A 115343-nucleotide genomic window follows, 5' to 3' on the forward strand; every position below is an offset into this window, starting at 1 on the left:
GGACTTTGAGGGTGCAGCACCAACGTTTACAAGTTTTGGAGGTGCAGGTGTTGATGTAATTGCCAATCCAGATGCAAGTGGTGCTAATACTACAGGCAATGTTGCTAGACTTACCAAGACTAGTGGCGCAGAGATTTGGGCAGGAGGATTCTTTGAGATTGCTTCACCATTAGATTTAGCAAACTACTCAAAGATTAGTGTTAAAACATGGTCACCAAAACAAGGCGCAGTTGTAAAGTTAAAATTAGAGAACCAAGATGCAAGTGTTACACACGAGGTTGATGTAAATACAACGGTTGCGAATCAGTGGGAACAATTAATTTACGATTTCAGTGGTGCACCAACAGCAGATTATGTTCGTATTGTTATCTTCTTTGACTTTGGAAATAACGGAGATGATTCTGAGTATTACTATGATGAGATAGAGTTAGTAAATGATTCAGGCGGACCACAACCTTTAGTGTTCCAAGATTTTGAAGGTACAGCACCGGCATTTACGGTATTTGGAAATATTGCAGGAATAGATGTAATTGCCAATCCAGATGCTACAGGAGCTAATACTACGGCAAATGTTGCACGATTAACAAAAACAAGTGGCGCAGAGGTTTGGGCAGGTGCCTTTTTTGAAACAGATTTACCATTAGATTTTAGTACCTATAGTAAAATCAGTGTTAAAACATGGTCACCAAAGCAAGGAGCAGTAGTTAAGGTAAAGTTAGAGAATCAGGATGCTAGTGTTACTCATGAGATAGATGTGAACACTACAGTTGCTAACCAATGGGAAGAGTTGGTGTATGATTTTAGTGGCGCACCAACAGCGGATTATGTTCGTGTAGTTATCTTCTTTGATTTTGGGAATAATGGAGACGATAGTGTTTATTATTTCGATCAGTACACATTAACCAATTAAAAAAGTAAAAGATGAGATTAAAATATATATCAAGAGTAGTCTGTATTGCTTTCATGAGTATTTTCTTCAATAGTTGTGAAGAGAAGGAGTATGAGTTTGGTGATATTACCACTCCGTCAAATATCGATATAGTAGCTACGATAGTTGGTCAAGATGCTACCAACCCAAATGGAGATGGAAGTGGAACGGTTCATTTTGAAGCTACGGCTAGTAATGCGTTATCGTATAAGTTTGTGTATAACGGTTCAGAATCGGTAAAGCCAAACGGTCGCATGACGTATAACTTTAGTGAATTAGGAGTAAATACCTATACAGTTACAGTGATAGCCGTTGGAGCAGGAGGAGTTTCTTCAAGCAAAACGATTCAAGTAGATGTGTTAGCGTTGTACTCTGCACCAGATGATTTAAAGACGTTGTTATATGGATACGACCCATCGAATCCAACAGCGGCAAGTTCAAAGACATGGCGAGTAAAAGCAGAAATAGGAGCTCACTTTGGATTAGGTCCAGTTGGCGGATCTGTTTTTGCAGAGTGGTATCAAGCAGGCGCTAATGAGAAAGATGGAGTAGGAATGTATGACGATCGTTTTACGTTTCATTCAGATGGAACCTTTGAATATGTGACCAATGGTGATGTGTTTGGTAGAGTAAACTTAATAGACCAGTTAGGCGGTTCAGGCGGAACAGTTGATGGAGCAGATGTGCTGAATTATTCTTATGGAGATTATTCAGAGAATTGGACATTAACCGCACCAGGAGGTGTTGAGACTTTATCACTTACAGGAATAGGATTTATTGGATATTACATAGGAAATCATACATATGAGATTTTCAGTAGAAGTAACCCAAATGAAATGTCGTTACGTATTACCGATGGTAACAATGAGTTTGATTGGTGGTTTGTAATTACCTCAGAAGACCCAGCTCCACCATCGGCACCTTATGTGTACAATAATTTAGTTTGGGAAGATGATTTCAACACAGATGGAGCACCAGATGCATCAAAATGGACGTATGATATTGGAACAGGAAGCAATGGATGGGGAAATAATGAGGTTCAGTATTATACAGATAGAGCAGACAATGCAGTTGTAAGCAACGGAAACTTAATAATCACAGCAAAGAAAGAAGACTTTTCAGGAAGTGGTTATACATCAGCAAGATTAAAGACACAAGGATTATATAACTTTACCTATGGTAGAGTAGAAGTAAGAGCAAAGTTACCAGATGGAGCAGGAACATGGCCTGCGATTTGGATGTTAGGTTCTAATTTTCCAACGGTTGGATGGCCAGTATGTGGAGAGATTGATATAATGGAGCAAACAGGAGGTGATAAGAACTCAGTATTATCTGCTGCACATTGGTTTGATACTACAAATAATGTAAAGGCTGATTTTACTCAAAACACATCAATAACCAATGCTACATCTGATTTTCATGTGTATACCATGGAATGGACAGATCAGAGCATTACGGTATATTTAGATGATGTAAAATATTATGAGTTAACAAATTCATCATCTTTACCTTTTAATGACAACTTCTTTTTGATATTAAACATAGCAATGGGAGGAACTTTAGGAGGAAGTATAGATGCTGGATTTACCGAATCTACCATGGAAGTAGATTATGTAAGAGTTTATCAATAAATGTGTAAATGGTTTGAGTTAATTTAAAGAGGTTAACTTTGATTCCAGTTAACCTCTTTTTAAAACGATTGTATGAGAAAAATTCTAATCCTCAATTTAGTGATTATATCTTTTTTAAGTTGTAATCAACAGGCTGCTACAAAAACTTCAAATAATAATGTGATTGATCAAAAAGTAGATTCGCTTCTACAATTAATGACATTAGAAGAAAAAATTGGACAAATGAACCAATACAATGGTTTTTGGGATGTTACCGGTCCAGTACCTAGTGCAGGTGATGCAGCCAAGAAGTTCGAGCATCTTAAAAAAGGCTGGGTAGGTTCTATGTTGAATGTGAGAGGTGTTGAAAACGTTCGTAAGGTTCAAAAAATAGCTGTAGAAGAAAGCCGACTAGGAATTCCCTTAATTATTGGTTTTGATGTAATTCACGGTTATGAAACTCAGAGTCCAATTCCGTTAGCTGAATCTGCAAGTTGGGATTTAGAAGCAATTAAAAAATCAGCTCAAATGGCAGCTAAAGAAGCTGCAGCAGCTGGAATAAACTGGACATTTGCTCCTATGGTTGATATTTCCAGAGATGCAAGATGGGGAAGAGTAATGGAAGGTGCTGGTGAAGACCCTTATTTAGGTAGTAAAATTGGAGTAGCAAGAGTAGAAGGTTTTCAAGGAGACGATTTATCAAATCCATATACTATAGCAGCATGCGCAAAGCATTTTGCAGCGTATGGTTTTGCCGAATCTGGTAAAGATTATAACACAGCAGATGTTGGTTTATCAACTTTATACAACACTATTTTACCACCATTTAAAGCTGCTCATGAGGCAGGAGTAAAAACGTTCATGAATTCGTTTAATGAGTTAAATGGAATTCCAGCTACAGGTGATAAATTTTTACAAAGAGATATCTTAAAAGGAGAATGGAATTATGAAGGTTTTGTAGTTTCCGATTGGGGTTCTATCATGGAAATGATGGCTCACGGATATGCAAAAGATAAAAAACATGCTGCAGAATTAGCTGCAAATGCTGGTTCGGATATGGACATGGAATCATATGCTTATGTAAATGAATTAGCTTCATTAGTAAAAGAAGGCAAGGTTTCAGAGGAACATATCACAGATGCAGCTAGAAGGATTTTACGTGTAAAATTCGAATTAGGACTTTTTGAAGATCCTTATAAGTATTGTGATGAGAGTAGAGAAAAAGAAATAATCGGAAGCAAAGAAATGCATGATGCAGCGCTAGATATGGCTAAAAAATCAATTGTACTTCTTAAAAACGAGGATAATCTTTTACCTCTTAAAAAGAATGGACAAAAAATAGCTTTGATAGGAGCCTTAGCTTCAGATACTAATAGTCCTCTAGGAAACTGGAGATTGGCAGCAAAAGATAATTCTGCTGTTTCTGTTGTAGAAGGAATGAAAGCATACAAGGAAAATGAACTGATGTATGCAGAAGGAACTACATTATACTTAGGTGAAACAAATTTTCCAAGTGAGTTAGTTTTAAATACTACAGATAAGTCTAAATTTAATGAAGCAGTGTCTATTGCTAAAAAAGCAGATGTTGTTGTTATGGTTTTAGGTGAAGTTGGTTATCAAAGTGGAGAGGCTAGAAGTAGGTCAAAACTTGATTTACCGGGACTTCAGCAAGAATTATTAGAAACCATATATAAGGTTAATAAAAACATTGTTTTGGTTTTAAATAATGGTAGACCTCTTGCAATCACTTGGGCAGATGAAAACATTCCTGCAATAGTGGAAGCTTGGCAATTAGGTTCTCAAGCAGGAAATGCAATTGCACAAGTTTTGTATGGAGATTATAATCCAAGTGGAAAGTTACCAATGACATTCCCAAGATCGGTTGGTCAAGTGCCTATTTACTATAACTATAAGAATACTGGAAGACCAGGTCCTAAAAAAGAAGTTTTTTGGTCACATTATCAAGATGAAACGAATAAACCATTGTACCCTTTTGGTTACGGTTTAAGTTATACCTCCTTTGAGTATAAAAATTTAAAGGCCTCAATTAGTTCTGGAAATATTGAAGTATCCGTAGATATTACTAACACAGGAACTGTTGAAGGAAAAGAGGTCGCGCAGTTATATATTAGAGATGTAATAGCAAGTGTAACAAGACCCGTTAAAGAGTTAAAAGGATTTGAAATGATAGCATTAAATCCTTCTGAAACAAAAACGGTAACGTTTAAACTTACTAAAGATGAATTAGGATTTTATAATAATCAGAGAGAGTTTGTAGTTGAACCTGGTGAATTTAAAATCTTTGTTGGAGGTTCTTCGGATAGCAATTTGGAAACAACAATTGATTACAAATGAAATTAATTAAACTATTTTCTTTATTTATTTTACTAATTAATTTTTCTTGTAAGATGCAAGAAGATAAAAAACTGTTATTTAATCAGGATTTTAATCATAACAGCTTAAATGATAGTTTATGGAGTTATGACTTAGGTGATGGTTGCCCTAATTTATGTGGTTGGGGGAATAATGAATTACAGTTATATTCTAAAGAAAATATTGCTATTAGAGATGGTAAACTAATAATTTCTGCCACAAAAAAAGATTCTTCATATTACTCAGGTAAAATTCATACTAAAGATAAATTTGAATTTAAGTATGGTACGTTTGAAGCCAGAGCTAAACTTCCTAAAGGTCATGGTTTATGGCCAGCAATTTGGATGTTAGGAAACGATATTGATGAAAATGCCTGGCCTGGATGTGGAGAAATAGATATTATGGAACATGTAGGTAAAGAGCCAAATAAAATTTTTGCCTCACTGCATAATGCTTCAAGCTTTGGAAATACCATAAATTCGAAAAAAGTTGAAATAAAAAACGTTCAAGACGAATTTCATATATATAAAATGGAATGGACAGAAGATCATATTCGATTTTTTATAGATGATAACGAAATTTATACCTATGCACCAGAAAATAAAGACGATAAAAATTGGCCTTACAATAAACCTTTTTATTTGATTTTGAATCTGGCTATTGGGGGAAATTTTGGTGGACCTGAAGTGGATAATAGTATTTTTCCTCAGGAGTTTATTATTGATTATATCAAAGTATATTCACATCAATAATATATTTTAATTGAAAACTTGTATATTGTATTGAAATTCAGGTAAGTATGTGAGTGTATTGGTTGAAAGGGAGATTAATTTAAAAGACCAACATTGTTGTTTACACTTATGACTTATTTAGTGATTAAAAGGGGATTTACACTGAATAAGTATGTTTACTTACACATATGCACAAATTGAAAATTTTTTTCAATTTGTGCTTTCTTTTTTATGTATTGTAGAAGTGTTTTTTGTTGGTAAATATGCAAAATTATCAACTGTTTATTCTCTTTTTAATTCAAATTGGACTTTTACTTTACCATACCATTCAGGCTTTTTACCATCAGGGTATGTTTCATCAAACATTGTTAATGAGATGTTTTCAGAACCAATAATTTCAATTCTATAATATTGATGTCCATTTTCAAATCCTGGTACTTTAGCAATGTCAGGAATTGCATGTATAGTATTGTCTTCAATCACATAAGAACCACTGTTAAAAACAATACTTTGAAATGCTTTTTTAATTTCTAAATCTGCTGGTTTCGATAAATTTTTAAAAGGAGTTCTTTCATTCATCATAGGATTATACATAACAGCATAGTTTTTTTTATTAAAAATAAATCTCCCATACTTAATTTGGTTAACCACATATGTTGTATCAGGGTAATGGTATTTAATTGCATGAACCTTCCAAGAGCCTTCAAGTTGCTTTTGCTTTTTAAGTTGATCTAGGTTATTAAAGAATTTTACAAGTTGATTGTTGTTATAAGCTGTAGCTAAATCATAAGCCGAATACTTATTTCCTTCTAAGACTTTTTCATGATAGTTTGCCCCATGTCTTACTAACATTTTTACAAAGTCTGTGTTATTTTTTGTTAAAGCCCAAATTAAAGCTGATGCATTATTTATAACTTCTTTGTGATTAATTTTAGCTCCATTTTGTATTAATAATTCACCAATTTTAATATGATTTCCATAAGCAGCAGCTATAAGAGGAGTTAATTGGTATTTTATATCTGTTGTATTTGGATTGGCTCCTGCTTTTAAAAGTAACTTTACACTTTCAATACTCCCAAAACGAGCTGCCCAAGCTAAAGGAGTTTGACCTACTCTGTTTAAAGCATTTACATTTGCACCTTTATGTAAAAGTAAGAGGATTAACTCGTTATAATTTTCTTGTGCAGCAAGTTGTAGTATTGGGATCCCTAAGATATCTTTTAAATCAGGAGAAACTCCTTTATCTATTAACTCTTGTGTTTGTTTTATATCATTATTCCTAACAGCATTTAGCATTTTAAGTTGTTTTTTACTGTATGGTTTGTTAGGAACATATTTTCGAAAAACGTTAGCAACACTATCGTTATGCCATAATCGATAAGCAACATCAATGGCCGTTCCATGTTTACTTTGTAAGTAAAGGTCTGCACCATTTTCTAATAAAAGACTCATTATAGATACATGTCCATAGTAAGTAGCCCAATTTAGTGCATGGTCTTTATTAATATCTATAGCATTTATTTTAGCATTTTTTTCTATTAAAAGCTTACAAAGTTGAACATTCCCCGTTGAAGTAGCATACATTAGAGGTGTTCCTTGAAGACCATTTTGTTCCTTTAAATTAACATTTGAGCCTTTGCCAATTAAGGTTTTTACTGCTAAAACATCTTTCTGTAAGATTACATTAATTAATGGAGTTCTTCCTTTTTCATCAAAAGTATTAACTGAATTTTGAGCATTGGTAATATTTAAAAACAGAAGTGTAGTAATTAAGGAATATATTGTTGAGTTCATTAGTTTGTATTTATCGAACCCAAAATTCAATACTTAAAGTAAGAAGATAAATTTTTTCAATAGCTATTATGTAAACAACAATGATTGTTTACATTTTTTGATGCGATTTCCTAAATTTTGAAGGTGTAGTGTTTTCAAATTTTGAAAAAGCCTTGTAGAAAGTAACTTTATTATTAAAACCAGACTCTTCTGCAATGGCCTCAATTTTTAGATGTTGATATTCTGAAGATTTTAAAAGGTTTTTAGAATATTCAATTCTATATCTATTTACAAAATCATTAAAATTTTCTTTTATCTCATTGGAAAATGTTTGAGAAAGATAGTGTGGTTTAGTATTTAATTTATTGGCTAAATAATCAATATTAAGTTGCTTGTTTAAATACGGTAATTCATGTTCAAATAGTACTAACAGACTTTCTTTTAACTGTACAATTTCTCTGTGACTCAAATTTGAATGTGCGTACTTTTTTTTAATCTCTTGAAAAAATTTGGGATTTTCATATAAAACATACCCAATTAAGAATATAATAAAGTTGTTTAGTAAATAATAAAGAGAAAAATCTCTCCATGTATTGGCAAAAAAAACTAATAGCGAAATAACTATTGTTGAAGTAAAGTATAACAGAGACAAACTTCCTACATAGAATTTTGTATTTACTTCTACTTCTTTTTGATGTTTTTTATACAGTAGAATTAGTATTACTCCGTAAACTATTTGATGAGCACTTCTAAAGTAATTCAAAGGCATAATGTAATTGAAAAATATATCTCTATTATCAAAGTAGGAAATTCTTTCTTCTGTAGACATCATTATAGAATCCATCATATAAATATTCAATAGTATAAGGGGAATAAAATGGAGGAAATAGCTTTTGTGTAAAGTAAAGTTTTTTTCTAGAATAGATTTAAAATGCAAATACAAGATAGGTCCATAAATAATTCCTAAAGAAAAATAAAAGCGTACTCTTAATTCAGGATAAATTAGTCCTGCCTTACTAGTTCCAAATAAAAAATACAGAATTTCAAAACCAAATAATACAGCGAAAACAGCAATACTTTTATTTTTTATAGAATTCTCCTTAAAAAATATTCCTCCAGCAATAAACAGGGTAAAAAGAGCTTGAATTAATAGTATTAAGCGGATGATGCTCATGTAAAATTGTTATCTAATTATAGTGAAAGTGGTAAAACTACGTATTGTAATTATTTTCATGGATAATTTATTGAATATAAAAGTAAAGAATAATTGTTTTTAACTATTTATTACTCATTTATTCTTGTTCTTTTAGATAAGAGAATTAGTAAAGTAACTTCATCGGTAAATTACAATGAAAATCATATTGAAATCAGTTTAAATTCTTCATATAATCGGACAATTTAATGCGTTTTTTTACACTTCATCTAAACTTTAAGGCATTTGGTCTAAGCAACTTTACGTTGTTTTGTTGTGGTAATAAACATATGTTAAAAAAAAATTACTTTTAACGTCAATCAATCAAAAAATTAAGTTCTAAAGTTGAGAATTTATATAACCTACCCTAAAAATGAAAACAGTACAGTTACAAAAAAGGAGAGATGCTGACTGGGAATATTTAGGTGAAAATATTCCATTAAAAAACCCTTTAGTATTAGTTTTTGGAAACAGGTATTTACTTGAAGACGAAAACATATACAACGAGGTTAGAGCAATATTTAAAGATGGACATATCGTTTTTGGATCAACAGCAGGCGATATCACAGCTGAACATGTTGAAGTAAAATCGATTACAATAACTGCAATTGAGTTTGAAAAAAGCTGTTTCGAAATCAAACGCATAAATGTATTAGAATCTAACTCAAATAGTTTCGATACAGGAAAAGAATTGATTAATCAGCTTCCTAAAGAAGGATTGAAGCATGTTTTTATTGTTTCTGAAGGCAGATTTATGAACGGAAGTGAGTTAACTCAAGGAATGAATGCTGCCACAAATAGCGATTTATTAATAACTGGAGCTCTTTGTGGAGATGATGGTAGATTCCAAAAAACAGTAGCTGCTTACAATGAAAATCCTAAACCAGGTGAAGTAATAGCAATAGGTTTATACGGAGAAACTTTGGAAGTATCTTTTTCTATAAATGATGGTTGGACTCCTTTTGGACCTGACAGAATAGTAACGAAATCTAAAGGAAATATTTTGTACGAATTAGACGACAAACCTGCGTTGGATTTATACAAAAAATACCTTGGAGAAAAATCTAAAGAGTTACCTGGAGCGGCACTTTTATATCCTTTAAAAGTTAAATCATGTAATGAAAATCATTCTATTGTAAGAACAATTTTAAATATTGACGAGGAAAATCATTCGATGATTTTAGCAGGAAATATATTAGAAGGAGAGAAGGTCCAGTTAATGATGACGCATGTAGATAATATTGTAAATGCGTCTGAATTAGCTGCCGAGAACGCTAATAAAATAAGACAAAACAAACCAGAATTAGCAATTTTAGTGAGTTGTATTGGACGAAAGTTGGTGCTTGATCAACGTGTAGAAGAAGAAGTAGAAGAAGTTATTGAAATTATAGGTAAACAAGCAACTGTTTGTGGCATGTATTCATATGGAGAAATCGCTCCTTTTAATGGTGAAAATAATTGTCAATTGCACAACCAAACAATGACAATTACCCTAATCAGTGAATGATGAATTCTCTTTTAAAAAGACAAATAAGCAAGTTTTTACCTGATTATCTTCAGCACAATGAAGATTTGGATGTTTTTTTAGAAGCTATAGGTAAGTCTTATAATTTTTACGACCAACAATCCTTAATGTTACAAAGAGCTACTACTATTAGCTCAGAGGAATTGTCAGTTGCTAGTGAAAATCTTCAAAAACAGACGGATGCCCAAAAAGAAATCATAGAAAAATTAAAGAATGTCATTCATACATTGAAGTTTTATGAGTTAGAAGAAGACGCTTCTTTAGAAGGTTCCAATTCTTTGAAATTAATTGATTTTATTAATCATCAAACTAAGGAGATTATAAATATTAATAAAGAAAAGGATAAGCTATTAAAGTATTTGAAGCGACAAAATCAAGAACTCAATGATTATGCTCATATGGTTTCTCACGATTTGGTTACGCCGCTTCAAAATATTGAAACTCTAGCTCATTTAATTGAAGATGATTACAGAGATGAAATTGATGCTACTGGAGTGCAAAAATTAAAATTGATAAGTGAAAATGTACATCGAGTAGAAACTTTAATTAGTGCAATTAGAGATTATTCCTCTATAAAAATTGTAGGTAAAGAAGATCTTGAAATAGATCTGCACAAAATAATTGATGATACTATTCAAGAACTTTCTATAGATGAAAATATTAGGATAAAAATTAAAGATGATTTACCGAAACTAAAAGGAGAGAAAAATTGCTTTAAACACTTATTTTTTAATCTAATAAAAAATGCTATTAAGTTTAATGATAAAGATAAAAAGGAAATTGAAATTGGTTATAATGAAGAAGAAGGTTTCTGGAAGTTTTACATAAAAGATAACGGAAATGGTATAGACGAACCCTATTTGAAAAAAGTTTTTTTAGCTTTTTTTAAATTAGAAAACAACACTAAATCTGCTGGGTTAGGATTGTCAATTGTAAAAAAAGTTACCGATTTGTATGAAGGAAACGTTTGGGCAGAATCAGAAGTTAATGAAGGTTCTACTTTTTTCTTCACAATAAAAAAATAAAAAAGAGATAGATTATTCTATAATAATCTATCTCTTCTATATTAATAAATCTTGTTATTATAAACTTTTTACAAAATCTAAAAACACCTCTTTATGTTTTTCTAAGTCCATGTTTCCAGATAAGGCAACTCTGGCAATATAATCTTTGTCTTCTTCTTTTGTAGTTCCTTGTGTAGAAGTAGCAGGAATTGTCCAATAACAACCTTTTAATTGTCCGTAACTTACACAGTATTTACTTTCATCTGGAATTTGGGTAATCATTAAATCAATTAATTTAAGATTTAATGCTCTTTTATAAGTTTCTCTTTCTTCCTTTGTATTACCTTTTGTAGGTAAATCTAATGAAAACACAGATGGCGTAAATCCTTCTTGTGCCAATTCCTCAGAAACAAAATTAATTTTAGCCTCTGGTAATACTTCTTCAATAAAAGTTACAAACTCACGAGTATTTTTGTAGGCGCTTTCAATCCTTTGATTCATTGAAGGCATTTGCGCTGCCAAAATTTGTAATTGCAAGTCGGTGGCTTCGTTATCACACAATTGAATATGATATGCTATTTTATCCATTAAGTAAGCTGCTTTTGTATTTGCTGTACAATACCCAGCTGTACATCTTCCACCACTTGGAAATTTAGAACCACTTACATAAGCTATTGTTTTAACTGATGAAAGTATTTCGTTATCTCCTAAGAAATGTACATTCGGACAAAATGTTTGGTCTAAAATAAAAACAGGTTCAATTGCTCTTTCATTTGAAGTAGTTTTTCGTTCTTTACTTAATACTTCTTTAAGTTTTAATAAATCCGGAACTTCAACTCTTGGATTCGTAGGAATTTCAGCTATGATATATGGAACGGCATTTTCTTTTGCAATAGTTTCTAATACTCTGTCAATACTATTTACCATATCATAACCGCCGTCAACAGGTAAATCCATTACTTCTACATTGTTTAAACATGCTGCAACTCTTCTTGCTTGGTCGTTTGTTCCTCCATAACAATTTGGTGGAACTACAATTTTAATTGGACGGTTATTATAATTCTCAATGGCATGATCAATCAATCCCATTACAATGGCATACTGAATTGAAAGTCCGCTAGAACCTACAACAGCATTAGTATTAACTCCAGTAATTTCTTTTATGGTTTTTAATACTGTTGTTTTATTTGCTTTGGTGTCAAAATTCGGTGAATCTTTAGTAGAATTTGTTAACTCCTGTAAAGCAATTAATGTATTGGCAGGAGTCATAGCTATTGTTTCCCTTCTTCTTACATGTTGTATTTCAGAAATATAATTTTTATTGTCATCTCCATTTACCAATAAAATACTTCCTAAGTCATTTCGGATATTAATGATAAAATCAACATTTACAGAGTTGTCAAAATTGTAAATATCTTTTTTGTTATCAAATAGAATAGTGGTTCCTTCAAAATCAGGGATTTCTTGAGTTGACTCTAATTGCTGTACTTGAAATTGATAACCATACACTTTCTTGACAGTTTCTATGTCAAAAGATTTTGGCAACTCATTTTTTACAAGAAGTAATGTATTCTTTTTTTCAAATATGTTTTTTCTAAGAACAGCTAAAATAGGAATGCTTTCAGAAGAAAAACTAATTACGTGGTCTGATGTTATTTGATTCAAATTAGCAATGGTCCATTCTAATACACAAGATAATGGATGTCCTAATCTAATATAATCAAATGCAGTAGGTAATTCGTTAAGTGCATTTGAACTGTAATTATTGCTTTTAAAAAGATTTTCAAATGTGTATAAAAACGCTGTTTTAGCAAGTTCTTCATTATAAATATCTAATCGATGTGTAGTAAGATGTAACCAATCTTTAGGTAAGTTAGTTAGTACGTTTTTTATATAATTTACTACCGTATTTTCTAGCATAATATATTTCTTGAAATAAGCTGCAAGATACGCCAATTTCAATTTTTAACCTTATAATTAGCTCAAGGTTTAACATTTTATCTAAACTTACTAGTTTTTCGTCTAAAGTAACGTAAGGTTGTTGTTGTCATATTTTCATTTTCTTGAAAAAACTCTTATTTTTAATACAAACTACAGTTATGAATATTTTAAAAAGGAGTTTAAATATTTTATTGATAGAAGATCATATGATTGAAATTGTTAAATTTAAAAAAACAGTTTCTTATCATGATTTAAAGCATAATATTACTGAAGCAAAAGATGCAGATGAAGCATTTAAAATCTTAGAAGATAAAAATAATCTACCGGATTTAATTTTATTAGATTTAAACATGCCTAGAATTAGCGGAATTGAGTTTTTATCTATTTTAAAAAAAGACGAAGATTTAAGGCATATTCCAACGGTTATATTAACTACATCCGATAATCAAAAAGATTTAGAAGAGTGTTATAGAATAGGCGTTTCGGGTTATGTATTAAAACCGTTAAAGTATAAAGATTACGAAACTAAAATTGAGGCAATTTTAACTTATTGGAGTTTAAACGAACTAAAAAAATATTAATTATGAAAGGGATTGTTTTTACTGAATTTTTGGATTTAGTTGAAGAAAAGTTTGGTATTGAAATGGTGGATAAAATAATTTCAGAATCTAATTTAGAGTCTGAAGGCGCCTATACTTCCATAGGAACTTATCGATTTTCAGAGATGTTACAATTATTACAGAGTTTACATAAAAACTCAGGTATTTCAATTGATAAGTTATTATTAACCTATGGAGAACATTTTTTTTCAGTTATAGATAAAAGTTACTCAGGATTATTAGCTACCTACAAAGACCCAATTGAAATGCTTTCTTCTATAGAAAATCATATACATGTTGAAGTGAAAAAGATTTATCCTGATGCAGAACTACCTGAGTTTGTTGTTGAGGAAAAAACAGAAGACTCTTTAATTTTGATTTATAAATCAAGTAGAGCCATGCATCATTTTGGTTTAGGATTAATGAATAAAACTTTTGAACATTTTAATAGTTCGGCAACCATAGTTTTAGAAAAGATTAAAGAAGACGGAACGGAAGTGAAGTTTGTGATTAAGAAAAACCCCCATGAATCTAGAGAAAATTGAAATTTTAGAAAGAACCTTAAAACGAGAACGGGCAGCGAGAAAGGCTGCTGAGAAAATTCTTGAAGACAAATCAAGAGAGCTTTATTTGTTGTCAGAAGAATTACAGGAAACAAACTTGAAATTAGAAAATCTCCTTGATGAAAAATCTTCTGAGCTAAAAGGTGTTTTTGAAAACATATTAGATGCTTACGTGGTCATGGATTTATCAGGTAACGTATTAAAGTTTAATGATGCAGCTACCGCTCTTTTTGGATATGATGTTACTAAAGAAAAACTAAATGTTCTGAACTTAATTTATGAGGAAGATGAAGTATATGCGATGACTTCCTTTGGAGAATTGAAAACAAAAGGTTTTTTTAAGAATTATGAAGCAAGAGTTATTACAAAAAGTAAAGAAATTAAGTGGGTGCATATAAATGCCAGTATAATTTTTGATAGAAATAATCTTCCAATTGCAGCACAAGGAATTGTTCGAGACATTACTCATTTAAAACTTTTAGAAGAACAGAAAAAGCAAATACTTAATAAGCTTGAGAAAAGTAATGAAGAGCTTTACGAATATGCACATGTAGTTTCTCATGATTTAAAATCACCTTTAAGAACCATAGATGCACTACTATCGTGGATTAAAGCAGATAATTTAGAGAAGTTTGATAGTGAAACTGTTCAAAATATCGAATTAATTGAGAAAACAGTTGAGAATATGGATAGTTTAATATCAGATATTCTTAGTTATTCAAGTGCAGATTTTGCCGCAGAAGAAGTAGATGTGAATTTAAATAAAGTTCTCCAAAATATAAAAACTACTTTATTTATTCCTACAAATATTACGTTAAGTATAAGTCCCAATTTACCAATTGTAAAAGGAGATAGTACTAAATTTCAACAATTATTTCAAAATTTAATAAGCAACGCAATTAAATTTAACGATAAAGAAGAAGGACTTATTGAAATTGATTTCATTGAAGAACCTACATTTTATCAGTTCTCAGTTAAAGACAACGGTTTAGGAATAGAAAAAGAATTTCATGAAAAAATATTTAAAGTATTTCAATCGCTAACAAAAAGAGAAGATTCAACCGGAATAGGCTTGTCTATAGTTAAGAAAATTGTAGACTTGTACAAAGGAAATATATGGTTAGAAAGCACTCCGAATGTAGGAACTACTTTTTATTTTACAATTAAAAAATGAAACTCATAAAAGAATAATGAATTCTCTTTTAAAAAGACAAATAAGGAAATATTTACCCAAAGATGTTTTGGAGAGTGGAAGGCTGGAAGAGTTTTTGGATGCTATAAATAGGTCTTATGAAAATTCTGATGACCAGTTTCTTATGTTACAAAGAGCCACAACTATTAGTTCAGAAGAGCTTTCCGAAGCAAGTGATAAACTGAAGGAAGAAACTAAAGAGCAACGAAAGCTTATTGAAAAGTTAAAAAGTGTATTAAATACATTGAAGGCTTATGAGTTGGAGGAAGGTACTATTACTGAAAGCTCGAATACATTAAGTTTATTAGATTTTATTGATAATCAAACCAAAGAAATTGTAAAAATTAATAAACAAAAGGATAAGTTACTTTATAATCTAGAACGTCAGAATCAGGAGTTAAATGATTATACGCATATGATTTCTCATGATTTGGTTTCTCCACTACAAAGTATAGAAACATTAACCCAATGGTTAATCGATGATCATAAAGAATATCTTAATGAAGAAGGAAAAAATCATATAGAATTAATAAGAGAGCACGTAGAGAAGATAGATACACTAGTGGCTTCTATTAGAAAGTATTCTAGAATCATCAGAACGGTTAAAACGTATTCAGATTTTGATTTGAATGATGTTATTCTTACCATACAAAGAGAATTAAGATTGCCAGAGAACGTTAAAATTTATATTCCTAGAAGTTTACCAACGCTCAATGGAGATAAGTATTGTTGTAAAGAGTTGTTTATCAATTTAATAGATAACGCAGTAAAGTTTAACGATAAAGAAAATCAGCAAATTGAAGTAGGATATGAAGAGTCAGACTCTTACTGGAAATTTTATGTAAAAGATAACGGAAAAGGAATAGACAGTGCTTACCTCGAAAAAGTATTTGTGGCGTTTGCTAAACTAGAAAACGATTATAAGTCGGCAGGAATGGGATTAGCAATTGTGAAAAAAATCATAGATGTATATCAAGGAAAAGTCTGGATAGAATCTGAATTAAATAAAGGAACTACGGTATACTTCACTATAAAAAAATAGTAATGGAAACACCCAATCTAAATTATCTTAAAGAGTTAGCCAGAGGAGATCAAGAACTCATTAATCAATTAAAGGAGGTTTTAAAAACTGAATTTCCTGAAGAAAAAAAAGATTATTACGATAGTTTAGAAGCCAAAAACTATAAATTAATAGCCGAGAATGTACATAGAATTAAACATAAAATTAGTATTTTAGGACTTGAGATAGCTTATAAACTAGCAAATGATTATGAAAATGAATTGAGAGCATCAAATTCTGATAAAAAAGATGCTTTTGAGAACATACTAGTAGTTATCTCAAACTATTTGAAAACTATATAAATTTTATGGACTGTATTGTTATTGATGATGAGAAAATGGCCCGAATCATCATTAAAACTTTTTGCGATGAAACAAAAGACATCAATGTTGTTGAAGAGTTTTCTAATTCAATGGATGCCTTTAAATTCTTACACTCAAATAAAGTAGACCTAATCTTTTTGGATATTCACATGCCTGGGTTTTCAGGATTGGACTTTATTAAAACATTAAAAGATCCGCCTAAAGTAATATTTACTACATCCGACTCTAAGTTTGCTATTGAGGCATTTGAATATAATTTTATTGTAGATTATTTATTAAAACCTGTTTCTGCCGAAAGGTTTACTAAGGCTATTGAAAAAGCTCAAAAACTTATTTATTTAGAGAACTTAGATAGTTCAGAAAAACCAACGAGCAATTCGAACCAAGAAGAAGAAGAGGAACATAAAAATGATTTCTACGTAAACATAGATAGAAGGTTAGTGAAAATTGACTTACCATCAATTTGTTATGTTCAGGCTAAAGGAGATTATATCTATGTAAAAACAGATGCTAACGAATATGAAGTACATGCTTCTTTGAAAAAAATTGAGCAAAAGTTGCCTTCTTCACTTTTTTTAAAAGTACATAGATCTTACATTATTAATGTCAAAAAAATAATTGATATAGAAGATAATAGTGTGCTTATCAATAGAGATGTAATTCCAGTTAGTAGATCTAACAGGCCAGACCTAATGAAAAGGCTAGATTTATTATAAAAGACAACTTCCTTTTCTTAAAACATTTTAGAGGTTTCAAATATTGGCTTTTTTAAAATATAGTATTTAAACTGAATTCCCATTTCTGTAAATGTAAATCCAGTTGCAATAGTTGAAGCAATATTACTATGCGCTGCGAACAGATTTATAATACTTCTGTTTGAAAGCTTATAACCCAATTTTCCTTGAAATCTGTATGTGTTTTGCTTGTTTTGATCTTCGATGTATTGAAAACCAGTTGCAGCTGTTAATTCGTAAAACCATCCTTTTCCATCAATAGTTACTTCATCTTTAATAATATTCATAAATATTTCAGCAGCGTTAAATCGCTCCGGACTAAAATAGATTGTTGGAACTTGATTTTTAAAAGATATATTCTGGTAATTCACACCTGCTTTCAAAGAAGGTTTTTGAAGAATGTTATAGTATAATGAGGCAAACAGTAAATTTCTGGTGTTATTATCATTTTGAGTTGTGTAAAAATATTGAGAAAATAATCCAAGGTTAAAGTTGGTGTTCAAACTATAATTAACAAAGAAGTTATCTTGAATAATTTCTCTATCCTGAAGCTCTGTATTAAAATTTTGCATTTCTCTTTTATAACCAAAATCGAGATTTTGAAGTTTAAACGGTTTAAAATTAAAGCTCAGATTAGTTAAAAACTGAGTGTAATTATTTGCGTCAGATTCAGAAGCAAAAACACCTGCATCTCCAGTAAAGGTTAAATTATTTAGTAGTTGATAGGAAAAACCTAAGCTAAAATTGTTCGATTTGGCACTAATATCACTAATATTATTCGAATTAGTCCTGTAATTGTAATTTCCTAAAAGTTTGAATTTTAAAGAAATCGGTAACTCGCTATTAATCGAGTAGGAGTAAGCCTCATTATTTCCATTATCAAAAGAATAGGAAGCCTTTGTATTTACAAAAGGCGTAAAAGTTCTATCTAAATTTTTAATAAAAAATAAAGCATCTTTTTGATTTTTATAAAAATGCAACGTCTTGTCAGCATACACATAAGCATTTTTAAAATCTCCCATAGCCTTTGAAGCATTAGCTTTTCCTAAGTTCCCATCGAAAGAAGTACTATCATTTTCTAGTAATAAATCATACTTATGAATACTTTTTTTAAAATCGTTTTTGTAGATATTTAAGGTAGCTTGTAAGGCTAAAACCCAATTTGCAGACGTTTCATTTTTAGTTGTAAGCTTATTGATTTCCTTTTCCGCTTCTTTAAATTTTCTATTCCATATCAATGCTTGAATATATCTTTCAATGGTTTGCTCTTTTAAAGAAGTAATAGTTTTAACATCTATAAGATCCATAGCCTTAGTACTAACATTTAAAGCTTCCTTATCTTTTTCATTGATATGGTTTGTGAGTGAGATTCCGTTTAAAGAAATTAAAATAGCATTTGGGTTTTTACCAATTCGTTCAAATGTTTGTTGTGCTTTATTATTTTGTTCGGAAATCAGATACAAGTTGGCTAAGTTTTGTAGCGTTTCTGTGTCATCTTCAAAATCATTTAAATTTTCCAATAAAATATCTTCAGCTTCCTTGTAATCTTGAGTTTGAATTTTATTGTTAGCCAATCCAAACCGGATATACTTTTTTGAAAGCAAAGCGTTGTTATTTCCTGGAGATACAACCAAGGCTTTATCAACATACGTTAAGGCTTTATTGTATTCTTTTAGGTTAGAAAAGGTATTAGCATATCCCAACAATGCTGGAAAACTTGTACTGTCTTCTGCTACTAAATCTTTATAATATTCTTTTGCTGATGAGAATTTATTATTCCAAAGTAACGATTCAGCATAATTCAATTTTATTTCATAATCTGTGGGATACGCTTCCAACAGTTTTTTAAAAATAGTAACTGCTTTATCAGAGTTTCCATTTAAACCAACGGCTCTACCGTAACATAATCGAGCGGTTTTGTTACTTGGATAATCTTTTAATATAGTTTCAAAAAAAAGTTCAGCTTGTTGATATTTTCCATTTTCTAGATAAGAAAAACCCTCTTTCATATCTTGAGTAACCCCAAAATAACAGGTAAATAGTAAATAAACTATGATAAAACGTTTGACTTTCATATTGCTTTTTTATTGACTACAAGTTAAGCAATACCATTTAATCATTAAACCCCAGAAAATGGTTTTTAGACCATACATGTATTTTTTTTATTGATTTTAAAATGAAATTAGCGATATCAATAATTAAAAAACATACATCATGGCATTACAAGTAACATTAAAAAAGGGAACACTTCATTTTGAAGGAAGAATTAACTGCACAACTGCAATAATGTTTATTACTCATGTAGAATACTATGCAGAAAAATTTAAAAATATAGTTATCAATATTGATGAAGTAAGTGAAATTGATAATGATGGAATGGAAGCTATTAAAAAGCTATGGTTAAATGCATTAAAAAGCAGCATGAGTTTCTCAATTAGAGGTTATGGATGTAAAGATATCTACGAGCATTTTGAAACAAATTTAGTAGCATAATAAGAAATCTCTAAGATTATGATAGCAGTATTGAAACAATCAAAATTTAAAATTGCAACTGAGCATATTTTTATGCTCAGTGCTTTAATTGTTAATGGAGGTAATTATTTATATAACTTAATACTTGGAAGAGTTTTAGGTCCAGAAAAATTTGCAGATGCTGCCATAATAATCACTTTTTTATTGGTTTTATCTTTTCTAGCAATGACCTTTCAATTAGTAACGGCAAAGTTTGCTGTTATTTTTGAAGGAAATACTTACACTTCTTTTATTTCAAAAATGTATAAAGGTGCTTTAGTAATAAGTTTACTATTAGGAATGCTTATCATTTACTTTTCAACCAATCTTCAAAGTGTTTTTAAAACGAGTTCATCTGCTATGTTTGTGATATTTGGTATTGGAGTACCATTTTATTTTTTGATGAGTGTTAATCGTGGAGTATTTCAAGGAAATAAAGAACTATTATCCTTATCAGGAACGTATCAGATGGAAATGATTAGCCGATTAATTTTAACGTTTACATTCTTATATCTTCTAAAAATAGAATCTTCTGTAATCATTGCATTAGGAGTTTTAGGATCGTTTTTATTTGGTTTGTTTCCATTTAAAACTAAGAATATTTCATTCAAAAATACAATTCAGTTAAGCGAATCTCAGACTAAAGCAGTTCGCAGTTTTTTTATTATCACTGTTTTTTACGAATTAACACAAATCATTATTAATAATAGTGATATACTACTTGTAAAACATTATTTCACTTCATACGATGCTGGTTTATATGCTTCTTTAGCGCTTATAGGTAGAGTTGTATATTTTATTGCATGGATGTTTGTAATGATATTATTACCAGTTGTAGTTAAATTAAAAAAAGAAGGTAAACCAACTAAACCAGTTCTTTTTAAGTATGTAAGTTATATAGGTGTAATTACTTCTATGATAATAGTTGTATGTTTTTTGTTTCCTAAGGAAGTAATTACACTTCTTTTTGGTGATGGATATTTAGAGGTTAGTAATTTGCTTTGGAAATATGCATTAGCAACAGGAGTTTTTGCGATATCAAACATTTTTACCTATTACTATTTGTCTTTAGATAAGTACTTACCTGTAGTTTTTTCTGGACTATTTGGAATTGCTCAAATTGGGTTAATCGTACAGTTTCATAATTCAATTAATCAAGTGATTATGATGCAAGTGTATGTAATGACATTCCTGTTAGTGTTACAGCTACTTTATTTTTTAGTAACCGAAAGGAAAAACAAAAATCTGAATGTGTGAGGCTTTTTTCCATTTAGCATCAGAAAATTACCATTAAGCAATAGAAGGACTTTTTTTTCCTCTTTTAATCAGAAATTTAGACTATCAAAAAACAAAAAACACATATTATGAAATTAGCAATCGTAACCGCGTATCCACCTAGTAAAGTAACTTTAAATGAGTATGCTTATCATTTAGTTAAAAGCTTTAGAAAAAATGAAAAAATTACTGAAATAGTTTTGTTGACTGATAAAACTACGGATGCTAAAGATATTGAATTTTCGGAAGCAGGATGTAAGATTACCATTAAAGAATGTTGGGAGTTTAATAGTTATACGAATGTTTTTAGTGTGTTAAAAGCCATTAATCAAACAAATCCAGATTCGGTTTTGTTTAATCTTCAATTCATGAAATTCGGAGATAAAAAAATTCCAGCAGCTTTAGGTTTAACACTACCATTATTGTGTAAGTTAAAGAAAATTCCAACGATTGTTTTATTGCATAATATTTTAGAGCAAGTCGATCTAAAAAGTGCTGGATTTACTTCAAATAAAGTACTTCAAGTAATTTATAATTCGATAGGAACAGTTTTAACAAAACTAGTTTTAAAAGCCGATTTGGTAGCTGTTACAATGGAAAAGTATGTAACAACTCTTAAGAATAAATATAAAGTCGATAATGTTAAAATGATTCCACACGGTACTTTTGAGGTGATTGAAGAACCATCTTATAAGCTAAAAAAAGGAGCTTTAAAAGTGATGACGTTTGGAAAGTTTGGAACATATAAAAAAGTAGAATCAATGATTGAGGCAGTAGAAAAAATACGTAAGACTTCTAATCTTGATCTAGAAATTGTTATCGCAGGAACAGATAACCCTAATGTACCAGGATATTTAGCTAAGGTACAAGAGCAATATAAACATGTGCCAAACTTAACGTTTACGGGATATGTAGAAGAACATAAAGTTGAAGAATTATTTAATGATAGCGCAGTAGTTGTTTTTCCTTATACATCTACCACTGGAAGTTCAGGGGTGTTGCACCAGGCAGGTAGTTATGGTAAGGCTGTAGTAATGCCAAACTTGGGAGATTTAGCAACATTAATTAAAGAAGAAGGTTATAGAGGAGAGTTTTTTGAAACTGAAAATGTTGATAGCTTAGCAGAAGCTATTAAAAACATAGTTTCAAATGATTCCTATAGAATCGAATTGGGCAAAGCTAATTATAAAGCAGCTACTGCATATCCTATGTCTAGAATAGCGGAAATTTATTTAGAAGATTTTGAAAGAATAGGAGATAAAAGATTTGTTTCAACAACAGAAATTTCTACTAATTCTATTCTTTAGATATATATTGAAAAGATGGTTTTTTATTCCCTTTACTATCGATAAATCCAAATTTTTTCTGTGGTTGTGTTCTCCAGGGTAATCGTCCAATCACTTCTTTTGGAATTTTATCAAAATCATAAAGGGTCCATGATATAAAGGGAATGTTTTTGTAGGTAAGTATTTTTTGCATTTCCCTGTGATACGTAGCTTGTTTGTTTTTTGATTTACGTATGGGTTTCCACAAACCCGAATAAGAAGAGGTTCCAAATTCCCCTAAAATAATCCCCTTATTTGGAGCTTCTTCTTTTATTTTATCATATATATTTTCAAAGCTTTTATAATCTCCATAATAGTGGAAAGAGATAAAATCTACTTTGTCTTTTAAAATTGTAGCACTTTCTGCATTAGACCAGCCAATTGTTATAGGGTGTTTTTCGTCTATTGATTTCACCAAGACAATTAAATGCTCAAGCCAAGATATAATTTGTTGTTTTCCTCTAGAATCAAAATCTAAATTAGGTTCGTTTTTAAGATCCCAAGCAAGTAATGCAGGGTGATTTTTAAATGTAGAAACAATAGTTTCAGCATGCCTGTGGTTTAAGGTCCAATCTGACGTTTCATAGTTGCCATAAAAATCGAATAATGTAAGTATAACTTTTAATTGGCTTTTTTCTGCTAGATCTAAAACTTGAGTTAATTTATGCAGTTTTTCATCTTTTACTTTCGCTTTACCAAAATCTTCGTAAGGAATAAAAACTCGAATGGTGTTTAAACCAGCGTTTTTAATAATTTCAAAATCATTCGCAATTACTTTAGCATCGAATTCATCTCCAAACATTTTCCAAGGAGTTGCTTGTGGGTAGTAATTAATACCTTTTATCTGTGAGATATTAAATGAATTATTTGCGAGTTGATTGGTTACTTCTGATGTGTTTTCTTTAATTATATGTCTAATTCGCCAAAAACCATCCTCAGCCAATAAAATAATTTTGTAATCAGACTTTTCGGTTACTTCAAAAAGGAGTTGATTGTTCTTAAAAACTTTTTTGTATTGAATAACATTTTTATCTTCTAAAACAATTAGCTGACCATCTTCACTAAAAAATAAAATGTCAGGATGATGTTCTAAAGTTGTACTATCAACAAAAATGTTTTCATTTTTATTATGTTCAATAAAAGCAAATAGGTTTTTTCTTGCATTTTCTGTAAAATAATCATTTATACCTTTAGTTGTGTTTGACTTATACGCTATTTGCTGAATGTACCATGCATCTAAATAATCATTTTCTAAATTTTTTAATGTTTGTGAGTTCATTTCTCTACCTTCATTCCCATCTTCTTTCCAAGTAATTTTAGGTAAGTATTGATCTACTTTTTTAACTTCAGTATGAAGCAATTTACTTCTATCGGCTCCTGTATTAAAATAGCTATAAGAAGAACTGAATAAAAAAACAATAATTGAAGTAACAACTAAGTAAGACAACATTAGCAATACTCTAAGTATTCTTTTATTGGTTTTAAAATTTATTACATGGCTATTTACCATAATGTTATGGATTTACGAGTTATAGTTTTACAAGCAGCTGTAATTTCTAGATCATAATTTCCAGCTTTGTAAATATTGGAATCAAGTATAAAAGTAGCAAATCCATCTTTTGATTGTTCGATAAGGCTGCCTTCTAATTTACCATTTCTATAAACGGTTAGTTGAACTTTTAATCCATCAGGAATCATCTGATTCATAAAACTTTGAAGTGGTCCTACTTTGCTACTTCGATTATCTTTTGAAAATGTTATTGGAATATGCTCTATTGCTTTTTTATACAAAAGCGTTATGCTGTCACTATTCGCAATTCCTTGAATAAATGCTTTAACTTTCCAAGTGTCTTCGCAATCTGGATGTACTATGAATGCTTCAGCTACTCCGTTTATTGTTGTTCCAGAAGTCTTTAAAATATTACCATTACTATTAGTTATGTAAAAATCAACAAAAGTTCCATCGCTAACAATATTGTTGTTCTTGTCTTTTATAATTGAAGTTGAAAATTTGGTAATTTGATTACTATCTGCATATTCATGATTTCTTGTGTAAAAAATCTTAAAATTAGTTCCTATAGCAGGTAATATATCTACATCATACTCTTTAGAGTTTAGCCCAAAAGATTCAGAAGAAACTGTCATTCTACCTGTTTGTGAAGGTGAAAAAATATTCAGGTAAGCAATAAGATTGTTAGTGTAAATCTGTTGGTTTTTAGTAGACTGTAAAACATGTTTTTTTACAATAACTTCAGAATTAGTTTTTATTGGATTGTCTAATGTATCTGTCGGAATTATAACGGCCATGGTAAAATCTTTACCTCCAGCTTCAATAGTTGGGGGACCAATATAAGTTTCAAGAGAATTAGGTTTTTGAACTGGTTCAATTAAGAATTTTCCAGAAATAGGAGTGTTTAAACCTACTATTTTCCAAGATACAACTCCAGTTTTATTGCTTACAAACTCAGGAAATTTAAAAATAAGTAGATTGTCATTCTTTATACTTGAAAGCAACGTAGTTCCATAGCCAGTAGAACAGTACATTTGATACGATTTTTCAGTACTATTTTTAAATGATAAAGAAATAGATTCCCCAACGGTAAAACTTTCTTTTTTGTTTAAAAGTATTAACGAATCTTGAGCTGAAGTTGATAATGAAATCAGCCAAAGAATTAAAAATGTATATGTAGATTTTCTCAGCATCATTTGGGGTTTCCTATAAAACTATTCAATTCTATTTTAATATACTCGTATTGCGAATGATGTATCTTTTGTAATACATCTTCTATATGATTTGGAATTCTATTTGAAACTATTTTTTCTGAAACATCTTTATTCGGTAAGCCATTAACGTAACAGTTACTCATATCTTCACTAATAATTGTAAGATTAGAAGTTGGAACTAACGTATATTCAAAATAACGCTTTCTATGTTGTCTAACACCTTGATCTAAATATAAATGATCTACCCAAGCCATTTTTTTAAGCTTAGTATAATACGTAATGATAAGCTGAGGTACCGTAATTTCTTGTAAACCACTGTTAAATATTGTGCCTTGAATTTTAGTAGTATCAATTTTAAGGTCACTAATCACATGATTTTTAAATAAATCAGTATTTGAAACATTAGCAGCTAATTGCAAATTAAATTTAGTAGGTTGTTCACCAAGTTCAATGGGTGTAAATTCGTCAGGATTAAATTTTTTAGGTATTGAGTCTTTTGTTTTAGACCAGGCGATACCTTCAAAATTTATTCTAAAAGAGCTTACCTCTTTGGGCATTAGTTTATGTTTTACTAAATGTTTAGCATTGAAAGTTGCTAATTCTTTGTTATCATCATTGTATAAAGTTCCTTTTAAAATAATATCAGCAGGAGTATTATCTATATTTTGAACTTCACCAATAATAGCATAACTATTATCGTGTTTTACCAGTTTTGCAGTAACAATTTCAACAACAGGTTGTTTTAAGATATCTTCATGGTAACTTTGTTCAGTTGTTATTCGCCTTCTCCCTTGATTAAAATATCCTGTTTTGTTTTTAGCATATAATTGGTCAGGAGGTAAATCAATGTCCTTTTTTTCTGGTACTAAAAACCATTTGTTATTCGATTTAATAACTGTTTTAAATTCTACTTTATTTATTTTCTCAAGAGGTGTAATCCAATGTGTTGTTACTTTCATGTTTACGATACTATCAGACTCCTTTATAATAGCTGTTTTTATAGCATCTAATTTAGCATATGAACTTAACAAACCGTCTGTAACTGATATTTCTAGCATATACTGAGCTAAACTTAAATTACTATTAGGATCGAGTAGGCTATGTGCCTTTTTAAATTCTTTAAAATCTAGTGCGTTATAATAGGTATTGATAACATTTTCGGGTGTTCTTTGTGTATCATTTTTAATATAAAAGAGATAACATCCGTAGCCTAAAAAAACTAAAATAAACACCGACCAAATATGAGTAATTTTTAAGACCCTATTAGAGAATTTTGAGTACGAATTTTTAAAGTTTAAATAGTCAGGAACAATTTTGGGTTGTAGTTTTAAGCCATTTTTAAATAATGGGATAATATTAAAAATAAAAGCAAGAATTACAGTTATAAAAGGAATAATTCCCCATAGTAATTTTTGCCAATTTGGTACCTCGTCTTTAGGTAAAATTGAAGAAAGAGGAGGTATGTTTAACCGTTCCCAAACCATAATTCCATTTTCCAATTGAGGTAATCGTTGCCATCCACAGAAATATAAAATAGGATCGTAAAACTTATCGTTAGAAAAAATATATTTCAGATTGTATTTTTCAGGTACCGTTAAAAACTGTTGTAAAGAACCTATTCCGGCAACTCCTTTAAATTTAGAGTTTTCTAATCGTTCAATCGGGCGTGTTGTAAGCTCAGGAAGTCTTCTTGCTGAGTGATAATTACCATCGACTGTAGTAGCTTTAGTCTGTGCAGATAACCAAGCCATTTGATCACCAAACCCTAACGTTAAATATCTCCACTGATCGTGTTGATCTTGATTTAAAAAATTAACAATTGGTAACATGTTAATTTTTTGAGGTTGTGAAGGTCTGAAATATCCTAAACTTAAGGTAAAAATTGTAAAGCCTAAGAAAAAACTGGCTAAAACTCCACCAATTAGCCTGTGATAAACAGCTCCAAATTTTCTTTGTATTAATTCTTTTAAATCACCTTCTATAAATCGATAAGCAAATTCACCAAATAATGGTAAAGACATTATAGAAGCCCACAACGTAAAACGGTCTAATGTTAAGATGTTAAATGCATTATCCCCTAATAGCATTCTTGGAATAGGCGTAGTTCCTCCAGTTCCTAAAATAATTAACATGGAAAAGCATAAACCAAAAAATAAATAGCGTTTGCTAAAATATCGATAAATAAAATAGGGTATTAAAAAAAGAAGTACTCCCCAAGGTATTAAAAAGAATACTAAGCCAGAAGAAAGTACTTCCAAAAAATTATCTCTAGATCCGTGAGGAATTGGAACTTGTGTGATAGGGTTTTTCTTAGAGTTTATCCAATAAGGTAAAATACAGGTTACAATTAAAACAAGGACAATAATTACAAATGAGATGTTTCGCTTAAATTGTTTTCCAAAGACATTTAAAAAAAGTTTTAAGGTTACCTCTTTATAAGAAGATACTTGTTCTCTGGCAATATCCATAACAACCATTCCAACAAGCGGTAATATAAAAAACACCATTCCAAATATCGGAGTTACATGATGCGAGGTAACGGTTACTGAAAGTAAGGATAATGAGGTAAAAAAATATTTATAATTACCAGTTTTTAGCCATGAATATATTTCTGGCAACGCATGCATTAATATAGAAACTCCCATAATACTAGGAAGTTGACCAAAAATATGTAGTGTTTCTACAAAAGAAGATGAAAATACAGCTAGTATTGATGCATATCCAGCAACAGTTGTATTTCCAGTTATTAATAATGAGTATCTATAAACTCCAGTTACAAATAAAACTGAAGCAATAATGGCTACAGTAAAAAGCCCAAATTTTAAACCACCAATTAATGAAAGCGCAGCTATTAATTGATGCACTAATGGAGGATATCCCATAACAGAAAACCCTGTATACCATTTGTAATTCCAATGTTCAAACCAATTAGTTGCGTAATGATCGGCAAAGAATAAGTGTATTAAAGCATCATAAGTAGTTTCTAATGTAAAAAAAACAGTACTACCATGAAATACAACACATAGTAGTAAAGCAGTAATTAAATATTTGTTAGAAACACTTTTCATTAAAAAAGAAGCTAATTTTTCTATAATATAAATATAATTTAATTAAATAAGTCCTAAAATTAATTAAGCAATAGTAAACTACCATTCATCATTAGAAATCTTCATTTTGATACAGATATGGTTTTTGAATTAAATTCAAAACTACTTTTACAGTGTTGTTGAATCATAATAAAACCCCACATCATGAAAATATTAGCAATAGACGATCAAAGATTAGTTTTAATTCCATTAGAGAATAGATTAAAAGAATTAGGTTACGAAGTTTATACAGAAACAAATGCCAATAGAGGTATTGCATTGTATGATAGAATAAAACCAGATTTGGTAATAGTAGATATTAATATGCCTGGTTTATCAGGAATTGAAGTAGTGAAGCATATTAGATTTTACGATAAATCGGATACACCAATTATGGTATTGTCTGGAAATACTGATAACAATATTATTACTCAAGGATTTGAATTGGGAGTAGAGGAATACATGAAAAAACCATTGAGCTTATCTGAAGTTTGTACTAGAGTTAAAAGATTAATCGCTTCACCAGAAGAACAAGAAAAATCGAAACAATATAACGAGGTCATTATTCAAAAAAGATGCGTTGGAGTTGTAATTCCATGTTATAATGAAGAAAAAAGGTTATTAAGTGATGAATTCACAAATTTTATAGATAACACTACTGGGTATCATTTATGTTTTGTGAATGACGGTAGTAAAGATAAAACCTTAGAGGTTTTACACGAAATTAGAAAAGGTAGAGAAGATTTTATTACAGTGTATGACTGTGAACAGAATGGTGGAAAAGCAGAGGCTGTTAGGCAAGGTATGTTACATATGCTTAAAGAAGAGGGTCTAGATTTTATAGGTTTTTTAGATGCAGATTTGTCTACGGATTTAAGAGATTTTGATGATTTAGTGTCCACTATCGAAAATTCGGACTATAAAATTGTTAGTGGTTCCAGAATTAGTAGGATGGGAGCTAATATTACCAAAGAATCTGCTAGAAAAATTATTAGCCAAACTATTAATTTCATTATACGAAAAATCCTTTCTATGGATTTTAAAGACACACAATGTGGGGCGAAAATTTTTCACAGAGATGTTATCGAAATATCTTTCCGAGACAAATTTGTTTCTAAATGGATATTTGATGTTGAAATTTTTAGAAGAGTTACACTTCATTATGGATTAGATAAAGCGAGACAGTTATTATGTGAACAACCTTTAAAGAGATGGATTCACGCAGATGGTTCTAAGTTATCAATGAAAGATTCTTTCAAAATTATCATGCAATTAGGGCAAATAGCGTGGCATTACAATAGAAAGAAAAAATCTAACTCGAGTTTCGAGCTGATTTCGGAAAAAAAAATAGTTTTAAACTAGTGGGGTACTAGCATTTATTATTTTGTAACAATCAGATCAAAGCGCATTTTAGGTAATGCGCTTTACTGTTTTTAGAGCTAGTTTCAGGTTAATTCTTTGAATAGTGTTAACTTTAAGGAAAATCTAGAAAAATAGAAACTAACATGAAAAATAATATAGCTGTTTTAATTGATGGTGATAATATACCTTCTGCCTATGTAGAAGAGATGATGGAAGAAATAGCTAAATATGGTAATCCAACTATTAAAAGAATATATGGAGATTGGACACGACCAGGCTTGTCAAAATGGAAGAATTTACTTCTTGAAAATGCAATCATACCTATTCAGCAATACGGATATACAAGAGGTAAAAATGCTACAGACTCTGCTATGATAATAGATGCTATGGATATTTTATATAGTGGTAAAGTAGATGGTTTTTGCTTGGTTTCTAGTGATAGCGATTTTACCAGATTAGCAACTCGTTTAAGAGAAGCAGGAATGAATGTAATTGGAATTGGAGAAAAGAAAACACCAAATCCTTTTATTGTAGCGTGTGATCGTTTTATTTATATCGAAATTTTAAAGAAACAAACGGAGGAAAAAATTGAAACTAAAGAACCTTCAGTAGATAAAATAACCAAGAAAGAATTGGATTTAATCTCTGCTACAATCAACGATTTATCGGATGAAGATGGATGGGCTTTTCTTGGTGATGTTGGTAGCTTAATTCAGCAAAAAAGACCAAATTTTGACTCAAGAAACTACGGCTTTCAAAAATTAACGCCTTTAATAAAATCTACCGGTAAATTTGATATTGAACAAAGAGAGAATCAGAAAAATAATAACAAATTAATTTATGTTAGGATAAAAAAGAAGGTGCCATCAAGAAAGAAGAAATAATATTTTTAAAATTTAATTTTATCTAATTGATGCAAATAGGTTTCACCTACAGGTATCTGTTGTTCGTTAATCACTACCCAGTTTTTTCCTTTGCTAGAAACTTGATCAATTCTAATAATATACGATCTATGAACTCTTAAATATTCTAAAGAATCTGGAGTTGTGTCGATAAAATCACCTATTTTACAACGAATAGTAAACGTTTTTTTGGTGGTAATAATATCTAAATAATTTCCTTGAGAATTAATGTATAAAATTTGATTTGTAGGAATTTTAAAATCAACTCCATTAGCTCTAAAATTGTAAAACTGATCATTTGGTTTTAGTTTTTTAATAGCTAAACGCATTAATTCTCTAACAATATCTTTATTATATGTTAGTACTCTTATTCTAAAGAAGAGGTATATCAATCCAATAAAAAGAACTACAGATAAACTATAAAACCACCATCTTTTCCAAAAAGGAGGTAATATTTGAAAAGAGTACACAATTTCTTGATTTGAGATTTTACCATTAACTGCTACTTTCGATTGAAAGGTATACTTTCCAGGAGATAATGAAGGAAAGCTAATAGTTCTATTTTTAGTTGAATACCATGTTGTATCAATTTCTTTTAAGCGATACAAATAATTTATATTGTAGCTGTTTTTTAGTGAAATAGCTTGAAGTTTAAATTCAATATTGTTGGCATTATAATTTAACTTTGATTTTTCTTTAGCTATTATTTTTTCCTTATTTACATTAACTTCCTTTAAAGAAAGCGATAGTATTATAGAGGTGTTTTTTTCATCTAAAAATTGCTTTTCAAAAAAGCATAGTCCCTTTTTAGTAGCTACCCAAACAGTATCATTAATAATCTCAATATCGTCAATATCATTACTTAATAATCCATCAGAAGTGGTAATTGTAGTTACTGAAAATTTTTTACTTCTTTTAGGAAATGAAATTTTATTTAATCCAGTATTACTGCAGGCCCAGACAGTTGAGTCATTTTCAATATGTACTTCATTGATAATGTTGTTGGTAAGCCCATTGTCTTTATTTATACTGTAAATACTATCATTATAAACAATTACACCAGCATCTTGCGTTGCCATATAAATGGTGTTAGTTTGTTCACTTACATCTATATCATCGATTCTAACATTCAAACTATCAAGAAATCGTTGAGGTGTAGATTCATTATTTTTTTTGATTAATAAACCAGAAGAAGTAGCTATGTAAAATGTGTTATTGAGGTAACTAACATCATGAACGTGGTTATTTATATGGTAATGAATTATACTATCATTACGTAGTATAGCAAATGTATTGTTACTCGATTTTAATATTGGATGACCTATGTTTTCAGGAAGTTTGTTGGCAAAGGAATTTATTATTGATTTCCCACTAGTATAATTAAAAAGTTTTGCATCACTATACCCTAATAACGATTTGTTATTTTTATCGAATTGTACTAAGGCTACATTATTGTTTTTTCCTGTATAAAGTAATTTTATTGATCTATTTTGAATTTTTCCAATATTTCCATTGTTAAAACCAATAAATAAGTAATCTTTATCATCTTTGGTTAGTGAAGTAATATGGGAATTGATAAGAGTTTTTATTTTCGGGTTTTTAATGTAGTAGATTCCATCATCTAAAGTACTAAACCAATAGCCACCTTCTTTATCAATTAAAAAATCAGATACCGATTTGTTTGGTAAAAATTTTTGATGAACTTTACCAGAAGCATCTCTAATTTCAGCTCCGTTATTATAATAACCCACAAAGAAAAGCGAATCGTTTATACGTTTAATACCAGTCGGATTGAGATTTTCGTTATAATATTTTATAATTCCATCTTTTGATCGAGTACCTAATTTTTCATCCAAAAAGATGATTTGATTATCTTTTAATTTTACAATATCTAACCTAGAAGTAAGATTGTTTTTTTGTTTTATAAAAATTACATCTTTACTAGATTGGTAATCTGAGTAAACAGCAAATACAATATTTTTTTCAGGCACAACACCTAATTTAATATCAAAACCATTTTGTTCGTCTCCCTCTATATGGTTATAATCTTGTGTGAGTATACCATCTGAAGTTATTTTGATTAAGCCTTTAATTCCATAACCACCAACATATAGTGTTCCGCTTTCGTCAAAATGGATACTCTTTAAAACTTGATTACTAGCTAATTGTTCTCTAAGCAAATGATTATAGTTGTAATTATGAAAACCATCAAAATTTGAATTGAAATAAAACAAACTTTTGCTATGGTATTCATAGCAATATACTCTTCCATTTTTTTGAGGGTAAAAATCTAGTATTGTATTTCCTGGTAAACTATCTTTTGTAGTGAAATTTTCAAATTCATAACCATTGTAGCGAGAGAGACCTTTATCAGTAGCAAACCAAATATACCCTAATTTGTCCTGATACATATCGTAAACCTCAGAGCTAGGTAATCCTTCATCAATACTAAAGTTTTTGTAAATAAATTCTTGTGTATTTCCTGTCTGAAGAAAAATAATAAAGATTAAAAATGTGAATTGTAACTTCAAAAAAATATGGTTTTTAACAAATGTAATATTAATTACCACATGGAATATAACTTGTTTTATTGTTCGTCACTAATATATACGTGTTCATCACTTTTTCTTTGTTTACAGGAGTTTTAGGCGTTTTGTTTTAGTTTTTCAGACTTGATTTATAAAAAACTAATGTTTATCACTTTTAATTACATGGTTCGTCACAAAGCTTTTTTTAGAGGGTGATTTTTGTTTGTCACAAAATATTTTAGTCACAACTAAAAAATTATCTACGGTTAAAAAAAATTGTTTTAACGATATGATAAGAGAATTAAAAAACTATTTAAAAACAAGTAAAAAATGAAAATTATGAAAAAAGCTTTACTCTTTTTTGCAATCTCAATCTTGACAATGAATCTATCAATGGCACAAGATTGTGAAATGCGTCCTTACCATTCACAATATGTAGTATCTGGTAATTTTACTCAAAACAACTCAAATGATCATTTGATTAATGATATAGTAATGCTAAATAAAATTCCTGCAGCTACTATTGCTTATGATTCTTTTACTATTGATTTACTCACAAGTGATGGAAGTGGAGAAAGAGTTTTACAAAAAAGTTCAAATGTAATTTATTACGATTTAACCAAAGTTAACGGAAGAATGGTTCGAGGAGATTTTGATAATGACGGTCATATAGATGATTTTATTTTGATTTATAAAACAGGAGCTTCAAGTATGCGCTTTGATTTGTTCCAGAGTAATGGTGCTTCTCAACCAACATTTACGCAAAGTACCGTATATACACTTGATGGATATGATCCTGATAAAATAACAGGAAGAGTTGTTTCTGGTGACTTTGATGGTGATGAAAAATGGGATGATATTGCTGTATTTTATGACTATGGTAACGGAGAAACTCGAATTCACACTTTTCGTTCAAATGGAAACACCTTTACCTATTCTAGTAGTGTAGGTTGGTGGAATAGTACTGGATATTCTGCCGATAAAATAACTCATCGAGTAGTTTCTGGAGACTTCGATCATGATGGGAGAGTTGATGATATTGCTGCTTTTTACGATTATGGGAATGGCGGTACTCGAATTCATGTTTGGATTTCTAATGGATCTAGTTTTACTTATCAAAGTTCATTTGGATGGTGGAATGCAACAGGATATTCAGCTAATAAAGTTACTGGACGTGTAATTTCATTAAACATAGATAGAGATGGTAATAATTATGACGATATTGCCGTATTTTATGATTACGGCCCTGGAGATTATAAATTACATGTCTTTGAATCAAATGGTAACTCATTTGAATATTCCAAGGGTCCTTCTGGTTGGTGGAGTTCAGATTCTTCTAACATTCCTGTTGCTGGGCATGCTTTTTCAATGTTTGGAAAACTTGTAGAAATAGACTCTAGAAGTTGGCCAAACCAAGGTAAACCATCAGATATCGTAGTTTTTAATGCTGTAATGCCTACTTATAGTGGTGATTTTGTATATGATAGATATCAATTTTGGAAATCGAAAAAAGGGTTAAAGGGACAAAAAGTGGTATACTCTACACCAAAATACTGCGAATCTAAAAGTAATGGAGATGATGTAGTTATTGAAGAACTAATAAGTGCTTATCCAAATCCTACGAAATCAACAACTACTTTAGAAATTGATGAATCTTTAGTGAATAGTATTATTGAATTACAAGTTCATGATATGTATGGAAGATTAATTTTTTCAACCAATAGAATAGCTTCGAATATAGAAGTAGACTTAACTAGAGAAATTTCAGGCGTTTACTTGGCTAAACTTATAGGAAGAGAGACAACTTACACATTAAAAATAATTAAAGAATAAATTTTAAAAATTATGAAAAGAATAGCAAAACTTATTTATTCATCAGTCTTTACAGTAATATTAACAATTTATAGCTGTAGTGATGATGACATATCAAATGTAGTTACATTAGAAAATTTTACAACATCAATAAATGAGAATCCAACGAATGGTGAAGTAATAGGCAATGTACAAGCTAATCAAACCGTTGGAGGTGCAATATTAACATATACAATTGTGTCTCAAACACCTTCTGGAGCATTAAGTATAAACTCAAACACGGGCGAATTATCAGTTAATGATGCTTCATTATTTAATTTCGAAACGAATCCATTAATTACAGCTGTTGTTTCAACAAATCAATCAACTAATGAAGCTTCAATAACAATTGAATTGAATGATGTGCATGAAGTGGGAGATTATAAGTTTGGTGGAGTTGTTTTTTGGGTAAATCAGACAGGAGATCAAGGTTATGTATGTTCTGTTGTTGATCAAACTACTGGAATCCAGTGGTATAATGGTTCAAACGGTAATACAAGTGCTAGAGACACTAGTTTAGGTGCCGGACAATCAAATACATCTTCAATTGTTAGTTTTCAAGGTAATGGTTCTTATGCAGCACAATTATGTAATGATTTAGAATTAAATGGTTACGATGATTGGTTTTTACCGAGTATTGGCGAATTGGAAGAGATGTACAATAACAAAGAAATTATTAATGCAACTTCTGTTCAAAATTCGGGAAATGTATTTGATGAAACAGGAGTTGGTCAATCTGGTTATTGGAGTAGTACAGAGTCTACTAATTCTCAAGCTATAATTATTAGATTTTCTGACGGATACTATGATTTACAGGGGGCTTATAAATCACTTAATTACTTTAATGTTAGAGCTGTTAGAGCTTGGACCGATTTTTAATTAGTAAGTCTATAAAACATATAAGAAATAACATATTATAATAGTACGTATGGAAAACACAATCAATATAAAGTCCGAATACAATACTTTAGACGCATTAAACCAACAGTTAAAAAATACTTCAAGTTTAGAAGTTTCAAAAGAGTATGATGTTTGGGAACACAGAATAGATTCTAACGGACAAATGGCGCAATGTATTGTACTTAAAAAAAGTGCTATGCATGGAATGAAAATTCACTTTCAAGAAGATAATAAATTGAAAATGACTTATATTATTCCAAATAAAATGATGCATGCCTATTTTGGAAAAAGTGAAAAAAGATATCAAAATATTATTGAGATAATTACGGGGAAAATTAAAGAGTTAGTATTAGCCCCAAATCAGAAAAAAGCATTTTTAGAATTAGAAAACGTAGTAAAAAAAGCAGTTTTATAATATTATTCACTTGAAATATTTTAGTCTGACATTTTGGTTACCATTATTCATCCTTTTCTCTAGTAATATTGAAAAGGATGAAACTTTTGTTATAGATCATTTTCAAAATCATTATAACAAGAAACAAGTAGAAAAAAAGTATAGCATAAATGACATTTCGGGAGAATACGAATTGATAAAAGGATATACACTGTTTCTTGGAGATGAAAGAGAAGAGATAGTAGCTTCTAATTTGATTGTAGAAAAGTTATCGGAAAATGATTATGGTTATTACGCCGCACATAAGATTAAAGGAAGACGCCCTAATGAGCAAGATGGAATTTTAAGAAATTACAAAGGGAAGTTTCATCAACTATCGTTTTGTGAATACGATGCTTCTAAAGTTGTTTCAAAAGAAAATTTTGTATCAGGAATTACGCTTCATAATCAGGTAATCATAAAGAAAACGAATGATAAATTAGCGATGATAACGTATGGAGGAAATTTCAGAACCTACTTATTGTATAGAAAGTTAAATCCAGAAACAAACTTTAGCATCTATTTAGAAGATGCTTTAGATAGGTCTAAATTAGATTACAAGAAAAGAGTATCTAACTATAAAAAAGCAAGGAATTATAATAAAGGAAAGTTGAGTATTGAATATATCCGATTAAATGATAGTTGGGCATCAAAACATTTACATAAAGATGGTTCTAATAGCTTTGAGAAGACACACTACTACCAAAGTGCTTATCAAGATGGAAAATTTAAAAAACAAGATGCAGAATTTTTTAAATTGCTAGAGTAAATTAAAAAATCGATGAAAAAGATAAAGATTGTTCTAAACTATGTAGTTTGGATTCTACTTGCATTACTAAGTGGTTTAGTGTACATGAGGCTTTTGTTAGGACCTAAATTAGAAGCTACAAACGTTTTTTCTACAATTGTAAATATTTATTATAATATTGCTTTACTACAAATTGGAGCTTTCATCGGATGTATTATAGCTATTTTATTTTTAGTAGTAGACTATTTTTACTTAAAGAAGAGAATCAAAACGAGTAGCAGGCTTATATTTTTTCGTTTTATATTACTTTTTTGTAGTATGGTTGTAGTTGGGTTTATTCATTATTTGTTAGAAAAAATTATCGATGTTATTTAAAAGAAGCAGCATTTTAGTTACAGTCTTATTCATAACTTATTTTTCTTATGCTCAAAATATAAAGCAAGATAAATTGTCTGTTTTATCCCAAGAAGAATTAATTAAAATAGTACTAAAAGAAATAAATGTTAAGGAATCAAATACAGATTTTGTAACTGCTACAGTATCACCAAACAGTAGCAGTGAAACCATAATTGTAATTCCTGAAGTTGTTAATAAAGAAGAAGATATATATGAGCTAAATAGTTACATAGTAATTGTAAATAATAGAACTGGAAATATTTCTCATAAATTCTTTGAATCTTCTAATGAAACAGGTTGGTTTTCAGATGCTATATACATATCCGATATTTCTATTGATGCGGAAAACTATAAGATTTCACCTACTCAAAATGCTTTTGGAATCATCATTCAATATACAGGAAGTTCACAACCAAATCCCTACAGTAGAAAAGATATTTCTCTTTATACAAAGCACAATACTACGTTGAGAAAAGTATTGGGTTCTTATACCATATATGAAGAATCTGGAGAAGTGGATGTAAGTGCTGATGCGTGTTATTCAGATATTCATAAGATAGTTGCTAAATTGTCTACTACTAATTCTGTAACGAATGGATATCTTGATATTTTAAGTATTAGTGCTAATTCACAAATGGTTAGCTTTAAAAATAAAAACGAAGATTGTGATGTTAAAGAAAAGCCTGTTTCTTTAAAAAAAGAGTTGCTTAGGTTTAATGGAACGAAATATCAGAAGTAAATATCTATAATTATTAAAACTTATTTAGAGCTTCTCTTTACATATTTTAGAGGTTAACAAAAGCAAAAGAATTCCGTTTTTTAATGCATATTATAGATAGGTTAAATATTTTAAATTGTAATAATCCTTTTTTTATCTAGCACAAAGGCATACCTTTGACAGGTATAATAAATCTTAGATTAAATTACAAACGGATTTTTTTTAGTTGATCTTTCTTTTTTTTAAAGCGAAACCAGACAAACTTATCCTTCTTGCGCTTTAATTCTTTTTCTAATTATATAATAATCAATTTTTAATATCTATTTGATATTAGAAAAATTGTAGTAAAACTCTATGTTTTTGTTGTGATTTAATTTTTTATATCAAAAATAAATTCTTCACTCAATATAGAAATAAGTGAGGTGCTGATAATTTATTCAAAAAGACATGAGACAACTTAAGATTATTAAACAAGTTACCAATAGAGAATCAAGGTCTTTGGATAAATATTTACACGATATTGGTAAAATTAGTTTAATAACCGCTAATGAAGAAGTTGAGTTAACTAGAAGAATAAGAGATGGAGATCAAAGAGCTTTAGAGATTTTAGTGAATGCTAATTTACGTTTTGTTGTATCTGTAGCTAAACAATATCAAAGTCAAGGGTTAAAGTTGATAGATTTAATAAGCGAAGGAAACATTGGTTTGGTAAAAGCAGCTCAGCGTTTTGATGAAACTAGGGGGTTTAAATTTATATCGTATGCAGTATGGTGGATTCGACAAGCTATACTTCAGGCTCTGGCAGAACAGTCTCGTATAGTAAGATTACCCTTAAATAGAATAGGGGATATCAATAAAATTAAAAAATCAATTGTAAAGTTAGAGCAAGACAATGAAAGATATCCATCTATATATGAGATAGCAAAAACATTAGACATGTCAATAACCAAGGTAAAAGAATCGGTAATAAATTCTGGAAGACATGTATCAATGGACGCGCCATTATTAGAAGGAGAAAATTCGAATTTATACAGTGTTTATGATTCTGGTGAATTAACAGAAACAGATAAAGAAATGAACGCTCAATCTTTACAAATAGAGATAAACAGAGTACTAAAAACACTATCTCAACGAGAATCGGATATTATTCGGTTGTTTTATGGAATAGGTAAAGAGTACTCGATGACATTAGAAGAAATAGGCGAAATATTCGATTTAACTCGAGAAAGAGTTCGCCAAATAAAGGAAAAAGCACTATTGAGATTAAAACATCAGTCAAAATCGAAGACATTAGTGGATTTTTTAGGATAGAAATTTAATAATTTATAAAGTATGTTAATAATTAAAGTAAAAGACGGAGAGAATATAGATAGAGCCTTAAAACGCTATAGAAGAAAGTTTAGAGATATTAAACTTATGAGAGAGTTAAGAGATAGGCGAGAGTTTACAAAAGAATCGGTAAGAAGAAGAGCAGAAATAAAGAAAGCACAATACAGAGAGAGAGTTTTTTTAAGTGATGACAATTAATTAATAAATTAAATTGGTTAGAATTAAAAATAAACAGTTACCTTTGTACCGTTCAAGTAGAACAATATTTACAATTTTAAGGTAGTATCAAGTAACAAGTATCTGAGATTTCTCTTTCCTTTTTTTATTTCATCATTACTTTATTTTTTTAAGTGTTTAGAATATAAATAGTTTAAAGTTAAAAACTGTTTATAGTTCTTCTTAAACAATTTTTTTAATTAATAATATAGTAAAGATGCAAGAAGGCACAGTAAAATTTTTCAACGACTCAAAAGGATTTGGGTTTATTACATCATCAGAAACAGGACAAGATATTTTTGTTCATACTTCAGGTTTAATTGACAATATCAACGAAGGTGATAAAGTAAGATACGAATCTGAAAGAGGTAAAAAAGGTATGAATGCTGTTAATGTTGAAGTAATTTAAACCAATAACAATATTTAAAATTTCTCCAAAGACGTTTGGAGATTCTTTTTCATAGCAATTTCCCACTCAATCTTTGAGTGGGTTTTTCTTTTTTGATAATTTTTTAAAAGTTTTAATTACTTATATATGAATATAATTTGCTTATTTAAATCGTTACTTACCATTTAATAGGATTGAGTATTAGATTATGTTTTCTTTTGTTTAATTTTATATCAAAGTCTCATTTTAACTTAAACATTAAAAATTGATTTACATTTTTTTACTATTACTATTAGGTGTTTTTATTCAAGATTTTCGTGAGCGAAAAGTGTATTTATGGCTTTTAATAATAGCATTTATGCTAAGCGGATATCTGTTTTATCAACAAACAATTGTACAATTGTATTTATTGCATATATCTATGAATGCTGTAGTATTCTTAATGTTGATTTTAGTGTTGTTTTTATACTCAAAGTTTAAAATGAAGCTAAAACTATCCGATGCTCTTGGATTTGGAGATATACTATTTTTCCTTGTTTTTGTATTTGGGTTTCCGGTAGAAACATTTCTATTGCTATTTGTTTCTTCATTAGTTTTTTCGTTGATATTGTATCAAGTTCTTAAACCAAAGCTTTCAAAAAAAACAATTCCTTTAGCTGGTTTACAAGCCTTGTTTCTATTTCTAATTTTATTTATAAATTTGGCGTTCAATATAGTAAACCTATATTCTATTTAAATGAAAGAGAAAAAATTTGATATTTCTACCGATTTGGTACAATTAATTCCTTCTGAATTAGCGTACCAGTACCGTATTATTCCTTTTCAAAATACTAATGAAATCATTTCATTATTGACAGATAGTCAGGATTTTGATGGTTTATCAAATGAGTTAGAAATTATTCTAGGAAGTAAAATACAACTTCTTAAAGAAGAAGAAGGTAACATAAATAAGTATCTATTATCTAATTATCGAAAAAGAAATAAGAGTACTAGTACGTTAACATATTCAGATGATTTTCTATTGAATATTATTCACGAAGCAAAAGAAATTGGAAGTAGTGATATTCACTTTGAAGCTTTTGAAGAACAAAATAAAGTTCGATTTAGAATTGATGGAAAACTGATAGAGAAGTACTTAATTTCTTTAAGCGAGTATCCTAAAATTATCAACCGATTAAAAATAATGTCGGGAATGGATATTTCTGAGAAAAGACTTCCACAAGATGGTAGAATTAATGTTTCTACTTCTCATGAGGACTTTGATATTAGAGTTTCGTCATTACCAACATTACATGGAGAAAAGTTGGTGTTACGTATACTTTCCAAAAATAATGTAGCCATTCAATTAGAGAAGCTTGGATTTAATAATGATGAGATAAATACATATAAAAAGGCTATAAAAAAGCCTAATGGTATTATTTTAATTTCAGGACCAACAGGTTCAGGAAAAACAACAACTTTATACGCAACACTTAAAGAACTTAACAAAGAGGATACAAATATTTTAACCATTGAAGATCCTATCGAATATACTTTAGAAGGTGTGAATCAGGTACAGTTAAAAGAAGATATTGGTTTAGATTTTGCGAGTACGTTAAGAACATTTTTACGACAGGATCCTGATGTAATTATGGTTGGAGAGATTAGAGACGTTGCAACTGCAAATATGGCTATTAGAGCTGCATTAACAGGGCATTTAGTGTTGTCTACAATTCATACAAATTCTGCTTGGGGAACAATTTCTAGATTAATAGACATGGGTGTTCCGTCGTTTTTAATTGCTAGTACTTTAAATGTGAGTGTAGCACAGCGTTTAGTAAGAAAATTGTGTGATAATTGTAAAATAGAGGTAACTACAGAAGTTGATGATATTCCTGAAGAGTTATTTAATGAAGGAGTTATTAAAACACACTTTAAGTCTGTTGGATGTGAACATTGTTATCAAACTGGTTATAGAGGTAGAAAAGCTATTTACGAGATAATTCCTGTTACAAGAGCAATCGAAAAAGCAATAAAAAAAGAAGAATTAGAAATAGAAGAATATTTAGTTGAAAACAATATCAAAACTTTAAAAAGTAATGCCATTCAACTAATTAAAGAAGGAGTTACTTCTGTTGATGAAGTATATTCTTTATTAATATCGTAGTTATGAATAAGCAAAGAAAAACATACATTTTATTAGCAGCAGTAATTATTATTTGGAGCATAGTTGGCTTTCAAATTTTTGGATATTTAAATTCTGGTGAAGAGGAGTTAACCGAAGTCAGCTATAAGAAATTTACACCAAAACAAGCCAAAGAAAAAGAATTATACACGGTAGCTACTCATGAAAGAGATCCTTTTTTAGGTAAATATAACCAACCTAAAAAGAAAGTTGTTAGAACAGTTAAGAAAGAAAAGGAACCTGTTATTTTTCCAAGTATTCAGTACAAAGGTTTTATCAAAAATAAAGACAAACAGTTGTTCATTCTTACAATTAATGGAGCACAGAAAATACTACAAGTAAATCAAGTTTTTAATGATCTTAAAGTAGTTTCTGGTAATAATAGAGAGGTAACTCTTAAGTATAAAGGAGAAGTGAAGAGTTTCTCAAAATAGGGACTTATGTTTAGTAGCAATACAAAAGTAAAAGCAGGAGCTTTGCAATATGTGTTAGTTATTGCAATAATCATACTAATCATTTTATTTTCATTTATACAGCTTATACAGTTACAACAAAAATTGGCTACTAAAAATGTCCTCTACCAAAAAGCAATTAGCAATACAGTAAATGGTTTTAAGTATCTATCAAAAAATACTGGTGTAAGTGATGAGATTAAATTTTCAGAAAGTTTAAATGAAAACAACTCAGTTGTTAAAAGTAATTGGGGTGCGTTTGATATAGTTAAAATTTCTTCTAAAGTTAATAAGGAAACTTTTGAAAAAATTGGAATGATGGGAAATATCAATTCCGAAAGAAAAGCATTGTACTTAACTGATAATTTTACTCCACTAGTAGTTGTTGGAAATACAAGAATAACAGGTACAGCTCATCTTCCAAAAAGAGGTGTAAAAAGTGGAAACATTGCTGGTAACTCTTACTATGGTTCTAGTTTAGTGTATGGAGCTATTAAAGTTAGTAATTCTAGTCTACCTAAAAATTCATCAATAAAACAGCTTACCTCATTTACGACGAGTCTATTAAATAAAGATTTTAAAGATATAGAGCTTAGAGATGGAGAAAAGTTAGCTCAATCTTTTAAAGATGAAACGTTACTTTATAAAGATTATGAAAGCATTACACTTCAAGATATTTCTTTAAAAGGAAATATAATTATTCAGTCTTTACGTAAAATCATAGTTACTAAAGAAACCGACTTACAAGACATTATTATCATCGCCCCTGAAATTGAAATTCAGTCTGGTGTTAAAGCTACTTTTCAAGCATTTGCAACTAAGAGAATACAGGTTGGAAGAAATGTAGCTTTATCTTATCCTTCTTGTTTAATTTTAAACTATAAGGCTACCAAAATAGAAAAGGATCATCATATTTCAGTAGAACCGGGAGCTACAGTTAAAGGAGGACTTTATTTTTTACATGAAAAATCTGAGGAAAGAAATTTAGAACCTCAAATTAAGTTAGATACAAATACGAAAGTTTTCGGAGAAGTTTTTTGTGAAGGAAATACCGAATTGTTAGGGGAAGTAATTGGAGAAGTTTCTACAAATAACTTTATAACTAAACAAAAGGGGAGTACATATATTAACCATATATATAATGGCGTAATTAATGCTAAGGAATTGTCTGAAGAGTATGTTGGTTTAACTGGAAATACAAATAAAAGAGCAGTTTGCAAATGGTTGTATTAAAAAAAGTAAAAGCATCTTCTCTAAATGAAGTATTAGTCGCAACAATCATTATTGTTATTGTTTTTGGAATAGCGATGGGAATTCTTAGTAATTTATTGAAAAATATTAGTGTTAGAGATACTTACAATCAAAATTCTGTTGTTCATGAACTTATGTACCAATATCAAAGTAAAAAATTGAAAGTGCCTTACTATTTTAATGATGGAAAATATGATATTGCAGTAGTAAAAGAAGAGAATACAGGGATTGATTGGATAAGTTTTGAGGTTAGATCGAAAAGAACTAACAAAACACTGTCTAAAAAACTAATAAGCAATGAATAAAGTTAAAGCATTTACATTAACTGAGTTAATTGTGGTAATGATTATTTCTACAATTGTTATTTCATTAGCCTATGTAGCTTTAAGTATGGTAAAAAAACAAGTTGGCCATATTCAAAAGCGAACTATTTCAAAAGAAGAGTTATTGAGCTTAGAAAAGGTATTACATAGAGATTTTAATAGTTTTGGTATAGCCGATTTTACTAATTCCGAACTAAGATTTAAAAACCCAATTGATTCAATAAAATATATAATTGAAGACAATTATATTTTGCGTAATAAAGATACTTTTCACGTTCCTCTAAGTGAAGTAACCCTTTTTTTAGATGGTGAGAAAGTTCAAAAAGGAAAAGTAGATGCTTTACGATTTACAACTAAAAACTTAACAAATCGAGCAACGTTTATTTATACAGTAAAAGATGCCGCATTTTATCTAAACAATTAATTATGGGGTTTGAAATAAAGAATGTTAAGAATACAAAAACCAAAGATGGTTTAGATATAAATGAACTTTTAAAGAAAGATATTGTTCTTTTTGGTTCATCGTTTTCTAATAAAAAGAAAGAAGCTTTTTATACTGAATTATATGTTTTATTACAAGCTGGTTTAGAGCTAAAAGACGCTTTAGATTTAATAGCAAAAGAGCAAAGAAAGGAAAAAGACAAACAGCTTTTTGAGAATATAATTACAGAATTAATATCTGGTAAAAATTTTTCAGAAGCATTAAAAGAACAAAACAGCTTTTCGGATTACGAGTTTTATTCAGTTCAAATAGGAGAGAGAACAGGTACGTTGCACAAAGTTATAGAAGAATTAAGCAACTTTTTTAAACGAAAAAATGAACAACGAAGAACTATAATCGGAGCATTGTCTTATCCTTTAATTATACTATTCACAGCCATTTTAGCCGTTGTATTTATGATGCAATTTGTAGTGCCTATGTTTGCTGATATTTTTAGGCAGAATAAAGTTGAGCTTCCATGGATTACAAGTAAAATTATTGGTGCTTCAAACTTTTTTAGAGATTATTATTGGGTGTTTATTGTTATGATTCTTGTCTTCTTTGTAGGAAAAATAATTGTGAAAGATAAGTTATGGTATAAAAAGATATCTTCATCATTTCTATTAAAAGTTCCTTTTGTAGGAGAGTTTTTTAGAAAAGTAAAAATAGCGCAATTCACACAGGCAATTTCATTATTAATTGGAGCGAAAGTTCCATTGCTAAGTGGAATTCAACTTACTCAAAAAATGATAACTTTTTATCCTTTACAAAACGCATTAACCAAAATAGAATCTGATATCCTTTTAGGAAAATCATTATCGGAAAGCATGAGTAGTCATCCAATTTTCGATTCAAAAATGAGTTCTCTCATAAAAGTTGCCGAGGAAACCAATCAGAATCAAGTAATTTTTGAAAGGCTAACAGAACAATACAATAAAGAAATAGAGTATAAATCTAAAATGTTAAGTTCTGTGCTAGAACCAATAATTATTTTGTTTTTAGGTGCAGTAGTGGCTACAATTTTAATTGCTATGTATATACCAATGTTTAACTTAAGTACCGTTATCGGTTAGTCTTTTACAATTTCTTTAAGTTGTTTATTTTGATCGATTTCCCAGACGTTAAACGTTCCATCACCGTCAAAATCAGTAACTGCAGTAGCTCGTGCTTTAAACGAATTTGCTGAAGCTTCTATAATTTCATAACTATAAAAAGCACTTCCTCCTTGGTTTATATTTATTGGAGGTTCAAAATCAATATCATTAAAACTGTTAGAGTATTTAGAGTTCATGTAATGGTAATCAAGTTGTAATCCATGTAAATGACCCAATTGAAGTTTTGCTTCTGTACTTTTAGATTTAGTTACCAAGCTCATTAAATTTGGAGTAGCAATCAATACCAAAATCCCAATAATCACCATTACTACCAATAACTCCTGTAGGTTAAAGGCATCAACTTTTTTGTTTAAAACTTTCAATTTCATGTCAATATGTTTTATTTTTTCTAGCTGCAAAATTATAAAAAAGAAATTATTTTATACTTTTACACCCATTTTTAATTTATCTATTATGAAAAAGATTGTTTTAGTAGTGTTCTTAGTAACATTACTTAGTAGCTGTGAAGCTATTTTTGTGGATAATATTTCTGACGATACCGTAGAAGTATTGGCCCCTGTAAACGAAACAGTAATGGCAGCGGGAACTATTACTTTTTCTTGGAAAGCTTTAGAAGGAGCAGAAGCTTATAAAGTTAGAATTGCAACTCCCAACTTTTTAAATGCAACACAAATAGTTGCTGATACTTTGGTAACAAAAACTTCATTTACGAACATATTAGAAGCAGGTGAATACGAATGGGTTGTTTATGGAGTAAACTCAGAATACCAATCACTTGAAGAAATATATAGCTTAACTTTAAATTAATTGACATTGAGAAAGAATATGTTAGTAGTAGCGGCATTATTAGTATGCGCTACGTTGTTTGGTCAAATTAAAAGTTCCCGAATACAATTATTAGAAAAACAATTAGATAGTTTACAACAAGTTGCTATTCCTCAATTATCAGAAAAAGTAACGATTAGTAAGGTAAGTATGGACTTTGCTACGATATTTAGTTCTATATCGGAGCTGGTGAATATCAATTTTATTACTGATCCTAATTTAAAAAGTAAAATTGTTAGTTATAACTTTGAGAATGTTACAGTAAAAGATTTACTACTGCATATTTGTGAAAAATTTAATTTAGAAATTAATTCTACAGGCGCTATTTTATCTGTGCATAATTATGTTGAGCCTACACCTATTAAGGAAAAGAAAGAGCTTAATGTTACTTATGATAAGCTTAATGATTTATTCAGTATTGATGTAAAAAACGACACTTTATCACAAGTTTTTAAAAAAATAACAGAAGTTACAGGTCAAAATTTGTTGTTTGGTGTTGATATGGGAGATAAAAAAATTACCAGTTTTATCAAAAAAATGCCCTTTGAAGGAGCTATTGAAAAAATGGCTTTTACTAACAATTTAGAAGTAATAAAAACTAAAGATGGTTATTATTTGTTTCAGCAGCTAGAAGGTGATGAAACGGTGGCATCAAATGGAGTCAGGGGAAATGATAAAGAAAGAAAATCAATTCGTAAAAGAAGATACAGAACATCAAACTTTTATTTTAAAGTAAAAGACTCTATTAATAAAATTCTAGAAGTTGATTTTGAAAATGAAGATGTTGGTGCTATCATAAAAGATATAAGTAATGAATTAAATATTGATTTATATACAGATACAAATTTATCAAATCTAAAGAAGTTAACTTTTAAAACTAGAAATATAACTTTTGATGAGTTATTAACTAAAATTTTACAAGATGAGGATAACTTAACTTACAAAAAGGAAAATAATATTTATTATTTCACAAATGGAGATAAAGCTGCTACTAAGAGTTATGTAATAGTACCTTTAATGCACCGTTCTATAGAAATCATGTCTACACCAATTGGTGCAAAAAGAAATGACTATGACTATAATTCACTATTTAACTCGTCAAGTGGCACTAGCTCTCAGTTAACGAATGGAAGTTCAGGTGTGGGGAGTAATGGATATTCTACAAATGGTTCTCCAAATGATAGAGATAGAAGAAGGCAGACTTTACCACAAACTTCAGCCCCCTTAGATAACAAAATAAATACATTACAAGCTTTTTCAGATATTATTCCTGAGGAATTTAAAGATGAGGGTAAAAAGTGGAATATTAAAATTGATCCTGAATTAAATAGCTTTATTGTAGCAGGTGATCCTGAAAAAATTAAAAGATTTCAAAAGTTTATTAAAAAAATAGATAAGCCTGTACCTGTTATTTTAATAGAGGTAATGATTATTGAAGTAAACAAAACAGCTACAGTTAATACAGGAGTAGAGCTAGGTTTAGGAAGTGAACCTGTAAATGACTCCGGGACGTTATTTCCTTCTACCGGAGTAACTTTAGGAGCAACAACCTTAAATAAAGTTATTGGTGGATTTGATGGCTTCGGGTCTTTAAATATTGGTAAAGTAGTGCCTAATTTTTATGCGAAAATTCAGGCTATGGAAACCAATGGAAATATCAAAATTAGATCTACTCCTAAACTATCTACATTAAATGGTCATGAAGCAGTTTTGTCTAACGGAGAAAGATCGTATTATGCAGTTGTACGCAGAGATATAATTGGTTCACAAAATCCACAAACTACCGAAATACGTAATTATGTGCCAATTGATGCAGATTTATCGATTTCGATAAAACCTATGGTTGCCGGAGACGATCAAATAACGATGAGTATTAATGTGTTACAGTCTAGTTTTAATGAGGCAAACAGAATAGATAGTGAAGCACCTCCAGGTATTAATTCTAGAGAGTTTAACTCGATTATCAGAGTAAAAAATCAAGATGTAGTTATTTTAGGAGGTTTAGAAGAGAAATTGAAAAATGATTCAGGTTCAGGAGTGCCTTTTTTAGCAAGAATTCCAATTATTAAGTGGTTTTTTAGTAAGAAAACAAGAATTGATTCTAAGAAGAAACTATCTGTGTTAATCAAACCAACTATTATCCGTTAATAATGAAAGACCGTTTGTTTTTTGGGAATACATTTTGTGCGGTTGAACATTCGTTTGATAGTGATGGTAATGAAGAATTTCATTGTTTGCAGTTATTTAAGCAAAAGAATGAACTAGTTTTAAAGAATTCAGAAAGCTTTAATAGCTTAGAAAATTTATTTTCATACCTAAAAGAAATTAAACAGGAACATTTGGTATTGGTAGTAAATAATAACCAAGTACTATCGAAATCAATTCCATTTGTTGAGCCCAATAAAGAGTTGGTTTTTAAAAATGCATACCCAACACTTGTAAAAAGTAATTTTTATGCTCAAGTTTCCTATTCCAATACAGATTCTTTTATCTCAATAGTTAGAAACGATTATGTTGAAAAATTAGTAAAAGAATACCAATCAAAAGCTATTGATGTTTTAGATGTAGTGTTAGGGAGTTTATCTGTTACCAATATTTCTGATGTAATTGAAGAGACTGAAGTTTATACTTCTAACGCGGAGGTTACTCTTTTAGATGAACAAATTCATTTAATTAAGAATAAAAGTTTTAATGATGCAACTTATACTATTAATGGATTGAAAATTCAAAGTTCTTATGTGTTATCATTAGGAGCTATTGTGAGTTTTTATTTGCAAAAAGCTATCTTTTTTTCGGAAAATAATGTAACTCAGTTCAAAGAAAAGAAGACCTTTAATTTAGGCTATAAACTCGTTCTAGGAGTTATTTTTCTTATGGTTCTTGTTAATTTTCTTTTTTTTAGTAGTTACAACAAAGAGGTTGCTAAACTACGAGAACAATTAGAAATAAAAACAGGAGCAAAACTACGATTAAAAGAGATATCAGTAAGTTTAGAAAAAAAACGAAAACTTCTTTCAGAGTTGCAAAATTCAAGTTTATTCTCAGTTTCTAAATATGCTGACCAAATTGTAGAAGAAATACCCAATTCAGTTGTCCTTTCCGAAATTAATTATCAACCAATTGAAGGAACAATTCGAAAAGAAAAAGAAGTTAAGTTTAAAGTAAAAGAAATTGAAATAAAGGGAGTTTTAAATAATTATAATGAGTTTACCAGTTGGATTGATAAAATTGAACAAAAAAAATGGGTGAACCAATTGTTAGAACTTTCTACAGAGAAAGATAAAAGAAAAAAGAATTCAAGCTTTCATGTTTTAATTCGTGTGAAATAATGAGTTATAAGAGAAAAAATGTCCTGCTTTTAATTGGTTTTATACTATCTATACCGTTACTGTATTATACTACATTTAAAAGCACCATAGATTTAAAAAACACCTACGCTAAATTATTGAAAGAGAAGATCGAAACTGATAATATAACTTCAAGAACTTTAGCTTTCAAGTACGAAGGAAAATATATAGATTCAATATTAGCTAAAGAAAACATCTTTGTCGACAATTCTTTTCAACAAATTTTACTAAAAAAAATCAACGGTTATAAAGAATCATCTAAAATAGAAATTATAGAGTTTAATAATCCTATTGAAGTATTGGATAATTCGATAAAGTCTCAGTTATATCCAATTACAATTAAAGGAGATTTTAATTCGTTGCTTCAATTTTTAAATTATTTTGAGCAAGAAGGTTTAGGGGAAATTAAATCATACAGTTTTAAAAAGAAAAAAGATTACGCTAGAAGAAGTGAATATTTAGTTTTGGAGTTATTGCTGAAAAAAGTTATTTCAAATTAATAATACCTTTTTCAAATCGCTATAAAAATTAAAAAACAGCTAAGAAAATAAGGGTGACATTTTTAACATTGTGTAACACAATAATTAAAACTAAAAATGTATATATTGGTGCCCGAGGAAAAAATAATAGTTATTTATAAATTGCTAAAATTCAATTAATCTTATGAAAAAATTAATGTTGAGCATTATTTTAATGCTTGTATGTTCTGTGGGGTATAGTCAGCTCACAGGAGAAGATGGTAGTGGTGGTTCTGGTTCCAGTGGAAGTGGACAAACATCACAAGGTAACTTTTTACCAGAAGTCGTTCCTCCATCACCAGAGGCAGCTGCATTGTCAAGATTTACAGAAGTTCCTGTATCTCATTATTCTGGGTTAGCGAATGTATCGATTCCAATTCACACAATTGCTACAAAAGGAATACAAATTCCAATTAGTTTAAGTTATCATGGCCGTGGAGTAAAAGTATCAGAAATAGCACCAAGAACAGGAATGGGCTGGTCTCTAACTTACGGAGGTGATATTTCTAGACAAGTAAGAGGAAATGCGGATGATGTTGGAACCGTAAATGGAACCGCTTATTTAGGAAACGCTTCGGACTTTATAAATGTTCCTCAGAGTTTTACAGCTAGGGAAAACTTTTTTTCAAGGGAAAGTGTTGTTAGGAATTATGATTATTATCCAGATCAGTTTACATTTAGTGGCGGAGGTACCAGTGGGAAGTTTGTATTTGATTACGAAACCTTAAAGCCAGTTGTACAAAGTTTTGGAGATGTTAAGGTAATTGAAGAAAGAGAAGTTGAAAGTACAGGGGAAAAAGGTAAAATAATAGCCTTTAAAATGATTGATGCCTCTGGAAATACATTTTACTACGGGATTTCAAAAGATCGCCAAAGAAAAGCTAGGGATTTACAGTTTTCATCAATAGGAACCTCATATTATTTAAATAACGCTGTTAGAGATGGTTCATCGGGTACGGTTCAATATTATAGTTCTTGGAAGTTATTAGATATTGAAACGCCTTATGGAGAGTTAATCAGCTATCATTATGAAAAAGAACGAATTGTTCGACATGAAAAGTCCTATGATAAACACGATTTAGGTTTAGGCACAAGTACGAATTTAGGAGATATGGACAACATATTGACCATTAGTTCAAAAGTAAATAGAGTTGACGAGGAAGTCTGGCAGCTAAGTAAAATAACCTATAATCAAGGTAGTATTGTTTTGGTTAAAGAAACAAATGTGAGACAAGATTATGAAGGGTTCGCATTGGATAAAATAGCAATATTTGATCAAAACAACACTAAAGTAAAAGCTTTTGATTTAAACTACAAGTATACAACTAGTACCGATTATTCAAATGTACTACCTCAACTAACACAATTAGAAATGTTTCCTAAATCTTTAAAGCGAATGTTTTTAAGTAGTATTGAAGAGGAAGGAAATAACGGAGCAAAATTACCCCCTTATAAGTTTACTTATAATTCTACAGTGTTACCAAGTAGGTTTTCTAGTCGTCAAGATTATTGGGGCTACTATAATGGAGCAGAGAATAATGGTCCTTTTTTACGGTTATTTGAATATGGACATTATAAACCTAATAGGAGAGTACATTTAGAAAATTCAAAAGCGGGAATTCTAGAACAGATTAAATATCCCACAGGAGGAATAACTAAGTTTACTTATGAGCATAATACGGGAGCCCCCCCTTCTTTTATTAACGAGGTAGTTACCCCTGCTATTAATCCAGAATCTGAGGTAGGAGTAAAAATAGAGTTAACAAAGAGTGATTTCTATGATAGTTCTACCGGAACTTATAAAGTATTAAATTATGATTTACCAGCAGGAGTAAATATAACTTATAAACTAGAGTGTTTTCATTTAAGAGATGCTAATGGAGACCCAAATATTCCTGATTGTATTTTTCAAGTCTTGAAGGATGGTTATGAAATGGAAATAGGTAAAGAAGTTAGCTTTAAATTATGTCAAGGAAGTGAAAGAGTTAGCTTCCAGACTTTAGTCCCAAGGCATCCTAGTGTCCCGATAGATTTACATTTAAACCCTGATTATGACTTTAAATTGACAATTTCTTATGATCAACCAATACCTTTATTATACTCTAGTGGTAAGAGAATAAAAAAGATAGAGTATATAACAGAAAATGATACTCGACTTAAAGAATTTGATTATACCAAAGGAGGAAATGATACAGGTATTGTAATTGGCTTACCTTCTTATTTACTTATTGATAAGTATAATAGTTTTAATTCTTGCTCTAATGTAATAGCAGCTTATTTTGATCAAACAAGCGCTTTTAGTTCTTATCAGCCTAATAGTATAGGGTACTCGTTTGTTACAGAATATAACGGGACAAAAAATAATAATGATGGTAAAATAGAATATTACTTTACAAATTTACCTGATGGAGGAGGAGATTATTATGAATTCCCATACCATCCACCAACAGATAATGAATGGTTACGAGGGAAAAATGTGAATACATTAACATACAGTAACAATCCAAGTAAAGGATATACTTTAGAAAAAGAAGTGATTACAAATTATTTATATGGAGATCGTTTTTATGGATTTAACGCAGTTGGAGGAACATTAACTTATCCTGATTTTAAGTTTAACCCTCCAGCCGAATATTTAGGTTGGAGAGAAGAGAAGGTATCATTAGGTAAAGTAAGTAACAGTAGAACTTTATTTAAATTACCTTTGTTTATGTATAAAAGAAGAGAAGATTATTTAGATCAGGAAACGGCCGGTCTTCGTGTTTATTATTTAACAGGAGGTACGGTTAATTTACATAGTACTACAGAGCGTAATTATTTCGATGGTAAAGTTTTAGAGAGTGAAACCAAGTATTTTTATGATTACCCTAAACACTATCAGTTACAGCGTACTGAAATTACCGATAGTAAAGGAGATGTATATAAAACTGAAAATGGTTTTGATCCAATTTTAATGAATGCAAACCGTATGCAACCGGTTACGACCACTTCTTATAAGAATACTACAAAACTAGGAGTTCAACATACGGAATATGCTGTTGATACTGAGAGTGGAATTCTCCTTCCTAAGAAAATTCAAACAAGTAAAGGAAATCAGACTTTTGTTGAAGACAGAGCTATTTTCCATAGTTATGATCGCTCAGGAAATCCTGTAGAAGTCAGCAAGAAAGATGGTTCTAAAATCTACTATGTTTGGGGATATGATAAAACCCAACCTATTGCTAAAATTGAAGGGTACTCTTCTATAAGTACTGCACAGCAATCTGCTATCGATGCTGCTATAGCTTCTTCTAATAATGATATTGATACTACGAGTGAAAACAGTTTACGTTCTAGTTTAACTGCATTACGCAATGCTTTTCCAGAGGCTCAAGTTACCACTTATACTTATGACCCATTAATTGGTATAACCAGTATAACCGACCCACGAGGAGAGGTGATGTATTATGAGTACGATGAGTTTAACAGGTTACGATTTGTTAAAAACACACAAGGACAGATTTTAAAAGAGCACACGTACAACTATAAAAATTAAGATGAAAATGAAAAAGTTAGTATTTATACTTTTAGTGTTACCATTTGTGATGTACGCACAAAGCACTAATGAGAATCATGTAGTTACCAAAGTATATAAAAAAGCTACTACAAGTCCAGTTGTTGGACATAACAAAGATGAAGTAATGACCAGTGTTCAATATTTTGACGGACTTGGTCGTTTAAAACAATCGGTTGCAGTAAATGCTGGAGGAAATACGGTTTCTAACAATGCCATTCCAATTGATTGGACAGAAAATGCAACTGCTACAGATTTTTATAATCGTAATGGGGCATCTGATGAGAATAAAATAGTAAGTGGTACAACTCCATTTGGAAGTACTGATTTATTATGGGAATGTGCTCCTAATGGTAATTACTATTCTGACGGAGGATGGAATACGGACTATTTTACCATTGATAACACTAAAACCTATCGTTATTCTGTTTGGGTAAAACGCACAGGGAGTCAAGATGGTAGAACGTATCATGGAACCCGAAATGTAGATAAGTTAAACGGAACCGAAGACGGTAACCCATATTTTTGGAATGGAGATTTACCACAATTAAATACTTGGTATTTGATGGTGGGTGTAATTCACCCACATACTTACAGAGGTTCAGATACAGAAGTAAGTGGTGTTTATGATACAAACGGTAATAAGGTTCTCGATGGTCAAGAGTTTAGATGGAGAGAAAGCATTACCACTACACAACTGAGAAGTTATTTATATTATACTTATGACACAAGTGTCCGCCAATATTTTTGGAGTCCATTATTTCAAGAAATAGATGGAGGCGAATTACCTTTAGAGGATGTTTTTACTGAAAACGCACCTGTTATCGCTCAAGAAAACATTAAAGATATTGTTTCTCATGTAGAGTATGATAACTTAGGTAGAATGACTAAAGAGTATTTACCAGTTACTAATGGAAGTGGAGATGCAAACATTAGAACGGAGAATATGGCTACAGCAACGCAGGATTATTATGCTCGTAAGTATGCAAAAGACTTTGCAGGAGCAACATTATTATCTGAGATCAATGCGTATTCAGAAAAAGCCTATGATTATTCTCCACTAAATAGAGTAACAGAACAAGCTGCTCCTGGTTTGGATTGGAAGCTTGGAGGAGGACACGAAATTAAGTTTGATTACGATGTAAATGATGCTACTGATGAAGTAAAAATCTACACGGTAACGACAAGTTTTGCTAATAATACCTACACACCAACTTTACAAGGAGGTACGGTTTCTTATCCCGAAGGAGCATTATCGAAAACAGTTACGAAGGACGAGAATTGGAAATCTGATCAAACACATATTAACGACCATACTACGGAAGAGTTTAAAAACAAAAGCGGACAAGTAGTTTTAAAACGCACCTATAACCAAAATCAAAAGCATGATACGTATTATGTATATGATGATTTTGGAAACTTAACGTATGTAATTCCACCAAAAGCAGAAGGAACAGTTGCAAAACCAACTACAACTAAGTTAAGTGAATTATGCTATCAATATGTGTATGATTACCGAAACCGTTTGGTAGAAAAGAAAATACCTGGAAAGGGTTGGGAATATATAGTATATGATAAGTTAGATCGTCCTGCATTAACACAGGATGCGAATTTGAAGGCAAAAAACCAATGGTTGTTTACCAAATACGATCAATTAGGAAGAGTGGCATATACAGGAATACAGAATCATACAGTTAGTAGAATAACATTACAAGGTTATGCAACGAATGGTAGTTATGCACAATGGGAAACAAGACAAAGCTCTCCATTAAATGTATCAGGTTCAAATGTGTATTATACCAGTTCAGCTATTCCAGTAACACTTACTGATTTATACACCATTAATTATTACGATACTTATGAAGATTTACCATCAAGCTTTGTAGCACCAACTACAGTTTATGGCCAAAATATTACAACTAATACCAAAGGCTTAGCTACGGTTTCTAAAACTAGAGTTTTAACAACTAGAAGTTGGATTACTACGATTACATATTATGATGCAAAGGCACGTCCAATTTATGTGTATAGTACTAATCCATATTTAGGAACTGTAGATATCGTAGAAAGTAAATTAGATGATTTTACAGGGAAAGTCTTAGAAACGAAAACAACACATACCAAAACAGGTAAAGATCCTATAGTAACCATTGATCGTTTTGAGTATGACCACATGGACAGACTCATAAGCCAAAACCAACAGATTAATGGTCAAATCTCGGAACGTATTGTAAAGAACAACTACGATGATTTAGGGCAATTGGAAAGTAAAATTTTAGGTAATGGAACTAAAGTTGGTTACAAAGATGTTACAAGTGGTTTAGCAATAGCAGATAATACTATTACAAAAACAAGTACCGTTAATGGATGGAATGTTGGTTTAGCAACTCAAGGAAGTTTTAATGCTGATGGTTATGTAGAGTATATTGCTCCTCAGTATGATAAAGATTTTATGGTTGGTTTATCTAATACGAATAACGATGCTTCTTTTAGTTCAATCCGTTTTGCACTTTATAATGTCGGAAATGGATATATACATGTATATGAATGGGGAACGTATAAAGGTAATTTTGGTAGATATTATGAAGGAGATATTTTTAGAGTAGAACGTATAGGTGATCAAATTCAATATAAGCGTAATGGAGAAACTTTTTATACTTCAACTTCTAGGTCATCTGGCACTTTAATTGGAGATGTTTCTATTCAAACTTATAATGCTAAAATCAAAGATTTTAAAATTGTAGACAACAGCAAAGGTTTACAAAAAGTAGATTACAACTACAATGTACGTGGATGGTTAACAAATATTAACGAAGATGTGTCAAATGACAATGATTTGTTTAACTTTAGCATACAATACAACGACCCAAGTGTGGAGCTAAACAAGCGTTTATATAATGGTAATATTGCCCAAACAAGTTGGCAAACATTAAATGAGAATACAAGTAAAAAGACGTATACTTATTCTTATGACGCATTAAATAGAATACTATCTGCTACTGGAGATTTTAGTTCATATTATGATGTATCTGGAATTAGTTATGATAAGAACGGTAATATTTTAAACTTGTCAAGACAAGGTCATGTAGTAGAAAATCCAGATATTACAAATGCTGCTGATTTTGGTTTAATGGATAACTTAAAGTATACCTATAATAACAACAATACTGGTAATAGATTAATAAAAGTTGAAGAATTATCAGGAGGTAATACAACTTATGGTTTTAAAGATGGAGCAAATTTAGCTACAGAATATACTTACGATGCTAATGGGAATATGACATCTGATGCTAATAAGGGAATTACAAATATAGAGTACAACCATTTAAACTTACCAACTAAAGTAACTATAAACGGTAAGAATATTGACTATATTTATGATGCATCTGGTATAAAACTACAAAAGAAAGTTTGGGAATTTGGAGACCCTGTTGTAACTGATTATGCAGGTAATCATATTTATGAAACACCAGCAGGAAGAGGAGCGCAACCTACATTACAATTCTTTAACCACGCAGAAGGTTACGTAAAAGCAGATGTCACATCGAGCGGAGTCGAGATGAATTATGTTTACCAATACAAAGACCATTTAGGAAACATCCGTTTATCGTATACCGATAACAATGGTGATGGAGTAATTACAGCAAGTACAGAAATCATTGAAGAAAAAAATTACTATCCATTTGGGCTGCAACATAAGGGGTATAATTTTGTTACAAATTCTTTAGGGAATTCCAAAGCAGAAATGTTCAGTTTTGGTGGTAAAGAACTAAACCAAGAGTTAGGATTAGAATGGCATGATTTCAATGCTAGAAATTATGATGCTAGTTTGGGTAGGTGGATGAATTTAGACCCACTTGCTGAAAAGTATTATAACATCTCTTCATTTGTGTATGCATTAAATACTCCTACTTTCTTTGTAGATCCTGATGGTCGAGAAGTTGATGTTACAGATTTGAAAAATGGAGGAACTAAAGAAGATTTATGGTTATTAATTAATTTAATGATGGAATTATCTAATATATCTGGTCAAAATATTTCTACAAGTACTGATAAAACAGGTAAAACAATATTAATATCAAGTGGATGTAAAGAGGGTAGTAAAAATACAAGTGAAAGTGCTAGTGCATTTATAGATCATTTACTAGCTCCTGGTGAAACAATTAAAGTTTTTAATAGTACAGGGAAAGGTTCACGTACTGAACCCCACCTGAATGAAATTCATCTTGACGCTGAACAGATTTATGGAATACAAACTGCACTAAAAAACGAAAAAATAGATAGTAGGACAGCTAGTACTGGTTTTGTATTTTTACACGAATCCGTGCATACATCTTATGGAACAAGTTATTTTGATAGTGATAAAGATGAAAAAGAAAAAGTAACTTTTAAAGGTGTAAAAGCTTTACCAGATCCAATTCATAGTGAAAAAGGCACAAAGACTGGTCCAACAGTTGATAGAATTAATATATTTAGACAAGAAATGAATTTACCTATAAGATACATTTATGGTGATAAAAAGGAATCTATATTTCTATTAATCGATGGTACGAAAAAGGAAATAAAACATACTAATCAAAGTATCCCAAAATAATTTTAGTAGGCATGAAAAAAATATTAATTCTATTATTTGTCTGTCTTTTATTAAATAACTGCACGAGAAATAAAAAAGTATTGGATTACAAGAAAATTGAAATGGTAGAAAAATCTATTCAAAGAATTCTAAAGTTGGAAACTAATAAAAAAGTTGAAAATTGTTATTTAGTAAACCCTAATATAAATATACTTTCTATTGAAGAATATTCAGAGCAAACAAAGACTTCTTTATTAAAGAAACTTGAATGGAATAAAGAAGATTTTAAAAAATTATCAAATGAATTGTATAGAAAACATCATGGGGTATATTATCAACAATTAGCTAACTTGTCAAATTGTAAATCAAGTTATTCTGTTATTACGATTTCTTGCCTAAATGATGAGTTTTTATTAATTAAGCTTGAAGATACTTACGGAAAAACAGCATTGGATAGTCTTAAATCTGGATTTAAAATACCCGTGAGTCAAGCTAAGTTATATTCATTTATTTTCAATGAAAGGGGTGAGATTTTACATGACTCTCAAGACATAATTTTTTATAATTAAAAACTAAGTGTTCCCCCCCCGCTACTGCCAGTTTGTAACTGGTGGCGAGTATGAGTAAGTAATTAGAAATATACTATTATATACAACCACGTTATTTTTAAAAGTAGCGTGGTTTTTTTATTTTAGTATTGCTATGAGTAGAGATTATAAATTTCATAATAAACAAGGATTATACTTTGTTAGTTTTGCAACTGTGTATTGGATAGATGTATTTACACGCCAAAATTATTTTGATATACTAGTTGATAGTATAGAATATTGTAAAAAAGAACAAGGTTTACAATTGTTTGTATACTGTATTATGCCAAATCATATCCATTTTATTTTTCGTTCTTCCGAAGGAAAACCATCAGAATTATTAAGAGATTTTAAAAAGCACACTTCAAAAAAACTGATACAAGGGATAATAGATAATCCACAAGAAAGTAGAAAAGAATGGTTATTATGGATGTTCAAACGTGCGGGAAGCAAACAATCAAATATTCGAAACTATCAATTTTGGCAGCATCATAATAAACCTATAGAACTTTGGAGTAATAAAATCATTAAACAAAAGATAAATTATATTCATTTAAATCCAGTTGTAAGTGGTTTTGTTAGCAATCCAATAGATTGGAAATATTCAAGTGCTAGAAATTTTAGTGGAGATCATACAATATTAAGAACTGATGATTTGGGTTTTGCGATATCAATATAAATAAGATTAATAATTACCACCAGTTACAAACTGGCGGGATAGGGGGAACAATAAGAAGAAAAAATAAGAGTACGGATCTAACTAGTAATTTAAAAAGAACTAATTAATAATAAAAATGAAAAACCTTATCTCAAGAATAATTTTATTTGGACTTATATTTTTTGTTTATGAATATAAAATCACAACAAATTTATACAGTATAATTTCGTCTGTATTGATGATATTTGGAGTTTATATAACATACAAAGAAGATAGAGAGTCTAATATTTATAATATAGTATCTAATTATCTATTTTGGGTATTTCTTTCAATTACAGTTTTTACAATTAAACAGGAGAATGTTTTAAATTTATACAATATATTTGCACGACTTCTAGTAATAAAACTTATTCCTTTAATTATAACTTTTATTAAGTTCAAAAAAATTGAGGTGCCAAGTACTTTCTTAAGTAAGGTGTGGATATTTACTATTTTTCTGTATATGGTTGAATTATTATATAATTCAACCCATGGTTTAAAAAACTTATTTTATTATACTGGAATAATTTCTTCAATTGAACTTGTATTTATTCTTTTAAAAGTAAAAGAATGGAAACCAAAAATCAATTCGGTTGTAAGTCTTTTTAAACAATAAATAGAGAATAGTTTTTGTGAGATTTATTAATAGATAAGTTAAATATATCCAGATAGTGCGGATTTATAATCCGTGTAACATCAAAGCTTAATATTGTATACAATTTATAATAGCTCAGAAATTATTTCCGAGCTATCTTTTTAGTGTTATATAACGTTATTATTCCCAATACATTTATTGAACTTAGTATTCAGTAATAAGTTTGTAGATTTACTTCCCAATACAGAAGTTAGAGAAAATATGACCCAAAATATCTTTGTCAACGTCGTATTCTCCTGTAATATTACCTAAGTGGCGTAAACATTCTCTAATGTCAATAGCAAATAAATCAGATGAAATTCCAAGCTCAATTCCGTTGGCAACAGAATTGATACTTTCTAAAGCATTGTTTAATGCTTCAAAGTGACGAGAATTGGTAACGATAGTTTCGTTATTACTCAAAGCTCCTTTGTTTACTAAAGAGGTTAACTCGTTTTTTAAAGTATCTACACCAATTTTTTGCTTCGCCGAAAGTAATAAAGCATCTGGAATCGTATTTTTTAAAGCTTCAATTTCAGCTTCAGATAAAGAATCAATTTTATTTGCAATAACCAACAATCGTTTATGTTCAAATCGTTGTTGAACAATTGCCAATTCTTCTTGAATTTTTTCTCGTTTTTCTTTCTTTGAAGTATCAAACAAGTAAATTACGAGTTGCGCATTATCCGCTTTTTCATACGCTTTTTGAATACCAATACTTTCAACAACATCTTCAGTCTCTCTAATTCCAGCTGTATCAATAAAACGAAAAGCAACACCATCTATAATTAATTCATCTTCAATGGCATCACGAGTTGTACCAGCGATATCAGATACAATGGCTTTTTCTTCGTTTAGTAATGCATTTAATAAGGTCGATTTACCAACATTTGGTTCACCAATAATAGCAACAGGAATTCCATTTTTCATGGCGTTTCCAAAAGCAAAACTGTCGATTAATCGTTTTAATACAGATGATATTTTATCTACTAAGGCATTAAATTTCGTTCTATCCGCAAATTCAACATCTTCACCTGAAAAATCTAGTTCTAATTCGATTAATGCTGCAAAATCTAATAATTGTCCACGTAACTCTTTTAATTCATTGGTAATTCCTCCACGCATTTGCTGAATTGCCATTTGATGCGAAGCTTCAGAGTTAGAAGCAATAACATCGGCAACGGCTTCTGCCTGACTTAAATCCATTTTACCATTTAAAAAAGCACGCATGGTAAACTCACCATTATCTGCCATTCTACATCCTTTACGTAAGAATAATTGTATAATTTCTTGTTGAATAAACACCGATCCATGACAAGATATTTCTACTACATTTTCTCCAGTATAAGAATTTGGATTTTTAAAAACCGATACTAAAACTTCATCAATAATGCGTTCATTTTCTATAATATGACCTAAGTGAACGGTATGAGTTTTCTGGTCTAATAAAGACTTGTTTTTTCGAACTGATTTAAAAAACTGACTCACAATTTTAATCGCATCTTCCCCTGAAAGGCGAATTACAGAAATAGCACCAACTCCAGATGGAGTAGCTAAAGCAATGATAGTATCGTTAACGGTTGTATGCAAATCGAATATTTTTTGCAAATATAATGAAGAGTTCTTCAGTGTAAAGTGATAAAGTGATTATTGTTACGTACGTGTAAATCGTCTTTTTAGCCAAATTATATTCGTTTTTTGATAAAAATTGCTAATTCCTGTAACAAAACAGGCTAAAAAAAGTCTAATAAGTGTAACTAATCATTAAAAAAATGCGAAAAGATAAACAATTACTTGTAATAACACATTTAAGCCAATTATTAGATTTAGTATCTGGAATAGGCGGGTTTTTAGTTCCATTAATTTTATGGGCAATAAAAAAAGATGAAATTGAAGGTATGGACGAACATGGAAAAGCAATTTTGAACTTTAGAATTAGCATGTTCTTATATGTACTGTTATGCATACCAATGATATTATTATTTGGTTTAGGATTATTAGGATTTATAGTGTTAGGTATTTTTTACTTCATCTTTCCTATTATGAATGCGATTAGAGCAAGTAATGAAGAAGAGCCAAATTATCCGTTTAGTATATCATTTTTTTAAATAAAATTTAATTTATTAGAAATAGTGAAAAACCCCTTTTAAAAGGGGTTTTTCTGGTTTTGGATTTTGCTATATTTACTAAAATTAAAAAATAGCTAACTATGAGAGATTATAGAATTTTATTCATTACTCTTTTTGTGATATTCCAAAGTACTTCTCAAATTAACAAGTTAAATACAGTTAGTAACTTGTTGCCTGTAGTACATATAAATGCGCAGTCGCCAGTGAAACATCAAGGAGTAAAGTATACATGTACAGCATTTGCTATTGCTGCTGCTTTTGAAACATTTCCAGGAGTTCCTAAAGATTTAAGCGAAAAGTATTTATATGCCTTTCAAAAAGGATATCAATATAATAACAAGGCTATAACTAGAGGTCATAAACTTGAATTCTATATTCCTTCTTTATTAAAAGATGGAATTATTGAAGAAAAATATTTACCGTATGAACTAGATTATAAAAAAGTGCAGCCCATGACTGAAAGTGAGTTTGGAAAGTACTTGTATGAAGGTGAGATAGGTTTTTTTAATTTAATAATGAATTATAAAGATAAGGCGGTTGTTTATTTAGATCAATATGAATATTTGAATACAGAAAAGGCGAGGAACATCGAATATATAAAACAGCAATTAAAAAATGGCGTAAAAGCTATTCCAGTTTCTTATGTTTTATATGCACCAGCATGGAAAGGTTTCCCTTCTAGACAATACAATACGATTACTCCAAATCAAGGATTTAAAGTAAAAACCATCACGGGTAATTATGTTACTTATGAACAAGCAAAAGGGTTATTTGGTAAAGATTTAAATTCTAAAATTGTAAATAATCAAGTAGTTATGGAAACTACTGATTTAGATAATAAATACATGGGACATGCGGTTGTTATTGTAGGATATGATAATGAAGGATTTATTATTAAAAATTCGTACGGTTCAGCATGGCGCTTTGGAGGTTACGAGCGTATTAGTTACGATTTTCATGAGCTTTTTTCTACAGAAGCACTTATAATTAAATCTGTTAAAAAGAAAAAAAGAAAGTGGTGGAAATAAATTTTAATCCTTACGAATAAAAATATTGGTGTAATACCATTTGTTAACAGGACTTTTTTTAGCTGTTAAATGAAAATGTGTGTAATTTCCTTCGATGTTTTTTCGATGTCCATCACTATTTAACCAACCATTAACTACAGATGTTGCAGTGCTATAACCAGAAGCAACATTTTCGGCCGTTGCTTTCGCTTGAGCATTTGTTTGAAGATAATTACTTCTTGCTCCAAAATTATCATGAGAAATTTCTCCCTTAGCAATCATGTAATCAGTATGTTTGTCGGTTTGAGTTTTAATGATAGCTAACAATTTCAAACTCGGTAAACCTTTATCTTTTCTATAATTGTTTATCAATTCAAGGATTTCCTTTTCATAGGAAGAAACGTTATTACTATCATCAAATATTCCTTCACTTTCAGTATCAGAATTACAAGATGTAGTAAGTATTGTAAACAATAAAATGGTAATTGAGTAAAAACGTTTCATGAGTAGGGGATCTAAATTGCTTGTTTTATAAAGTCTTCATATTCATAATAAAACAACTCAAATTGTGTCATGGTTTCCACGTAGAATTCATAACAATCTCTCCAAGTATCTTTATTGTGAATACTAAATTTTTTCTCATGTAAAACGTAGATTCTACGAATATATTTTCCACTATCTAATTGATAATTATCGTCAAAAATAACTTCAGGTAAAAACTCCGATTCTAATATCGATCGTAACGATAGTAACTGATCGTAAAGCAATTCGTTAGCAATTTCTTCTGGATGTTCAAAGTCTAAACAAACAAAAGCCGTTTTTCTGTCAGCTTGAAATTTAAAAGAAAACCCCTTTATTTTGGTATTGTATAACAACCATTTTCTTGGAAAAGATTTTCCAAAGCTAGTCCAAAATTCTTTTCGTAAACGCGCCGATTCTTCTTTGCTAAACATTGTATGTATGTATTCGGTGGGTTAGTAAGCAGTATTCAGTTAAAATTACTTTTTTTGCTAACTGCTAACTGCTAACTGCTAACTGCTAACTGCTAACTGCTAACTGCTAACTGCTAACTATATTTTTATCCATGTACTTTCGCTACAGTACCTCTATTTTTCATCATTTCAGCTTCAAAAGCTAATAGGTCATTCCATTTTTTATCTACAATCGCTCTATCCATGTATTTTCTAGCATATCCTAAAAATAAAGTATAATGATTTGCTTCAGAAATCATTAAGTCAGTGTAGAATTTAGATAACTTTTCATCCTCCATATTGTCAGCAAAAACCTTGAAGCGCTCACAACTTCTTGCTTCAATAAGCGCAGCTACTAATAATCGATGTACAAGTGCTTCATTTCGATCATGTACTTTCGGAAAAAACTTTTGAAGGTTTAGCGCATAATCATTTTTAGTAGCTTGCCCTAAAACCATTCCTCTTTCAACCATTACTTCATGTACCATTCTAAAATGTTCCATTTCTTCAATGGCAATGTCGCTCATATCTTTAACTAACTCTGTTTCTTCGGAATAATTTATAATAATAGATGTAGCATTACCAGAAGCTTTAATTTCAGCAAAAGCATGGTCAGTTAATAATTGCTCTAAGCCATTACTAGCAACATCAACCCATGAAGTTTCAGTGTCAAATTTTAATCCTAACATAATTTTTTTAAACGCTCTTTGTAAAAATAGGGGACAAAAATACTTTAAATTTTTTCATTTATAAATTAATCAAAATAAATGAAAAAAAATAAAGGATTAACGAATTGATTCTTGTAGTGAAACTAAATTAGATATTTTAAAGTTATGTATGATTTAGTTTTTACAAAAGAAAAATACTAAAACAAAAGGCTATTTGTCGAGTATTTTGTTAATTTTGGTATTTAACTCATAGAAAAAGAAACCTTTAACCATGAAAAAAATATTTTACGCTCTATTAATTGTATTAGTGGCAATTACAAGTTGCAAGAAGAAAGAAAAAGTTGAAAGTGATGTAAATGCATTTAGCAGTTATATCAGTATTTATCCTGAAAGATCAATTTCCGTTGTTCCAAATCTTAAATTTTATTTGAATAAGAAGGTAGATGTAGATAAAGTCTTAGACGATGTAATTACATTATCTCCTGAGGTTAAAGGTAAAGTTATTTTAGAGGACAATATATTGTCTTTTATTCCAGAGAAGAAATTAGAAAACGACAAAGAGTATGTGCTTAATTTACATCTGGACAAATTATTTAGCAATGTTGAAAAGAAGCTAAAAACATTTACAACACGTTTAAAAACTAAGAAATTGAATTTCAGTGTTGCACTGAAATCACCTTCTATTTATGATAAAGATTGGTATTATGTTGAAGGAACATTAACCGCTAGTGATGTTATTGATGGTAAAAAGCTTTCAGACATTATAAAATCAAAGTATGATGGGCAATCTCAAAAAATTACGTTTGATGTTACCGATGATTATGTTGCTACAGTACAGTTTAAAATTGATAGTTTACAACGTTCTGAAAATGATAAACCGTTAAATGTTTCATGGGATGGTGGGGTTATTAATTCGGATTCTAAGGGAGAAAGAGATATTGTAATCACTGGAAAATCTAATTTTAAGGTGTTATCTTTTGATGTTTTTGATCAGGGTAAAAAGCGAATTGAAATTCATTTTTCTGATTTACTACAAGAGTCTCAAAACTTAAAAGGATTAATTGAATTTGTAAATACTAAAACACAAGTGTTTACATACAATATCAAAGGAAATGTAGTTACAGTATATCCAACAAGTACTAAAGAAACGAAGTTAGATATAGAAGTTTTCAAAGGAATTAAAAATACCGAAGGATATACGTTAAAAAGTAATGTAGTTCGTAGTTTATATTTTACACAACTTAAGCCAGAAGCTAAATTTGTAAAAAGTGGTACTATTTTACCAAACTCTAGTAACTTAAAAATCAACTTTACAGCAACTAACTTAAAAGCAGTTGATGTTTTAGTTTATAAGATATACAAAAACAATGTATTACAGTTTTTACAAAACAATAATTTAAACAATAATGGAAATTTACGTTATGTAGGACGCCCAACTGCAAAATACACCGTTAATTTATCAGATCAAGGCTTAGATTTAACGCAACCAAATGCATTTGCTGTTGATTTAGCAAATTTAATTGATGTTGAAAATGGAGCAATGTATCGAGTTGAAATATCTTTCTCAAAAGAATATTCGAATTATACCTGTGATGGAGAAGAAAATAATACTCCTATTATTTATGGGAAAAAGGAAATAGATACCAGAGAATATGATGTGGCTAGTAGTTATTCTTATTACGACGATTATTACTATGATGAGGAGTATGATTATAATTGGAACGAAAGAAAAGACCCTTGTAAAGCTTCCTTTTACAGAGACACAAAAATTAGCACCAATATTTTAGCTTCTAATATTGGAGTTATTGTTAAAAAAGGAAATAACGATAAGACTTTTGTTGCTGTTACAGACATTATAACTGCACAACCAATCGGAGGTGCAAAAGTTGAATTAATTAATTTACAAAAACAAGTGATCACCTCAGGCACATCGAATGCAGAAGGTATTGCTGAGTTTGATGAAGTTAAAGGGGCTTACTTTGCTGCTGTTTCTAATGCAAATAATACAACTTACGTAAAGTTAAACGATGGAAACGCCCTGTCAATGAGTAAGTTCGATGTATCTGGAGCAAAACTTCAAAAAGGTATTAAAGGCTATATTTATGGTGAAAGAGGAGTGTGGAGACCTGGTGATCAGCTATTTTTAACTTTTGTTTTGAATGACAAAGCCAATCCGATTCCAGAAAAGCATCCTATTAAATTTGAACTGGTAAATCCTCAAGGTAAAATAATTGATAGGTATGTGGCCTACAAAAATGCACAGAACGTATATACATATGCTCCAAAAACAGAGCAAGATGCTTTAACAGGAAATTGGAATGTGCGTGTTAATGTTGGAGCTGCTAAATTTCATAAGAACTTAAAAATTGAAACTATTAAACCTAACCGTTTAAAGATAAAATTCAACACTGATAAAGAAGTTGTAAAAGCGTCTGAAGAAATTAACGGTAATATAGAAGTTAAATGGTTACATGGAGCTATCGCTAGAGGTTTAAAATATGATATAGAGTCTAAGTTTTCTGAAACTAAGACAGAGTTCCCAAATTTTGGCAACTACACGTTTGATGATGTTACACGTAACTTTATTACAACTACAAATACAATTGCGACAGGTAGTTTAGACGATGAAGGTAAAACTTCATTTTCTAAAAAACCAAACTTAGGTAGTAGAGTTCCAGGAATGGTTAAAGCTACTTTTATTACTAAAGTGTATGAAAATGGCGGAGATTTTAGTACGGATGTATTCAGTATGAAGGCTTCTCCATATACTTCTTATGCTGGTTTAAATAAAGCAGAGGAGCAGCAATCTAAAAACTATTTATTTACAGATCAGGATTATACATTTAATGTAGCATCTGTAACTGAGGAAGGAAAAGGATTGGCAAATAAGTTAGAAGTTAAAGTATATAAGTTAAGTTGGAGATGGTGGTGGAATTCTTCTGAAAATGGATTGTCTTATTATGATGGTTCAACTTCTCATACTCCATATATAACAAAACAAGTACCTACAAATGCTTCTGGTAAAGGTTCTTTCAACTTAAAGATAGATAAGAACGATTGGGGAAGATATTTAATAAAGGTAAGGGATATCAAAAGTAATCACGTTACATCTTCTGTAATTTATTTTGATTGGCCGTCTTGGTATGGAAAGAAAAGAGGAAGTCAAGATAAAACCAATGCTACGATGCTTGTTTTTTCAAGTGATAAAGATGCTTATAATGTAAATGAAAAGGCAACCATTAAATTCCCTTCATCAGAAGGAGGAAGAGCATTAATTACAGTTGAAAACGGAACAGAAGTATTAGATTATTTTTGGGTGGATACAAAAGACAAGCAAACGGACTTTGCATTTCCGATTCTAGATACGTATGCACCAAACATATTTGTGAATATTTCATTGTTGCAAAAACATGCACAAACAGAAAACGATTTGCCAATTAGAATGTATGGTTCTATACCAATATCGGTAAACGATCCAAAAACTAAATTAGAACCTCAAATTCAGTTAGCAGATGAATTAAAACCAGAAAGTACAGCAACATTTAGAGTAAAAGAGGTAAATTCTAAACCGATGACCTATACAGTTGCGATTGTAGATGAAGGTTTATTAGACTTAACAAGATTCAATACTCCAAATCCATGGTATACTTTTTATGCAAAACAATCTCTAGGTGTTCAAACGTGGGATATTTTTGATGATATCATTGGAGCTTACGGAGGAAAAGTAAATCAAATACTAAGTATCGGAGGAGATGAAGCTGAGGCTGGAAGTAAAAACAAAAAGGCGAACCGTTTTAAACCAATGGTAACTTTCTTAGGCCCGTTTCAATTAGGTTCAGGTGAAGTAAAGACACATAGTATTAAAATACCTAATTACATTGGTTCTGTTAGAGCTATGGTAGTGGCATCTGATAGTAATAATGAGGCTTATGGAAATGATGAAAAAACAGCATTTGTTAGAAAGCCAGTAATGGTACTAGCTTCATTACCAAGAAAAATTACACCTCAAGAAACTGTTACGTTGCCTGTAACTGTTTTTGCAATGAAACCAGAGGTGAAGAATGTTAAAGTAGAGGTGAAGCAAAATGAAGCCTATGAAATTGTAGGTGAAAGTGTTCAAAACGTAACATTTAATCAGCCTGATGAAAAGATGGCTTACTTTACATTAAAAGTTAAAGATTTTAAAGGAATTGGTAAGGTAAGAGTAGAAGCAAGTTCTGGTTCTGAAAAAGCATTTTATGAAGTTGAAATCGATGTTTTAAATCCGAATCCAGTTACTACAGAAGTAAAAGAATTAGTATTGAAGTCTAACGAGCAAAACACCATTGATTTTGCAACTTTTGGTACGAAAGGAACCAATGCAGCGAGTATTGAACTTTCAACATTACCTCCAATGAATTTTACAGATCGTTTAGAGTATTTAATTCGTTATCCACACGGATGTGTAGAACAAACTACTTCAGGAGCGTTCCCGCAATTGTACTTAAATGATATATTTGATTTACCTGCAGAGAAACAACAATCAATGGATAGAAATGTAAAAGCAGCTATTCAAAGATTATCTAGTTTTCAAAGAGCAGATGGTGGATTATCCTATTGGCCAGGATCTTCTTATTCTGATGATTGGGGAACTTCTTATGCAGGACATTTTTTAATGGAAGCTTCTAAAAAAGGTTATGTGTTACCAATTGGTTTTAAATCAAAATGGATAAATTATCAAAAGAATACAGCAAGAAATTGGAGATATACTTCAGATAGGTATTACAAAAACGATTTAGCTCAAGCCTACCGTTTGTATTCATTAAGTTTAGCTAATAGTCCAGATTTAGCTTCTATGAACCGATTAAGAGAAACTAAAGAAATATCTAATGAATCGAAACGTAGATTAGCAGCAGCCTATGCAGTTATAGGAAAAGCTTCTATTGCCAAATCTATTTTAAATACATTATCAGAAGAAACCTACCAAAGAAGATACTATTATTACTATGGTTCTGAAGTAAGAAATAAGGCAATGGCTCTTGAAACGTATATATTGGTAGGAGATGATGTTAAGGCGATTAAATTGGCAAAAGAAATAGCAGAAAGCTTATCTAGCTCAAGATGGATGAGTACACAAACTACTTCATACAGTTTATTAGCAATGTCACAGTATGCTTTAAAGAATGGAGCTAATAGTGGTATAACAGCAGATTATACGTTCAATGGAGCAACCAAAGGAATAACATCAGCAAAATCAATGGTTCTTGCTGATTTAGAAGGTATTAAAAATCAAAACTCATTTAAGATTAGTAATACTTCAAAAGGTGTACTATATGTGCGTTTGTATAACAAAGGAATTTTGCCTGTAGGTCAGGAAAAAGTAGTGCAAAAGAACTTAGATATTTCTGTAGTTTATAAAACTAAAGAAGGAGGTAGTTTAGATGTTTCAAGTTTATCACAAGGAACTAATTTTGTAGCACAAATAACCATTAAAAATACTACCGAAGAAAAAGTAGAGAATATAGCATTAACGCAATATTTACCTTCTGGATGGGAAATTATCAATACACGTTTTACCGATTTTGGTAACAGTACAAATTCTGATAGTGTAGATTATACAGATATTAGAGATGCAAGTGTGAGTAATTATTTCACATTAAACAAATACCAGTCAAAAACATTTAAAGTGTTATTAAATGCATCTTATTTAGGAGATTACTATTTACCAGGAGTGCAAGGAGAAGCTATGTATGATAATGATTATTTAGCAAGAACTCAAGGACAATGGATTAAAGTAACTAAGTAAGTTATATTTTTATCAATATTTAAACGCTCAGTATTTTCTGCTGAGCGTTTTTTGTTTTTCAAACTTTCTAAGTATAGGCTAGTTCATAACGAATTTTAATACACTCATAACATTTTTAAGTACAACAAATTGAAAAAAATACAATATTTACATTATTAAGTTCAATAACTAATCAAATTAACTAACCATGAAAATCAAACATTTAATTTTATTACTAGCTGTATGTTGTATTGTTGCCTGTAAAACAGAGAAAAAAGAAAAAGAAGAAACTAAATCATTTACCAAAGAGCTGACATCCTTTTCAAAGGATTCTATTGAATACAGCTTTGTCTTTTTAGGTTGTAATAGAGTGGATAGGCATCAAGAATATGATACTACAGCAACAAATGGATCTACTGCTAATTTATATGCCATGAAAAGAATATGGAACGAAGTAGCTAGTCTAGATCAAAAGCCAGATTTGTTTTTCTTTTTAGGCGATATGGTCTTAGGGGAAAGTACCACAACAAAATTAGACAGTCAGTTAAAAGATTGGGTTAATTTATATAATGACACAAGTTTTAGTGCTATAAGTACCTCAGGAATTGAAACTGTTGCAGTTCCTGGAAATCATGAAATGCTATACTGGGCAGATTACGGTGTTAAAGGTCATGATGAATGGCCGCTTAAAGGAGCTACTCAAATATGGATGAATCATATGACCGAATTTATGCCAAAAGATAGAGACATTGTTACTGGTAATGATAGCATTAATAACCAAATGACTTTTGCTTTTACTAGAAAGAATATTGGGTTTATTTTAATGAATACAGATACTTATAATGCTCCTTCGAAAGTTAATCCGTACGGTCTGGAAGGACAAATTCCAACAAATTGGATTATTAATAAAGTGGAAGAGTATAAAAACGATGCATCGATTGAACATATTTTCGTTTTAGGTCATAAACCTTATTATATTTCTGAAAATGGAATAATTACACCAAAAACAGGGCATGAAGGATTTCCAGAAGGCCCAACATTATGGCCAAAATTAAGAGAGAATAATGTAATTGCTATGCTTTCTGCACACAAGCATGATTATCAAAGAATGCAACCAGAAGGTGATAAAACGTATCAAGTTATTGCAGGAAACGCAGGTAGTCCTGGTGAGGCTCCCTTTTTTGGTTACACCAAAATTGACGTTATGAGTTCGGGCGAAATTCATTTAACAGCCATGGGATTTGATCAAGGGAATCCTTATTACGCACCTGTCCCAAATAGTCCAACTACGATAAGAGATCAAACAATTTTAACGTGGACTGCAAATGCAAATCCATATTCAAATTAAAACAGTTCAGGAGTAAATTAACTTTAGTACATTTGCTCCTGAATTTTATTATATCGCTATTATGAAAAAGAATTTACTTTGGTTCGCTATTGCTTTACTATCTTTTACTTCTTGTATTGTTAAAAAAGATTATATCAATAGAGTTGTCAAAGAAGGTAACTTCGAAAACTTTCAAAATAAAACTGTTTTAGTAACTGGTTTTGAAAATATCAGAGCAAATAATTTTATCAATACTTTTGAAAAAAACTTCGCAACAGATAGTTTATTTGTGGATTCTTATATAAATGAATTTATTACAGAAGCTATCAATACGAATTTGTTTGCAGAATATGTAATTGAAGTGCATCCTATCTTAGACGAGCTTAACAAAGGAATTAACGCAGATAAAGAAGTGTTAGATGAAGTATTTACCAATGCCGAAACCGATTATATTCTAAGTTTTTCAAATTTTGAAATTACCAATCGAGTTGAAACTACTTATAATCCAGCTGTTGGTCCACATGGAGTAGGAACTCACAGTTCAGTTGAGTACTGTATTCTGAATGCCGAAGTAATTTTATATGATGTTAAAGAACAAAAAAGAATTTTACAATTTGTAACAACTGGTGAGAGTTCGGTGTTCTTGTTTGATTTCACTAACACATTTATGAAAGCTAAAACACGTTCTATTCAGCACATTGTTAATTATTTAAAATCGGGTAAAGTAACCTATACCAAATACTAAACGAAACATTGATAGTTGAAAAAATGTTAGTAGATTTATTCGAGTGTTTTGTTTAGATAAAATTGGTAAATGATAAAAATCAAACATTTTTTATTAAAGCGATGGAAAAGGCTAAGTATTTTTCTGATATTGTTTTTGATGTATTTTTTTTCATTACCAAAGAAGTTATTTAATGAACCAACTTCAACAGTACTATTATCAAAAAATAATGAATTATTAGGTGCTACAATAGCCAGTGATGGTCAATGGAGATTTCCAGAATTAGATTCTGTTCCTTATAAATTTAAACACTGTATTCTCCAATTTGAAGATGCTCATTTTTATAAGCACTTTGGGTTTAATCCTATTTCAATTGGTAAGGCTTTTTTTGAAAATAGAAGAGCAAAAAGAATAGTTAGAGGAGGAAGCACTATTACGCAACAGGTCATTAGACTTTCTAGGAAAAATAAAGATCGAACCTACACAGAGAAACTTAAAGAACTCATTTTAGCGACACGGTTAGAGTTTAGACATTCTAAAGAAAAAATATTAAACCTATACAGTTCTCATGCGCCTTTCGGAGGTAATGTAGTTGGTTTAGAAATGGCTGCTTGGAGATATTATGGTTTACGACCAGAACAATTATCTTGGGCAGAAAGTGCAACATTAGCGGTTTTACCGAATGCACCTTCTTTAATTTATCCCGGTAAAAATCAGATTAAGCTAAAAGATAAGCGTAATCGATTACTTGAAAAATTGTATCGAGAAGCAATTATTGATAGTATAACCTATGTTTTGGCCATGGAGGAGGAATTGCCTCAGAAACCTTATCAATTACCAACGTTAACGCAACATTTTCTTCAAGAAGTAAAAAAAGAACATGAAGGAAAAAGAATTATAAGTTCAATTGATAAATTCTTTCAAAAGCAAGTTAACAATCTTTCGAAGGAACATTATCAATTACTAAGACAGAACGAAGTTCATAATTTAGCAGTGTTGGTTTTGGATGTAGAAACAAGAAAAGTTGTTGCGTATGTAGGGAATTCTCCAACCGATACAAAGCATCAAAAAGATGTAAATAATGTTATAGCGCCAAGAAGTACAGGAAGTACTTTAAAGCCTTTTTTATACGCACACATGCTTCAGTCGGGAGATTTGTTGCCAACTCAACTGGTTAAAGATGTACCTACGGATATTGCTGGGTATATTCCAAAGAATTTTGATTTACGATATGACGGTGCTGTTCCAGCAAATGAAGCATTAACTCGATCGTTGAACATACCTGCCGTTAGGTTATTACGACAATATGGTTTACAAAAGTTTTTAGCAGATTTGAAGGATTATGGTATTAAAGACATTAACCAATCTGCCGATTATTATGGATTGTCATTAGTTTTAGGTGGAGGAGAAGCAAGCCTATGGGATTTATGTAAAGTGTTTGCGGGTTATGCTGGAACCGTGAATCATTATGAGACATTAAAACACAATTACTACACTAATGAATTTCAGGAACCTAGTTATTTATTAAATAGTAAAGTTGATTTTGGTAAAGTACAAAGTAATTCCACTAAAATAGATGCAGGTGCTGCATATCTAACATTAAATACATTAACAGAAGTAAACAGACCTTTATCTGATCAGGCATGGAAATATTATGATTCTTCTCAAAAAATAGCTTGGAAAACAGGAACAAGTTTTGGTAATAAAGATGCTTGGGCTATAGGCACAACTTCAAAATATGTTGTGGGAGTTTGGGTTGGTAATTCCGATGGGGAAGGAAGACCAGATGTTACTGGTATAGGAAGTGCTGCTCCATTACTTTTTAAAGTTTTTGATGTGTTACCAAAATCTAAATGGTTTTTAGAGCCTTATGAAGATTTAATAGAAGAAAATATTTGTACAGAAAGTGGTTATCTTGCCTTACCTATTTGTAATAAAGTTATGAAAAGGATCCCAAAAAATGGAGTGAGAGCTGCATCTTGTCCTTATCATTTAGAAGTACATTTAGACAATACAGAAACCTACAGAGTAAATTCTAATTGCTTTCCTACGAATCAGATAAAAACTAAAGTTGAGTTCGTTCTACCTCCTTTAATGGCTTATTTTTACAAGCAAAAAAATTCAGACTACACAGAGCTTCCAGAATTTTTAGAAGGATGTAATACTTCGGAAAAAAGAGTAATTGATTTTATTTTCCCAGTAAAATATAAAACTAAGTTGTCTTTAACAAAAGGAACTGATGGAGAATTGAATCCTATCATCTTAAAATTAACTCATGCTAAACCAGATGCTAAAATCTATTGGTATATAGATAATCAGTTTATTCAGCAAACTACTGATTATCATGAGGTACCAATAAAACCTGCTAATGGAGAGCATATAATAACGGTTATTGATGATTTAGGGAATGAACAAAAAAGGAAGTTAATTATTCATTAAACCACTCTATTATTTGATTTTTATTTAGAATAAAAGCTCTACATTTACAGTTATTAATTTTTAAAGATGTTAGAACTAGCAGGTATAATTATATTAGGAATTTTAGCACAATGGGTAGCTTGGAAATTAAAAATTCCAGCTATTTTACCACTTATTTTAATAGGATTATTAGTGGGACCTATTGCTGCTGAGTACCTTAGTGAAAATGGAAGTAAATGGATTGAACCTATTTGGAATGGGGAAAAAGGTTTGTTTCCTGGAGAAGGCCTGTTTTATTTTGTTTCCTTAGCGATTAGTATCATACTTTTCGAAGGAGGTTTAACATTAAAAATTAGTGAAATAAACAATGTTGGGCCTGTTATTACGAAGCTAATTACGTTAGGTTCTGTAGTTACCTTTTTCTTGGGTGCTATTTCTGCGCATTACCTTTTTGATTTAGGTTGGAATTTATCACTTTTATTCGCATCATTAATCATTGTTACTGGGCCTACAGTAATATCACCAATTTTAAGAAATATTCCGTTAAAGAAAGATGTTGCAGCGGTTTTAAAGTGGGAAGGAATTTTAATTGATCCTATAGGTGCTTTAGTAGCCGTTTTAGTTTTTGAATTTATTAGTGTTGGAGGAGAAGGTGGTTTTACACAAACTGTATTAACTGAGTTTTTTAAGATTGTATTATTTGGAACATCATTAGGATTTATTTTTGCTAGAGCTTTAATATTCTTTGTCAATAGAAAGTTCGTTCCTCATTATTTATTAAATGTAGTTTCTTTATCAATAGTATTATTGGTTTTTGTATTATCTGATTTATTAGCTCATGAATCTGGTTTATTAGCAGTGGTAGTTATGGGAATGGTTATAGCGAATAGTAAACTTAAAAGTTTCGATGAGTTATTATATTTCAAAGAATCTCTTACTGTTTTATTAATATCAATTTTATTCATTTTGTTGGCAGCCAACATGAATATGTCTGAACTAGAGCTAATTTTTAATTGGAAAACTATTGTTTTATTTGCGCTAGTAGTATTTGTAGTTCGTCCATTAGGAGTTTTTATAAGTACACATAATTCAACCTTAAAGCTTAATGAAAAACTATTTATTAGTTGGGTTGGGCCAAGGGGAATTGTGGCGGCAGGTATTGCTTCTCTATTTGGAACTAAATTAATGAAACAAGGAATAGAAGGAGCACAGTACATAACTCCGTTAGTTTTTATCATTGTGTTAGGTACTGTTTTGCTAAATGCAACAACAGCTAGAATGTTTGCTAAAATGATAGGTGTTTTCTTAAAAAAATCGGAAGCTATCGTGTTTGTTGGAGCATCTCATTCAGCTAGATTAATCGCTAAGTTTTTAATTGACAATAACAGAAGAGTTATTTTATTAGATAGCAATAAAGATTATGTTAATGATGCGAAAGAAATGGGAATTGAGGCATTTAATATTGATATCTATAATGATAATATTGATAGTAATGTCGAGCTAAATGATGTTGGATACTTAATTGCAATGACAGGTAGTGATGTAATTAATAAATATGCGTTAGAACGTTTTTCAAGTATTTTTGGAGAAATGGGAGCGTATAGACTGGCTACCTCAAGAGAAGTAACTTCAAAGAAACCTGAAAACTCTGATACATTATTCACTCAAAATGATGATTTCATCAATTTAACAGAGACCATTAGAGATTATCCTAAGATTAACGAATTAAAGGTTACATCATCTAAAGATTTCCAAGAAAAAGTGGCTGTAATAACAAAGCATGACAAAGCAATTCCTTTATTCCTAAAATCAAATTCTCAGATTAAAATTCTAGCTGAGGTAGAAGATCAGGATATAAAAGAGAATGATGTTATTGTTTATGTTGGGGAAGAAGTTGCATAATATAATTTCGGAAATCCACATTTTCAAGTGCAGTAAATACATTTTTTATTGAAAGGCTATAAACTAGCTTTGATTTATATAAAAGATGTTATTTATGGAAGAGATAGTTTTTCAAGAATTATTAGGGAATACAAAGTTTAGTAATATTAATCACTTTATTACTTCGGTGATAAATAAATATACAGCTAAAGAAGTTACTTACGATGATGTTAAAGAATCGATATTAAAATTGGTTATTTATAGATTTATTAAGGTAGATAATTCAAATTCAACGAATCATTGTATTTCTAAAGAAGACAATTTTTATGAAGCAAAAGAATTAGGAGGAGTTAATTCTTGGTTAGCGCATAAAAGATCTTTGAGCACCGCAGTTTAATTAGATATCTAACCCAAAAGTATTTTTTAACTTTTCTAAAAGAGGATTCTTTTCCTTTAGTTTTTCATATTTCTCATGAGGAGTATAAGCAAACTTCTTTTCTATGGTTTCACTAACATTAATAGTAACAGCGATACCATAATTGTTTAATCGTTCTCTTAAAAACTTAAGTAATCCAGGTCTCCCTTTTTCTAACTGGCTTTTCATCAGATTATTTGGAAGGTTGACTAAAATTTCAAAATTTGCTTTTAATGATGGCTGTCCGGCCAATAATATCGATGCGATATTTTTCTCGCCAAGTTCTTGAAGTTTAAAGTAGTATTTTTTCCATGCTTCCTTTAATTGTTCTTCTGTAAAAGGAGTTTTAGGATGATTGTCGAAGTTTTCTTCTTCATCGCTAATTACTTTAACCTCTCTTTTTTCTTGTAAACTCTTTAAAGATAGCGCAGAGGTTCTTCTCTTAACATTTTTAATAGAAGGTTTCTTTACTTCAGTAACTATTGGTTTAGGAGCTTCTGATGTAGCTGTAGTAGTTGTTACTTTAGTGGTTGGTGTAACTTCTTTTTGAACTTTTTTTACACTTGGTGATAAAGAGGTAAAAAAGGTCGCTGGAATTATGAAGTTGCTAGATTTTTTTTTTTCTCCATCAAAATTGATAGAGGCTACTTGCATAAGACATAATTCAACTAACAAACGTTGATTTTTACTTGATTTGTATTTTAAGTCACAATCGTTTGTCTTATCAATGGCAGGTAATAAAAAAGCCATAGAAGCTTTTGCTGCTTGTTCTAGATATTTTTTCTTAACAGTATCGCCGACTTCTAGTAAACTAATAGTAGCAGTATCTTTAGCAACCAATAAATCTCTAAAGTGTGATGCTAGTCCGCTAATAAAATGTTGTCCTTCAAATCCTTTTGATAAAACATCATTATAAGCCATTAATACTTCTGGAATCTTATTTTCCAATAATAAATCCGTCATATTAAAATATACCTCATAATCTAATACATTTAGATTTTGAGTTACAGCTTCACGAGTTAAATTGTTTCCTGAAAAACTTACTACTCTATCAAAAATAGATAAAGCGTCACGCATTGCACCATCAGCTTTTTGAGCAATAATGTGTAATGCATCATCTTCTGCAGTAATGTTTTCTCGTTCGCAAATTATCTTTAAGTAGTTTTTAGCGTCTAATACACCAATACGTTTAAAATCAAAAATCTGGCAACGAGATAAAATCGTTGGAATAATTTTATGCTTTTCTGTGGTTGCTAATATGAAAATAGCATGTGTTGGTGGTTCTTCTAATGTTTTTAAGAAAGCATTAAAAGCTGCTTGGGAAAGCATATGAACCTCATCAATTATATAAACTTTGTATTTACCAGTTTGAGGTGGTATACGAACTTGGTCTGTTAAATTTCTAATATCATCTACAGAGTTATTAGAGGCAGCATCGAGTTCAAAAATATTAAAAGCAAAATCTTCTTCGGTAGTATTATCCGAACTTTCTTGGTTAATACGTTTTGCTAAAATTCGAGCACATGAAGTTTTTCCTACACCACGTGGACCAGTAAATAAAAGAGCTTGCGCTAAATGATTATTTTTTATAGCATTTTCTAACGTATTTGTTATGGCTTGTTGCCCAACAACATCCTCAAAATTTTGAGGGCGATATTTACGTGCAGATACTATAAAGTGTTCCATTACTACTCTTAAATTCTAAAACAAAAGTAGCAAACCCAACTAGTATTGACAAACAAAGTTGTGAACAATAAAAAATCCCACTTCTAAGTAATTAAAAGTGAGATTTAAAACAACACAAATTAAGGACATTAATTTAGAAATTTATCAATTATAGTATTGATTTCTTTCTTTGAAGCATCTGCTTTTAAAGCGAATAAATGAGAGAATAATTTTTTGTCATTTACTTTAGGTTGTAGGGTAATATCTTTTTTCATATCAAAAGTTGTATCCCATTTTTTTCTGATTTTTTTCCACAAATCTTTGTTTTCTTTCCACCATTTTTGAGCAGCTTCACATTCATTATCAGCTACTTTTTCATACGTATTATACCCTTTTTCTTGTGCTAAAATGAAATCTTCTTTGTTGTCTTCTCTAATGATTTTGTCATTATCTTGATTATGTACCCAACCAGTTTTTGTGATTTCATGACGATTACGTCTGTGCATTACATTGTAGTCAGAACGTTTCGTATGTTCACGTCTTGCTAAAGGAGCATCTGTTCCATTTTCCCAATAGCTTTTCCCATCAACATGAACCCAAGTTGCCGTACCTTCATATCTTGGACTATCATCTACTTGATAAACTTTTTGTGTCCATTGACCTTCTACAGATTCTTTTGGAAGTTCAACATATTTCCAATGTGTTCCTTTATTGAACATAAACAGGTCTTGATTTTCATACAACCAATCTTGTCTCCAATGCTTAACAATATGTGGTTTCGATTTTGGTCCGACAATAAGTAAGTGTTGTAATTGAATCTTGTTGTTTTTATCCGTAATTACTTCCACCCATTCTAACGCTTTATCGTGTTTAACTGCTGATGGTTTGTATAAGCTATCAGTTGAATAGTTAAATGTTTCGGTAAAGTTGAACCCAACTTTAAAGCATCCGCTCATTGCTTTAATAGCCTTAATATCCTGTTGTTTTTTGTTTTTTTGAGCATTACCAGAGTAAAGTAATGATAGCGTGATTGTTAGTGCTAATCCTAGTTTTTTCATTTCTATGTTTTTAAAATTACTACGATGCAAATTTATAATATTTATTTAGATTGAATAAAAATAAAATATATATTTGCATTAAAATTATTAAGAATGTTTCTAAATAAGGTTTTCAGAACAATCATTTTATGCATGGTAATTCATGTAAATAGCCAAGAGAATAAGGAGAAAAAAGATTCTATTCCAAATAAGTTAGATGAAGTAATAGTTACAGCAACTCGAACTAAACGTCAATTGTCTTCTTTACCAATGCCAGTTACTTTAATTAGTAAAAAACAAATTTTACAAACAGGTGCTACACGATTACGAGATATTATTTTGGAACAAACGGGTTTGATTATGGTTTCTGATTTTGGTAGTTCTGAAGGTGTACAAATGCAAGGTGTAGATGCAGAGTATACATTGATTTTGGTAAATGGACTTCCGTTAATTGGTAGAACTTCTGGAAATATTGACCTAAACCGCTTGTCTATCAATAATATTAAACAAATTGAAATTGTTAAAGGTCCATCTTCTTCGTTATATGGTTCCGAAGCTTTAGGTGGTGTAATTAATATCATTACCGAAAATCCTAAAGACGGAGTTTCTAAAGGAACTGTTTCGTATATGTCTCGATTTGCAGCAAGAGAAGAGTTGGATATAAATACGAGTTATTCTTATGGGAAGGAGAACTTCGGAATTAATGTAGGGTTGAATTTGAATTCTGGAGGAACTTATGATGTATCTCCTGGAGATAATATCAATACGGCTCAGGCGTATCAAAACGGATCGGGTAATTTACTGTTGAATTATAGTTTTACTAAAAAAGTAAAAACCGTAATTGAAGGCAGGTATTTTAAAGAAACCATTTTTAACAATTCAGGAGATGCTAGTCGTTTAGATTTTGGAGGCTCTCTAAAGACCACACAAACGTTAAGTGATTCTTTTAAAATTGATTACTTATTCTACGGAACACGATTTAAAACTGAAAGTGTTTTTAATGGTGAAACATCTGCATTTAATCAAACATTATATAGGCCAGAGATAAAGTTAGATGTTAATTTTGATGAGGGAAATCTCGTAAGTGGACTGGGAGCAAACTTTGATGGTTTAGAAAGAACTTTTTTTGATGGTAAAGAACAATTTAACGGATATTATGCCTTTACTCAGTTTGATACAAATTTTACTGATAAAGTAAATATAGTTGCTGGTTTACGATTCGATGCGTTTAATAAATTCAAATCTGCTTTTAGCCCGAAATTATCGGCAAATTATAAAATTAATGATTGGATAACAGCAAAATCATCAGTTGGTTTTGGGTATAAAGTTCCAGACTTCAGACAATTGTTTTTTAACTTCAGAAATACTGCGGGAGGCTATGTGGTTTTAGGAACTCAAGTTTTACATGAGTTATATGGTGATTTACCAGAAGTTAGTTCGTTAGAAAAAGAATTAAAACCGGAAAGTTCAATAGGATACAACTTTGGATTTCAGATAAAACCGACTACAAATCTTAAAATCAATCTAAACTTTTTTAGAAATGATATTCGTGATTTAATTAACACGTTTGTAGTGTCTAGAAACTTCCCAGACTTACCAAATACATCTGTTTTTTCTTACGAAAATCGAAATCGTGTGTTTACACAAGGTCTCGAACTAGAAACAGATTACAGAATCAATACAAATCTTCGATTTTCAGCTGGATATCAATTTTTGGATACAGGCGATAAAGAAGAAATCAATCAAATAAAAAGGGGAGAAGTCTTTTTTAGAAGAACACCAACATCTCCGTCGGAATTATTATCAATAAACGATTATTTCGGGCTTGCGAATAGATCTAAACATACAGCAAATTTGAAGTTCTTCTATGAAAACTTCCAACATGATTTTTCAGTAAATCTTAGACTATTGTATCGAAGTCGTTTTGCATTATTCGATACCAATAATAACAATGAAATTATTGATAAATACGATGATTTTGTTGCGGGAAATACACTCATAAATCTAGCGTTTCAAAAGAGATTTTATGATTTTATCAATCTTCAATTAGGAGTTGATAATGTATTCAATTCAAATGGTGAAGAGAATCGTAATCGCTTCGAAAATATTGATGCAGCGCGACGATTAGGAAGAACATTTTTTACAAGAATTCAATTTAATATTTAATACATACATGAAAACAATCAAAATAATAACACTAGCACTTAGCATTGTTTTAGGAGGAATGCTGATTTACGGAGGAATAGGGAAGTTCTCAAAAGAGAATCCTTCACCAGTTCAAGTTGTCAAAAAAGCAGAAAAATTTCAGGCAGTTGACAAAGAATTGACACTTCAAAAAATACTGTATATAAACGGAATGAAACAAACTGGATACTTGTGGCAGTTTTTAGGCATCATGCAAATTGTGTGCGGACTTTTATTAATAAGCCAAGTATTTACAACGTTCGGTGCTATCATGGCATTTCCAATTGTCATTAACATTTTCTTTTTCCATCTGTTTTTAGAGTTTGATGAAGTAGGAGAATTACTTCAAACAGGAGGTTTATTACTAATCAACGCTTGGTTATTGTTTAAAGAAAGAAAGTTGTTAAAATCAATTATATATCAACCAGAAAAATTAAAATTCAATTAAATATTTATACAATGAGAAACTTAAAATTAATAATACTATTTACAATTTCTGTACTATGTGCTTCTTGTGAAGACAACGAAGGCGTTACTACGTTACCAGTAGAATCAAAGTCAATCACAAATTTAGCAGCTTTACAGAGTACTGATTTCACTCAAAATCCACCAGTTACTTCTGGAAGTTTTACCAAGTTCAGTTTTAAAGAAGGAAGTCAAGTTAGCGGCGATAATTGGGATATAGCATTCAGAGGAACTACAATTCTAATAAATGGAGGGGCTGAAATTGGTGGCATCACAGAAGAGCCTCAAAGAACAGGAACTGCCGCTTTAGCTTTAATTACAGGAACATTGTCAAGCATAACTGAAGCTCCGGCTGATAGTGAATTTAAGCAAGATGCTTCTGGTGAATATGCATTAACTACCGGAAGTGGAAATGGTTGGTATACGTATGCTGGTCCACCAACACACATGATTAACCCAATCGCAGGAAAAGTCTTAGTAATTAGAACCATCGATGGAAATTATGCAAAACTGGAAATTGTGAGTTATTACAAAGATAACGATGCATCTAAAGAAGAAAATGCAAGACATTATTCGTTTAATTATATATATAACCCCAATGAAGGCGATAAAGATTTTCAATAGTCGTAAATGTTGAAATTTGTTAGTTTTTAATCTGAAAAGCTATTCGATTCGTTCGAGTAGCTTTTTTTCGTTATCTTAATGAAAGAATTTAAAAAGTGTAACGACGAAGTTCAAAACGAATTATAATGAAGAAACTTATTGCAATTATTTTTATTGGATTATCAACTTTTTCAAATGCACAAAAAAAGCAGGAAGTAGCCTATTTTGCAAGTGGATGTTTTTGGTGTGTTGAAGCAATTTTTGAAAGTGTAGAAGGAGTGAATGAAGCTGTTTCTGGTTATGCTGGCGGACATACAAGCAACCCAACGTACCAAAAGATAGGAACAGGAACAACAGGTCATGCTGAAACGGTTGCTGTTTATTACAATCCGAAGAAAGTGAGTTTTGCAACTTTGGTAAAAGTATTTTTTGGTTCTCATGATCCAACAACTGTTAATGGACAACATCCAGATTACGGAACTCAATATCGCTCTATTGCTTTTTACAGGAATGCAACAGAAAAGAAGATTATTGATGATTACATTAAAAAACTGAACACAGAAGTTTATAAAGGTAAAATAGCTACTGAGGTAACTAAATTTACAAAGTTTTATGAAGCCGAAGCGTATCATCAAAACTATGAGCGATTAAACCCAAATAATCCTTATGTAAGAAATGTTTCTATTCCGAGGTTAAATAGATTTAAGAAAAAATTTCCAGAGCTTTTAAAAAAAGGTCATTAAAGAAAAACTATTTCATTACTTCGAAAAAAGTAAATTCATAGTCCTCAAGTAGTTCAGGATGCGTTATTTTTATAATATCTTTTAAAACTAAATCAGGTCTACTAGGTCCGAGTTCAAAATAAATAACTCCTCCGGTAGACCCTTTTTTCATGTTAGGTGTATATAGTTTGTTTTCTTTAAAAGCTGTAAAATCACTATATATTTTATTTTTTTGAAGCATTTCCTCTTTGGTGTTAAAATAACCAGGAGCAACCCAATAATCTGCATTTTGTGCTTTGTCTAAAACACTTTCTAAACTTAACGATAAGCTTCCTTTTCCTTTTGTGTCTTTCCATAGATAATTGGTATTTGCATCCTCTAAAAACTGAGCAACAAAACTTTCTCCAGCAGGTAAATTCCAAACGTCTTTTTGCATAAAAGCTCCCGATAAAATTGAAGGTTTCGATGTGGCTTTTAAAGCTAATTGTTTGGCTTCTAAATAGTTTTTTTCAATCACGTTAAAAATACTGTCAGCTTCTTTTTCTTTGTTGAGTAAAACACCAAATAATTTAATCCATTCAGCTCTTCCTAGCGGAGTTTCTTCTAACCAGTCTCCGTTTAATACAACTGGGATTCCATTTTTTTCTATGAATTGTAATGATTTATTGGTTTTGTTCATGGAAAAAGCAACAACGGCATCGGGTTGTAAGTCTAATAAAACTTCTGTATTTAAATCAGCTTCAATGCCAAGTTCCTTTATCTTTCCGTTGGAAATTAACGCTCTTGTTTTTTTAGAAGATATGTATTTCGTATTAGGAAAACCAACTAATAGTTCTTCACCATTCAAAACCTCAAGCATTGGAATATGCGTAGTAGAAGTGACTACTAATTTTTCAATCGGAATATGAATAGCATCCTTTTGTTTGTTTTTACTTAAAATGTATTCAAAACTTTCGTTCGCATTCAAATACGGATTTTTAATAATAAGTTTTTTAGTCTCTTCATTTACATTAATAATATCAAATCCCTTAGCATATTTCACTGAGCTTTTTATAGGTGTAACAGTTTCTTTTTTAGGATTTTCTTTACATGCGGAAAGTAAAATGGTACTAACTAAAAGTAGATGTATTAAGAAACGTTTTTCCATTTGAAATTTGATTTGCAGCAAGATTACAAAATTGTTTTGGTATTCTCGTATTTAAAACTACATTTGCCGAGAATTTTGGTTTTGCTGCAATTTCATTGTAGTGAATTAAAAGGGAATTCGGTGAGAATCCGAGACTGTTCCCGCAACTGTAAGCTAGTAAGCTTGTAACTAAAACTTTTACCACTGCGTAAGCGGGAAGGTGAGTTACAAGACGCAAGTCAGGAGACCTGCCAAATTTCACGGGGTAATAAACTTTCGGGATAAAAGTTTTTTATAATGCATAAAAATCTGATACCTGATTTATTGTAAATCAAACAAAACATTTTAATGAAAAAACAATTAGTAATTGTTGGTGCATTGGTATGTGCTTTTTCTAGTACAATTGTATCTGCTCAACAAGACGAAAAGTTAGATGAAGTAGTGGTAACTGCTACTAAATTTAAAACCAGTAAAAAGAATATTGGTAAAATTATTCACCAAATTACTGCTGAAACTATTGAGAAAAATCAAGGTAAAACAATAGTTGACTTTTTGAATGACCTTCCTGGAATTGAAATCAATGGTAATTTCAGTACGAAAGGTCAAAATTTAGGATATTATATCCGTGGGGGAAGAAATAGACAAGTTGCTATTTTAATTGATGGAATTAATGTAAATGATCCATCATCATTTAATGGCGATTTCGATTTACGTCAGATAGATATTAATCAGGTTGAGCGTATTGAAGTAATGAAAGGGGCTTCTTCAACGTTATACGGAACTGGAGCTGCAACTGGAGTTATTAATATTATCTTAAAGAAAGCATCTAAAGATGCGTTCAAAGGAAGTTTTACAACTTCTGTGGGAAGCAACAGAGCAAATCAAGACACTAAATTTGCGGCTGATGAATTTGCTGCAAACTTTAATTTTAATGGAACTGTTAATAAAGTAGATTATTTATTGTCGTTAAACACGAATAATTCTAGTGGATTATCTGCTGCAGAAAATACTGATGAAAACACATTGTTTGAAGAAGATAAGTTCTATCGTCAGAATGTAATGCTGAAATTAGGGTATAATCATACTGATAAATTGAGATTTGGAGTTTTTGCAAACTTTGATGAAGTTTTTACAGAGTATGATGGATTTACTTTTGATCCTGTAACTGGTACAAGTAGAGCGGTTGATAGGAACAATAGCTTTAAAAGTGTGCAAAACAGAGCTGGTTTTACTACAGACTTTAAATACAATAAGGGAGAGTTAAAAGTTAGAACCTCTTTTATTGATATTAGAAGAGATAATGCTCCTTCAGGAGATACTTATAAAGGTGAAGTTTTAGGCTTAGATGTGTTTAATAACTATCAAATTAATGAAGAATTTTCTTTTATTGTTGGTGTAGCTTCTCAATATCAAGATATGTTGCAAAATACTTCTTTCAGTGTGATTCCTGAAGGAGAAGGGAAGCAGCATTTTATTGATCCATATGTTTCTGTTAACTACAATTCAAAGTATAATTTTAACTTAAATGTTGGAGGAAGAATGAATATTCATAATGAATATGGAAGTAACTTCGTGTTTAATGTGAATCCTTCTTATAATTTTGATATTGCTGATGATAAATCGGTAAAAGTATTTGCTTCATATAGCACTGCTTTTGTTGCGCCAACCTTATCAGAAATTTTCACTAAATCTCCAGCCGTTGAAGAGTTAGAGCCTGAAAAAGATATAACTATTGAAGGAGGTTTTGAAGTAAGTTTATTTGAAGACTTAACCTTAAATGCGACTTATTTCTATAGAGAAGAAACAGATAAAATAGCATTTGGTTTTGATCCAGTAGCTTTAGTTTCTGTAACAACAAACGATTTTGGGACTTTCATCGCTAGAGGTATTGAAACAGAAGTTTCATATAAGGCAATGAAAAATTTACAGTTAAGAGTGAATTATGGTTACATTGATAGAGACGAGAGTTTATTATTAAAAATACCACAACATAAAATAGCCGGTTTTATAGATTATTCTCCTATTAAAAATACAAATGCTTCTTTAGGTTACAGATATGTTAGCGAAACAAGTGATTTTGGAGGTGTTGCTTTAGATTCTTATAGTGTATTAGATTTATTTGTGAATCACAGTATTTTAAAAGATAAAGTAGTGCTTTTTGGTAGTTTAACTAATATTCTAAACGAAGACTATCAAGAAATTGCTGGTTTTACCACTAGAGGTAGAAACTTTAATCTAGGTTTAAAACTTAAGTTTTAAATACTATTTTCTATTTATTGTTAGAACCAAAGAGGTTACCAAATTGGTAACCTCTTTACTTTTAAATTAATCGTTTAACTTGTTGTTTTATAATGGCTATAGCAGTCTCTGTTGGACTTTCAATTTGTGAGTAATCTATTAATAAGTTTTCTCTAAGTTCTTTCGCATTATCACTAGATTCTGCTGTTGTTCTAATTTTATTAATAATAGATAGTTTTGAACCTACAACTGCTTTCCAAGCATCTTCATGAACATAAATTTGTTGCACTAAATTGTGTTCGAATTCTTGCTCTATATTAGCAATTAATAAATGTGCGTAACTATCAGAATCATCTCCAATTGGATTTACTCTTGTCAATAATTTAGCAGGATTTATTCGCTCGCTATACAATAATAAACGTTCATACGCTTGAAGTTTTGTAGGCAAGCTGTCTTTTTTCTTTTGTATAAGTGCTTGGAATTTCTTCTCATTATCATCTTGTTGTAAAAAAGCACTAAACATAAAGTAGGCTACTCCACCTGTAACTAAAGCTGGTAAAGCAAATGCTATTCCTTCTATTATTTTGTCTTCCATGTATTGTGTTTAATATTAGTTGTTTAAATAATCTAAAGTTAATTGAGTCATCGTTTTTACACCTAATAACATTCCGCTTTCATCAATTTGAAAATCTGGGGTATGATGAGGATATGGATTTTTATTTCCAATAGTTTTTCCTCCTAAAAAGAAATAAAAACCAGGTACTTCTTTTTGGAAGAAAGAAAAATCTTCAGCACCAGTAATAGCTTTAATTAATGTAACATTTTCTTTTCCAGCTACATTTTGAAGTGTTGGAAGTACTTGTTTTGTTAATTCTATATTATTGTAAGTGATAGGATATCCTTTTGCAATTTCTATGGTTGCCTCAGCTCTGTATGATTTTGCTATAGCAGGAACCATTTCTTTCATTCGATCATTAATTTGTTTTTGCATACCATAATCTAAAGTTCTGATAGTTCCTATCATTACAGCAGATTCAGGAATAATATTGCTTCTAACTCCAGCATCTATTTTACCAACGGTAATAACAGCTCCTTCATTTGTTAAATCTACCTCTCTACTAATAATTGTTTGAAGTGCATCAATAATTTTTGCAGAAACCATAATTGGATCTATACTCGCCCAAGGTCTAGAACCATGAGATTGCTTTCCTTTTACTTTAATTTTGAAACTCTGTGAGGCTGCCATTATTCCGCCAGGCTTGTATGTAATCGTTCCAACATCTTGTCCAGAAGAAATGTGTAATCCAAAAATAGCATCTACATCTGGATTTTTTAACACTCCTTCTTTTACCATCAATTCAGCTCCACCTTCTTCACCTTCAGGTGCTCCTTCTTCAGCGGGTTGGAAAATGAATTTAACTGTTCCTTTTATTTTGTCTTTGTTTTTCGCCAAAACTTCTGCAACACCCATTAAAATTGCAATATGAGTGTCGTGTCCACAGGCATGCATTACACCTACATTTTTACCTAAATAATTTGATGTAACAGTTGATTTAAAAGGTAAATTGTTTCTTTCAACAACGGGTAATCCATCTATATCTGCTCTTAAGGCTACAACTTTACCTGGTTGATTACCTTTTAAAATTCCAACAACACCAGTTTTAGCAACATTTTCCTGAGTTTCAATACCTAGCGATTTTAAGTGTTTGGCTATTTTCTTGGCAGTTTTAAATTCTCGATTTGATAGTTCAGGATTTTGATGAAAATCTCTTCGCCACTCAATTACTTTTTTTTCTATAGCTTCACAATCTTTATTTAATTCTTGTGAGAAAGTTGTAATTGAAATTAATAATAATAGAAGGGTTGTATATTTTTTCATTTTAAAATAGTTGAATTACATTTTTATAAATAAGTCCAGCAAGTATAGCCAAACCAAAACTTATTAATGTTCCAATAAGTATATATTCTGTTAATTTTCTGTCTTTGGCTGTGGTTAAATCTCCAAACCTAAAAATAGATTTTGCAGCAAGTAAAAAACCTACACCTTCCCATTTATCAAATATAATAAACATAAATACGAATAGGCGTTCTAGTATTCCGATATATTTACCAGCTTCTTTTAATGATTGTTTATGATCTAATTTATCTTTTTCAGGTTCCCATTGCTTTACAATTAGTTGAATTAGAATTGGAGCAACAAAAACAATAAATAAGATAGCTGTAATTAGCAATACTACTTTCTCAGTAAATATTTTTGAAAAATCAATTTCAAATGGTTTTGTGATATACGTGGCTAATCCTAAAAAAAATAGGTGCAGTAGTTGATCTCCAAAAAATAAAATAGTAGATTTTATCTTATTTTGAAGATATAATTTACTTATATCTATTAGGTAATGAGAAACAATTACTACGGGTAACGCGATCCAAAATTTAGGATTTAATAAAGCTATGAAGATTAAAAATATAGCATGAACTCCAATATGAGCGTATAGCTTATTGGATTTAATTTTATATTTCATTTTGTTCTTAACCCATGAGGTAGGTTGTAAAACAAAGTCTCCTAAAATGTGGACTAATAGTAGTTGAATAAAAAGCATTATGGTTGGTTAATTTTTTCGTTGATTTTTTTTCTATAATATTGCTCTAATTTAAGAATCTCTTCGAATCCTGATCGTTTTCCTCTTTTACTTATTCCTGCTTGTGATATGTTGAGTAGTTCGCCTAAACCGGTTTGATTTAACTCAGGATGTTCTATAGACGTACTCACAAATTCAGCTGAATTAGCGGTCCAATAATCCATGGTAAGAAGCGCTAAACTCAAAGATATATTTAAAATTTCATCGATTTCTTTCCAAGGTGATTTTATGGCAATACTTTGTTTTTTTAACAGTTTATCAAAAGAGTAACCAGAATTTATAAAAGCTTCTCCATTTGATTCTGTGATGTTATCAGCATCAAAACTTTTCTCTCCAATTCCGATTGCTAACCTAACGTCCAAATCGTTAATTTGTTTTATAGAAGCCTTAATTCTTAAACAAGCCACTACAGCATCTTCAGCCTTGGTTTCAAGTTGAAAACTATCGCCTCTATAAATTTCCCAGTATTTTGGAGTTGTATTTATAGATGACAGTATTTTTTTTAAATTTGACAACCATTTTTCTACTGGTTCATTCCTTGAGTTGATAATATCTCCAGTAATTACTGCAATCATAGTAATGTGATTTTATGTAAATATATGATTTTTTTTATAACCTTTTAAAGTTATTTTTAAAATTATAACCTTTATTAGTTATATTTTAATTTATTCCTTTTTTAAGGAATAATAATATTGGAGTTGTAAAGATTAAATTGTGGATAAAAAGTAGCTTTTTATAATGTGCACAGTAGAAATAGTGGTAAATTTAACACCTTTGAATACTTATCAAATTTATATTCTTTGAATACTTATTTAGAACAACTTAACGAACCACAGAGAGCGGCTGTATTACAAAAAGACGGTCCGATGATTATCATAGCAGGAGCAGGTTCTGGTAAAACAAGAGTACTAACATTTAGAATAGCCTACTTAATGGAACAGGGAGTAGACTCGTTCAATATATTAGCTCTTACGTTTACGAATAAAGCTGCTCGAGAAATGAAGGAAAGAATCGGTAAAGTAGTAGGATACAGCGAAGCTAAGAATTTATGGATGGGAACATTCCACTCAGTTTTTGCTAGAATTTTAAGAGCTAAAGCAGATAAACTTGGGTATCCATCTAACTTTACAATTTATGATACGCAAGATTCTGTACGATTAATAACATCAATAATCAAGGAAATGAATCTTGATAAAGACCGTTATAAACCAAAACAAATATTAAGCAGAATCTCTTCGTTTAAAAATAGTTTAATCACGGTTCGAGCGTATTTTAATAATTCAGATTTACAGGAGGCCGATTTAATGGCAAGTAGACCTAAAACGGGTGATATTTATAAAGAATACGTAGAACGTTGCTTCAAATATGGAGCGATGGATTTTGATGATTTATTGTTGAGAACCAATGAGCTTTTAGCAAGATTCCCTGATGTATTAGCAAAATATCAAGATCGATTTAGATATATTTTAGTAGATGAGTACCAAGATACAAACCATTCTCAGTATTTAATAGTGAGAGCTTTAGCAGATCGTTTTCAGAATATTTGTGTGGTAGGAGATGATTCTCAGAGTATTTACGCTTTCCGTGGTGCTAACATTCAAAACATCTTAAACTTCCAAAAGGATTATCCAGATGTAAAAACATTCAAATTAGAACAGAATTATCGTTCTACAAAAAACATTGTAAATGCTGCGAATTCTGTAATCGCAAAGAATAAAACACGTTTAGATAAAGAAGTATGGACAGCTAATGATGATGGAGGTTCTATTAAAGTAATGAGAACTATTTCTGATGGAGAAGAAGGTCGTTTTGTAGCGCAATCTATTTTCGATAATAAAATGAACAATCAACTTACTAATGAGGAGTTTGCTATTTTGTATCGAACAAATGCACAGTCAAGAGCTATAGAAGATGCGCTTAGAAAGAAAGATATAAAGTATAAAATTTATGGAGGAATTTCGTTTTATCAACGTAAGGAAATAAAAGATTTACTTTCATATTTACGATTATTGATTAACCCAAATGATGAAGAGGCGCTAAAGAGAGTAATTAATTATCCTGCAAGAGGAATTGGGCAAACTACAATTGATAAGTTAACCATTGCTGCAAATCATTACAAGAAATCCATTTTTGAAGTAATTCAAACATTACCTCTTTTAGATGTCAACGTAAATGCAAGCACTAAAACCAAGCTAGAGAATTTTGCTAATATGATTCAGCGTTTTCAAATAGAAGCACAAACAAAAAATGCTTTTGAAGTAGCTGATTTAGTGGTAAAACAAACGCAATTAGTTAAAGATTTACAAAAAGATGGAACACCTGAAGGAGTAAGTAAAGTAGAAAACGTTCAAGAATTATTAAATGGTATTAAAGATTTTATTACAGATAAAATAGAAACAGGCGAAGATGCATCGCTACCAATATTTTTGGAAGATGTTGCATTAGCTACCGATTTTGATTCTGATAAAAAAGACGAAACACCACGAGTGTCTTTAATGACAATTCACTTGGCAAAAGGATTAGAATTTCCATACGTTTATATAGTAGGTTTAGAGGAAAATTTATTCCCATCTGCTATGAGTATGAATACCAGAAGTGAATTAGAAGAGGAGAGGAGATTATTTTATGTAGCGTTAACTAGAGCTGAAAAACAGGCCTATTTAACCTATGCACAAACGCGTTATCGTTGGGGAAAGTTAACAGATGGTGAACCAAGTAGATTTTTAGAAGAAATTGATGATCAATATTTAGAATATATTGCGCCAAAGTTACCAGAACCTTCTGCGAATAGATTTATAGATGCAAGCTTGTTTGAAGACGCTCCTAAAAAAATCCGCTTTCAAAAACCAATACAGAAAAAAAGAAAAGAGTTCTTGTCAAATAAATCTGGAGATTTAATACCTCCAAAAGGTAAAATGAAAAAGGTTTCAGAAGTAAGTTCAAAAACCAATTTATTTGATGGAGAAGTGGTTGTTGGAAATATTGTTGAACACAATAGGTTTGGCAAAGGAGAGGTAATAGCATTAGAAGGAAAAGGTCCAAACAAAAAAGCAGAAATTCAATTTGCCACAGCAGGAAAGAAAAAACTATTATTACAATTTGCAAAATTGAAGGTAATTGGCTAAAAATCTATTATTCGATTCTGTTAATATAACTTACATCCAATACTAGAAAACTGACAATTAATCCTTACTTTGCGATAAATAAACATGAATATGACGTTTGATTTAGAATATAACTCAGAAAGAACAACATTAATTATCCCAGAATATGGGAGACATATACAAAAACTGGTTGATCATTGCGTAAGTCTTGCTTCAAGAGAGGAAAGAAATACAATGGCTAAAGCTATTATAGACGTAATGGGAAATTTACAGCCGCATTTAAGAGATGTGCCTGATTTTAAGCATAAACTTTGGGATCAATTACATATAATGTCTGATTTTAAATTGGATGTTGATTCTCCTTATGAGCAACCTTCACAAGAAGAACTTAGAGAAAAGCCAGAGCCTATGCCATATCCAAAATCTGCCTCGAAGTATCGTTTTTATGGTACCAATATACAAACGATGATAGATGTAGCGTTAACTTGGGAAGAAGGAGATATGAGAGAAGCATTAGCTTTTGCAATTGCTAATCATATGAAGAAATGTTACCTAAATTGGAACAAAGACCATGTTGAAGACGAAGTAATTATAGAACATCTTTATGAGTTAACAGATGGTAAAATTAATTTTAAAGGTAGAGAGGATGAGTTAGTTGATGAAAAGAATATTCAAAAAACAAGGACTACTCAAGGAAAGAAAAAAACAAACAATAAAAATTCTAAAAATAGAAAAAAGTAAATGGCGTCATTTAAAATAGAAGGAGGGCATAAACTTAAAGGAGTAATAACACCACAAGGAGCAAAAAATGAAGCGTTGCAAGTAATTTGTGCGGTTTTATTAACTCCAGAAAAAGTAGTGATAAACAATATTCCTGATATTATTGATGTAAATAAATTAATCTTTATTCTTGGTGAATTAGGAGTTAAAATAGAAAGATTGGGAGCTAATTCATATAGTTTTCAATCTGATGAAATTAATTTAGAATATTTAGAAAGTGCTGATTTTAAAAGAGATGGAAGTTCTCTAAGAGGCTCTATAATGATTGTTGGGCCGTTATTAGCTCGTTTTGGAAAAGGGTATATTCCACGTCCGGGAGGAGATAAGATAGGTAGACGTCGTTTAGATACACATTTTGAGGGTTTTATCAACTTAGGAGCTAAGTTTCGTTATAATAAAGAAGAATATTTTTATGGTGTAGAAGCAGAAAGTGGCTTAACAGGTTCTGATATGCTTTTAGACGAAGCATCAGTTACAGGTACAGCTAACATTATAATGGCTGCTGTCTTAGCTAAAGGTACAACAACCATTTATAATGCAGCTTGTGAGCCTTATATTCAACAATTATCTAAAATGTTGAATAGCATGGGGGCTAAAATTTCTGGTGTTGGATCTAATTTATTAACTATTGAAGGTGTTGATAGTTTAAAGGGGTGTGAGCATCGTATTTTACCTGACATGATTGAAATTGGAAGTTGGATAGGAATGGCTGCGATGACAAAATCTGAGTTGACAATCAAAGATGTAAGCTGGAAAGATTTAGGACAAATACCAAATGTTTTCAGAAAACTTGGTATAAATTTAGAAAAAAGAGGAGATGATATTTACATTCCTGAACAAGAGAGTTATGAAATTCAGAATTACATAGACGGTTCTGTATTGACAGTTGCTGATGCTCCTTGGCCAGGCTTTACTCCAGATTTATTGAGTATTGTACTTGTAGTTGCTACTCAAGCAAAAGGTACTGTTTTAATTCATCAAAAGATGTTTGAAAGTCGCTTGTTCTTTGTAGATAAGTTAATTGATATGGGAGCCAAAGTTATTTTATGTGATCCACACAGGGCTACAGTAATTGGTCATAATTTTGAAAGCCAATTAAAAGCTACCAAAATGACTTCTCCTGATATTCGTGCTGGTATTTCTTTATTGATTGCGGCTTTATCTGCAAAAGGAACTAGTATCATTAATAATATTGAACAAATTGATAGAGGTTATGAACGTATTGTTCAAAGATTAACTGCAATAGGAGCAAAAATTGAAAGAATAGAAGATTAATCTACTTAAGAGATATTACAAAAAAAAAGCATCTGATTTATCAGATGCCTTTTTCATAAGTAAAAAATTAATTTTTACATTGTTTCATGACAAGTGTAAACTTGAGGACAAGCAATAAATTTCTGGCAATATAAAGGTCCAGTAACTCTACCTGCGCAGTCACATCCGCACTTGCTTAAATCTACGTTACCAATTAAACCGATTCCTCCATTTACTTCTTGTTGTTGTGCTTTACTAAGTTTAGTAGCACCTTGTACATTTAAAATTGATTTTTTCATAATTCCCAAGGGACTTTAAAAATTAATATTTGATTAAACTCTCATAAAAATAGCAAAGCAAAGTCTTACAAAAGTGACATCACCTGAAAAATTTATGTTAAAAAATGTAGTGAAGGTTTAAATTATTAATATCCAAATATTTGACACGGGTGTTTTGTAATCGAAATTTTAAAAGTATTTTTTTGATATTAAAGAGGGAGGAATTCTTCTTCCTGAGATAAGCTTCTTACATAAAGTAAAAAAATGAGTTTTGTAAACCTTATTTTATTCAGTAAAGATGTTAACCAATTAATTCAATCTGTTTTGATTTTTATGTAATTCTTAATAAAAAGTAGCTTGTGTCAATGTGGCACTATTTACGTAATGGCAGTATTCTTGCTAAATATGTAAGAGAAAATACAAAGAAATTATTTACAATGAGTAAAGGTGAATATACTAAAGAGGACGAAATAAGAGATGCTATCGAGAACGATGAGTTAAAGGTAAATCTTGAAAATAGTAGTAATGATAAGGAAGAAGAGAAGAAAGAAGAACCTTCAACAGAAGATTTATTACAAGTAGAGAAAGATAGATATTTACGTCTTTTTGCTGAATTTGAAAACTATAAAAAAAGAACTACTAAAGAAAGAATTGAGCTTTTCAGAACGGCAAATCAGGAATTAATGACAGTTTTACTGCCAGTTTTGGATGATTTTGAAAGGGCATTGACACATATTGAAGATGATAAAGAGGCAGAAGAGTTAAGAAAAGGTGTATTGTTAATATACCAAAAACTTCTTAAGACATTAGAACAAAAAGGTTTAGTGGCTATTGAAGTAAAACAAGGTGATGATTTCAATCCAGATACTCACGAGGCAATTACACAAATTCCTGCACCATCTGATGATTTAAAAGGAAAAATTATAGACTGTGTAGAGAAAGGATATAAGCTAGGAGATAAAATAATTCGTCACCCAAAAGTGGTGGTGGCTCAATCGTAAACAATGATGAATTATCAATTATTAATTATCAAGTGAATTGGTAATTGATAATTGTCAATTGAAAGAATATGGCAAAACAAGATTATTACGAAGTATTAGGAGTTTCTAAATCGGCTACTCAGTCTGAAATTAAGAAAGCATATCGTAAAATGGCGATAAAATACCACCCTGATAAAAACCCTGATAATAAAGAAGCTGAAGAGAAGTTCAAGTTATGTGCGGAGGCATATGAAGTTCTTAGTGATGAGCAAAAGAAGGCTCGTTATGATCAGTTTGGACATGCTGCATTTGAAGGTGGCGGAGGCTTCGGAGGTGGAGGCATGAATATGGATGATATATTCAGTCAATTCGGTGATATTTTTGGTGGAGCTTTTGGAGGAGGCTTTGGTGGTTTTGGCGGCGGTGGACGTCGACAAGCAAGAGTTAAAGGAGGGAACTTACGTATTCGTGTTAAACTTACTTTAGAGGAAATAGCTAATGGTGTAGAAAAGAAAGTTAAAGTAAGACGTAAAATTCAAGCAGATGGTGTAACTTATAAAACGTGTTCAACTTGTAACGGTTCTGGACAACAAATGCGTGTTACAAATACCATTTTAGGTAGAATGCAAACAGCAACTACTTGTAGCACTTGTCAAGGAGCAGGAGAAATGATTGATAATCGTCCTAGTGAAGCAGATGCTCAAGGTATGATTATTAAAGAAGAAACGGTTTCAATTAATATTCCAGAAGGTGTAACTGAAGGAGTTCAGCTGAAAGTTGGAGGAAAAGGTAATGAAGCTCCAGGAAAGAACTCAATTCCAGGAGACTTATTAGTTTTAATTGAAGAAGTACCACATGAAACGTTAAAAAGAGAAGGAAGTAATATTCATTACGATTTATATATCAATTTTTCTGAAGCTGTTCTAGGAACTTCAAAAGAGATAGAAACTGTTACAGGTAAGGTTAAGATTAAAATTGATGCAGGTACGCAATCTGGGAAAATTTTAAGATTAAAAGGTAAAGGATTGCCTAGTATAGAGAGATATGGTAATGGAGATTTCTTAATTCATATTAATGTTTGGACACCTAAAGAATTGTCAAAAGAACAACGAAAGTTTTTTGAGTCAATGTTAGAGGATGATAACTTTTCTCCAAACCCACAGAAAACAGATAAATCATTTTTTGAAAAAGTAAAAGATATGTTTTCTTAAAAAAATATCTTTTTCAATTTTTTATTTGTTTGATACAAAAAAATATAATATATTTGTATCATCTAGGAGACGTCCTAGATACTTTTTCTTTTTCATAGCAATTTTCCCACTCAATCTTTGAGTGGGTTTTTTTATGAAAATACTTTATAAAAAAATATAGCAGATCAGTCTTATCGCTTTGTTTTAATTACAAAAACGAAGAGGAAAGTCCGGACACCAAAGAGTAAGCATAGCGGATAACATCCGTCCAGTGTAAACTGAGGACAAGTGCAACAGAAAGAATGTACAGGTAATGCTGTAGTGAAACCAGGTAAACTCTATGCGGTGCAATGCCACGTATATTAGAGATTGAGTGTTACTCGCACGATTCTAAGGGGTAGGCAGATAGATTTTATAAGTAATTATAAAACTAGATAAATGATAAGAGCTTTTTAAGTTACAGAATCCGGCTTATTGATCTGCTTTTTTTCTTTGATGCTTATTTAGAACAATTTTAAAGATGTACGATTCAATCAATTACATCTTAAATTAAGAATATATCAAAATTTTAACTTTTAAAAACCATTAAAACGTTTGTATTCTTAAAATTTGAACTTTATATTATTGATATTTCACTTATTTCGAAGTTTTATTGTTTATTTTTAAAATAATGGTTAAAGTCGTATTTTTGCCAAATTGAAATTAGCGAAAACGATTTCATAACAGGCTTTAATATTAAAAAGATTTTATGAACACTTACAAAGATTACATTAAAGAAATTGAAGAGAGAAAGAGTCAGGGATTACACCCTAAACCAATTGATGGAGCTGAATTATTAAGTGAGATAATAGCACAAATAAAAGATGCTAATAATCCACATAGAGAAGATTCTCTTCAGTTTTTTATATATAATACTTTACCTGGTACAACCAGTGCCGCTGGGGTAAAAGCTAAGTTTTTAAAAGAAATTATTCTTGGAGAATTTGAAGTTAAAGAAATCTCTCCTGAATTTGCTTTTGAACAATTATCACACATGAAAGGAGGGCCTTCAATTGAAGTTCTTTTAGATTTATCATTAGGAAGTGATAAAGCTATTGCAGATGAAGCAGCTAAAGTTCTTAAAACTCAAGTGTTTTTATACGAGGCAGATACTGATCGTTTAGAAGAGGCAATGAAAGCAGGTAGTGCAATTGCTAAAGAAATTATTGAAAGCTATGCACAAGCTGAGTTTTTCACAAAGTTACCTGAAGTTGAAGAAGAGATTCAAGTAGTAACTTATGTGGCTGGAGTTGGAGATATTTCAACGGATTTATTATCTCCAGGAGCTGATGCACACTCTAGATCAGATCGTGAGTTACATGGTCAATCTATTTTTGAGCATAATAAAGAAATGCAACAAGAGCTTTTAGCATTAAAAGAGCAACACCCAGATAAACGAGTAATGTTAATTGCAGAGAAAGGAACAATGGGAGTTGGTTCTTCAAGAATGTCAGGTGTAAATAACGTTGCATTATGGACAGGAATTCCATCAAGCCCTTACGTACCATTTATCAATATTGCACCTGTAATAGCAGGAACTAATGGTATTGCTCCTATTTTCTTAACAACAGTTGGAGTTACAGGAGGAATTGGTGTAGACTTACAAAACTGGGTTAAGAAGAAAGATGCAGAAGGAAATACAGTGTATGATGCTGATGGTGAACCTATTTTAGAGCAAGTATATTCTGTAGATACAGGTACAGTTCTTACAATTAATACTAAAGAGAAAAAATTATATAACGGAGATAAAGAGCTAAAAGATATTTCAACTGCATTAACTCCACAAAAGATGGAGTTTATTAAAGCAGGCGGTTCTTATGCTGTTGTATTTGGTAAAAAATTACAAACATTTGCTTGTAAAGCTTTAGGAATTGAGATTCCTCAGGTGTATGCTGCTTCAAAAGAAGTATCAATAGAAGGACAAGGTTTAACAGCTGTTGAGAAAATTTTCAATAAAAATGCTGTTGGAACTACTCCAGGAAAAACATTACATGCTGGTTCTAATGTTCGCGTAGAAGTTAATATTGTAGGTTCTCAAGATACTACTGGTTTAATGACTTCACAAGAATTAGAAATGATGGCAGCAACTGTTATTTCGCCTATTGTTGACGCTGGATATCAATCAGGTTGTCATACAGCTTCTGTTTGGGATGATAAGTCAAAAGCGAACATTCCAAGGTTAATGAAGTTTATGAATGACTTCGGATTAATCACTGCTCGTGATCCAAAAGGACAATATCATGCAATGACGGATGTAATCCACAAAGTTTTAAATGATATCACTATCGATGATTGGGCAATTATCATTGGAGGAGATTCTCATACTCGTATGTCTAAAGGTGTTGCTTTTGGTGCCGATTCTGGTACAGTTGCTTTAGCATTAGCAACAGGAGAAGCTACAATGCCTATTCCAGAGTCTGTAAAAGTTACCTTTAAAGGAGAAATGAGAAGTTTCATGGATTTCCGTGATGTGGTTCATGCAACACAACAACAGATGTTAAAGCAATTCGGTGGAGAAAATGTTTTTCAAGGAAGAATTATTGAAGTTCATATCGGAACGTTAACATCTGATCAAGCATTTACATTTACAGACTGGACTGCTGAAATGAAAGCGAAAGCTTCTATTTGTATTTCAGAAGATGAGACATTAATTGAATCATTAGAAATAGCAAGGGATCGTATCCAAATCATGATTGATAAAGGAATGGATAACGAAAAGCAAATGTTACAAGGTTTAGTTGATAAAGCAAATGCTAGAATTCAAGAAGTTAAAACAGGAATAAAACCTGCTTTAAAGCCTGATGCAGATGCTAAATATTATGCAGAGGTTGTTATCGATTTAGATGAAATTGCTGAGCCTATGATTGCGGATCCTGATGTAAACAATGAAGATGTTTCTAAGCGTTATACTCATGATACTATTCGTCCATTATCTTTTTATGGAGGAACAAAAAAAGTAGATTTAGGTTTCGTAGGATCTTGTATGGTTCATAAAGGAGATATGAAGATTTTAGCACAAATGCTAAAGAATATTGAAGCACAACAAGGTGAGGTTAAGTTTAACGCTCCATTAGTTGTTGCACCTCCAACCTATAATATTGTTGATGAGTTAAAAGAAGAAGGAGACTGGGAAGTTTTAGAAAAGTATTCTGGATTCGTATTCGATGACAATGCTCCAAAAGGTTTAGCACGTACCAAATATGAAAATATGTTGTACTTAGAGCGTCCAGGATGTAACTTATGTATGGGTAACCAAGAGAAGGCAGAGCCAGGAGATACAGTAATGGCAACTTCAACACGTTTATTCCAAGGAAGAGTGGTAAAAGATTCTACTGAAAAGAAAGGAGAATCTTTATTATCTTCTACACCAGTTGTTGTTTTATCTACAATTTTAGGAAGAACTCCAACTATGGAAGAATATGAAGCTGCTGTTGATGGAATTGTATTGACTAAATTTAAACCATCACAAAAGCAATTAGTAATATAATTACTAAAATTAGATATCACAATTAAAAGCTCAGGTTAAGTAACTTGAGCTTTTTTATTTAAGATATTATGTTGATGGTATTATAGTTTGGTTGATAAGGAATTTAAATTCATTTTTCTTAAATTCGTGAAACAGATTAAAAACAACTCAAACTTATGGCTTTCGATATAGAAATGATCAAAGAGGTGTATAGTAAAGTAGTAGAAAGAGTAGATGCTGCTCGTGAAATTACAGGAACACCTCTAACTTTAGCAGAAAAAATATTATACTCACATCTTTGGGATGGAACACCAACAAAAGCTTTCAGAAGAGGAAAAGATTATGTTGATTTTGCTCCAGATAGAGTAGCTTGCCAAGATGCAACTGCTCAAATGGCATTATTACAATTTATGCAGGCTGGAAAACCTAAAGTAGCTGTACCAACTACTGTTCATTGTGATCACCTAATTCAGGCTAAAAACGGGGCAAGTAGTGATTTACAAAGTGCTTTAAATACAAGTAATGAAGTTTTTAATTTTTTAGAATCAGTTTCTAACAAGTATGGTATTGGTTTTTGGAAACCTGGAGCAGGTATTATTCACCAAGTAGTATTAGAAAACTATGCATTTCCAGGTGGAATGATGATTGGTACTGATTCACATACAGTTAATGCTGGTGGATTAGGAATGGTAGCTATTGGAGTTGGTGGTGCTGATGCAGTTGATGTAATGGCAGGTATGGCTTGGGAATTAAAATTTCCAAAATTAATTGGGGTAAAGTTAACAGGTAAATTATCTGGTTGGACAGCACCTAAAGATGTTATTTTAAAAGTTGCTGAAATTCTAACTGTTAAAGGAGGAACTGGTGCAATTGTAGAATATTTTGGACCTGGAGCAACAGCTATGTCATGTACAGGTAAGGGAACTATTTGTAATATGGGAGCTGAAATCGGTGCGACAACATCAACATTTGGTTATGATGAATCTATGGAACGTTATTTACGCGCAACAGATAGAGAAGATGTAGCGGATGAGGCTAATAAAATTAAAGAATATTTAACTGCAGATCCTGAAGTATATGCAAATCCTGAACAATATTTTGATCAGGTAATAGAAATCAATTTATCTGAATTAGGCCCATTATTAAACGGTCCTTTTACACCAGACTTGTCTACAGAAGTTGGAAGTGACATGACTAAAAAGGCAAACGATAATGGCTGGCCTTTAAAAGTAGAATGGGGATTAATTGGTTCTTGTACAAATTCTTCATATGAAGACTTATCGCGTGCTTCTTCAATTGCACAGCAAGCTTTAGATAAAGGATTGAAAACGAAAGCAGAATTTGGAATTAATCCTGGTTCAGAACAAGTTCGTTATACAGCAGAACGTGATGGAATTTTACAAGTTTTTGAAAAGTTAGATGCAACAATTTTCACCAATGCATGTGGGCCATGTATTGGTCAATGGGCTCGTTATGAGGATCCTAAAAATGCTCCTAAGAATAGTATCGTTCACTCTTTCAATAGAAACTTTGCAAAGCGAGCAGATGGAAATCCTAATACACATGCATTTGTAGCGTCACCTGAATTAGTAGCAGCTATTGCAATAGCAGGAAGGTTGGACTTTAATCCACTAACTGATAAGTTGATTAATGAAAATGGTGAAGAAGTAATGCTTGATGAGCCTACTGGATGGGAATTACCACCAAAAGGTTTTGAGGTAAAAGAAAATGGATACATTGAACCAGTAAAAGATGGAAGTAACGTAGATGTTGCAGTGGATCCTAACTCTGATCGTTTAGAGTTATTAACTCCATTTGAACCTATAGGGAATGAAATCAAAGGTGCAAAGTTATTAATCAAAGCTTACGGAAAATGTACTACAGATCATATTTCTATGGCAGGTCCATGGTTACGTTATCGAGGACATTTAGATAATATTTCGAACAACTGTTTAATTGGTGCTGTGAATGCTTATAATAAGCAAACTAATTTCGTTAAGAGTCAAATTACCGGAGAATACGATGCAGTTCCTGCTACACAAAGGGCTTATAAAGCTGCAGGAATTCCAACAGTTGTTGTTGGTGATCATAATTATGGTGAAGGTTCTTCTCGTGAGCATGCAGCTATGGAACCACGTCATTTAGGAGTTGTGGCCGTTATAGTTAAGTCTTTTGCACGTATCCATGAAACAAACCTTAAAAAGCAAGGTATGCTAGGTTTAACTTTTGATAACGAAGCAGATTATGATTTAATCCAAGAAGATGACACATTTAACTTCTTAGATTTACATGAATTTGCACCAGACAAGCCTTTAACAATTGAAGTTGTTCATGCAGATGGATCAAAAGATACAATTAAAGTAAACCATACCTACAACGCCAATCAAATTGAATGGTATAATGAAGGTTCAGCATTAAATTTAATTAAAAAACAAAACGCTTAAAACGTTCAAAGTTTATATTCTAAAAGCACTGAAATTTTCAGTGCTTTTTTTGTAAGGTTACAATTTTTAAGGTGACTTATTAATATCAAACTTTCAGAACTATGAGTGCTTTATGGTATTTCGAAGATGTAAATCTTTTTAAAATATTGTGTCCACATAAATACCCAGCGTATAAAAAAGAACACGATATAGATACATACAAAAAGAGTGATTACATTTATTTTACAGATGATAATGCTAACAAAATTTATCTTATTGATAAGGGTAAAGTTAAGATTGGTTACTACACAGAAGAAGGAGATGAAGTAATCAAAGCAATTTTAACCAAAGGTGAAATTTTTGGTGAAAAAGCATTATTAGGAATCGATAAAAGAAACGAATTTGCTCAATCAATAGATAATACTACTTCTATTTGTCCTGTATCAAAAGATACTATGTTTCAATTAATGAGAGATAATGTTTCAATTAGTTTTAAAATCTATAAATTCATTGGAATTCGAATTAAAAAATTAGAACGTAGATTAGAATTGTTACTTTTTAAAGACGCTAAAACACGTTTGTTAGAATTCTTAGATGAATTATGTGAAGACTATGGGTATGAGTGTGATCAAACAGGAGATCATGTAATTAAACATCCTTATACTCAAAAAGACATAGCTTCTCTAATTGGTACTTCTCGACCTACATTAAACTCCTTAATGAATGAGTTAAAGCATAATCAAATCATAGATTTTAATAGAAAAGAAATCAGATTAAAAAAAACTGCCTAAATGTAAGCTAGCTTACATTTTATAAAAATCTCGTGAAATAACTTTGTATAAACCGTAATAAAGTTAATAACCATGAGAAAATTTTTGTTAGGAATTATAGCATTAACGCTAACTTTTACATCATGCAGTGATGATGATAAAGTAGTAATCACTGAAGCAGGTACACTTAGTGGTGGACCGTTCACATTTTTTGTAGATGGAAAAGTAGATAACGTTTCAGGAATTACCTTAACAGGTAATATTCAAGGAGCAAATACAACCTATGTAATTACCGATGATACTGGTAATATTTTAGGATTACCTCCAACACTTGAGGCAGTTGAAGGAATAAATTTTGATGGAGCAGGAGTTGGTGTTTGTTTGATTTGGCATTTAGCTTATGAAGATGGTCTTGAAGGAGCAGAAGTAGGACAAAATGCAAATAATTTAAAAGGAAATTTTGATCTTTCAAATTCAATTACAGTAAATAGAAATAATGGTCCAGTAGCAGGTATGTTAAATGGAGGTCTTTTTAATTTTTGTATTGATGGTACAGCAGATAATGTTTCAGGAGTTTCGGTTTCAGGTTCACCCGTAGGTTCTAATAGTTCGTACATAGTTACTGATGATATGGGAAATATATTAGGCTTACCACCAACTTTAATGGCTTTAGAAGGTGTTGATTTTGATGGAGCTGGAGTAGGAAAATGTTTAATATGGTATATCCGTTATGAAGATGGATTAGTAGGTTTAGAAACAGGGAAAAATGCTAATGATTTAGAAGGAGTATTTAGTTTATCTAACTCAATAGATGTAATTCGTTCTAAAACTGAAGCTGGAACATTAAATGGTGGTCCTTTTAATTTTACTGTTGATGGTACTGCAGATAATGTTTCTGGTATTACACTCACAGGAACACCTCTTGGTTCTAATAGTTCTTTTATAATTACTGATGATACTGGTAGCATTCTTGGTTTACCACCAACAATGGCAGCATTAGAAGGAGTTGATTTTGATGGAGCAGGAGTAGGAGTATGCTTAATTTGGTATATCCGTTATGAAGATGGAATAGTAGGACTAGAAACAGGGAAAAACGCTAATGATTTACAAGGGTGTTTTAACCTATCAAATTCGATAACAGTTAATAGAAACTAGTTATAATTCCGAGTTTTCCGAGTGCAGTTGGTTTTTCTAGCTGCACTTTTTTTATTTTTACCAAATGATAAAATTTTTAGAAACTATCTCGGAAACTCCGCTGAAAGTAATCGATACATCTATACCTTTAAAACAGTACACACTTATTTCTATTTCCTCTGAAAATGAAGAGCTAGAAAGTTTTGATGTATCGTCTTCTTCTGAATGGGAATCTTATTTGAATAATTTTTTACAACAAAGAAACGCTAAAGTTGCTTTTGGTGGCTACATTGAAAAAAGAGATATATACAAAAGAAGCTCTTATTTCAATTCATCTACTGTTGAAGAAAGAAACATACACTTAGGAATCGATTTATGGTGTGATGAAGGTACACCTGTTCTTTCTGTGCTAGATGGAGAAATTCACAGCTTCAAGAATAATCTTAATCATGGAGATTATGGCCCAACCATTATTGTAAAACATAGTATAGATAACAATGTTTTTTATTCACTTTATGGCCATTTATCTACTTCCTCTATAGAAAATATTAGAGTAGGTCAACAAGTTAAGCAAGGAGAAATTATAGGAAGTTTAGGAAGTAGTAATGTTAATGGAGATTATGCTCCACATTTACATTTTCAACTTATTTTGGATATCCAAAATTATTCAGGAGATTACCCAGGTGTAACCTCTGAAAAAAATCTTGATTTTTTTAAACAAAATTGCCCAAATCCGAATTTACTATTAAAATTGCCAAATGAAATATAGACAACTAACAAAAGAGCAGTTTGAATCGTTACACGAAGAATTTTCAAAGTTTTTAGCAACCCAGAGTATCGATGTAAAAGAATGGACTACAATTAAAACAGAGAATCCTTCTTTAGCTGAAGAAGAAATGAATTTGTTTAGTGATGTGGTTTGGGAAGATGTGTTGAATAAAACAGAATATCTAGAACATTTTTCATCAAAAACGATTAATTTGTTTAAGTGTTTTGATAATGAAATAAAAAGAATCGTTATTAAAGTTGAAGAGGATATTGATTTATTAACTGAAAATGGTTATAATTGGTTGTTAGAACATTATAATAATCAAGAGGTTTCTTTTTTTCAAGGTAAAAAAGAATATACTACAGAAAGAAATCTTGAAATTTTTGATTTGATAGAAAAAGGAAGCACCATTTCTAATGGTGATTTATTTACTTTTTTCGAAAAAATTATAAGTTAATTATCAACAAATTTATTTTTGGTCTAACTTTTGCTTATTTTTGAATAGAAACACAATCTGTATATAATGAAAAAAATAGTATTCACATTATTTTTAGGTCTAGTGTCTTTTACTGTAAAAGCTCAAGATGTAGAAGTTATTTTGACATCCGGGAAGTGGTTTATTGAATCAATTCAAGAAAAAGGTGAACAACCAGAAATGGCATCTAACAAACAAGATGAATGGTTGTTATTTACTAAAGACGGAAAAGTCGAAGAATCTCATTTTGGAGAACTAGAAACTTTTTCATGGAATTACGACAAGCTAAAGAAAATGATTAAAATTTCAGGTTCTGAGACTATTTTCCATAGAATTATCGAAATTACAAACGACAAACTTATTGTCGAAGTTGTAGAAGATGTTAAGGGTTCAGCAGATGATAATGTAATGATTACTTATATTAAGTAGTTAATACATAAGCATATTTAATAAAATATCTGTCCCCGAGGTAGCAACGTCTTTAATAATTGTTAAATTGTTAAAGGCGTTTTTGTTTACATAAGGTTTTGGATCTATAAAGTAAATAGGAGTTTCTTGTTTTGTAAAATTAATTAAGCTAGCCGCAGGATATACCTGCATTGAAGTTCCAATTATCACTAAAATATCTGCTTGTTCAGTAATATCAATAGCTTTTTCTAACATAGGAACATCCTCGCCGAACCATACAATATGAGGTCTTAATTGAGAGCCATCCTTCGCTAAATCGCCAAGTTTTATATCTTTTTCCCATCTACAAACATAATCATTGGTAGCAGAACTTCTAGCTTTTAAAAGTTCTCCATGTAAATGAAGAATATTTGTGCTTTTCGCACGCTCATGTAAATCATCTACATTTTGAGTCACGATATGAACACTATATTTCTCCTCTAATTTTTTTAAGTTATGATGTGCTTTATTTGGAGTAACCTCAAACAACTGACTACGGCGTTTGTTATAAAAATTTAAAACAAGCGATGGATTGTTTGCAAATCCTTGAGGAGATGCAACTTTCATAATATCATGACCTTCCCACAATCCATTGGCATCTCTAAAAGTATTTATTCCGCTTTCGGCGCTCATACCAGCACCTGTTAACACAACTATTTTTTTCATTAGTCTAAAATAATAATTTTTATAAGTTTGTTGTATGATAGATGAAAAGTTATTAGCGTATTTAGAAGGGTACGTTACAGAAAATAGAAAGCAAACTTTTGAAGAGGTACTTTCTAATAGAACAAGGCATTTTAGTGTTGTTTTAGAAAATGTTTTTCAACCTCATAACGCTAGTGCAGTTGTTAGAAGTTGTGATATTTTTGGAATCCAAGATGTATATACTGTTGAAAATAGTTACGTGAATAAAGTTTCAAGAAAAATCGCCAAAGGAAGTCAAAAATGGTTAAACTTTCATCGTTTTAAATCTCAAAAGAATAACACTCAAGATTGCTTCAATACGCTAAAGGAAAAAGGTTATCAAGTAATTGCTACAACTCCACATAATGATTCATGTTACTTGTCGGATTTTGATATCACTAAAAAATCTGCTTTTGTTTTTGGTGTTGAAAGAGAAGGTGTTTCTGATTTTATGATGGAAAATGCAGATGGTTATTTAAAAATTCCTATGGTTGGTTTTACTGAAAGTCTGAATATTTCTGTTGCGGCTGCAATTATTTTACAAGACGTTACAACAAGGTTACGAAAATCGGAAGTAAATTGGCAATTAACAAACGAAGAAAAGAAGGAAATCTACGCAACTTGGATAGAAAAATCTATTAAAAACCTAGATAAACATAAAAACTTCTTCTACAATCAAAATAGCTAATTGGTTGATTTTTCTTTAAGAATATTTTTATTTGGGTATATAAAATTATATTCAACACCTTTTAACATTCGCTCTTCAAATTCTAATTCTAAATAATTGCATATCGAAATTAGTGTTTCTTTAGTATTGTGAATTAAATCAGAAAAAGAAATGTGTAAAGTGGTTATATCACTTTTTAACAGATTAACAATTTCAAGTGATTTTTTGTATTCGTATTTAGCTTGTTTTTCACTTAAACTTGTTCTTGAAGTGATGCTATTGATAACTTCAGATTCGTCTCTAATTATGGTGATTATTTTTGCTTTTTTGTCAATGTAATCCTGAATTGATAAGTCAGAAGTTGGATATAATTTATGAGGATGTATTTTTTTGGAGGTAATACCAAAATCAAGATTAACGAAACGATTAATTAAATGCCCAAATTTTGAAGCTCTTTGATTAATTCTTATTTGACGATATAAAATTAATTTATTTCCACTGTATTTTTTACCAGCGAGTTTAAAAACTTCTTTGTTAGTAGATTCAATAAGCATATTTATCTCAGAATGTCCTCCTAACATAGAAGCTAACAAAGTAGTTCCACTTCTTTGACAACCTACTACTAATAATAATTTTGAAATATTATTCATATGTATAAATATGCTTTTATAAGTTATTGATGGCTTCTGTTAATTCTGATGATCGTTTCTCAAGGCTAAAATTTTCTACAATTCTTTTTCTAGCTAAGATACCCAACTCTTTTTTATTAGAAAGTTGGATTACTTTTGAGATTATTTCTTCTAGTCTAGATTGGTCTTTTTTTTCTAAAACAAATCCAGAATTATCTACAATATAAGGTAATGCATTAACAGATGAAACTATTGGAATACAGTTACACAGCATTGCTTCACACAGCGATAAACCAAATCCTTCGAAAATAGATAGTTGAAAGTAATACTGCGCTTTATTGTATTCAATTAATAAATCTTCTTTTGATAGTTTACCTAAAAAATAAACGTTTTCAGGATAACTGATTTCACTAGATTCTTTACAACCAGCTATATAAAAAGAAAGATTAGGAAATTTTTTTGCTGTTTTAATAAGTAAATCGCCTCCTTTTAAGTAAAATTGATTTTGAGAAAAAACAGCAAGAAATCTGTTTTCTTCTTTATGAGTTTCTTTTAATGGAATCCAAAATTCTGTATCTAAACCATTATGTATAACCTTTGTAGCAGTTTGTATTTCAGGGAAAAAGTATTGTATACCTTGAATGTTTTCAAAATCAGTATACTTATGTTTTGAATATATTAATGAAGAACTAACTGGAATTAGAAGAGAAGCGTGTTTATAAGAGAACCTGCACACCTTTTTTACAAGTTTTTTTCGCATACTTCCATAGTTAATATGATTGATGATGGCGCAATCGGTTCCGTGTAATATAATAGCAGTTGGTTTTTTAAATACTTTTCCTAAAAAAACAGGTAAAACCGCCCAGTACCCCCCAAACTGAATAACAATCTTTTTAGTTCTATTAATATTTACTAAAAGAAAAATTAATTGCCGAATCATATATATTGGATACAGATATTTTTGTTTCCAGTTATAATCATTTAAAAGGACAGTAAAGTTTTCTGATAGAATATTTATATCATTATCGATAAAAGAATTTCTGTATGGTGTAACGATAATGATTTGTTCTTTACTCATTTATTGAGATAACAAGATTTTATAAACCAATTCTTTTGTTAACTTTTTTCCATTAGCTAACTCTTTAATTGTACTAAACGAAACAACATAATTACAACCATTGGAGTATTCAGAACATCCATAAGCTGATTTGCCTTTTAAAATGGTTCCTTTATTACACTTTGGACAAGTAATTACTTCTGGTACTTCAGTTGATTTAGCTCCTTTTTTAGTTTCAAGTTTTAAATTATAATTCTCATCAAAGCGAACAAGTCCTTCAACTTTACCATTTTCAGTACTCCAACCTTTTAATTTGGTGGTAGATCCTTTATCTAATAATCGAATAAGTTGATTTTCAGAAATTTTCTTTTCTAAAAACGTAAAAGGAAGTGTAAAGTTACATCCATTGTTATAATTTGAGCAACCATAAGCAGATGAGCCTTTCAATAAATTACCTTGCTTACATTTTGGACAATCTTTACCAGTTACTGTTTTTTTAGCGCTTTTTTTCTCTTTTTTACTGGGCTTTTCTTCAATAGTATTTTCTGCAGAAATACGAGCAGATTTTGTGCTAGAACGAACTTCATAAACCAGTTGGTCTACCATTTTTTTCATTTGTTTGATAAATGTACTGGCATGGTATTCTCCTCGTTCAATTTCTTTTAAACGTTTTTCCCACAAACCAGTTAGCTCGGCAGATTTTAAGAGTTCATTGTCTATTAGCTCAATCAAATCAATACCAGTTTGTGTGGGAACAACTAGTTTTTTTTGACGTTCTATATATTTTCTTTTAAATAAGGTTTCTATAATACTAGCTCTTGTAGATGGTCTTCCAATACCATTTTCCTTCATTAATTCACGCATTTCATCATCATCTACTTGTTTACCAGCAGTTTCCATTGCTCTTAATAAACTAGCTTCTGTAAAATTTCTAGGAGGCTTAGTTTCTTTTTCTAGAAAACTTGGTTCGTGTGGTCCTTTTTCACCTTCTTGAAAATTTGGTAAAATACTTTGTTCGGTATTTATTTTTTTTGGTTCCTCATTATATTCAAAAACAACACGCCATCCTTGAGTTAAAATTTCTTTTCCAGTTGTTTTAAACGAAACTTCATCTGCTTTTCCAATAACAGAAGTATTTGAAATATCACTATCAGGATAAAAAACGGCTATAAATCTTCTAACAATAATATCATATACTTGCTGCTGATTGTATTGTAAACTTGTTTGTATACCTGTGGGAATTATTGCGTGGTGATCGGTTACTTTTTTGTCATTAAAAACTCTAGTAGATTTTCTGATTTTTTTCCCTAATAGAGGAGAGGTTATTTCACTATAATTCGTTAGTCTTTGCAATATACCAGCTACTTTTGGGTATATATCATTAGGTAAAAAAGTGGTATCTACCCTCGGATAGGTAACAACTTTCATTTCATACAGTTTTTGAACAATTTTTAAAGTTTCATCGGCAGAGAAACCAAATTTATTGTTACAATAAACTTGCAATCCAGTTAAGTCAAATAATTTTGGAGCATAATCTTTCCCTTTCTTTTTAGAAACAGAAACAATTTCAAAATCAGATTCTTTTACCTTATCTGCAAAAGCTTGTCCTTCTTCTTTTTTTAAGAATCGACCTTCTTCACAATTAAAAATAGTATCTCTATATGTTGTTTGTAGTTCCCAATAAGGCTGAGGCTTAAAATTTTGAATTTCATGATGTCTATTAACAAGCATAGCCAATGTTGGCGTTTGAACTCTACCTATTGAAAGTACTTGTTTATATCCACCGAATTTTACGGTATATAATCGAGTAGCGTTTAAACCTAATAACCAATCTCCAATGGCTCTTGAATAGCCAGCATAGTACAAGTTATTGTAGCTTTCTTCATCCTTTAAATTTTCAAATCCGTCTTTTATAGCTTCTTCGGTAAGAGAAGAAATCCATAAACGTTGTACCTTACCTTTGTAGTTAGCTTGGTTTATTACCCATCGTTGTATCAATTCTCCTTCTTGTCCGGCATCCCCACAGTTTATAACAACATCAGCTTTTTCGAATAATGATTTTACAATTTTAAACTGCTTTTGTATTCCTGAATCTTTGGTGACTTTTGTTCCAAATTTATCAGGAAGCATCGGTAAATTATTCAAATCCCAGCTTTTCCAGTGAGGTTTATAGTCTTTAGGCTCTAAAAGTGTACATAAATGACCAAAGGTATATGTAACAGCATATCCATTTCCTTCAAAATATCCATCATGTTTCGTATTGGCACCCAAAATGTTAGCAATTTCTCTGGCAACACTAGGTTTTTCGGCTATACAAACTTTCATTTTACATTTTTAATCGCCGAAAAATAGTAAAATTGATATAATAATTCTATTTTTAGGCGTTATTAAAGATAGATTTAATAAAATTATAAATCCCTAAATTAAAAATTATGAGAAAAGCTTTATTGTTGTTATTGTTTGTTGTTTCTAGTGCTGTGTATGCACAAATTGAGTTTATAGAAACAAGTCAGAGTGAAATCGTAGGTAAGGTAAGCTATGTTTACTTAGAGAAGGTTGGTGAAAATGATTACAATTTCTATTTTAAAAACATTAATGCTATTGGGCATGAATATGTGAATTTTAGTTTCAAGAATATTGATAATGATATAGATAAATTATACAACGGATTAATGCAAGGTTTCCAAACGGTACCAAGAGATCCGTTGAAGATGAAAGCAAATGGACAAATTGTTTGGTTAAAATATTCCAGAGAAGACGGAGAAGCTTTCTTACAAATACAAATGACAAGTGGTGATAATCCAGAGATAGCTGAAACGGTTAAAGTTTCTAGATTATTAACTGCTGAGGATATTACTACGTTATTTAAAAAGTAATAAGTTTTTGAAATTATAAAAAGTCCGAGATAATTAATTCTCGGACTTTTTTTATGCATTTAAAAATGCTTTTAACTCATCATATGTATGTATGAATATTGATTTTTTTGTTTTTTTGAAAAGTTCTTTAATATCGTCAGGAATTTCTAATTTTAGGTTAAGAGTATGCTCAACTACATCTAAAAACTTAACAGGATGAGCGGTTTCTAGAAAAACACCATATTCATCACTTTTTAAACCTCTTTTATCTAAACCTAAATACCCAACAGCTCCATGAGGATCTGTGATATAATTTGTTTCTTCATACACCTTTTTTATTGTTTTTCTTGTCAAATCATCAGTAAAAGAGAATGAAGATAAGCCAGATTTTAATAACTCAAAACTGTTATCAAATAATTCTTGAATTCTAATAAAGTTGCTCGGATTTCCTACATCCATAGCATTTGATATAGTAGCTTTCGATGCTTTAGGATTGTATTCTCCGTTTTTCATAAATTCAGGAACTGTATCATTTACATTGGTTGCAGCTACAAAATGTCGAATAGGTAAACCTAGCTTTTGAGCCATAAGTCCGGCACAAATATTACCAAAATTTCCACTAGGTACTGAAAAAACAATATTTGGATGTTGCTTATACAATTGCTTATATGCAAAGAAATAATAAAACATTTGCGGTAACCATCTGGCAACATTGATAGAGTTTGCTGAAGTCAATGTTCTTGAAATTTCCTTGTCTAAGAAAGCAGTTTTTACCATATCCTGACAATCATCAAATACGCCATTGACTTCTAAAGCTGTAATATTTTGACCTAAGGTTGTTAGTTGTTTTTCTTGAATATCACTTACTTTACCTCTAGGATACAGAATAACAACATCTACACCTTTTACACCTAAAAAACCATTAGCAACGGCACCTCCTGTGTCACCAGAAGTAGCTACTAAAACCGTTACTTCTTTTTCGTTATTCTGATTGAAATATCCCAAACATCTGGCCATAAAACGAGCACCAACATCTTTAAAAGCTAGGGTAGGACCATGGAATAATTCTAAGCTTCCAATATTTTCTTTCACTTTTACAACCGGAAAGTCAAATGAAATAGTTTCAGAAACAATTTGTTTTAATATTCCTTCAGGAATTTCGTTACCAACAAATTGTTTAATAGCTTCAAAAGCAATCTCTTCATTTGAATAGCTATCTAGATTATCTATAAAGTTCTTAGATAATGGAGAAATTCGTTCCGGAAAATATAAACCTCTATCAGGAGCTAATCCATTAATTACAGCTTCTTTAAAAGAAACTGGTGCTGTTTTTTTGTTAAGACTAAAATAGTTCATGATTAGTTTTGTTCTAAAATTTTAACTCCTTCTGTATTAATTTTTGAATAGACCATTGTAAAATCTATGCCTTTATCTTTGTATGAGTTTTCGATTGCGTCATATACATTTTTTGCAATTTCTTCTCCTTTACATAGGGCAAAAATAGTGGGGCCAGAACCTGAGATACCTGCACTCAAAGCTCCCGAATTGATAGCAACTTCTTTTACTAAATCAAAATGAGGAATTAAATGTTTTCTTACCGGT

The 115343-nt window shown here is 30.7% G+C and carries 95 protein-coding genes, 1 other RNA gene, 1 pseudogene and 1 riboswitch (1 of these 98 running past the window's edge); of the genes and pseudogenes, 70 read left to right on the forward strand and 27 right to left on the reverse strand.

The features are described from left to right. The 4 genes and pseudogenes from EV195_RS16755 to EV195_RS13725 all read left to right on the forward strand — a co-directional run. Window positions 1-910: pseudogene (locus EV195_RS16755) on the forward strand (hypothetical protein); the annotation flags it as partial. A gap of 11 nt (window positions 911-921) precedes the next feature. Then, window positions 922-2559 (forward strand): glycoside hydrolase family 16 protein, encoded by a 1638-nt coding sequence (locus EV195_RS13715; protein ID WP_132795538.1) that lies wholly within the window; start codon window positions 922-924, stop codon window positions 2557-2559. A 72-nt stretch (window positions 2560-2631) separates the two neighbouring features. Then, window positions 2632-4893, forward strand: coding sequence for a beta-glucosidase BglX (bglX, locus tag EV195_RS13720; protein ID WP_132795539.1), 2262 nt, complete (start codon window positions 2632-2634; stop codon window positions 4891-4893). After that, window positions 4890-5663, forward strand: a complete 774-nt coding sequence (locus tag EV195_RS13725) for a glycoside hydrolase family 16 protein (protein WP_132795540.1) — start codon at window positions 4890-4892, stop codon at window positions 5661-5663. The genes bglX and EV195_RS13725 overlap by 4 nt, the downstream gene beginning before the upstream one ends. Window positions 5664-5924: 261 nt before the next feature. Here the strand turns inward: EV195_RS13725 and EV195_RS13730 are convergent, their stop codons facing one another. Together EV195_RS13730 and EV195_RS13735 are read right to left on the reverse strand one after the other, a co-directional pair. Beyond that, entirely contained in the window at window positions 5925-7436 is a 1512-nt protein-coding gene (locus EV195_RS13730; RefSeq protein ID WP_132795541.1) for an ankyrin repeat domain-containing protein, read from the reverse strand. A gap of 88 nt (window positions 7437-7524) precedes the next feature. Next, on the reverse strand, window positions 7525-8589 hold the full coding sequence (locus tag EV195_RS13735; protein ID WP_132795542.1) for a helix-turn-helix domain-containing protein: 1065 nt from the start codon (window positions 8587-8589) through the stop codon (window positions 7525-7527). Between the two features lie 391 nt (window positions 8590-8980). Here EV195_RS13735 and EV195_RS13740 point away from each other — a divergent pair, with 391 nt between their 5' ends. Beyond that, a complete protein-coding gene (locus tag EV195_RS13740) occupies window positions 8981-10114 on the forward strand; it encodes an FIST signal transduction protein (protein ID WP_132795543.1) in 1134 nt (377 codons plus the stop codon). Continuing rightward, window positions 10111-11157: a sensor histidine kinase gene (locus EV195_RS13745; protein WP_243693128.1), complete on the forward strand. Its 1047-nt coding sequence runs from the start codon at window positions 10111-10113 to the stop codon at window positions 11155-11157. The genes EV195_RS13740 and EV195_RS13745 overlap by 4 nt, the downstream gene beginning before the upstream one ends. Before the next feature lie 57 nt (window positions 11158-11214). Here EV195_RS13745 and EV195_RS13750 read toward each other — a convergent pair whose 3' ends face one another. Continuing rightward, the gene (locus EV195_RS13750) at window positions 11215-13056 is read right to left on the reverse strand and encodes a PLP-dependent aminotransferase family protein (protein WP_132795655.1); all 1842 of its coding nucleotides are present in this window, start codon (window positions 13054-13056) and stop codon (window positions 11215-11217) included. A 179-nt stretch (window positions 13057-13235) separates the two neighbouring features. Here EV195_RS13750 and EV195_RS13755 point away from each other — a divergent pair, with 179 nt between their 5' ends. From EV195_RS13755 to EV195_RS13780, 6 genes are read left to right on the forward strand one after another with little or no spacing between them, the layout of a single operon-like run. After that, on the forward strand, window positions 13236-13658 hold the full coding sequence (locus EV195_RS13755) for a response regulator (RefSeq protein WP_132795544.1): 423 nt from the start codon (window positions 13236-13238) through the stop codon (window positions 13656-13658). Between the two features lie 2 nt (window positions 13659-13660). After that, window positions 13661-14221: a heme NO-binding domain-containing protein gene (locus EV195_RS13760; protein WP_132795545.1), complete on the forward strand. Its 561-nt coding sequence runs from the start codon at window positions 13661-13663 to the stop codon at window positions 14219-14221. Further along, the gene (locus EV195_RS13765) at window positions 14202-15413 is read left to right on the forward strand and encodes a sensor histidine kinase (RefSeq protein WP_132795546.1); all 1212 of its coding nucleotides are present in this window, start codon (window positions 14202-14204) and stop codon (window positions 15411-15413) included. Before EV195_RS13760 ends, EV195_RS13765 begins: the two co-directional genes overlap by 20 nt. A gap of 16 nt (window positions 15414-15429) precedes the next feature. Continuing rightward, entirely contained in the window at window positions 15430-16473 is a 1044-nt protein-coding gene (locus EV195_RS13770; RefSeq protein WP_132795547.1) for a sensor histidine kinase, read from the forward strand. A gap of 2 nt (window positions 16474-16475) precedes the next feature. Further along, window positions 16476-16793, forward strand: coding sequence for an Hpt domain-containing protein (locus EV195_RS13775; RefSeq protein WP_132795548.1), 318 nt, complete (start codon window positions 16476-16478; stop codon window positions 16791-16793). Between the two features lie 5 nt (window positions 16794-16798). Continuing rightward, the gene (locus EV195_RS13780) at window positions 16799-17530 is read left to right on the forward strand and encodes a LytR/AlgR family response regulator transcription factor (protein ID WP_132795549.1); all 732 of its coding nucleotides are present in this window, start codon (window positions 16799-16801) and stop codon (window positions 17528-17530) included. 17 nt (window positions 17531-17547) lie between these two features. On the opposite strand, the gene EV195_RS13785 is transcribed toward EV195_RS13780, so the two are convergent. Continuing rightward, entirely contained in the window at window positions 17548-19623 is a 2076-nt protein-coding gene (locus tag EV195_RS13785) for a tetratricopeptide repeat protein (protein WP_132795550.1), read from the reverse strand. A gap of 139 nt (window positions 19624-19762) precedes the next feature. Between EV195_RS13785 and EV195_RS13790 the strand changes: the two genes are divergently transcribed. The 3 genes from EV195_RS13790 (at window position 19763) to EV195_RS13800 (ending at window position 22641) form a co-directional block, all read left to right on the forward strand. After that, entirely contained in the window at window positions 19763-20041 is a 279-nt protein-coding gene (locus EV195_RS13790) for a hypothetical protein (protein ID WP_132795551.1), read from the forward strand. Between the two features lie 18 nt (window positions 20042-20059). Continuing rightward, entirely contained in the window at window positions 20060-21316 is a 1257-nt protein-coding gene (locus tag EV195_RS13795; RefSeq protein ID WP_207899792.1) for an oligosaccharide flippase family protein, read from the forward strand. A gap of 107 nt (window positions 21317-21423) precedes the next feature. Next, window positions 21424-22641: a glycosyltransferase gene (locus EV195_RS13800; RefSeq protein ID WP_132795553.1), complete on the forward strand. Its 1218-nt coding sequence runs from the start codon at window positions 21424-21426 to the stop codon at window positions 22639-22641. On the opposite strand, the gene EV195_RS13805 is transcribed toward EV195_RS13800, so the two are convergent. The 3 genes from EV195_RS13805 to EV195_RS13815 are packed head-to-tail and all read right to left on the reverse strand — an operon-like array spanning window position 22631 to window position 28451. Continuing rightward, window positions 22631-24169, reverse strand: coding sequence for a glycoside hydrolase family 2 TIM barrel-domain containing protein (locus EV195_RS13805; RefSeq protein WP_132795554.1), 1539 nt, complete (start codon window positions 24167-24169; stop codon window positions 22631-22633). The two genes, EV195_RS13800 and EV195_RS13805, sit on opposite strands and share 11 nt — an antisense overlap. Then, window positions 24163-25365, reverse strand: coding sequence for a hypothetical protein (locus EV195_RS13810; protein WP_132795555.1), 1203 nt, complete (start codon window positions 25363-25365; stop codon window positions 24163-24165). The genes EV195_RS13805 and EV195_RS13810 overlap by 7 nt, the downstream gene beginning before the upstream one ends. Next, a complete protein-coding gene (locus EV195_RS13815) occupies window positions 25362-28451 on the reverse strand; it encodes a glycosyltransferase family protein (RefSeq protein ID WP_132795556.1) in 3090 nt (1029 codons plus the stop codon). Before EV195_RS13815 ends, EV195_RS13810 begins: the two co-directional genes overlap by 4 nt. A gap of 183 nt (window positions 28452-28634) precedes the next feature. On the opposite strand from EV195_RS13815, the gene EV195_RS13820 reads away from it, so the two are divergent. Together EV195_RS13820 and EV195_RS13825 are read left to right on the forward strand one after the other, a co-directional pair. After that, window positions 28635-29831, forward strand: coding sequence for a response regulator (locus EV195_RS13820; protein WP_132795557.1), 1197 nt, complete (start codon window positions 28635-28637; stop codon window positions 29829-29831). A 143-nt stretch (window positions 29832-29974) separates the two neighbouring features. After that, window positions 29975-30715, forward strand: a complete 741-nt coding sequence (locus tag EV195_RS13825) for an NYN domain-containing protein (protein WP_132795558.1) — start codon at window positions 29975-29977, stop codon at window positions 30713-30715. A 5-nt stretch (window positions 30716-30720) separates the two neighbouring features. On the opposite strand, the gene EV195_RS13830 is transcribed toward EV195_RS13825, so the two are convergent. Beyond that, a complete protein-coding gene (locus EV195_RS13830; RefSeq protein WP_132795559.1) occupies window positions 30721-33264 on the reverse strand; it encodes a ligand-binding sensor domain-containing protein in 2544 nt (847 codons plus the stop codon). Window positions 33265-33600: 336 nt separating this feature from the next. On the opposite strand from EV195_RS13830, the gene EV195_RS13835 reads away from it, so the two are divergent. The 16 genes from EV195_RS13835 to EV195_RS13910 all read left to right on the forward strand — a co-directional run bounded on the left by EV195_RS13835 (window position 33601) and on the right by EV195_RS13910 (window position 45984). Beyond that, window positions 33601-35094 carry a T9SS type A sorting domain-containing protein gene (locus EV195_RS13835; RefSeq protein ID WP_165915744.1) on the forward strand — a complete coding sequence of 498 codons (1494 nt, stop codon included), beginning with the start codon at window positions 33601-33603 and terminating at the stop codon, window positions 35092-35094. A gap of 12 nt (window positions 35095-35106) precedes the next feature. Beyond that, window positions 35107-35991, forward strand: a complete 885-nt coding sequence (locus EV195_RS13840; RefSeq protein WP_132795561.1) for an Lcl domain-containing protein — start codon at window positions 35107-35109, stop codon at window positions 35989-35991. 49 nt (window positions 35992-36040) lie between these two features. Further along, window positions 36041-36427 carry a hypothetical protein gene (locus EV195_RS13845; protein WP_132795562.1) on the forward strand — a complete coding sequence of 129 codons (387 nt, stop codon included), beginning with the start codon at window positions 36041-36043 and terminating at the stop codon, window positions 36425-36427. Between the two features lie 10 nt (window positions 36428-36437). Continuing rightward, complete coding sequence (locus EV195_RS13850; RefSeq protein ID WP_132795563.1) at window positions 36438-37214, forward strand: hypothetical protein; 777 nt, start codon at window positions 36438-36440, stop codon at window positions 37212-37214. Window positions 37215-37226: 12 nt separating this feature from the next. After that, entirely contained in the window at window positions 37227-37568 is a 342-nt protein-coding gene (locus EV195_RS13855) for a hypothetical protein (protein WP_132795564.1), read from the forward strand. Then, on the forward strand, window positions 37558-38328 hold the full coding sequence (locus tag EV195_RS13860) for a PA3715 family protein (protein WP_132795565.1): 771 nt from the start codon (window positions 37558-37560) through the stop codon (window positions 38326-38328). Before EV195_RS13855 ends, EV195_RS13860 begins: the two co-directional genes overlap by 11 nt. 426 nt (window positions 38329-38754) lie before the next feature. After that, window positions 38755-39618: a sigma-70 family RNA polymerase sigma factor gene (locus tag EV195_RS13865; RefSeq protein WP_132795566.1), complete on the forward strand. Its 864-nt coding sequence runs from the start codon at window positions 38755-38757 to the stop codon at window positions 39616-39618. Window positions 39619-39639: 21 nt separating this feature from the next. Beyond that, the gene (rpsU, locus tag EV195_RS13870) at window positions 39640-39834 is read left to right on the forward strand and encodes a 30S ribosomal protein S21 (RefSeq protein ID WP_132795567.1); all 195 of its coding nucleotides are present in this window, start codon (window positions 39640-39642) and stop codon (window positions 39832-39834) included. 235 nt (window positions 39835-40069) lie between these two features. Then, window positions 40070-40261: a cold-shock protein gene (locus tag EV195_RS13875; protein ID WP_132795568.1), complete on the forward strand. Its 192-nt coding sequence runs from the start codon at window positions 40070-40072 to the stop codon at window positions 40259-40261. 244 nt (window positions 40262-40505) lie between these two features. Further along, complete coding sequence (locus EV195_RS13880; protein ID WP_132795569.1) at window positions 40506-40976, forward strand: prepilin peptidase; 471 nt, start codon at window positions 40506-40508, stop codon at window positions 40974-40976. Next, window positions 40977-42386: a GspE/PulE family protein gene (locus tag EV195_RS13885; protein WP_132795570.1), complete on the forward strand. Its 1410-nt coding sequence runs from the start codon at window positions 40977-40979 to the stop codon at window positions 42384-42386. Window positions 42387-42388: 2 nt separating this feature from the next. Next, window positions 42389-42838 (forward strand): hypothetical protein, encoded by a 450-nt coding sequence (locus tag EV195_RS13890; protein WP_132795571.1) that lies wholly within the window; start codon window positions 42389-42391, stop codon window positions 42836-42838. Between the two features lie 6 nt (window positions 42839-42844). Further along, window positions 42845-44089, forward strand: coding sequence for a hypothetical protein (locus tag EV195_RS13895; protein ID WP_132795572.1), 1245 nt, complete (start codon window positions 42845-42847; stop codon window positions 44087-44089). Further along, window positions 44077-44412: a hypothetical protein gene (locus EV195_RS13900; RefSeq protein ID WP_132795573.1), complete on the forward strand. Its 336-nt coding sequence runs from the start codon at window positions 44077-44079 to the stop codon at window positions 44410-44412. The genes EV195_RS13895 and EV195_RS13900 overlap by 13 nt, the downstream gene beginning before the upstream one ends. Further along, window positions 44405-44854, forward strand: a complete 450-nt coding sequence (locus tag EV195_RS13905; RefSeq protein WP_132795574.1) for a type II secretion system protein — start codon at window positions 44405-44407, stop codon at window positions 44852-44854. The genes EV195_RS13900 and EV195_RS13905 overlap by 8 nt, the downstream gene beginning before the upstream one ends. A gap of 2 nt (window positions 44855-44856) precedes the next feature. Then, on the forward strand, window positions 44857-45984 hold the full coding sequence (locus tag EV195_RS13910) for a type II secretion system F family protein (protein ID WP_132795575.1): 1128 nt from the start codon (window positions 44857-44859) through the stop codon (window positions 45982-45984). Here EV195_RS13910 and EV195_RS13915 read toward each other — a convergent pair. After that, window positions 45981-46394, reverse strand: a complete 414-nt coding sequence (locus EV195_RS13915; RefSeq protein ID WP_132795576.1) for a type IV pilin protein — start codon at window positions 46392-46394, stop codon at window positions 45981-45983. The two genes, EV195_RS13910 and EV195_RS13915, sit on opposite strands and share 4 nt — an antisense overlap. 85 nt (window positions 46395-46479) lie before the next feature. On the opposite strand from EV195_RS13915, the gene EV195_RS13920 reads away from it, so the two are divergent. The 9 genes from EV195_RS13920 to EV195_RS13960 all read left to right on the forward strand — a co-directional run bounded on the left by EV195_RS13920 (window position 46480) and on the right by EV195_RS13960 (window position 60742). Beyond that, the gene (locus tag EV195_RS13920; protein ID WP_132795577.1) at window positions 46480-46833 is read left to right on the forward strand and encodes a hypothetical protein; all 354 of its coding nucleotides are present in this window, start codon (window positions 46480-46482) and stop codon (window positions 46831-46833) included. A 6-nt stretch (window positions 46834-46839) separates the two neighbouring features. Beyond that, the gene (locus EV195_RS13925; protein ID WP_243693129.1) at window positions 46840-48999 is read left to right on the forward strand and encodes a type II secretion system protein GspD; all 2160 of its coding nucleotides are present in this window, start codon (window positions 46840-46842) and stop codon (window positions 48997-48999) included. 2 nt (window positions 49000-49001) lie between these two features. Continuing rightward, a complete protein-coding gene (locus EV195_RS13930) occupies window positions 49002-50180 on the forward strand; it encodes a hypothetical protein (RefSeq protein WP_132795578.1) in 1179 nt (392 codons plus the stop codon). Further along, entirely contained in the window at window positions 50180-50698 is a 519-nt protein-coding gene (locus EV195_RS13935) for a hypothetical protein (RefSeq protein ID WP_132795579.1), read from the forward strand. The genes EV195_RS13930 and EV195_RS13935 overlap by 1 nt, the downstream gene beginning before the upstream one ends. Window positions 50699-50861: 163 nt before the next feature. After that, window positions 50862-54251, forward strand: a complete 3390-nt coding sequence (locus EV195_RS13940) for an RHS repeat domain-containing protein (RefSeq protein ID WP_132795580.1) — start codon at window positions 50862-50864, stop codon at window positions 54249-54251. A 7-nt stretch (window positions 54252-54258) separates the two neighbouring features. Then, window positions 54259-58863 carry a DUF6443 domain-containing protein gene (locus EV195_RS13945; RefSeq protein ID WP_165915745.1) on the forward strand — a complete coding sequence of 1535 codons (4605 nt, stop codon included), beginning with the start codon at window positions 54259-54261 and terminating at the stop codon, window positions 58861-58863. A gap of 11 nt (window positions 58864-58874) precedes the next feature. Further along, window positions 58875-59411, forward strand: a complete 537-nt coding sequence (locus EV195_RS13950; RefSeq protein ID WP_132795582.1) for a hypothetical protein — start codon at window positions 58875-58877, stop codon at window positions 59409-59411. 133 nt (window positions 59412-59544) lie between these two features. Continuing rightward, a complete protein-coding gene (locus tag EV195_RS13955; RefSeq protein ID WP_132795583.1) occupies window positions 59545-60108 on the forward strand; it encodes an REP-associated tyrosine transposase in 564 nt (187 codons plus the stop codon). A gap of 115 nt (window positions 60109-60223) precedes the next feature. Beyond that, window positions 60224-60742, forward strand: coding sequence for a hypothetical protein (locus EV195_RS13960; RefSeq protein WP_132795584.1), 519 nt, complete (start codon window positions 60224-60226; stop codon window positions 60740-60742). 210 nt (window positions 60743-60952) lie between these two features. Here the strand turns inward: EV195_RS13960 and mnmE are convergent, their stop codons facing one another. After that, window positions 60953-62350 carry a tRNA uridine-5-carboxymethylaminomethyl(34) synthesis GTPase MnmE gene (gene mnmE / locus EV195_RS13965; protein WP_132795585.1) on the reverse strand — a complete coding sequence of 466 codons (1398 nt, stop codon included), beginning with the start codon at window positions 62348-62350 and terminating at the stop codon, window positions 60953-60955. 182 nt (window positions 62351-62532) lie between these two features. On the opposite strand from mnmE, the gene EV195_RS13970 reads away from it, so the two are divergent. Then, complete coding sequence (locus EV195_RS13970) at window positions 62533-62868, forward strand: DUF4870 domain-containing protein (RefSeq protein ID WP_132795586.1); 336 nt, start codon at window positions 62533-62535, stop codon at window positions 62866-62868. A gap of 101 nt (window positions 62869-62969) precedes the next feature. Further along, window positions 62970-63917 carry a C1 family peptidase gene (locus EV195_RS13975; RefSeq protein WP_132795587.1) on the forward strand — a complete coding sequence of 316 codons (948 nt, stop codon included), beginning with the start codon at window positions 62970-62972 and terminating at the stop codon, window positions 63915-63917. A gap of 3 nt (window positions 63918-63920) precedes the next feature. Here the strand turns inward: EV195_RS13975 and EV195_RS13980 are convergent, their stop codons facing one another. The 3 genes from EV195_RS13980 to miaE all read right to left on the reverse strand — a co-directional run bounded on the left by EV195_RS13980 (window position 63921) and on the right by miaE (window position 65556). Beyond that, window positions 63921-64400 carry a CAP domain-containing protein gene (locus EV195_RS13980; RefSeq protein ID WP_132795588.1) on the reverse strand — a complete coding sequence of 160 codons (480 nt, stop codon included), beginning with the start codon at window positions 64398-64400 and terminating at the stop codon, window positions 63921-63923. 11 nt (window positions 64401-64411) lie between these two features. Beyond that, the gene (locus tag EV195_RS13985) at window positions 64412-64849 is read right to left on the reverse strand and encodes a DUF4268 domain-containing protein (RefSeq protein ID WP_132795589.1); all 438 of its coding nucleotides are present in this window, start codon (window positions 64847-64849) and stop codon (window positions 64412-64414) included. A 125-nt stretch (window positions 64850-64974) separates the two neighbouring features. After that, entirely contained in the window at window positions 64975-65556 is a 582-nt protein-coding gene (gene miaE / locus EV195_RS13990; protein ID WP_132795590.1) for a tRNA-(ms[2]io[6]A)-hydroxylase, read from the reverse strand. Window positions 65557-65806: 250 nt separating this feature from the next. Here miaE and EV195_RS13995 point away from each other — a divergent pair, with 250 nt between their 5' ends. From EV195_RS13995 to EV195_RS14020, 6 genes are all read left to right on the forward strand, one after another. After that, window positions 65807-71320, forward strand: a complete 5514-nt coding sequence (locus EV195_RS13995; RefSeq protein ID WP_132795591.1) for an alpha-2-macroglobulin family protein — start codon at window positions 65807-65809, stop codon at window positions 71318-71320. A 187-nt stretch (window positions 71321-71507) separates the two neighbouring features. Further along, on the forward strand, window positions 71508-72647 hold the full coding sequence (locus EV195_RS14000) for a metallophosphoesterase family protein (protein ID WP_132795592.1): 1140 nt from the start codon (window positions 71508-71510) through the stop codon (window positions 72645-72647). A 61-nt stretch (window positions 72648-72708) separates the two neighbouring features. After that, the gene (locus EV195_RS14005) at window positions 72709-73371 is read left to right on the forward strand and encodes a hypothetical protein (RefSeq protein ID WP_132795593.1); all 663 of its coding nucleotides are present in this window, start codon (window positions 72709-72711) and stop codon (window positions 73369-73371) included. A 138-nt stretch (window positions 73372-73509) separates the two neighbouring features. Beyond that, the gene (gene pbpC / locus EV195_RS14010) at window positions 73510-75789 is read left to right on the forward strand and encodes a penicillin-binding protein 1C (protein WP_243693130.1); all 2280 of its coding nucleotides are present in this window, start codon (window positions 73510-73512) and stop codon (window positions 75787-75789) included. Window positions 75790-75855: 66 nt separating this feature from the next. Then, complete coding sequence (locus EV195_RS14015; protein ID WP_132795595.1) at window positions 75856-77670, forward strand: cation:proton antiporter; 1815 nt, start codon at window positions 75856-75858, stop codon at window positions 77668-77670. A 94-nt stretch (window positions 77671-77764) separates the two neighbouring features. Beyond that, window positions 77765-78046 carry a hypothetical protein gene (locus EV195_RS14020; RefSeq protein ID WP_132795596.1) on the forward strand — a complete coding sequence of 94 codons (282 nt, stop codon included), beginning with the start codon at window positions 77765-77767 and terminating at the stop codon, window positions 78044-78046. On the opposite strand, the gene dnaX is transcribed toward EV195_RS14020, so the two are convergent. Both dnaX and EV195_RS14030 read right to left on the reverse strand, forming a co-directional pair. Continuing rightward, a complete protein-coding gene (gene dnaX, locus EV195_RS14025) occupies window positions 78047-79750 on the reverse strand; it encodes a DNA polymerase III subunit gamma/tau (protein ID WP_132795597.1) in 1704 nt (567 codons plus the stop codon). It lies immediately after the preceding gene. A 128-nt stretch (window positions 79751-79878) separates the two neighbouring features. Next, a complete protein-coding gene (locus EV195_RS14030; protein WP_132795598.1) occupies window positions 79879-80787 on the reverse strand; it encodes a DUF6607 family protein in 909 nt (302 codons plus the stop codon). Between the two features lie 93 nt (window positions 80788-80880). Here EV195_RS14030 and EV195_RS14035 point away from each other — a divergent pair, with 93 nt between their 5' ends. The 4 genes from EV195_RS14035 to msrA all read left to right on the forward strand — a co-directional run bounded on the left by EV195_RS14035 (window position 80881) and on the right by msrA (window position 84761). Beyond that, window positions 80881-82932, forward strand: a complete 2052-nt coding sequence (locus EV195_RS14035) for a TonB-dependent receptor plug domain-containing protein (protein WP_132795599.1) — start codon at window positions 80881-80883, stop codon at window positions 82930-82932. 7 nt (window positions 82933-82939) lie between these two features. Next, complete coding sequence (locus EV195_RS14040) at window positions 82940-83398, forward strand: DoxX family membrane protein (RefSeq protein ID WP_132795600.1); 459 nt, start codon at window positions 82940-82942, stop codon at window positions 83396-83398. Window positions 83399-83409: 11 nt separating this feature from the next. After that, window positions 83410-84039: an HmuY family protein gene (locus tag EV195_RS14045; RefSeq protein WP_132795601.1), complete on the forward strand. Its 630-nt coding sequence runs from the start codon at window positions 83410-83412 to the stop codon at window positions 84037-84039. A 125-nt stretch (window positions 84040-84164) separates the two neighbouring features. Next, entirely contained in the window at window positions 84165-84761 is a 597-nt protein-coding gene (gene msrA / locus EV195_RS14050) for a peptide-methionine (S)-S-oxide reductase MsrA (RefSeq protein WP_132795602.1), read from the forward strand. 7 nt (window positions 84762-84768) lie between these two features. On the opposite strand, the gene EV195_RS14055 is transcribed toward msrA, so the two are convergent. Next, window positions 84769-85887: an ABC transporter substrate-binding protein gene (locus EV195_RS14055; RefSeq protein WP_132795603.1), complete on the reverse strand. Its 1119-nt coding sequence runs from the start codon at window positions 85885-85887 to the stop codon at window positions 84769-84771. Window positions 85888-85946: 59 nt separating this feature from the next. Beyond that, window positions 85947-86136: riboswitch (cobalamin riboswitch) on the forward strand. A gap of 78 nt (window positions 86137-86214) precedes the next feature. Between EV195_RS14055 and EV195_RS14060 the strand changes: the two genes are divergently transcribed. Continuing rightward, window positions 86215-88125, forward strand: a complete 1911-nt coding sequence (locus EV195_RS14060) for a TonB-dependent receptor plug domain-containing protein (protein ID WP_132795604.1) — start codon at window positions 86215-86217, stop codon at window positions 88123-88125. A 61-nt stretch (window positions 88126-88186) separates the two neighbouring features. On the opposite strand, the gene EV195_RS14065 is transcribed toward EV195_RS14060, so the two are convergent. The 4 genes from EV195_RS14065 to EV195_RS14080 are packed head-to-tail and all read right to left on the reverse strand — an operon-like array spanning window position 88187 to window position 91315. Then, on the reverse strand, window positions 88187-88699 hold the full coding sequence (locus EV195_RS14065) for a DUF7935 family protein (RefSeq protein ID WP_132795605.1): 513 nt from the start codon (window positions 88697-88699) through the stop codon (window positions 88187-88189). A gap of 15 nt (window positions 88700-88714) precedes the next feature. Next, entirely contained in the window at window positions 88715-89983 is a 1269-nt protein-coding gene (locus EV195_RS14070) for an amidohydrolase (RefSeq protein WP_132795606.1), read from the reverse strand. Window position 89984: 1 nt separating this feature from the next. Continuing rightward, a complete protein-coding gene (locus EV195_RS14075; RefSeq protein WP_243693131.1) occupies window positions 89985-90701 on the reverse strand; it encodes a DUF3307 domain-containing protein in 717 nt (238 codons plus the stop codon). Beyond that, complete coding sequence (locus EV195_RS14080; protein ID WP_132795608.1) at window positions 90701-91315, reverse strand: SatD family protein; 615 nt, start codon at window positions 91313-91315, stop codon at window positions 90701-90703. The genes EV195_RS14075 and EV195_RS14080 overlap by 1 nt, the downstream gene beginning before the upstream one ends. 225 nt (window positions 91316-91540) lie before the next feature. On the opposite strand from EV195_RS14080, the gene EV195_RS14085 reads away from it, so the two are divergent. The 3 genes from EV195_RS14085 to murA all read left to right on the forward strand — a co-directional run bounded on the left by EV195_RS14085 (window position 91541) and on the right by murA (window position 95899). Further along, the gene (locus tag EV195_RS14085) at window positions 91541-93865 is read left to right on the forward strand and encodes an ATP-dependent helicase (RefSeq protein ID WP_132795609.1); all 2325 of its coding nucleotides are present in this window, start codon (window positions 91541-91543) and stop codon (window positions 93863-93865) included. Window positions 93866-93955: 90 nt separating this feature from the next. Continuing rightward, window positions 93956-94585 (forward strand): DUF4290 domain-containing protein, encoded by a 630-nt coding sequence (locus tag EV195_RS14090; RefSeq protein WP_132795657.1) that lies wholly within the window; start codon window positions 93956-93958, stop codon window positions 94583-94585. Beyond that, window positions 94586-95899, forward strand: coding sequence for a UDP-N-acetylglucosamine 1-carboxyvinyltransferase (murA, locus tag EV195_RS14095; RefSeq protein WP_132795610.1), 1314 nt, complete (start codon window positions 94586-94588; stop codon window positions 95897-95899). A gap of 74 nt (window positions 95900-95973) precedes the next feature. Here murA and EV195_RS14100 read toward each other — a convergent pair whose 3' ends face one another. After that, window positions 95974-96177, reverse strand: a complete 204-nt coding sequence (locus EV195_RS14100) for a hypothetical protein (protein ID WP_132795611.1) — start codon at window positions 96175-96177, stop codon at window positions 95974-95976. 416 nt (window positions 96178-96593) lie between these two features. On the opposite strand from EV195_RS14100, the gene EV195_RS14105 reads away from it, so the two are divergent. From EV195_RS14105 to EV195_RS14150, 10 genes are all read left to right on the forward strand, one after another. Then, on the forward strand, window positions 96594-97157 hold the full coding sequence (locus EV195_RS14105) for a nucleotide exchange factor GrpE (protein ID WP_132795658.1): 564 nt from the start codon (window positions 96594-96596) through the stop codon (window positions 97155-97157). 68 nt (window positions 97158-97225) lie between these two features. Further along, on the forward strand, window positions 97226-98347 hold the full coding sequence (dnaJ, locus tag EV195_RS14110) for a molecular chaperone DnaJ (protein WP_132795612.1): 1122 nt from the start codon (window positions 97226-97228) through the stop codon (window positions 98345-98347). A gap of 156 nt (window positions 98348-98503) precedes the next feature. After that, an RNA gene (rnpB, locus tag EV195_RS14115) (RNase P RNA component class A) lies at window positions 98504-98816 on the forward strand. Window positions 98817-99074: 258 nt separating this feature from the next. Further along, a complete protein-coding gene (locus EV195_RS14120; protein ID WP_132795613.1) occupies window positions 99075-101852 on the forward strand; it encodes a bifunctional aconitate hydratase 2/2-methylisocitrate dehydratase in 2778 nt (925 codons plus the stop codon). A 155-nt stretch (window positions 101853-102007) separates the two neighbouring features. After that, window positions 102008-104275, forward strand: coding sequence for an aconitate hydratase (locus EV195_RS14125; RefSeq protein WP_132795614.1), 2268 nt, complete (start codon window positions 102008-102010; stop codon window positions 104273-104275). Window positions 104276-104376: 101 nt separating this feature from the next. Beyond that, a complete protein-coding gene (locus EV195_RS14130; protein ID WP_132795615.1) occupies window positions 104377-105045 on the forward strand; it encodes a Crp/Fnr family transcriptional regulator in 669 nt (222 codons plus the stop codon). A gap of 72 nt (window positions 105046-105117) precedes the next feature. Beyond that, entirely contained in the window at window positions 105118-106179 is a 1062-nt protein-coding gene (locus tag EV195_RS14135) for a hypothetical protein (RefSeq protein ID WP_132795616.1), read from the forward strand. A gap of 64 nt (window positions 106180-106243) precedes the next feature. Continuing rightward, entirely contained in the window at window positions 106244-106927 is a 684-nt protein-coding gene (locus tag EV195_RS14140; protein WP_132795617.1) for a peptidoglycan DD-metalloendopeptidase family protein, read from the forward strand. After that, on the forward strand, window positions 106917-107384 hold the full coding sequence (locus EV195_RS14145; protein WP_132795618.1) for a DUF6495 family protein: 468 nt from the start codon (window positions 106917-106919) through the stop codon (window positions 107382-107384). Before EV195_RS14140 ends, EV195_RS14145 begins: the two co-directional genes overlap by 11 nt. A 66-nt stretch (window positions 107385-107450) precedes the next feature. Then, window positions 107451-107831 (forward strand): hypothetical protein, encoded by a 381-nt coding sequence (locus EV195_RS14150; protein ID WP_132795619.1) that lies wholly within the window; start codon window positions 107451-107453, stop codon window positions 107829-107831. On the opposite strand, the gene EV195_RS14155 is transcribed toward EV195_RS14150, so the two are convergent. Beyond that, complete coding sequence (locus EV195_RS14155) at window positions 107832-108515, reverse strand: Sir2 family NAD-dependent protein deacetylase (RefSeq protein ID WP_132795620.1); 684 nt, start codon at window positions 108513-108515, stop codon at window positions 107832-107834. It lies immediately after the preceding gene. A 34-nt stretch (window positions 108516-108549) separates the two neighbouring features. Between EV195_RS14155 and EV195_RS14160 the strand changes: the two genes are divergently transcribed. Further along, a complete protein-coding gene (locus tag EV195_RS14160; protein WP_132795621.1) occupies window positions 108550-109221 on the forward strand; it encodes a TrmH family RNA methyltransferase in 672 nt (223 codons plus the stop codon). Here EV195_RS14160 and EV195_RS14165 read toward each other — a convergent pair. The 3 genes from EV195_RS14165 to EV195_RS14175 are packed head-to-tail and all read right to left on the reverse strand — an operon-like array spanning window position 109218 to window position 113211. Next, the gene (locus EV195_RS14165) at window positions 109218-109850 is read right to left on the reverse strand and encodes a sulfotransferase family protein (RefSeq protein ID WP_132795622.1); all 633 of its coding nucleotides are present in this window, start codon (window positions 109848-109850) and stop codon (window positions 109218-109220) included. The genes EV195_RS14160 and EV195_RS14165 overlap by 4 nt on opposite strands. 16 nt (window positions 109851-109866) lie before the next feature. Beyond that, window positions 109867-110907 carry a glycosyltransferase family 4 protein gene (locus tag EV195_RS14170; RefSeq protein WP_132795623.1) on the reverse strand — a complete coding sequence of 347 codons (1041 nt, stop codon included), beginning with the start codon at window positions 110905-110907 and terminating at the stop codon, window positions 109867-109869. Next, the gene (locus EV195_RS14175) at window positions 110908-113211 is read right to left on the reverse strand and encodes a type IA DNA topoisomerase (protein ID WP_132795624.1); all 2304 of its coding nucleotides are present in this window, start codon (window positions 113209-113211) and stop codon (window positions 110908-110910) included. Between the two features lie 107 nt (window positions 113212-113318). On the opposite strand from EV195_RS14175, the gene EV195_RS14180 reads away from it, so the two are divergent. Beyond that, window positions 113319-113762: a hypothetical protein gene (locus EV195_RS14180; RefSeq protein WP_132795625.1), complete on the forward strand. Its 444-nt coding sequence runs from the start codon at window positions 113319-113321 to the stop codon at window positions 113760-113762. A gap of 51 nt (window positions 113763-113813) precedes the next feature. Here the strand turns inward: EV195_RS14180 and thrC are convergent, their stop codons facing one another. Both thrC and EV195_RS14190 read right to left on the reverse strand, forming a co-directional pair. Further along, window positions 113814-115097 carry a threonine synthase gene (thrC, locus tag EV195_RS14185; protein WP_132795626.1) on the reverse strand — a complete coding sequence of 428 codons (1284 nt, stop codon included), beginning with the start codon at window positions 115095-115097 and terminating at the stop codon, window positions 113814-113816. Between the two features lie 2 nt (window positions 115098-115099). Beyond that, window positions 115100-115343, reverse strand: the 3' end of a protein-coding gene (locus tag EV195_RS14190; protein WP_132795627.1) for a homoserine kinase. Its footprint extends 686 nt past the window's final position; 244 of the gene's 930 nt are visible here — the last part of the coding sequence; its start codon lies beyond the right edge, outside the window; its stop codon occupies window positions 115100-115102.

The sequence above is a fragment of the Tenacibaculum skagerrakense genome (assembly GCF_004345825.1).
Lineage (GTDB): Bacteria > Bacteroidota > Bacteroidia > Flavobacteriales > Flavobacteriaceae > Polaribacter > Polaribacter skagerrakensis.

What these genes read in the sequence shown, in the direction of transcription:
- EV195_RS13800 (WP_132795553.1), top strand. Translation starts at nt 21,424, where the DNA reads ATGAAATTAGCAATCGTAACCGCGTATCCACCTAGTAAAGTAACTTTA.
- EV195_RS13890 (WP_132795571.1), top strand. Translation starts at nt 42,389, where the DNA reads ATGAATAAGCAAAGAAAAACATACATTTTATTAGCAGCAGTAATTATT.
- EV195_RS14045 (WP_132795601.1), top strand. Translation starts at nt 83,410, where the DNA reads ATGAGAAACTTAAAATTAATAATACTATTTACAATTTCTGTACTATGT.
- EV195_RS13995 (WP_132795591.1), top strand. Translation starts at nt 65,807, where the DNA reads ATGAAAAAAATATTTTACGCTCTATTAATTGTATTAGTGGCAATTACA.
- EV195_RS14175 (WP_132795624.1), bottom strand. Translation starts at nt 113,211, where the DNA reads ATGAAAGTTTGTATAGCCGAAAAACCTAGTGTTGCCAGAGAAATTGCT.
- EV195_RS13730 (WP_132795541.1), bottom strand. Translation starts at nt 7,436, where the DNA reads ATGAACTCAACAATATATTCCTTAATTACTACACTTCTGTTTTTAAAT.
- EV195_RS14160 (WP_132795621.1), top strand. Translation starts at nt 108,550, where the DNA reads ATGATAGATGAAAAGTTATTAGCGTATTTAGAAGGGTACGTTACAGAA.
- EV195_RS14015 (WP_132795595.1), top strand. Translation starts at nt 75,856, where the DNA reads ATGTTAGAACTAGCAGGTATAATTATATTAGGAATTTTAGCACAATGG.
- EV195_RS14075 (WP_243693131.1), bottom strand. Translation starts at nt 90,701, where the DNA reads ATGCTTTTTATTCAACTACTATTAGTCCACATTTTAGGAGACTTTGTT.
- EV195_RS13885 (WP_132795570.1), top strand. Translation starts at nt 40,977, where the DNA reads ATGAAAGAGAAAAAATTTGATATTTCTACCGATTTGGTACAATTAATT.
- EV195_RS13760 (WP_132795545.1), top strand. Translation starts at nt 13,661, where the DNA reads ATGAAAGGGATTGTTTTTACTGAATTTTTGGATTTAGTTGAAGAAAAG.
- EV195_RS13970 (WP_132795586.1), top strand. Translation starts at nt 62,533, where the DNA reads ATGCGAAAAGATAAACAATTACTTGTAATAACACATTTAAGCCAATTA.
- EV195_RS13910 (WP_132795575.1), top strand. Translation starts at nt 44,857, where the DNA reads ATGGGGTTTGAAATAAAGAATGTTAAGAATACAAAAACCAAAGATGGT.
- murA (WP_132795610.1), top strand. Translation starts at nt 94,586, where the DNA reads ATGGCGTCATTTAAAATAGAAGGAGGGCATAAACTTAAAGGAGTAATA.
- EV195_RS14180 (WP_132795625.1), top strand. Translation starts at nt 113,319, where the DNA reads ATGAGAAAAGCTTTATTGTTGTTATTGTTTGTTGTTTCTAGTGCTGTG.
- EV195_RS14170 (WP_132795623.1), bottom strand. Translation starts at nt 110,907, where the DNA reads ATGAGTAAAGAACAAATCATTATCGTTACACCATACAGAAATTCTTTT.
- EV195_RS14090 (WP_132795657.1), top strand. Translation starts at nt 93,956, where the DNA reads ATGACGTTTGATTTAGAATATAACTCAGAAAGAACAACATTAATTATC.
- EV195_RS13930 (WP_132795578.1), top strand. Translation starts at nt 49,002, where the DNA reads ATGAAAGACCGTTTGTTTTTTGGGAATACATTTTGTGCGGTTGAACAT.
- EV195_RS14125 (WP_132795614.1), top strand. Translation starts at nt 102,008, where the DNA reads ATGGCTTTCGATATAGAAATGATCAAAGAGGTGTATAGTAAAGTAGTA.
- EV195_RS13860 (WP_132795565.1), top strand. Translation starts at nt 37,558, where the DNA reads ATGTTATTTAAAAGAAGCAGCATTTTAGTTACAGTCTTATTCATAACT.
- EV195_RS14105 (WP_132795658.1), top strand. Translation starts at nt 96,594, where the DNA reads ATGAGTAAAGGTGAATATACTAAAGAGGACGAAATAAGAGATGCTATC.
- EV195_RS13825 (WP_132795558.1), top strand. Translation starts at nt 29,975, where the DNA reads ATGAAAAATAATATAGCTGTTTTAATTGATGGTGATAATATACCTTCT.
- EV195_RS13755 (WP_132795544.1), top strand. Translation starts at nt 13,236, where the DNA reads ATGAATATTTTAAAAAGGAGTTTAAATATTTTATTGATAGAAGATCAT.
- EV195_RS13855 (WP_132795564.1), top strand. Translation starts at nt 37,227, where the DNA reads ATGAAAAAGATAAAGATTGTTCTAAACTATGTAGTTTGGATTCTACTT.
- EV195_RS13900 (WP_132795573.1), top strand. Translation starts at nt 44,077, where the DNA reads ATGGTTGTATTAAAAAAAGTAAAAGCATCTTCTCTAAATGAAGTATTA.
- EV195_RS14055 (WP_132795603.1), bottom strand. Translation starts at nt 85,887, where the DNA reads ATGGAAAAACGTTTCTTAATACATCTACTTTTAGTTAGTACCATTTTA.
- EV195_RS14080 (WP_132795608.1), bottom strand. Translation starts at nt 91,315, where the DNA reads ATGATTGCAGTAATTACTGGAGATATTATCAACTCAAGGAATGAACCA.
- EV195_RS14060 (WP_132795604.1), top strand. Translation starts at nt 86,215, where the DNA reads ATGAAAAAACAATTAGTAATTGTTGGTGCATTGGTATGTGCTTTTTCT.
- EV195_RS13815 (WP_132795556.1), bottom strand. Translation starts at nt 28,451, where the DNA reads ATGAAAAGTGTTTCTAACAAATATTTAATTACTGCTTTACTACTATGT.
- EV195_RS13895 (WP_132795572.1), top strand. Translation starts at nt 42,845, where the DNA reads ATGTTTAGTAGCAATACAAAAGTAAAAGCAGGAGCTTTGCAATATGTG.
- EV195_RS13940 (WP_132795580.1), top strand. Translation starts at nt 50,862, where the DNA reads ATGAAAAAATTAATGTTGAGCATTATTTTAATGCTTGTATGTTCTGTG.
- EV195_RS13740 (WP_132795543.1), top strand. Translation starts at nt 8,981, where the DNA reads ATGAAAACAGTACAGTTACAAAAAAGGAGAGATGCTGACTGGGAATAT.
- EV195_RS14135 (WP_132795616.1), top strand. Translation starts at nt 105,118, where the DNA reads ATGAGAAAATTTTTGTTAGGAATTATAGCATTAACGCTAACTTTTACA.
- EV195_RS13810 (WP_132795555.1), bottom strand. Translation starts at nt 25,365, where the DNA reads ATGATGCTGAGAAAATCTACATATACATTTTTAATTCTTTGGCTGATT.
- EV195_RS13835 (WP_165915744.1), top strand. Translation starts at nt 33,601, where the DNA reads ATGAAAAAAGCTTTACTCTTTTTTGCAATCTCAATCTTGACAATGAAT.
- EV195_RS13905 (WP_132795574.1), top strand. Translation starts at nt 44,405, where the DNA reads ATGAATAAAGTTAAAGCATTTACATTAACTGAGTTAATTGTGGTAATG.
- EV195_RS13780 (WP_132795549.1), top strand. Translation starts at nt 16,799, where the DNA reads ATGGACTGTATTGTTATTGATGATGAGAAAATGGCCCGAATCATCATT.
- dnaX (WP_132795597.1), bottom strand. Translation starts at nt 79,750, where the DNA reads ATGGAACACTTTATAGTATCTGCACGTAAATATCGCCCTCAAAATTTT.
- EV195_RS13795 (WP_207899792.1), top strand. Translation starts at nt 20,060, where the DNA reads ATGATAGCAGTATTGAAACAATCAAAATTTAAAATTGCAACTGAGCAT.
- EV195_RS13750 (WP_132795655.1), bottom strand. Translation starts at nt 13,056, where the DNA reads ATGCTAGAAAATACGGTAGTAAATTATATAAAAAACGTACTAACTAAC.
- EV195_RS13865 (WP_132795566.1), top strand. Translation starts at nt 38,755, where the DNA reads ATGAGACAACTTAAGATTATTAAACAAGTTACCAATAGAGAATCAAGG.
- EV195_RS14000 (WP_132795592.1), top strand. Translation starts at nt 71,508, where the DNA reads ATGAAAATCAAACATTTAATTTTATTACTAGCTGTATGTTGTATTGTT.
- EV195_RS13915 (WP_132795576.1), bottom strand. Translation starts at nt 46,394, where the DNA reads ATGAAATTGAAAGTTTTAAACAAAAAAGTTGATGCCTTTAACCTACAG.
- EV195_RS13735 (WP_132795542.1), bottom strand. Translation starts at nt 8,589, where the DNA reads ATGAGCATCATCCGCTTAATACTATTAATTCAAGCTCTTTTTACCCTG.
- EV195_RS14145 (WP_132795618.1), top strand. Translation starts at nt 106,917, where the DNA reads ATGAAATATAGACAACTAACAAAAGAGCAGTTTGAATCGTTACACGAA.
- EV195_RS14100 (WP_132795611.1), bottom strand. Translation starts at nt 96,177, where the DNA reads ATGAAAAAATCAATTTTAAATGTACAAGGTGCTACTAAACTTAGTAAA.
- dnaJ (WP_132795612.1), top strand. Translation starts at nt 97,226, where the DNA reads ATGGCAAAACAAGATTATTACGAAGTATTAGGAGTTTCTAAATCGGCT.
- EV195_RS14140 (WP_132795617.1), top strand. Translation starts at nt 106,244, where the DNA reads ATGATAAAATTTTTAGAAACTATCTCGGAAACTCCGCTGAAAGTAATC.
- bglX (WP_132795539.1), top strand. Translation starts at nt 2,632, where the DNA reads ATGAGAAAAATTCTAATCCTCAATTTAGTGATTATATCTTTTTTAAGT.
- EV195_RS14150 (WP_132795619.1), top strand. Translation starts at nt 107,451, where the DNA reads ATGAAAAAAATAGTATTCACATTATTTTTAGGTCTAGTGTCTTTTACT.
- EV195_RS14040 (WP_132795600.1), top strand. Translation starts at nt 82,940, where the DNA reads ATGAAAACAATCAAAATAATAACACTAGCACTTAGCATTGTTTTAGGA.
- EV195_RS14065 (WP_132795605.1), bottom strand. Translation starts at nt 88,699, where the DNA reads ATGGAAGACAAAATAATAGAAGGAATAGCATTTGCTTTACCAGCTTTA.
- EV195_RS13725 (WP_132795540.1), top strand. Translation starts at nt 4,890, where the DNA reads ATGAAATTAATTAAACTATTTTCTTTATTTATTTTACTAATTAATTTT.
- EV195_RS13745 (WP_243693128.1), top strand. Translation starts at nt 10,111, where the DNA reads ATGATGAATTCTCTTTTAAAAAGACAAATAAGCAAGTTTTTACCTGAT.
- EV195_RS13775 (WP_132795548.1), top strand. Translation starts at nt 16,476, where the DNA reads ATGGAAACACCCAATCTAAATTATCTTAAAGAGTTAGCCAGAGGAGAT.
- EV195_RS13875 (WP_132795568.1), top strand. Translation starts at nt 40,070, where the DNA reads ATGCAAGAAGGCACAGTAAAATTTTTCAACGACTCAAAAGGATTTGGG.
- EV195_RS13950 (WP_132795582.1), top strand. Translation starts at nt 58,875, where the DNA reads ATGAAAAAAATATTAATTCTATTATTTGTCTGTCTTTTATTAAATAAC.
- EV195_RS14155 (WP_132795620.1), bottom strand. Translation starts at nt 108,515, where the DNA reads ATGAAAAAAATAGTTGTGTTAACAGGTGCTGGTATGAGCGCCGAAAGC.
- EV195_RS13765 (WP_132795546.1), top strand. Translation starts at nt 14,202, where the DNA reads ATGAATCTAGAGAAAATTGAAATTTTAGAAAGAACCTTAAAACGAGAA.
- EV195_RS13715 (WP_132795538.1), top strand. Translation starts at nt 922, where the DNA reads ATGAGATTAAAATATATATCAAGAGTAGTCTGTATTGCTTTCATGAGT.
- EV195_RS14020 (WP_132795596.1), top strand. Translation starts at nt 77,765, where the DNA reads ATGGAAGAGATAGTTTTTCAAGAATTATTAGGGAATACAAAGTTTAGT.
- EV195_RS14005 (WP_132795593.1), top strand. Translation starts at nt 72,709, where the DNA reads ATGAAAAAGAATTTACTTTGGTTCGCTATTGCTTTACTATCTTTTACT.
- EV195_RS14030 (WP_132795598.1), bottom strand. Translation starts at nt 80,787, where the DNA reads ATGAAAAAACTAGGATTAGCACTAACAATCACGCTATCATTACTTTAC.
- msrA (WP_132795602.1), top strand. Translation starts at nt 84,165, where the DNA reads ATGAAGAAACTTATTGCAATTATTTTTATTGGATTATCAACTTTTTCA.
- EV195_RS13840 (WP_132795561.1), top strand. Translation starts at nt 35,107, where the DNA reads ATGAAAAGAATAGCAAAACTTATTTATTCATCAGTCTTTACAGTAATA.
- EV195_RS13920 (WP_132795577.1), top strand. Translation starts at nt 46,480, where the DNA reads ATGAAAAAGATTGTTTTAGTAGTGTTCTTAGTAACATTACTTAGTAGC.
- EV195_RS14165 (WP_132795622.1), bottom strand. Translation starts at nt 109,850, where the DNA reads ATGAATAATATTTCAAAATTATTATTAGTAGTAGGTTGTCAAAGAAGT.
- EV195_RS13820 (WP_132795557.1), top strand. Translation starts at nt 28,635, where the DNA reads ATGAAAATATTAGCAATAGACGATCAAAGATTAGTTTTAATTCCATTA.
- pbpC (WP_243693130.1), top strand. Translation starts at nt 73,510, where the DNA reads ATGTATTTTTTTTCATTACCAAAGAAGTTATTTAATGAACCAACTTCA.
- EV195_RS14035 (WP_132795599.1), top strand. Translation starts at nt 80,881, where the DNA reads ATGTTTCTAAATAAGGTTTTCAGAACAATCATTTTATGCATGGTAATT.
- rpsU (WP_132795567.1), top strand. Translation starts at nt 39,640, where the DNA reads ATGTTAATAATTAAAGTAAAAGACGGAGAGAATATAGATAGAGCCTTA.
- EV195_RS14070 (WP_132795606.1), bottom strand. Translation starts at nt 89,983, where the DNA reads ATGAAAAAATATACAACCCTTCTATTATTATTAATTTCAATTACAACT.
- EV195_RS13980 (WP_132795588.1), bottom strand. Translation starts at nt 64,400, where the DNA reads ATGAAACGTTTTTACTCAATTACCATTTTATTGTTTACAATACTTACT.
- EV195_RS13945 (WP_165915745.1), top strand. Translation starts at nt 54,259, where the DNA reads ATGAAAAAGTTAGTATTTATACTTTTAGTGTTACCATTTGTGATGTAC.
- EV195_RS14130 (WP_132795615.1), top strand. Translation starts at nt 104,377, where the DNA reads ATGAGTGCTTTATGGTATTTCGAAGATGTAAATCTTTTTAAAATATTG.
- thrC (WP_132795626.1), bottom strand. Translation starts at nt 115,097, where the DNA reads ATGAACTATTTTAGTCTTAACAAAAAAACAGCACCAGTTTCTTTTAAA.
- miaE (WP_132795590.1), bottom strand. Translation starts at nt 65,556, where the DNA reads ATGTTAGGATTAAAATTTGACACTGAAACTTCATGGGTTGATGTTGCT.
- EV195_RS13805 (WP_132795554.1), bottom strand. Translation starts at nt 24,169, where the DNA reads ATGGTAAATAGCCATGTAATAAATTTTAAAACCAATAAAAGAATACTT.
- EV195_RS13935 (WP_132795579.1), top strand. Translation starts at nt 50,180, where the DNA reads ATGAGTTATAAGAGAAAAAATGTCCTGCTTTTAATTGGTTTTATACTA.
- EV195_RS13785 (WP_132795550.1), bottom strand. Translation starts at nt 19,623, where the DNA reads ATGAAAGTCAAACGTTTTATCATAGTTTATTTACTATTTACCTGTTAT.
- EV195_RS13975 (WP_132795587.1), top strand. Translation starts at nt 62,970, where the DNA reads ATGAGAGATTATAGAATTTTATTCATTACTCTTTTTGTGATATTCCAA.
- EV195_RS13770 (WP_132795547.1), top strand. Translation starts at nt 15,430, where the DNA reads ATGAATTCTCTTTTAAAAAGACAAATAAGGAAATATTTACCCAAAGAT.
- EV195_RS13955 (WP_132795583.1), top strand. Translation starts at nt 59,545, where the DNA reads ATGAGTAGAGATTATAAATTTCATAATAAACAAGGATTATACTTTGTT.
- EV195_RS13845 (WP_132795562.1), top strand. Translation starts at nt 36,041, where the DNA reads ATGGAAAACACAATCAATATAAAGTCCGAATACAATACTTTAGACGCA.
- EV195_RS13985 (WP_132795589.1), bottom strand. Translation starts at nt 64,849, where the DNA reads ATGTTTAGCAAAGAAGAATCGGCGCGTTTACGAAAAGAATTTTGGACT.
- EV195_RS13790 (WP_132795551.1), top strand. Translation starts at nt 19,763, where the DNA reads ATGGCATTACAAGTAACATTAAAAAAGGGAACACTTCATTTTGAAGGA.
- EV195_RS13960 (WP_132795584.1), top strand. Translation starts at nt 60,224, where the DNA reads ATGAAAAACCTTATCTCAAGAATAATTTTATTTGGACTTATATTTTTT.
- EV195_RS14120 (WP_132795613.1), top strand. Translation starts at nt 99,075, where the DNA reads ATGAACACTTACAAAGATTACATTAAAGAAATTGAAGAGAGAAAGAGT.